Below are 115,343 nucleotides of genomic sequence, written 5' to 3'. Positions count from 1 at the left end.
TCTGGCCTTCGCCCAGCACAAACGCAAACCCCTCGGCTTTGCCGCCTTCAAACGGCTCACCGTCAATTTTGCCTTCAAAATCAACCGTGGCGCGATCGCCCTCAGCAGCAGCTTCATCAGCAGCACGCTGATTGAAGGTACGGCGCTGGCGGCGCAAAATATCAATGGTGCGGTCAATCGCATCATCATCCACATCGGCACTGACGCGTTCCACTTCCACTGAGGACAAATCCCCCAGCTTCACTTCCGGAAACACTTCAAACACGGCATCAAATGCCAGCTCATCCTCAGACACCCCATCGGTTTTCTGCTTGAACGAAGGCGCACCGGCCACACTCAACTGGGCCTCCTGAATCGCCTTGTAAAAAGCCTGTCCGACTTTCTCTTGCAGCACTTCATTTTCAACCGAATAACCATACTGCTGGGCTACGACCGTCATCGGGACTTTGCCTGGGCGAAAGCCTGACATTTTGACTTTCTTTGACAGGCGGCGCAAACGGGCCTCGACCTCTTTTTGCACCTCAGACAGCGGTAAAGCTACCGTCAGTTTACGTTCCAGTTTTTCAAGTGTTTCAACGGTTACGGCCATGGTAAGTATTCTCTCAATTTGAATATCACATCTGCTCTATTCAGACCTGTACTGCGCAGCGCACCCACAACCATGGTTGCAAATGCTACTGCCTTGACAGCTGAAATAAACCAGATATCTGCTTTAATTAAACCTATTAAACTTCAGCACCAGTTCTCTTTGAATCCGTCATATCCTGGCGCCATCCGTTTGACCCCTTGCACAGAGGCAGAAAACGCCTGCATTCCATTCTTCAGCAACTGCTGCTTTTAAATTCTGTGTTTGCCATGAACCGCCTACCCGCTAAAGCCGAGCAGTTCAGACAACTGAACAAACGGGATATTGTAACAGCCTCGCCATAAAATATGGCTAATATTCAAAATATTGGCCTTGAATACCGTCAAATATATATCCACCACTCTCTTTATTCAAAGCCACGGCTGTTTTGTCACCAAAACAAAACCCTCACCAACAAGAGCATCTTATTCATGAGGGTTTTGCAGGCTTCTTTTCAATCAACCAAGGCTGCTCAGGAAGTAATCCCCTTGCTTGCCAGCGCTTGCAGTTCAGCTTCAGAAAGCCCGGTCAAAGCACTCAGCACCTCATGGGTATGCTGCCCCAGCGTTGGCGGTGCAGTGCGGTACTCCACCGGAGAAGCGGACAGGCGCAATGGGCTTGCCACCAAAGGCACCTTACCCACCAGCGGATGCGGCAACTCAATCTTCATGCCACGGTGCTTGACCTGCGGGTGCTCGAACGTTTGCGCAATGTTGTTAATGGCGCCACACGGCACCCCTGCCATTTCCATCGGGCCGATCCAGTCATACACATTCTTTTCCATCAGGAACTCCTGAATGATCGGCACCACCGTCTCACGGTTGCGCACGCGCCCCGCATTGGTTTTGAAGCGCTCATCCTCTGCCAGTTCCGGGTGTCCCAAAATTTCGCAGAACTTGGCAAACTGGCTGTCGTTACCCACAGCCAGCACCAGTTGCCCGTCTTTGGCATTGAACACCTGATACGGCACAATGTTGGCATGCGCATTGCCCTGGCGCTTGGGAACCTTCCCGGAAACCAGGTAATTCATATTCATGTTGGCCATGGTGGCTACCTGCACATCCAGCAGCGACATATCAATATACTGTCCTTCGCCGGTGTTGTTGCGATGCGCCAACGCCGCCAGAATCGCAATCGTCGAATACACGCCGGTCATGATATCGGCAAACGCCACCCCCACCTTCTGCGGGCCGCCGCCCGGCAGGTCATCGCGCTCGCCGGTAATGCTCATCAGCCCACCCATGCCCTGAACCACAAAGTCATATCCGGCCAGGCTGGATAACGGGCCATCCTGACCAAAGCCGGTGATAGAGCAGTAAATCAGTCCGGGGTTGAGCTTTTTCAGGTCTTCATACCCCAGCCCGTAGCGCTTCATATCGCCTACTTTGTAGTTTTCGATAAAAATATCGCTCTTTTTGGCCAGTTCACGGATCAACTCCTGCCCCTCGGGTTTGGACAGATTGATGGTGACCGATTTTTTGTTGCGGTTTGCCGCCAGATAGTAAGCAGAATCTTTAGGGAACTCATTGCCCTCTTCATCTTTCAGGTACGGTGGGCCCCAGCCGCGGGTATCATCCCCGCTGCCGGGCCGCTCTACCTTAATGACCTCAGCGCCCAAGTCCGCCAGAATCTGTCCACACCACGGACCTGCCAGTACACGTGATAAATCAAGCACACGAATATTGGATAATGCACCTGCCATTACAACTCCTCCAGTTATATTACTTATTAAAAAACATTAAACGCGTTCAATCACAACGGCCAGCCCCTGACCAACCCCGATACACAGGCTCAGCACAGCATAACGCCCGCCTCTGCGCTCCAGTTCACGGCAGGCCGTCAATGCCAGACGTGCGCCAGAAGCCCCCAGCGGGTGCCCCACAGCAATCGCCCCGCCGTTCGGATTAACACGCGGATCATCAAACGCCACATTCATCAGCTTCAGACAACCCAAAACCTGGGAAGCAAATGCTTCGTTGATTTCGATAACGTCCATGTCCTTGAGCGTCAGCCCGGCACGCTCCAGCGCCTTCGGAATCGCATAGGCAGGCCCCACACCCATGATGCGCGGCTCCACCCCTACGGCAGCGCCCGACAAAATACGCGCCATCGGTTTGGCACCGGCCTTTTCACCGATTTCACGGCTGCCCACAAACATCGCTGCAGCACCGTCGTTCACACCAGAGGCATTCCCGGCTGTGACCACACCGCCTTCAAACAGCGCTCTCAATTTGCCCAACGATTCGACCGTTGTATCGGCACGCGGATGCTCATCCACATTGACCAGTTTCGGCGGTGTTTTCTTGCCGGTAGGCACCTCAATAGGCATGATCTCGCCTTCAAAAAAGCCGCTGGCCTGCGCCGCAGCAAATTTGGATTGAGAGCCTGCTGCAAAAATATCGCTTTCTTCGCGCGTCAGTCCCAGATCCTTGGCAACGTTATCTGCCGTTTCCGGCATTGTGTCATTGCCATACATTTTGGTGATTTTCGGATTGGGGAAACGTGCCCCAATCGCTGAATCAAACACCTTGAATTCACGGCCGTAGGCTTTTTCGCTCTTGGCTACCACGAATGGCGCCCGGCTCATATTTTCCACACCACCGGCAATGTAAAGTTCTCCCTCCCCACATGTTACGGCACGTGCAGCATCCAAAACAGCAGCCAGACCACTGGAGCACAGGCGGTTCACCGTCTGCCCCGGCGTGGTCGCAGGCAGGCCCGACAGCAACACCGCATGGCGTGCAATGTTGCGACTGTCTTCACCTGCCTGGCAGGCGCATCCCAGCAGCACATCTTCAACCTGCTCCGCAGTAAAAGGGCCGTCTGCCAGTATTTTCTGCATGACAGCGGCAACCAGGTCATCCGGGCGCACAGGCGCCAAAGCACCGGCCTGACGACCAAAAGCAGTTCTCAGCCCAGAATAGATATATGCATTTAACATTCGGTTTTCCTTCTTACTCAAAAATATGTATTCGAATCAGCTATCAGGTGTCAGCAATGACATGCCCAGCATGGCGCGGCGTTTCAGCCATGGGCTTGGGCGATAGCGGGGGTCACGGTAAAAATCAAACAGGTTGTCCAAAATCTTCAACACCGTTGCAGCCCCCAGCGCATCCCCCATGGCCAAAGGCCCTTTCGGATACCCGAGTCCTAAAGTCACGGCTTTATCAATGTCTTCCGGGGTGGCAATGCTTTGCTGTGCAATATCGCAACCGATATTGACAATGGTCGCCACCACACGCTGGCAGACAAATCCGGCGCTGTCGTGAATCACAGAAACCGGCACCTCCTCGGTGTGAAACATGGCATGCGCGGCATCACGCACCGCGGGTGATGTTTTGGGGTTGGTCATCAATGTGCGCTGCTTGTTGAGGAACAAGGGGTCCAGCCCGACAGTGCGCTCCGGATCCAGTCCCTGCGCCAATGCCACGGTGGTAACGTCCTGCCCCACAGGCAAAACCAGACAGATGGATTTGTCGCCAGGGCGTTCAGCCTGATCACGCTTGATCCCCAGGGTGCCCAGCAGTTCGGCAACCGCCGGGAACGCTTTGGCATCATTTGCACTGAGCCACACCGACATGTCGTTACGAGCCGGCACTGCGGGTGCCGGAATTTCCTGTTTTTGCCCTTCCGTATAAACATAAAACCCGCGTTTGGTCTTACGTCCCAGCAAGCCTGCAGCCTGGCGCAGACGCGCCAGTGGTGACGGCCGGAAACGTGGCTCCTGGTAAAACTGGTTATAAATAGACTCCATCACCGGCTGCGACACATCCAGCCCGGTCAAGTCCAGCAGTTCAAACGGCCCCATGCGAAACCCTGCCGACTGGCGCAAAATGCGGTCCACTTCCGGGTATGGAGCAATGCTTTCCCCCAGAATACGCAGCGATTCCGTCAAATACCCCCGGCCGGCATGGTTCACAATAAATCCGGGCGTATCGCTGGCGCGCACCGGCGTATGCCCCATGGCTTTGGCCATTTGAATCAGCTTGTCCGCCACCCAGCCATCGGTCAAAGGCCCGGAGATGATTTCAACAATTTTCATCAACGGCACCGGGCTGAAAAAGTGAAACCCAGCCACCCGGTTTGAATGTTTACATGCTGCGGCAATCGCCGTCACCGAAAGCGATGACGTGTTGGTTGCCAGAATGCATTTTTCGCTGACAATCGCTTCCAGTTGCGTAAACAATTCGCGCTTGACATCCAGGTTTTCAACAATGGCTTCCACCACCACGGTACAGGGCGCCAGATCATTGAGCGTAGCGGCCACCTGCAATCTGGCCGACGCTGCAGCAAGGTCTGCCTCGGTCATTTTCCCTTTGGCAGCCAGTTTGCCCAGCATCGCCACAATCGCTTCGCGCGCTTCCTCCCCACCGCCAGGACGGTTGTCATAAAGCTTAACCTCAATGCCCCCTTGCGCTGCAATCTGGGCAATACCCCGGCCCATCAGGCCAGCACCAACAACACCTAGTACATCGGGAGTTTTTGAAGAGTCATTCATATTTCAGCGTCCTGTATAAGAGGGTTTACGTTTTTCAAAAAAAGCACGCATGCCTTCCTTCTGATCCTCGCTGGCAAACAGCAGATGGAAAGCTTTTCTCTCCAGCATCAGCGCCGTATCCAGCGATGCATCCTGCCCGGCCAGCAACACTTCCTTGATTTGTGTGACAGCCAGCGGCGGCATCTTGGCAATGGTTTTGGCAAGCTCATAAGCCCTTGCATAAACCTTGTCGTCTTCCACAACTTCACTCACCAACCCCATCGTTAGCGCTTCCTGACTCGTGACAGGCTGGCCTGTAAGCAACATTTTCATGGCCTGGAATTTCCCCACGGTGCGCACCAGCCGTTGGGTTCCACCGGCTCCGGGCATGATCCCGACTCTGATTTCGGGCTGACCAAATGAGGCACTCTGCCCTGCCACAATGATGTCTGCGTGCATGGCCAGTTCACACCCACCACCCAGCGCATAACCATTGACTGCTGCAATCACCGGTTTCGGACAGTCGGCGATGACTTTCCACAACAGATGCACCTGCCGCAAATGCATGTCTATTGCGGTACTTTCCGCAATATCACGCAGGTCAGCTCCGGCAGCAAATGCCTGCTCGTTTCCGGTAATGATGATGCAGCGTGTTTCGCTATCCCGGCCCAGCGCGGCAAAATGCTCGGCCAGTTGCTGGCGAACGGATTGGTTGAGCGCATTTCGGACTTCAGGACGGTTGATACGAAGCGTAGCGATGCCTGCTTCAGGCCCTTCTAAGATGACTTCTTTCATAATGTCTCCGTTCCGCATTGTGGAACACTGTTTTAATAATAGAACGTTTCAAAGGCTTTTCACTTTAATAAAACATAGCACTTTTGTAAAGAAAAAGACCTGTTTTACTGAGTAAAACAGGAGAACAATTCTGCAGCCCCCATTCTGGCGCAACTCTTATATACTTAAGAAAATTCCGCACAGCGAAACACAATTTCATTTTTGTTGACTGAAAGGTAAAAACCATGACAGAATTATTGAATAAACAAAAAAGTTCAGAAAAAAATATCCGAAATCAAGGAGACAAGCTCGTGACAACTGGTTACGAAGACAACGATATTGCTCATTTCAATAATGAGAATGGCCCCAAAGAACGGCAGTTTGTGACTGCGCTGGCTCGCGGGCTGGAGCTTTTGCGTTGTTTCGGGCCTGGAGAGCGTTACCTTGGCGTGGCAGAACTGGCGCGCCGCTCCGGCATTCCAAAACCCTCTGTATCCCGGCTGGCCGGCACTTTGGTCACGCTGGGTTATCTGGATTTTTCCCCGACCCTGTCCAAATACAGTCTGGGCATTGGCGTACTGTCCTTGGGTTATGCCCTGCTGTCCAATATCGGCATCCGCCAGATCGTCAAACCCATGTTGCAGGATCTGGCCGAATATTCGCAGGCGTCCGTATCCATCGGGGTACGCGACCGGTTGAGCATGGTCTATGTTGAAACCGTGCGCAGCAATGCCCCGATCGGCACCCGCCGCGGCGTAGGCTCGCGTCTGCCCATTGTCAATACCGCATTAGGCAAAGCTTACCTGGCCGGCCTGCCCGAATCTGAGCGCAATTTCCTCATGGGCCAGTTGCGCATGCGTGACGAACAGAACTGGCCGCACCTTGAAAAAGGCATTCAGCAAGCCCTGCGCGATTATCAGGAACGCGGTTTTTGCATATCGATCAGCGAATGGGAAAAAGATATCAGTGCTGTCGGCGTACCTTTTCAGGACCATGACGGCAATTTCATGGCTTTCAGTTGCGGCGGTGCCGCATTTCTCCTGACCAAAGACCGGCTTGAAAACGACATCGGGCCGCGTCTGGTTAATATCGTCAACAGCATCGGCGGCAATCGACGCCAAAATCGAACTTAGGAAAAAAAATGATTCGTGATCAAGAAACACTCAACGTTTTACTCGACTCTTTGTCTCGTTTCGTCAAAGAACGGTTGATCCCCGCAGAAGAAATCGTCGCTGAAACAGACGAAATCCCGCAGGATATTGTTGCCGAAATGAAAGAACTCGGGCTGTTTGGCCTGAGCACGCCGGAAGAGTACGGCGGCCTTGGCCTGACCATGGAAGAAGAAGTGCTGATCGCGTTTGAAATTGCAAAAACATCACCCTGCTTCCGCTCTCTCATCGGCACCAACAACGGCATTGGCTCACAAGGCATCATCGTTGATGGCACCGAAGAGCAAAAACAAAAATACCTGCCCAAACTGGCCTCTGGTGAACTGATCGCCTCTTTTGCGCTGACCGAACCTGACGCTGGCTCCGATGCCGCATCACTGCGCACCTCAGCCAAGCGCGAAGGCGATTTTTACATTCTCAACGGTACCAAACGCTTTATCACCAATGCGCCCGAAGCCGGCATGTTCACCGTGCTCGCACGCACCAACCCGGAAATCAAAGGCGCGAAAGGCATTACCGCTTTCATCGTTGAGAGAGACACCCCAGGGCTCACGGTTGGCAAGCGCGACAAAAAAATGGGACAAAAAGGCGCCCATACCGCTGACGTGATCTTTGAAAACTGCAAAGTACCGGCCGCCAACATCATCGGCGGCCAAGAAGGTGTCGGTTTTAAAACCGCCATGAAAGTGCTGGACAAAGGCCGCCTGCACATTGCAGCCATCTGTACCGGTGCTGCCGAGCGCATGCTGGATGACGCATTGCGTTATGCCATTGAGCGTAAACAGTTCGGCCAGCCCATTGCAGAATTTGAACTGGTGCAAGCCATGCTGGCAGACAGCAAAGCTGAAATCTATGCGGCACGCTGCATGATTCTGGATGCCGCCCGCAAACGGGACAACAAAGAAAAAGTTTCCACCGAAGCCTCCTGCTGCAAGATGTTCGCCTCTGAAATGTGCGGCCGTGTGGCAGATCGTGCAGTACAGATTTTAGGTGGTGCAGGTTACATCTCAGAATATGCAACAGAACGTTTTTACCGGGATGTACGCCTGTTCCGTATCTATGAAGGAACTACCCAGATTCAGCAGATCGTCATTGCTCGCAACATGATCAAAGACGCACAGGCTTAAAACTATTTGATTTTTGTTAAGGAACAAATAAAGGGGTGGCGGACCAACCCTCTGCCCTTTTTTTGCATTGTGTTTTGTTATAAGTAGGAGACGCAAACTAAATGAATACAACAAGTGCTACAACACAACAACCGGGCAGTAAAACATGGATAGCCGTGTTTATATTCGGCTTCCTGGTGCTGATGATGGACGGAGCAGATCTGATGTTCCTGTCATACAGCCTGAAATCACTGATCGAAGACTTTGGGCTTTCCAATTCTGAAGCGGGTTCATTGCAAACCATTACGCTATTCGGCATGGCCATTGGCGGCATTTACGGCGGCTGGGCATCTGACCGTTTTGGCCGGGTTAAAACCGTTACCTGGTGCGTGGTGATTTTTTCCGTAGGTACCGCTGCATTAGGTGCCACACATAATTACTGGCAATTCGCGATTTTCCGCTTTCTTGCTGCATTGGGTCTGGGCGCTGCCTATGTAACCTGTAACACACTGATGGCAGAATACGTGCCTACCAAATACCGTACCACGGTGCTGGGTGGGCTGCAGGCTGGTTGGTCTGTCGGCTATCTGCTGGCAACCATTTTGGCCGGAGCAATCATTCCTGTCCACGGCTGGCGCTGGTTGTTCTATATCGCACTGATCCCGGTTGTCTTGGCATTCCTGATGCACTGGATTGTACCGGAACCCGAGTCATGGATCCGCGCCAACGCCAAGCGCCTGAAAGACAAGGCTGACAATCTTGCCGGTAAGGTTGTGGAAAAAGCTGAAAGTGCTTACAAAATCATTTTCAGTGACCCGACCACACGCAAAATGTTCCTGCTGTGGTGTATTACCGCAGGTTTTCTGCAGTTTGGTTACTATGGTATCGGCAGTTGGATGCCCACCTACCTGGAACAGGAAACCGGTCTGGCATTTAAGAAAATGACTGATTACATGGTTGGTTACTACACCGCCATGATTCTGGGCAAAATCATTGCCGGCTGGGTGGCTGACAAAATTGGACGCCGTGCTGTCTACGCGTTCGGTGCCATGGGCGCAGCGGTGTGTATCCCGCTGATTGTCTGGTACGGTAATCATGACAACATCATTTACCTGATGATTGCGTTTGGCTTTGTCTATGGTATTCCTTACGGTGTCAACGCCACCTATATGACCGAAAGCTTTGAAACCAAGATCCGTGGTACTGCTGTGGGTGGTGCCTACAACGTGGGCCGCGTCATGGCGATGGCCGCACCGATGGTGATTGGCGGTCTGGCTGATGCCGGCCATATCGGTATGGGCTTCCTGGTAATGGGCGGTGCCTACTTCCTGTGCGGCCTGGTACCTGCGCTGTTCATCAAAGACAAGCAGTTCGATCCGCAGAAATAACCAACCTAAAAAATCCCAAAATCGATCCTTTTCCCCCGGCATCCCCGGGGGATTTTTTATGCCTGCGCATTTTCCCTGCCTTCAAGAAATCTCCCAAAGAAAACAACCACTGTATGCACGCTGACCTTTATCAACTCTATTTGGCATAAGCCTTTTACAATCAAGTTGTCCCATGGCCACTCATTTACATTCTGAAGGAGTCAGATCATGCCATTGTCTTCAACCGACAAGCGCCTGCTTGCCCGTGCAGTCGAACTGTCTGCCACAGCACTTGCGCTGGGAAATCGTCCATTCGGCTCTGTGTTAGGAAATGCACAGGGAAATATTCTGGCCGAAGGACAAAATGATGAATGCACCAGCGCAGATCCGACAGGACATGCCGAAATGAATGTCATCCGGCGCATTGCAGGGCTGAAACCGGCTCAACTGAAAAATGCTACCCTATATGCCAGTGGCGAACCATGCGCCATGTGCGCTGCGGCTATTTTCTGGAGCGGTATCCGCCGGGTGGTTTTCGCTGCTTCCGGTCAGTATTTTGCCGATCTCGAAGGGCCCAACGCAACCCTGCTGCCACTCCCCTGTGCGGAACTCATGCGCCATGGGTCGCACACGGTTGAAGTCATCGGCCCCGTGGCAGACACGGGGGCAGAAACTATTTTGCAACAAGCTTTCCCCAACCAGAAATGACAGGGCACCCTCTTGGGGTAACAAAAAACAGCTAAACAACAATACCTCATGATGAACTGTGAAGTGTCATGAGGTACCGCTGTGCAAGCCATGCGTTTTGCACTGCAAAAACACATATCTTAAAAACATGTTTTGACCCACCGGGTGGCACAAAACCTGTTAATTTTGCGCCTATGATTTCTCACATTGCGAGAATGGGTTGCGGCCTATGTCAGCATTGCCTGGTCCACCTCCTGCGGGTTATTCAATGCATGGTGAAGTTTCTCGTTATCGAGCTGGCCACAGTATTTAGACACCACAATGGTTGCCAGACTGTTGCCAACCAGATTGGTCAATGCGCGCGCCTCCGACATGAACCGGTCAATCCCCAATACCAGCGCAACACCGGCTACAGGGATGGTGCCGACCGCCGACAATGTGGCTGCCAGCACAATGAACCCGCCGCCAGTCACCGCTGCTGCACCTTTGGAAGAAAGCAGCAGAATCACCAGCAGCCCGATCTCTTCTTTCAGCGACAGTTCAATACCCAGCGCCTGCGCGATAAAAATCGCTGTCATCGTCAAATAAATCGACGTCCCGTCCAGGTTGAATGAATAACCCGTAGGAATAACCAGGCCCACAGTCGACTTGGAACAGCCGGCCAGCTCCATCTTTTTCAGTAAACGCGGCAATACAGATTCCGAAGACGAAGTGCCCAGCACAATGAGCAGTTCGTCACGAATCAGCCGTATCAGTCTGAAAATGCTGAAACCGCAGGCACGCGCAATGGCGCCCAGTACAAAAATAACAAACAACAGACAGGTCGCATAAAAACACAGCATCAACTGCCCAAGCTGCCACAAGGTGCCTATGCCGTAGCGACCAATGGTGAACGCCATTGCACCGAATGCGCCAATGGGTGCCACTTTCATGATGATGTTCACCACATTGAACATTGCATGCGCAATCTGGTCAATCACTTCCAGCAGTGGTTTTCCATATTTCCCCAGACGATGCAGCGCAAAACCAAACAGCACCGAGAAAAACAGCACCTGCAAAATATCCCCTTCGGCAAAAGCGCCCACGACCGTCTTGGGAATGATATTCATAATGAACTCAACCGTTGACTGCGCCTTGTTCTCATACTGCGCAATGCTGGCGGCATCCAGTTCAGATACTTTGACGTTCATGCCTGAGCCTGGCTCGACAAAATTCACAATCACCAAGCCAATGATCAATGCAAATGTGGTCACCACTTCAAAATACAGCAAGGCAATGCCACCGGTTTTGCCAACAGACTTCATGCTCTCCATGCTGGCAATACCGCTGACCACCGTACAGAAAATGATCGGAGCAATCACCATTTTGATAAGCCGGATGAAGCCATCTCCCAAAGGCTTCATATGCTCTGCCAGACCTGGAATATGGTGCTTGACACCGTTGATGACCTCGTCGGTCCCAGGATAAAAATGCCCTAATGTAATACCGACAGCAATCGCCACCAGCACCTGAAAATACAGGTTCTTATATATAGGAGGTTTTTTCATTATGCCTCAGTCTCCAAAAAAATAAATTCAGGAATAACACCCGAACTGCGAGATTCTAGTGAACCGGAGACTGTAAAAAATTTAAAGCGTAATGGATTGATCAGGCATGGTGCTGCGCAAAAAAAATGGCTGGAAACGCCTCAATTTTGAGCACATTGCTGAATAATTTAAAGGTGTGGTGCGAGGGAGGGGACTCGAACCCCTACGGGGGTTAACCCGTCAGGACCTAAACCTGGTGCGTCTACCAATTTCGCCACCCTCGCTTAAGGTTTGCATGAGTTCCATGCAGACTGCCGTTTGACAGGCTCAATGGTGAGCGGGAGAAACCATTACGAATGTTTATTGAAAACTGTTCTGCTTCTCTTTTGATGCCTGCGGCTGAACTTTTTTACCAGTTCTTTCTGATCTGCCACAGATACCAGTCTGTTACCAGCCACCAGCCTTTTGGCAATATCAGGCCTTGCATTATACCGACTTTCTACACGCCGTCCTACCCACTGACCGCACAATCAGCAAAACAGCCGCTTGTCATTGTTCTTTGTTGCATCTGCGCCATTTCTGCCCATTGCCACTATTGAATTATGTTTGCCCTCTATCTCAATGGCATCAATCGTCTATGATTACCCTGACAGCAAGGAATTACCATGAGCAATATTTCTGACATGCGCAAAAGCTACGAACGGGGAGAACTGACCGAAACCAACGTCAGCGAGCAGCCCGTCCGCATTTTTGAACAATGGTTCAATGAGGCCGTTGCCGCCAAAGTTCCCGAACCCAATGCCATGACACTGGCCACCGTAGGTGCCCATGGCCGCCCGTCTACCCGTATTGTGCTCATCAAATCCTTTGATGCACAAGGTATTGTCTGGTACACCAATTACAACAGCCGTAAAGGGCATGAACTGGCTGAGCACCCTTATGCCGCATTACAGTTTCACTGGGTTGAGCTTGAACGTGTTGTGCGTATTGAAGGCCGGGTTGAAAAAGTATCGGCCGAAGAAAGTGATGCCTATTTTGCCAAACGCCCGCTGGACTCACGCATTGGTGCCTGGGCTTCTCCCCAAAGCGAAGTCATTCCCGGGCGCGGCGTTCTGATTGAAAACGCAGCGAAATATGCGGCCAAATTCCTGCTACAGCCACCGCGCCCCCCGCACTGGGGAGGCTACCGGCTGGTTCCGGATATGTGGGAATTCTGGCAGGGGCGTAAAAGCCGGCTGCATGATCGCCTGCGCTACCGCCTGACAGAAGAAAACCGCTGGCTCATGGAAAGGCTTGCACCGTAATCCGGTACAAGCCCAACGCCATGAAAACCTTTAGCAAACCTTCAGCGCTTGATTTCCTCTAGCGCCTGCAACAAAATCGCGTTGATGCGTTGCTTCTTTTCATCAGTGGCATGGCGTACGCCTCTGAGCGCCACACGCAGCTCATGAATCGTTTCACGCAATTCATTGTTCCCCACATCACGGGTATCATCTGCAAAAGACTCCCGCATCCGCTGCATCCGCTGCCCAAACTCTGACAAACGGGTCATCAGCATTTGCACATGCTCACGGTTTTCGTTTAAAAAAACTTTGCCCTGATCGGTCAGCGCATAGAACTTTTTATTGCCTTCCATGCTCATCGACACCAGATCACTTTCTTCAAGATAAGTAAGTACCGGATACACCATGCCCGGGCTGGGTGCGTAAAACCCATGGGTATAGGTATCGAGGTATTTAATGATTTCATAGCCATGGCGGGGCTTTTCCTCAATCAGTGCTAAAACAACCAGTTGCAGATCATCTGCCCCCATACGGCGCCGCTTCTCCATAGGGAAGTTGAAGTCATCATCCGACATCCCCTGACCGCCATGACCACCGCCTCTTCGCCCACGGCCAAAGCCCGGGGGCATCAGGTGAAAATCCCGTCCGTCTTTATCTCCGCGTGCCATCTGCCCAAAATGGCAGTCGCCTCTGCCATGTGAATGAGAACCGCGCTCCTGGCATACACCCCTTTCAAAAGAGCCCCTGCCGCCGCCACACGGGAAACCATGTGCCAGCTGTCCACGACGCCCTTCATATATTTTGCGTTGCATGACCTAAATTCCTTTATCAATATATTTTGTGATTGAATATGAGACTGCTGATTTTCAATTTGATAAATCATTTATCTCAAATCATATCTTATGATATATCTTAAGATAATTTATGTCAACCACTTAACCACTAAAAATACATATCTAAAAATAAAGATCATGCATTGAGAAAGGCCTGATTTGTCAAAATACCATCAACCCTGCTCGGTAACAAACCGCAACACAATCACTTGGGGAAATAGGAGTCAACGTCTTTGACAAACAGTTATGCGCCACTGGCAAACATGGTGTGAACCAGGCTCAGGGCACATGAATAAATCTTTTTATGAAAATGTCTTTTTATAATTATCTGCAAACGCTCGCAGGCCGCTGCACCATGCGACCAACGCCTGCATACGCATACACGCTTCCGCCGTATGCCATACCTTATGCCCACCTGGCCGCCAGCCACATGACCACAGGTTGTGTGACCAGCGCGGCCAGTGTCGTCAAAGCCAAAGATGCTGTCACCAGGCTTTGTGCTTCGCCATAGCGATGCGAGAACAAATACACATTTGACCCAATGGGAAGCGCAGCCACCACAGTAATCACCACCAGCGGTACGCCGCGAATGCCGACAAGGTAGCCCGCAGCAAACACCAGCACAGGCATCAGCAGGTTTTTTACCAGCGTAATCTCCAGCGCACCTTTAAGTTCACCCTTCATCCGTGTATGCGCCAGCGTTGCCCCAACCAGCACCAGACTGACCGGTCCGTTGGCCTGCCCCAGCAGCTCCAGAGTTCTGTCCACCACCCCGGGCAACTGCCAGCCGGTCATGCCCCAGACCACACCGGCAATGATCGGCAGTGTGACCGGGTGCATCACAGAACGCCATGCTGCTTTCCCCACCATTTTCAGCATGCGGCTATAACCCGCCTTCATGGCTTGGCCGCTTTCAGCAGCCTGTTGCATTTCATCTCTGGCCTTGCGCCATTCAAAAAACAAGGTGGCAGCACTGAGCAATGTTAAAGCATGCACAGAAATCAGCGTGATCAGCGTCACCAGCCCCTCAGGGCCATAAGCCATGGTCACCAGCGGAATACCGATCATCACGCTGTTGGAAAAAATGCATGCCAGCCCAATGACAATGGCGCGCTTGTGTCCCCCCAAGAAAAGAGAAACACCAATGAACAAAGCAAACGCAACCGCCAGATAAACCCAGGTTGCTTTAAAGTCCAGCCCGTCAAACCCGACATGGGACATGGTGCGAAACAGCAGCGCCGGCGCCAGCATCAGAAAAACCAGGTTAGCCAGCCCCGGCAGGTGTTCCTGTTGTATCCAGCGCAGCTTGCCAGCCCCCCAGCCACAAATAATCAACAAAATAACCGGGAACAATGCTGCTGTGGAATTCATTCTTTTTTCTGATCGTTCAGTTTTTCAGCCAATGGACAAATTTCTGCCGGAATTTAGCAACTTTAGGTCCTACCACCATCTGGCAGTACCCTTGTTGCGGATGGTTTTCAAAATAATGCTGATGATAGTCTTCCGCCCGGTAATAGTCTCTCAAAGGTTCCACGACGGTCACAATCGGGTCATCAAAGACACCATTCTCTGCCAGTTCCTCAATCACTGCCACGGCAGTCTGATGCTGCCGGTCACTGCAGGTCAATATGGCCGACCGGTACTGTTCACCCACATCGGCCCCCTGCCGGTTCAGCGTGGTCGGGTCATGAATCACAAAAAATATCTCCAGCAGGTCGCGGTAAGTGATCACCGCCGGATCAAACGTGATTTTGACCACCTCTGCAAACCCTGTATTCCCTGAACATACCTGCTCATACGTCGGGTTTTGCGTATGCCCGTTGGCATAGCCGTTTTCAACCGCCGCAACACCTTTGACACGCTCGTAAACTGCCTCCAGACACCAGAAACAGCCACCGGCTAGCACAGCCGACTCCGTCACAGAGCCATCATTCGTTTGCATAAAACGCCCTTTAACATTTCCAAGGTTAAAAGACAATTATCTCTGAAACACCTGCCAGCATAAGCTGGCATGGCTATCCGGCAATATCCGTTTTAACCATAGCGAATGAGCCCATGAATAAGCCCCTTAGTGTCCCTTATTTTTAAGCAAAAACACAAGTATCGGCATTCGCCACTCAACATTCAGCCTCCAAAAACCGGAAGACTTTTCTTCCTGTTATGTTTCACCTATATTTAACACCACCCTTTAGATACAGTGGAAAGGGACAACCTACATGAAAAATACAGCAACAACCCGGGTAGAGCATGATTTATTAGGCGATATGGAGGTTCCAGCAGATGCTTACTATGGCGTCCAAACGCTGCGGGCCGCTCAGAATTTCAGGCTCACAGGCATCATCTTGTCGCACTACCCCAGCCTGATCAAAGGGCTGGCCATTGTCAAATTGGCCGCAGCAGAAGCCAACTATGAGCTCGGCGATCTGCCTGAAGACAAATACAAAGCCATTGCAAAAGCCTGCCAACGCCTGATGAACAATGAATTCAACGACCAGTTCATTGTTGATATGATCCAGGGCGGTGCCGGCACTTCGACCAACATGAATGCCAATGAGGTCATCGCCAACATTGCACTGGAAGAAATGGGCAAGCAAAAGGGCGAATACCAGTTCCTGCATCCCAACAACGACGTCAACATGGCGCAGTCCACCAACGACGCCTACCCCACAGCGGTTCGCGTCGGGTTGTTGCTCATCAATGAAATGCTCATTGAAAGCCTGTCAAACCTGTGCAAGGCGTTCCGCCGCAAAGGTGCCGAGTTTGCCGACATCATCAAGATGGGGCGCACACAACTGCAGGATGCCGTGCCCATGACACTGGGGCAGGAATTCAATGCTTTTGCCACCACACTTGAAGACGACCTGGAAAGGCTGAAAACCTATCCCCTCGACTGGCTCACCGAAATCAACATGGGCGGCACTGCGATTGGCACAGGAATTAACACAGACCCCAAATACCAGCACCTGGTCACCGAAAAACTCTGCAAAATCAGCGGCCTGAAATTCAGATCAGCGCCTGACCTGATTGAAGCCAGTTGGGACATGGGCGGATTCATCATGTTCTCGGGGCAACTCAAACGCCTGGTCGTGAAAATTTCCAAAATCTGTAACGATCTGCGCCTGCTTTCCAGCGGCCCCCGCACAGGCATTGGTGAAATCAATCTGCCTGCGCGCCAGCCGGGCAGCTCGATCATGCCCGGTAAGGTCAACCCGGTGATCCCAGAAGCCGTCAACCAGGTATCTTTTGCCGTGATGGGCAATGACCTGGCCATTACCATTGCCGCTGAAGCCGGGCAATTGCAGTTGAACGTGATGGAGCCTTTGATTGCTTACAAAATGTTTGACAGCATCCGCATGATCAAGCGCGCCATGGACATGCTGCGTGAAGAGTGTATTGACGGCATCACCGCCAATGCAGAACTGTGCCAGCGCCTGGTGGAAAACTCCATCGGGCTGGTCACCGCACTTAACCCTTACATCGGCTATGAAAACTGCACCCGCATCGCCAAAGAAGCGCTGCAATCAGGCAAAGGTGTGCTGGAACTGGTACGCGAAGAAAAACTGCTCAGCGAAGAAGAGCTGGCCGATATCCTCAAACCCAAAAACATGATTGCACCCAGAGAGGTCAAACATAAAAAAGCTTAATTGAGCACTTAACGCTCACATTCGGGGCCTGGCATGATGCATCATCCAGGCCCTTTTTATCTTTCAGGTGTTCAGGTCAGGCAGATTAAAAAATGCCTTGGCACATGCCGTTGTCTGTGCTGCAAGCACCTGCGGCGTCACACCGCGGCAGGTCGCCGCCACGCTGAGCACCTCCGGTAAGAAAGCAGGCTCGTTGCGCCGGTCTGCCGGTTTGTTCTTCAATGTACGCGGCAGCAGATAAGGCCCATCGGTCTCCAGCATCAAACGCCCTGCCGGAATATCCTTTACCAATGTTTGCAAATGCAAACCACGGCGCTCGTCACAAATCCAGCCGGTGATGCCGATGTGCAAATCCAGATCCAGATAGCTGAACAGATCTTTTTTCTCTCCGGTAAAACAGTGCACTACCGCCGCAGGCAACTGGTCGCGAAACTCCCGCAGTATGGCAATGAACCTTTCGCAAGCATCGCGTTCATGCATAAACACCGGGCGCTGCAACTCGACTGCCAATGCAAGCTGTTGCTCAAAAACCTTTTCCTGTACCGGCCGTGGACTGAAATCACGGTTAAAGTCCAGCCCGCATTCACCCACGGCCTTCACCGTGGGGTATTGCAGCAACTGCTTGATGACCGTGGCTGTTTCATAACCCCAGTCTTTGGCATGATGCGGATGTACCCCCGCCGTACTGAATAAATGCCGCCCCTGCGAATCGTATTGCTGGCACAGCTCAAGCGCCCTGTGGCTCTCACGTTCACTGGTACCCGTTGCAACCATTTGCTGCACCCGTGCCGCATACGCCCGTTGCAATACCTCGCTCACATCATGCTTGAAACGCTCACTGGTCAGGTTAATGCCGATATCAATTAAATAATCGTTCATTGGATCGTCAGTCTGATCATTCACACAAAATAACGCCGATTTTACCAGCCCCCTTTATCTACCCGCCAACCGGGCTCCTGACGATACAGGCACGGCATTACCTGCGCCTCAAAACACAAAACACTGATCCCCGCTTTCATTTACATCCCCCAAAGTACAAAACCTGCATATGCCTGTATCATGTCACTGACCATCAACCTGTCCCCTTCTTTTTAACGAGCTCGTCTATGGAATTAGGTTCTCTCAAGCCCGTTATCACCACCGCCATCATGCCACTGATGTTTTGGCTCAGCATGGCATTGATGGCTCTGTTTATCTTTTGCATCAAAAAAGAAAAGCATCAGGGGTTTCAGCGCGAAAACACCACAAAAAACAAACGGGGTAGAAAATACCTTGTGGCGGCTGCCATGTCCCTGGTGATCCTGTGGCTGCTCAGTTGCCATGGTACCGCAGTGTTGCTGTCACGCTGGCTGTTACCGGCAACCACGGCCCTGCAACCGGGCGATATTCAGCAACTGCGCCACAACCTGCTGGCAGGCAAACCAGCCGCCATCATTGTGCTGGGCGCTGGCGTGCAATCCCAGGCAGCAGAATATGACGGGCAACCGGTGCTTTCTCCTTATGCACTGGAACGCCTGGTCTACGGCATTCATCTGGCACAACAAACCGGCCTGCCCCTGGGTTACAGCGGCGGGCAAGGCTGGGCCCAGTCAGCACCAGACAGCCCGGAAGCCAAAGCCGCATTACGCACTGCACAAGAATTAGGCGTGCCTTTGCGCTGGATCGATGCTACATCACGCGATACACGGGAAAATGCTGTCAACACCGCCGCCATGCTGCATGCCGAAAACATAACGCATGTCGTACTGGTCACACAGGCCTGGCATATGCCACGCGCCGTCAGTGCTTTTCAAAAAACCGGCCTGACCGTTACGCCTGCGCCGGTCGGTTTTATTCGGCCTTATGCCAACTTCTGGCTGGAGTGGCTGCCATCCGCTTCGGGGCTTTCAACCACCAGCACCGTACTGCGCGAGTGGATTGGGCTGCAAGTTCAACGGTTCCAACATCCATCGACTGCTACAGAATAAACCCTGATACAACCTGTGTGTGCTTTATTGGATACTTAAGAATCTCCCGAATGCCCTGCTTTCATGCGGTGCACAATGAAATGAATATGTACACAGATTTTGTGCCTACCGCACCCCTGCCAGCACTCTTATCTGCATTTAGGTTCATAATCTCAACGTACAACTCGAATGCTGATGTTTAGCAATTACATATAAAACCATAAACATAAGGAGATCTTCGCGATGAACATCCTCTCCAAACTCGTCGACAAATATATACCAGTCCAACATCCATTTGCCGATACGCTGCAATCATTCAAAACCGCCTCAGGAAAAGAAGGCAAGTTTTATTCACTGCCCGCGCTGAGCCAGCACTTCCCTCAGATTAACAAACTGCCCGTTTCCATACGCATTGTTTTAGAGAGCGTGCTGCGCAACTGCGACGGCAAAAAAGTCACCAAAGAACATATTGAGCAACTGGCCAACTGGCAGCCCAATGCGCCGCGTGTGGATGAAATTCCGTTTGTGCTGGCGCGTGTGGTATTGCAGGACTTCACCGGCGTGCCCCTGCTGGCTGACCTGGGCGCCATGCGCACCACGGCCAAAAACATGGGCAAGAACCCGAAAGTGGTGGAGCCGCTGGTGCCTGTCAACCTGGTTGTTGACCATTCGATCATGGTCGACTACTTCGGCTCCAAAAATGCGCTTGACCTGAACATGAAACTCGAATTCCACCGCAACAAGGAACGTTATCAGTTCATGAAGTGGGGCATGCAGGCCTTTGATACTTTTGGCGTAGTGCCCCCCGGCTTTGGTATTGTGCACCAGGTCAACCTGGAATATCTGGCACGCGGTGTGCATAAAAACAAAGACAACGTGTACTACCCCGATACGCTGGTCGGCACCGACAGTCACACCACCATGATCAACGGCATTGGCGTGGTGGGCTGGGGCGTGGGTGGTATCGAAGCCGAAGCCGCCATGCTTGGGCAACCATATTATTTCCTCACCCCCGATGTTGTCGGCTTTGAATTCAAGGGCCAGTTGCGCGAAGGCGTTACCGCCACCGACTTGGTGCTCACCGTCACAGAACGTTTGCGCCAGGAAAAAGTGGTCGGCAAGTTCGTTGAGTTTTTTGGTGAAGGCACCGGGCATCTATCCGTGACAGACCGTGCCACCATTGGCAACATGGCGCCTGAATATGGTGCCACCATGGGCTTTTTCCCGGTCGATCACAAAACCCTGGACTACTTCAGAGGTACCGGGCGAACCGACGAAGAAATCGAAGCGTTTGAAGCCTATTTCAAAGCCCAGGGACTTTTTGGCGTGCCGCGCGATGGCGATATCAATTACACCCAGGTGGTTACGCTGGACCTCTCCACCGTCGCCCCCAGCCTGGCAGGCCCGAAACGGCCGCAGGACCGCATTGAAATCGGCCACGTCAAAAGCAAATTCATTGAGCTGTTCAGCGCTCCCATCAAAGACAACGGCTTCAACCAGCCGGCACAAAAGCTTGAAGAACTGTACAGCCTGGACAGCAGCAATGTGGTCACCGAAGCCACGCCTGCAAACGATGTCATCAAAAACGGTGACATCCTGATTGCAGCCATTACCTCGTGTACCAACACCTCCAACCCCAGCGTCATGCTGGCGGCCGGGCTGCTGGCCAAAAAAGCGGTGGCGGCCGGGCTAAAGGTGAAAAAGAACATCAAAACCTCACTTGCCCCCGGATCGCGCGTGGTCACGGAATACCTGACGCAGACCGGCTTACTGCCCTATCTGGAACAGCTCGGGTTTGATGTGGCCGCCTACGGCTGTACCACCTGTATCGGCAATGCCGGCGACCTGAAACCCGAAATCAACAAAGCCATCATCCAGAATGATCTGGTATGCGCCGCTGTGCTTTCAGGCAACCGTAATTTTGAAGCCCGGATTCATCCCAATATCAAAGCCAACTTTCTGGCCAGCCCGCCACTGGTGGTTGCGTATGCCATCGCCGGCAACATGACGGTTGACCTGATGACCGAACCGGTGGGCCAGGGTCATGGTGGTAAAGATGTGTATCTAGGCGACATCTGGCCCAGCAGCGACGAAATTGAAGCCCTGCTCAAGTTTGCCATGAATGGTCCGGAGTTCCGCGAGAACTATGAAAAGGTCAACACCGACCCGGGCAAACTGTGGTCCCAGATCAAATCGGTCTCAGGCAACGTGTACTCATGGCCAGAGAGCACCTACATTGCTGAACCGCCGTTCTTCAAGGACTTCACTCTGGAACCTCAGCACCCGCCTGCAGGGGCAGAACTGGGGGTCAAAGGCGCGCGCATCATGGCGCTGTTTGGCGACTCCATCACCACCGACCATATCTCCCCGGCCGGCTCAATCAAAGAAAGCTCTCCGGCCGGACTCTACCTGCTCTCGCATGGCGTTCAGAAAGCCGACTTCAACTCTTACGGCTCACGCCGGGGCAACCATGAGGTCATGATGCGTGGCACCTTTGCCAACGTTCGCATTAAAAACCTGATGCTCCCGCCCAAAGAAGATGGCAGCCGTGAAGAAGGTGGCTACACGCTGATGCAGCTGGATGGCGTCAACAAGGGACAGAAAACCACCATCTACGACGCTGCCATGCAATACATTGAAGCCCAGGTACCGACCGTGATTTTTGGCGGTGAAGAATACGGCACCGGCTCCAGCCGCGACTGGGCGGCCAAAGGCACGCTGTTGCTGGGCATCAAAGCCGTGATTGCGCGCAGTTTTGAGCGTATTCACCGCTCCAACCTGGTTGGCATGGGTGTGCTGCCCTTGCAGTTCAAAGGCAGCGACTCCTGGGAAAAACTCAAACTGCAAGGCAATGAAACCATTGACATCATTCTGGGCATGGAACTCAAACCCCAGGCCGATGCCAAACTGGTGGTAACCCGGGCCAATGGTGAGCAGGAGGTTGTCATGCTGACACTGCGTATTGATACGCCGATTGAAGTGGAATACTATCAGCACGGAGGCATCCTGCCATTTGTCCTGAGGCAGTTGCTTGCTTCCTGACACCACAACGGTGCGTCAGGGAAATCCCTGTAGCACCGTTTTGATGCGCTCGCGGATTTAATCCCGCGATTCAGGACCAAACGGGCTGCTTTTCTGGTCGTGTTCTGGCACAGAAAATGCATTTGTTTTTTACGACATTGGCACATAGTATAAATTGGCCCAAACCGCTGTCCCACCGTCATCATGGGAATGCGTTATAGACAGATGGCTGGAATTAATTTACGCTATGATGTCCAACACTTACAACTACACCTTATAGATAGGAGAGCAATTCATGAAGTTTCTGAAAACTACTCTGGCTTTGGCAATCGGTTCCACCATGGCACTGGCTGTTCAGGCTCAAAGTTCGGGCACCTTGGACAGAATTCGTTCCAGCGGCACCATGACCATCGCCTACCGCGATGCATCCATCCCATTCTCATACCTGGATGACAAAGCACAACCTACCGGCTTTGCCTGGGAGCTCTCCCAAAAGATTGCGGCAGCCGTTCAAAAAGAACTGGGGCTGGCAAACCTGACCATCAAACCACAGGCCGTCACCTCTGCCAACCGTATTCCTCTGATGGTCAATGGCACCATTGATATCGAATGTGGCTCTACCACCAACAACACCACCCGTGGCAAAGACGTCAGCTTCTCTGTCAACTACTTCTACACCGGTACCCGCTTCCTGGTGAAAACCAGCTCCGGCATCCAGTCGCTGGAAGACCTGCGTGGCAAGACCCTGGTCTCCACACTGGGCACCACCAACCTGCAATTGCTGCGCACGCTCAATACAGAAGACAAGCTGGGCATCAACATCACCACAGCCAAAGACCACGATGCATCTTTCCTGAACGTGCAGCAAGGTCTGGCTGATGCATTCGGCATGGACGACATCCTGCTGTACGGCCTGCGCGCAGCAGCGGCCAAACCTACGGACTTTGCCGTGGTCGGAAAGCCCATCCAGGTTGAACCGTATGCCTGTATGGTGCGTAAAGATGACCCAGCGTTTAAAGCCGTGGTGGACAAAGCCATTATCGGTTTGATGGAAAGCGGCGAGTTCACCAAGATGTACGAACAGTGGTTCACCAAACCGATTCCTCCCAAAGGCATCAACCTGGAACTGCCTATGTCTGAAGAACTCAAGGCCAACCTGACCGCACATTCTGACAAACCCGCGAACTAATCAGCACGGGCAAGTCCGTTTGCAACGGATAGGAAAATCGCAAGTGGCAGGAACCCCTGCCACTTTTTTTATAGGGACTTTCCATGACATTACCATGACTGTAACACTCTCTTTTACGACGCCTTTGCATCAGGCATACAATACAAATCAGACAGCGTCTTTTCTCTGCATAAACAATTACTGCGAATACCCAGAAAAGACACAAACACTTTATCTACATTTTTAATTTGCGCTGGTCCATCGTGAATACATTGCGTCATTTTGATACACCGCCCTCCATGAATGGCCTGGTAGGCGTTCTGGGTGGTATGGGGCCTTTGGCCACACTCGACTTTTTTCAGAAAATGATTGCGGCCACACCGGCACAGTGCGACCAGGAGCATGTGCCTGTCATTATCAGTTCCATCCCGCAAATCCCCGATCGCACACAAGCCTATCTGGGGCAAGGCCCATCGCCACTGCCTGCACTGGTAGAGTGCGGACAACGGCTGATTACTGCTGGCGCCGAGTTGATCGTCATTCCCTGCAATACCGCGCACCTGTGGTTTGCAGATATTGAAGCCGCACTGCAAATCCCCATGCTGCATATTGCAGATGCCGCGCTGGAACAGGTCAAGGCACCTGCCAACCAGACGCCTGCCGTAGGCCTTCTGGCAACACAGGCCACCATCGAATCCGGGCTGTATACCAACCGGGCTCAAGAAACCGGCCACCCTGTGCAATGGCTGTTGCCCACCACACAGGAAATGGAAACACTCGTCATGCCGGGAATCCGCGCAGTCAAAGCCGGCAACCTCATGCTGGGACAGGACTTGCTGGCCGCAGCCGGCCGTGCGCTGGAATTGCGCGGCGCAACAGCCCTGATCATGGGATGCACCGAAATTCCGCTGGTGCTGCCAAATAGTGGCCTGGAAATTGCATTGATTGATGCAACCGATGCTTTAGCCCGTGGCGCAGTCGCCTGGTCAACTGCCCGGCGTGGCAGGTAAGCTGAAACAAAATCATTTTTTACCGGAGTATTGCACAATGACATACGGTCGTGTTTGTATTGTGGGCGCAGGTATTGTGGGCAGCGCCAGTGCGTTTGCACTGGCCAGAGGCGGCTGGGATGTCACCCTGGTTGACAGCGCGGAAGGCCCGGGCCTGGGCACCAGTTTTGCCAATGGCGCACAACTGAGCTACAGCTATGTGGAGCCACTGGCCACCCCTGATGCGCTGGTATCTCTGCCCAAATGGCTGCTGGATGCTTCCAGCCCGCTCAAATGGCACCCCCGCATGGAGTTTGCCCATGCCTGCTGGCTGGCCCAGTTTACCGCCTGCTGCCGGCCCTCCATGGTGAGAAAAACAACCGAAGCATTGCTGGCCCTCTCCTTCCTGTCACGCGACACACTGCACCAATGGCTGCCGGAACTGCCTGACCAGGAACAACTGTCTTTTACCCAAACCGGCAAACTCGTTATTTACCGCAATGAAAAATCGCGCGAGCATGTGCAAAACCAGTTGAACTGGCAGGCCAGAATGGGCTGTAAACAGAAAATCGTTTCTGCACAGGAATGCATCGAACTCGAGCCCGCACTGGCAGCCACAGGGGGCGGCACAATTGCGTTTGGCGTCTGGACCGCCGACGAAGAAGCCATTGACGCCCACACCCTCAGCCGTGCCCTGGCACAGGCCAGCGGCGCACAATGCCTGTACAACTGCGCCATTCAACGCATTGAAACGGCACATGGTCAGGTCACCGCACTCATTACACGCGACAAGCAGCGCATTGAAGCCGACCATTTTGTCATCGCCACCGGCCCTGACAGCAACAAACTGCTGCGGCCTTTGCACATTGCCCTGCCGATTGAGCCAATCCGCGGTTTCAGCATCACACTGCCCATCGTCAAACCAGAAGCTGCACCCGTCGTCAATATCACCGATACCAGCCGCAAAACCGTGCATGCGCGTTTAGGCAATATGCTGCGCTCGGCCGGATTTGCCGAACTCTGCGGCTGGAATACACAATTGAACGCTGCGCGCATCGAGGCGCTGTGCCAGTATGTACAGGCCACTTTTCCAGGTGCCTGTGACCTGAGCCAACCCCATGCATGGGCAGGCCTGCGCCCAACCACGCCCAGCGGCCGCCCGATTGTCAGCGGCACCCCGTTACGTAACCTGTGGTTGAACACCGGGCATGGTTCCTTAGGGCTGACTCTGGCAGCAGGCAGTGCCAACGTGCTGGAAAAACTCATGACGGGCCAGACCCCGACCATTCCATCAACGCCTTACCGTTATAAATGAAATAAGCCCCCATCAGAGGGCTGAGAGAGTTGAGAGGGCTCAGGGTACTTATTGCTTATCAGGACGTACTAATGCTAACACGCCCTGATTGGCTCCATATCAGCCGGCATAACGTTCATTCTTCCCATCCGAACCGGCCCCATGCTGCGGCCGGTTGATCTCCACGGTGATATGCACCAGTTCATCATGCACCGACAGCATCCGCCGCACATCCTGCGGAGTGATATCGCTTGCCGTGACAATTCCCACAATGCAGGCATACTTGTCCTTGCCCACACGCCAGACATGCAGATCACCAATCTGCAACTGCAAGTCTTTGGCATCCTTTTCTATCGCCTCCCTGATCTCATCGACCACAGGGGCATCCATCTCCGCATCCAACAAAACCCGGCCACTCGCCCGTATCAGCCCGATCGCCCAGAACGTGATCAGCATGGCCCCCACAATACCCATCACCGGGTCCAGCCAGTCAGCACCCCAGAATTTGCCGCACACCAGTGCCACAATCGCCAGTACAGAAGTTGCCGCATCGGCAATCACATGCATATAGGCTGAACGCAGATTCAAGTCCTGCCCGCCATGGCCATTTTGGTGTTCATGATGATGATCATGCGCAGCACCATGGTGGTGGTGGTGATGCCCATGCTCTCCGCCTTTAAGCAGCCAGGCACAAACCACATTCACCAGCAGACCCAGAATTCCCACCGCAATGGCTTCGTTGTAATGAATCGGCAACGGCTCAACAATACGCTGCACCGATTGCACCAGCATTGCCAGCGCCACCAGTACCAAGAGAATGGCACTGGTGTATCCCCCCAGAATCTCAATCTTCCAGGTGCCGAACGCAAACCGGCTGTCCGCTGCATACTTGCGGGCAAAAATATACGCGAGCAATGCCAGTCCCAGCGCCAGCACGTGTGAACTCATGTGCCAGCCATCAGCCAATAGCGCCATCGAACCAAACGCATAACCGGCAGTGATCTCAATGACCATCATGACAGCCGTCAATATCACCGCACGTTTGGTATTGCGCTGTGCCAGCGGGTTCCCGTCATCGAACACGTGTGTATGAAATTGCAGATTTTTTTGTGGTAAAGAGTCGGTTGATGCGCTCATCATGGTTTTGAAATATACACTAAGTATAATATACTATACCCCAGTATATATTTATCTGGCAAATGAAAAAATCAACATTACACAACTACTTGGGTTTACCTGTCCACACAAGCCATCAATATTCGCTATGATCAATACACATCAACAGCCAACAGGAAAAAGCTGACATGGCACACACCATCCGTGACAAACAGAAACTGCTGACCCGTGTACGGCGCATCAGCGGCCAAGCGCAGGCGCTGGAAAAAGCGCTGAATGAGCAAGTGGATTGTTCACAGATATTGCAGCAAATCGCAGCGATCCGTGGTGCCGTCAACGGGCTGATGACCGAAGTACTGGATGGGCATATCCGCGAACATGTCGCGCGCGATGGCGTACCGCAGGTACAGCGTGCAAAAGACCTGGAACAGATTTCACGTCTTCTGCGTTCCTACCTGAAATGAACACACCACCGCCCGAACCGTCCTTTAAAGACCATTTTTCCGTAGCGTCAGACAAATATGCTGCGCACCGGCCGACCTACCCTGCGGCCCTAGCAGAGTATCTGGCAGGCATCAGCCCAAACACCCGGCTGGCGCTCGATTGCGGTTGCGGCACCGGTCAGCTTTCCACGCTGCTGGGCAACCGTTTTCAACAAGTCATTGCCACCGACGCCAGCCCACAGCAGATCGCCAATGCACAGCCGCATGCACGTGTGAGCTACCGGGTTGCTACAGCAGAACGCAGTGGCCTGCCAGACGCCTGTGCCGACCTGATCACCGTTGCCCAGGCCGCACACTGGTTAAACCTGGAATTGTTTTATGCGGAGGCCCGCAGAGTAGCACGGCCACATGCTGTGATTGCACTGATCACCTATGGCGTGCTGCATGTGGAAGGCCCTGTGGACGCGATTGTGCAGCAGTTTTATCATGACGTCATCGGCCCGTACTGGCCGGCTGAGCGGCGCCATGTGGAAGAAGGCTACCGCAACCTGCCTTTTCCTTTTGACAAAATCACCGCGCCGGTATTTGCCATGACAGCACAGTGGCGCCTGGATGACTTGTTGGGCTATATTGATACATGGTCAGCCGTGCAGGCAGCCCGAAAAGCCGTTGGCATAGAAACTGTGCACACTTTTCAGCACGAAATCACCCTGAAATGGGGTGCTAGCGAGCAGCGCCGTACCATCACATGGCCGCTGTCGATGCGTGTGGGACACATATCACACCACCACACGCCCCCATAAAACCCAACGCCGCCCTGCCTACATCGGCCTGACCATACATCTTCTGTTATGAAAGCTTTTGTGCCCACTCATTTTCATCGAACCCAAGCAACAGCGCTTTTTTACCTTTAACCACCAGTGGCCGCTTGATCACACTGGGAGAGGCCAGCATCAGCGCTTTGGCGCTTGACGCATCTGTTACGGCTGCCTGCTCTTCAGGACTGAGCTTGCGCCATGTGGTCCCCCTGCGGTTTACCAGTGCCTCCCAGCTCAGTTGCTTGATCCAGTCATCCAGCAAATCTGCTGGAACGCCCTGTTTTTTATAGTCATGAAACTCGTAGGCAATCTGATGCTCATCCAGCCAGACACGCGCTTTTTTAACCGTGCTGCAATTGGTAATACCGTAAACTTTCAGCATATCCTGTTTCCTTTAGCTCAAATTTTTCTATCTCATGGCCTAGCCACAGATCTTCAGGAAACAGTATACTGACAACCGATTTCCCCCACATACCTCACAATGTCCTTATTAGAACGTCGTCACTTTTTAAATATTGCTCTAGGCGCATTCTCTGCCGGATGCGCCGGTTTTCTGGGTGCCTGTGCCAGACCCAATCCTCCTTTAGCCACTGTCTTATCAGGTTCGACGGTGCTGGCCCTGGGCGACTCCTTGACTTTTGGCACCGGCGCCAGCCCTGAAACCAGCTACCCTGCCGTATTGGCACAAATTACCGGCTGGAATGTGATCAATGCAGGAATCCCCGGTGAAGTCTCTGCACGAACGTTGAGGCGCCTGCCCAGGTTACTGGAAAAATACAACCCGCACCTGGTGCTGACCTGCATCGGCACCAATGACTTTTTCACCCGGTTGCCCGAAGACAGCATCTACGCCAATATCTTCAACATCTGCGAGCGCATCAAAACAGCATCGACACAGCAGATGCTGATTGCCGTGCCCGATTTCATCCGCAACCCGAAAATGATTCCCCCGCTTGAAGATGCCCCCATGTACCAGCGCATTGCCCAGGCGCTGGATATTCCATTGCAACAAGGCGCGCTGGCACAGGTACTCATGCAACCCGGCCTGCGTTCTGATGCGATTCACGCCAATGCCAAAGGCTATGCGCTGTTTGCCCAGTTGATCGCCCAGTCCTTGCGCACAGCCGGGCTGTGGAACGGCCTGTCCGGCAACCGTACCTGATATACTTAAAACTGTTTTAATTTAGTCTCCACCCAGCTTATGCAACGCCGCCATTTTCTGCAATTTTCACTTGGTAGCCTGATATTAGGCACGCTAGCCGCCTGCGGTAATGATGAACCGCAGCTCATAGCGATTCCTGCCGGAGCCACGGTACTGGCCCTGGGCGACTCCATCACATACGGTTACGGTGCCAACCCTCAGACCAGCTACCCGGCCGTATTGGCGCAGATCACTGGCTGGAATGTCATCAACGCCGGTGTTTCCGGTGACACCACAGAAGGTGCATTAAAACGCCTGCCAGGTTTACTGCAACAATACGCCCCGAAACTGGTACTGACCAGCATTGGCGGCAATGACTTTTTGCGCCGTGTGCCGGAAGCTACCACCCGCAGCAACCTGATCGCCATCTGCCGGCAGATCAAAGACAGCGGCGCACAAAACATGCTCATTGCCGTACCGAAACCCTCACTGGTGGGAGCCAGTGTCGGCTCGTTAAGCGACCATCCGATGTACGCTGAAGTGGCAAAAGAAATGAACATCCCACTGCAAAAAGGCGGCTGGGCTGATGTTTTATCGGACTCCAGCCTGCGCTCTGACCAGATTCATGCCAATGCACGGGGCTATGCGCGTTTTGCAGAACTGCTTGCGGTATCTTTACGCGAAACCGGCCTGCTCAAACGCTGATTAACCCCATCGTCCTGCCCAGCCCCTTTGGGATCAGGGCTTCATATGACGGACTATTGACGCACCAGCCGCTGCATCGGTGGCAATGCTTGCGGGGCGCTGCAACGCAGCGGGTTCACATCCATGCCATGGCGGCGGGTAAACCGTGCATATACAAACAGACGCTGCGGCTGACACGCCCTGAGCACATCCATGTATATGCGTTCAATACAGGTTTCAGCCCCCATGCGCTCCATCCGGTAACTGACCAGGTAACGCAACAGCCCCGCATGTTCAATTGGCGCACCGGTATAAGCCACGCGCACACTGGCCCACAGGGCTACTCCGGTTGCCGGGTCTGACACCCGCAGCAGGTTGCTGGTCAGCACTTCCGTATGCGGCTGCTGTTCACTGTCTCTTTTCAGCAGACTTGCATCTGCGCCCTCATACTGGTCCAGTTCAACAAACAGGCGGTCAAGCGAAGTGCCGTCAAACTCCGTGCACAATTCTTCTTGCTCAAAAGCATCATGTTCAATCAAATCCACACTGACGCTGCAATCAACCACCCGGCTCAAATCGTCTGTCAGCAATTCTTTCAGTGCATCGCTCGAATCCAAACGCTGCATCGCCAAACCATTGAAATAAGCCTGCAGTACCGCTGGGTTGAATGAATACACAGACTGGCACGGAACCACCCAGCGCAGCAATGCAATCTGCGGTTTACCCCAGCGGTTCAGCCACGATATTTCATAGCCATTCCAGACATCGGCCCCGGTGAAAGGTACCGTCTGGCCCTGCTTCAAACCAATGGCTTCGCGCTGCCTGAGCTGGCGCATTGCCTTTAACACCTGTTCATCCATACCCATATTCACCATCAGTGGCAGCCATCAGCCTGCGGTTTATGCAGCCTGCCGGCGGCGAAACACCATGCGCCCAGAATCTGAAACCGCGCTGTCATAGGCATACCCGTCCAGGTCAAACTTTTGTAGTGCCTGTGGTGTTTTCGCCCGTTTTTCAATGGCATAACGCATCATCAGGCCACGCGCCCGCTTGGCATAAAAACTCACAATTTTATAAGTCCCGTTTTTAAACTCTTCAAATACACACTGCACCACGCGTGCTTTCAGTGCCTGCGTATCAACGGCCTTGAAATACTCTTCAGAAGCCAGGTTGATCACTACAGGCGTTTTTTCCTGCACCAACCGCTCATTCAGGGCTGATGTAACTTTATCCTGCCAATACGCATACAAATCCTTGCCTCGCGGATTCACCAGCTTCACACCCATCTCCAGCCGGTAAGGCTGCATCCAGTCCAAGGGCCTGAGCACACCATACAGCCCGGAGAGAATCAGCAGGTGTTCCTGCGCCCACTGCAACTGGTCCTCATTTAAACCCGCCGCATTCAACCCATCATACACATCGCCATTAAAAGCCAGAGCCGCCTGTTTACTGTTTTTGGCTGTAAATTGGGGACTCCAGGCCTGATAGCGCGCCACATTCAATGCCGCCAGCTTGTCGGAAATACCCATCAGCGAAGCAACCTGTGCCGGGGTTTTCTCACGCATGATGCCAATCAGTTCGGCAGCCTCCTTTTTAAACCGGGGCTGCGTATGCAGTGCTGTTACCGCTGGCGTATCATAATCCAGTGATTTGGCGGGGGACAGTAAAAACAACATGGCAGGCTCACTCCTGATCAAAATAACCAATCCATCAAAATTACAGCTATGAAAGTTTACCTTCAATGGTTGCGGCATGAATCTGTCGAGCCCCAAACCCCGGACTTTTGTAGCAATACATAGCACATGAACAACAACACCATTGAAATGACGGCCTGCTTTTTGACTGATAATACACCCCATGAAAAAGCGATCCGCCCCTCTTTCGTGCCCCTGTGCAAGCGGCCACACCTATGAGCAATGCTGCCAGCGCTGGCACGATGGCACCCAGCCCCTGCAAGCGCCGGACGCCGTATCGCTGATGCGCTCACGCTACAGCGCTTTTGTATTTGACCTGCGCCCTTATTTACTGGCAACATGGCACCCGCGAACACGGCCACAGACAATCGACCCGCCCGATCCTGAATTGAAATGGATCGGCCTTCAGATCTGCAGCCACCAGCAACAGGATGACACACACGCCACTGTGGAGTTCATTGCCAAATACCGTATACGGGGCAAGGCACACCGGCTGCATGAACTCAGCCGTTTTGAACGCATCAGCGGGCAATGGTATTATGCAGACGGCGAATTTCAGGAATAACCGCCAACACCCTGAAACGCTTGGAAAAGTCTGGAAAACTAAGCCCTTTTCTCAGGGGTTAAAAAGATCTGACTGCGGTGCCTGTGCCATTTCCAGCAACCGCCTGACCGGTGCCGGCAGCCCCAGCGTCGGCCACTCCTGCAAGCTGAACCAGCTTCCCTGCAATTCCTGCAACACGGTGGGCAGATTCAGCGCCTGACGCCGACTCAACTTGACCATTGCCGGTTGCAGCATCCAGTCCATATGGGTAAGCACATGTTTAAACGTCGGCAACTCCGTCACCTGCTCAGCGTTCATTGCAGAGACCACATCGGCACGCTGCTGCACACTTTCAAATACCGGCATGCTGTAAAGCCCGCCCCATATTCCTCTGGTGGGCCGGGGTGCCAGCCAGACCCCCAGCGGAGAAACCAGCCACAGCAAATAACCGGAATGCACACTGCGTTTGACCTTGCGCGTTTTCACCGGGTACGCCAGTTCCGTACCAGACTGATGCGCCCGGCAGAGCGGGGCCACAGGGCACAGGTCACACTGCGCGCGCCTTGGCTGGCACAGGCTGGCACCCAGATCCATCAGTCCCTGGGTATAACTTGCCATGGCCGTCATCGACGCATTCTGATATTTACGCACCAGCGCGGGCTTTGGTGCCAGCATCTGCGCCAGGGTCCACAGTTCACGGTCTGCGGCGGTGGTCGAAATATCTTCGCCATAGCCAAGCGTGCGGGTCAGCACGCGTTTGACATTGCCATCCAGAATAGACACACGCTCACCAAAACAAAACGCCGCAATGGCCGCTGCCGTAGAACGACCAATGCCGGGCAATTCCATCAGCAGCGCCATCTGTGCCGGAAATTCTCCGCCATACTCCTGCACAACCACCTGCGCACACCGGTGCAAATTGCGTGCCCGGCTATAGTAGCCCAAACCGCTCCACAGGCCCAGCACTTCGTCCTGGCTGGCCGCAGCCAACGCCTGCACATCAGGAAACAATGCCAAAAAACGTGGGTAATAATTTAAAACCGTACTCACCTGCGTTTGCTGCAGCATGATCTCGGACAGCCAGACACGATAAGGATCGCGCGTTTGTTGCCATGGCAGATCATGCCTGCCGTGCACCTGTTGCCACATCACCAGGGACGAAGCAAACCGGCTCGCTATTTTGGCGGCAGTGTCCGCAAAACATGGCAAACCTGCTACGGTATCTTTTTTCGCAGCAGGCATTCAGAAATCAACCATTTGGCAGCGCGGGCCGTTACGTTGCAACCGGTGCATCGCTTTCATCTTCCTGAGATGAATCCACCAGAGGTTTATAGCCCAGGGAACATTGCTCCAGGCCAGAAATCCGCGTATCAAATTCCTCTTGCAGTTGCGACAATTGTTGATATTGCTGCTCCATCTCCTCAATGCGCTCATCCAGCGGCTCTTTGGCAGTCTGAACCCGCTGAATACCCTCGTAAAGGTGTTGTATCGAGCCTTCAAGGTCCTGTATCTGTACAACCAGAACCCCATACGTATTGTTACTCCACAAATCCAGCATATCAAATGCCTCGTCGAAAACCGAACGCACCCGTGTCAGCAGAGTCCGAAACATCTGCTCTGCATAGTGAGGCCGGCGCAAACGCAATACCTGGTTGATGCCGAAAAAATTCTCATGCCGTTTGTGCAGCATTTCCACATCGCTGAGCAATGCCTCAACGCCCGGCGCCTGTGGTACTGAAAGCTTGATGCCGTACTCTTTTTCCAGCAACTGCATGTCATTTTTTAAAATGGTCTCAAACTCAACAATCAGCTTGGACAGCCGCTGTGCTCGCTTATTTAATGCGGCCATGGCCTCTTCAAAAACCTTGGTCATGCTCAAGCGCATGCCCGAATCACGCGAGGCAATAGACAGCTCGGCCATATCCTCATCAATGGCTTCGTGGTCCATCATGTGCTCAATTTTTTTCAGTTTCTTCTTCTGCCCATGCCGCAGTGCAGAAGCCTGCTTACGCAATGAATCCAGCGCCTCTTTCTGCGCTACGATTTTCAGCGTAACCTGTTTGATGATGTCGGTGTTTTTGCCATGCAACCCGTTCAGTTCGTTCAACTGTTTTTTCAGGTTGCTTTGGCGGTTGATCAACCGCTCTTTCACATAGATACGCAGTTCATCAATCCCCGAAGCCAGCACCTGCTGGAGAATCTGCTGGCGCTTTGGCAGCAGATCCCTGACCAGCAGCCGCTCCACAAACGGCAGCCTGCTGTCCTGAAGCAGTTGGAAATCATTTTTGATTTTCCCCACCAGGCCCTTCTGGGCAGACACACCCAAAATCCGGTTCAGCGGCACACCCAGTAATGCCGCGCAGTTTTCCCGCTGCTGTTGCAACTGCTGGCGCGCCTGTACGGGTGTTAACAAACCATCCCACAACACATCAATCTTGTTGAGCAGCACATAACAGGGCCGATCGGCTACATTCGGCCCGCTCAGATAGTTTTTCCAGATCTGCAGATCTGAACGTGTCACGCCGGTATCTGCCGCCAGAATAAAAAATATGGCATGCGCCTGCGGCAGCAAATCCAGTGTCAGTTCAGGCTCCACCCCTACGGTATTCAAGCCGGGGGTGTCCAAAATGGAAATACCCCGCTTGAGCAGGGGGTGCGGATAATTGACAATGGCATGGCGCCATTTGGGAATTTCGACCAGCCCCTGCGCGTTCACGGAAGGGTTCTGCTCTGCATTCTCCTCATCCCAAAGGCCCAGATCAGCCGCTTCTTTCGGCGTGACATAATACCGCTCGCTGACTTTCATCATGGATTCAGCCAGGCGATCCATATCGTCAATATCGAGCGGCTCCTCCACCCAGGCGCTGTCATGTTCATAGCGCCACTCCGCCAGCGGAATATTCTGGCGCCGGGTTTCCAAGGGCAACAGACGAATGCAGGGAGGAAGATTTTTGTCATATCCGATTTCAACCGGACACATCGTGGTACGCCCCACCGAGGCCGGCATAATCCGGCGCCCGCCATTGGCAAAGAAAATGGCATTGATCAATTCGGACTTCCCACGCGAGAATTCGGCGACAAACGCTACATTCAACTGGTGGGCCTGCAAACGGGAGCGCATCTCCCCCAGCAGATTGCGGATTTGCTCATCTGTGAGATCATGCCGGTGCAGCCATTCCTCCAGCAGGTCCAGTTGAACCAAGTTCTCCTGTTGCCACTGATCCAGATGACTGAGTCCACTCGCAAGAATATCGCTCACACCTCTAACCCTTCGTCCTACTCTTTATTCGTTATTTTATCTTTTTGGGCCATTTCTCTCAGCCTACCGGCCAGAAACCGGCTCAAGGGCTGCCGCCTCATCGTTCATGATAGCAATATCGCCAGTTTTCCCCAACTTTATTTTTGACAATTCCGGCAAAAATAGGTCGAACGCTGCCCCTGCCGGAGCATAATGATCGGGCGCCCGCATTGTAAACAGGGTTCACCGGCACGGCCATATACCTGGGCCTGCAACTGAAACCAGCCATGTTCTCCATGGGTATTGCGAAAATCCCGCAGCGTCGTCCCGCCCTGCCTGATCGCTTCGCTGAGCACCTGCTGAATCGTGCCTGCAAGTTTTTGGACCTTGGGTTTGCTCACCTTACACGCCGGTTTTCTGGGGTCAATCCCGGCCCGAAACAAAGCCTCACTGGCATAAATGTTTCCAACGCCAACCACCACATCGCCTGCCAGCAAAACCTGTTTGATCGGCGCCTGGCGCCGCTTGAGCGCGGCAGCGAATGCCTGCACATCAAAATCCGGATCGAGCGGTTCAGCCCCCAATCCACCCAAAAGCTTGAGCGCAGCCCCGCTATGCTGAGAGGCAGACCACACCACAGCGCCAAAACGGCGCGGATCATGCAACCGCAAAACCCCATGCGTCGTATGCAAATCAAAGTGGTCATGCGCTGCAGGTGCAGGCAATTGCTCGGCAAACACCAGGTGCCCTGACATCCCCAGGTGTATCAGCAAAACACCGTCGTCCAGGTCCAAAATCAGGTATTTGCCGCGCCGCCGCACCTGGTGTATGGTTTGCTGCAACAATTGCTCGGGCGCACAGCCCAGCGGCCAGCGCAATGGTTTACCCATGCGGACAGACACAATCTGCGCATGGCTTATCTGCGCCATGAAACTCTGGCGCGTTACTTCAACTTCGGGTAATTCAGGCATATAACAAACAGGTTAACCCTTTTGTAGTCTTCTCAAAATCAGCCATTATTGTACTGACACCCCCACGGACAGCGCAGAGCCTATAGAATGCATATTTAGCGCTTTTTACTTTTATTTCAAGCGGATCAAGATGCAAAAATACAGTTTGAGATCTTTTACAGCAAGTGTACTGACCGCATTGCTGGTTGCTTTTCCCTTAACGGCATGTGTTGCGCAAAACCCACGCGCACAGCACAGCGCACCTCCGGAAACTGCCGGCGGCAACAGCTCCCTTCCCGGCTCTTCTTCGCTGGATGCCCGGCTTCTTTACCAGCTCATGACTGCCGAGCTGAATTACATCGACGGCAACCTGAACGACGCCTATATCCTGATTTTGAAATCTGCCCAGCAATCCGGCGACCCGCAACTTTATGAGCGCGCCGTTAACATTGCCTTGCAGGCCAAAGTAACCGGTTCAGCGCTGACAGCCGCACAGGAATGGAAAAAAGCCGATCCCACATCCAGAGATGCGAACCGCTACATTCTGGATATTCTGATCAGCATGCAGCGCTACGGCCAGATCACAGATGCAGCGCAGTCCATGATTCGCCTGACCCCGGATGAAGAACGCCCCCGGTTCATTGCGGCGCTGGGCCAGTACCTGGCGCCACACGCCAAAGAGATAGAACCCCGGTACCAGGCCATTCTGTCCCCCTGGCTCAGCGGAACCAATTCCGAAGAAGCCATGGCCGCCTGGGTTTCCCTGAGCATCATGAAACTCTCGGTGTCCAAACTCGATGAAGCATATGCCGCTATTGAACAGGCCCATACTTTGGCGCCAGAGGCGCCCGAACCGATTCTGGCTGCCGTCAGCCTGATTGACAGTTCGGTACCACAGGCAGAAGAACTGGTGCAGGCCTACCTGAAAAACGAATCGGCCGACCAGCAGGTGAGGCTCGCCTATATCCAGACCCTGCTGCACCAGCAGCGCATCAATCAGGGCATACAGCAACTGGAAATTGCTGTAAAAAACCCGGATACGCCTGCCATTGCCTGGTTTATTCTGGGTTCTCTCCAGATTGAAACCAAACATACCCAGGAAGGTATGAAAAACCTGCAGGCTTATCTCGAAAAAACCGCCAGCGACGCATCTGCGGAAGCTCAAAACAACCGTGAAAGAAGCTATCTGGAACTGGCCCAGGCCGAAGCCGACCTGGGGCGCCTGCAGGCAGCCCAAAAATGGATAGACCAGATCAATGACCCTGAAATCAAAATCCCGGCACTGAAAGCCTATATCGGGCTGCTGGCACAAGACGGTCAATACAACGAAGCGTTCAAAGCTGCGGCTGGACTTCCGACCCGCACACCTCAGGAAAGCGTGCAAAAAACGCTGTTGCAGGCACAGATCCTGATGCAGGCCAAACGCTGGCGCCAGGCCTATGACCTGCTGGATAAAGCCAGCGTGACACCTGATGCCGACCTGCTTTACCTGCAGGCCATGGCTGCGGAGCGCATTGGCCGTTTTCCACAAATGGAATCGTTGCTGCGCCAGGTCATTACCCTCAACCCCAGCTACGCCCATGCCTACAATGCGCTGGGCTACACCCTGGCTGACCGCAATGAGCGTTTGCCGGAAGCCAGAGAACTGGTTGAGAAAGCACTTGAACTCGACCCCGGCAACGCCATGATGATGGACAGCCTGGGATGGGTCGAATTCCGCGAAGGACAGGTTGAAAAAGCGCTGGAGACCCTGCAACAGGCATTCAATGAATATCCAGACTCCGAAGTTGCCGCCCACTTAGGTGAAGTGCAATGGGTACTGGGCCTGCGCGATGAGGCCATGACCACATGGAAACTCGCGTGGCTTGATACACCGGACAGCGATGTATTGCAGCAGACATTCAAACGTTTGCGCATCACACAGCGCATGCTCAACGACTTTACCCTGCCGCCAGATGCAGTGTTGCCACGCAGCCTCCCGGACAGCGATGCGGCAGCACACCAGTCAGCCATCTACATCGAATCCCTGATCGCCAAAGGCGAGTGGCAAAAACTCTATGACCTGCTCTCGCCCATGACGCAGAAAGCAGAAATTCCTGCGCTGATGCAACTGCAGGCTGTAGCGGCCGATCAGCTCGACAACATGGCAGAAGCCGAAAAGCTGTTGCGCCGTGTCATGATACTGGACCCGGAAAACGCCATGGCCTACAACGATCTGGGTTATATGTTAACCAACCGTGGCATACGCCTGCAGGAAGCCAAGGAGCTTATCGAGAAAGCTTATGCATTGCAACCCGACAGTGCCCCCATTCTGGACAGTATGGGCTGGATTGAATTCAAGCTGGGAAATTTGAGCAAAGCACTGGAATGGCTGCAAAATGCATATGACCTCGACCCGTCTATCGCAGAAATTGGCGTGCACCTGGGTGAAGTGCTCTGGCACAGCGGGCGACAGGCAGAAGCCATGCTGATCTGGCGTGACGTTCAGCAACAGTATCCTGATGATCCCGACCTGAAAGAAACGCTGGAAAGACTGAAAGTCACCCTGCCATGAGCCGGTTTCCCTCCGCTTTGTCACATGGCTGGAAGCGCCTGCATATATGGCTGCTGTTATGTCTGGTTACTTTGACATTGACAGCATGCCCACTGTATGGCTTGCGTGATCTGGGTGCCCCACTGTATTTTGCCGGTCGGCTGGCTTTGTCGCAGGAGGCTGACCCACGGATTCCGGGCAGCAAGGCAGACTCATGGTCGGCGCATTTTGAATTGGCCGGCTCCCCGGCTCAGGGCACCCTGCGGCTTTCCACCCCCGTGGGCAGCACAATCGCGCAGGTTGACTGGGAACCCGGCAAAGCCGTCCTGACCACCAGTGAAGAAACGCAGAATTACGAAAGCCTGGATGCGCTCACACTAGCCTACTTTGAACAAACCATCCCCATTGCGGCCCTGTTTGACTGGCTGCAAGGCAAACCCACTGAGCAGGTCGTTCCCGGCTGGGAAGTCAACCTCACGCGTGCTGCCGGTGGCGTCATCAGTGCAGAACGCCAACAACCCGCCCCCCGTGTGCGTTTAAGGGCCATTGTGGATGAGCATGATGACAATACCACCCCGACGCATTCTCTGTAAACCGTTTCACCTTTTTCCAAAATAAACCACCTGCATCATTCATAAAAACCAATCATTGCCATGCAGCCACACGCCCTTCACGATGTTCTGGCCCCGGCCAAATTGAACCTGTTTCTGCATATCACAGGCCGGCGTCATGATGGCTATCATCTGCTGCAGTCTGCATTTGTCGCCATTGACTGGTTTGATACGCTGCATTTTGAGCGCCGCAACGATGCCGTCATTACCCGTCATGACCTGGGCGCCGCACTGCCGGAAGACGATCTGATCATCCGTGCCGCCCGGTTACTGCAACAAAACAGCCGCACCGCGTATGGCGCAGATATCTCCATCCAAAAAAACATCCCTGCGCAAGCCGGCCTGGGCGGTGGCAGTTCAGATGCTGCAACCACCCTGCTGGCATTAAACCACCTGTGGCAAACACGGCTCACCGCCCTACAGTTACATGCCCTGGCGCAACAACTGGGTGCAGATGTTCCCTTCTTTCTGCATCGTGGCCCGGCGTGGGTTGAGGGCGTTGGCGAGCAGATTTCTGACCTGGCTTTACCCCACACTGCTTTTCACACCCCGATCGCTGTTTTAAAACCGGAATTTGGCGTTTCTACACAACAGCTTTTTTCAAGCCCTGTACTGACAAGAAATACAAAGCCTGTTAGAATGGCGGACTTCGCTTCTTTCGATCTGTGTTCAAAGCGTTTTGAAAACGAAAGTGAAATACAGCAGCATGCATTGCTGAAAACCGGGGCCGAAAACCCCTATGCTGTGTTTGATTTTGGACACAATGATTTGCAGCAAGTTGCTGTGGCTTTTCAGCCGCAGATCGGGCAGGCACTTGAATACCTGTCAGATCTGTCTGGAGGGCCGGCACGCATGACAGGCTCTGGCAGTGCTGTTTTTGCGGCCATGCGAAAGAGTGTTGATCCACTTGAACAGTCAACCAATTCATTGCCTTTTGGCTGGCAGTTTAAGATGTGTAAAATTCTGGATGAACATCCACACCCAGACTGGCTGCCAGATTGAGTGTGGAGTTGAACCGAAAGTGTATGGTTCAAAAGGTTATAGTGTCATCATGTGATACTGTAATAAGTATGTAGGGGCGTCGCCAAGCTGGTTAAGGCACCGGATTTTGATTCCGGCATGCGTAGGTTCGAATCCTTCCGCCCCTGCCATTTTTTGAGAAACAACACAGGCTTCATATTCCAATATGTCAACCGGGATGATATGCACAAACTTGCAACTCATCATTCAAGAGCAATATCAGCTTATTCGCTCTTGTCGGTTCTTATGTGTTGCGGATCAAACCAACCCCCAACTCTTGCGGAATAACGATGCATCCGCCTAATGAATATATTGTCTTCACAGGCAACGCCAATCCCGCTCTTGCAGCGGAAATCACAGCACAACTCAACATCCCCCTGGGCAAAGCCAATGTCAGCAAGTTTTCTGACGGCGAAGTCTATGTTGAAATCAAACAGAACGTACGCTCACGGGACGTGTTTGTGGTTCAGCCAACCTGCCACCCGACCAATGACAACCTGATGGAACTGATCATCATGGTCGATGCGCTCAAACGCGCCTCTGCCGAGCGCATCAACGCCGTGATTCCTTATTACGGTTACGCCCGGCAGGATCGCCGGGTGCGTTCGGCCCGCGTGCCCATTTCGGCCAAAGTGGTTGCCAACATGTTACAGGCAGTCGGCGTAACGCGCGTGCTGACGATGGATCTGCACGCAGACCAGATTCAGGGGTTTTTTGACATCCCGGCGGATAACATCTATGCCACGCCCATTCTTCTGGCAGACATCCGCAGCAAAAATTACAGCGACCTGATGATCGTCTCTCCTGACGTCGGCGGCGTTGTACGTGCGCGTGCATTTGCCAAAGGCCTGGGGTGCGATATGGCCATCATTGACAAGCGCCGCCCTCGCCCCAACGTCAGCGAAGTGATGCACGTCATTGGCGAAATCGAAGGCCGCAACTGCGTCATCATGGATGACATTGTCGATACGGCAGGCACCTTGATCAAAGCCGCCGAAGTACTCAAAGAGCGCGGCGCCAAGAGCGTGCTGGCCTACTGTACCCATCCGATCCTGTCGGGCCCGGCCATTGAACGGCTCTCATCCGGAAACGCCCTGGATGAACTGGTTGTCACCAACACCATTCCGCTGTCTCCGGCAGCGCAGGCCTGCCCCAAAATACGGGTGCTGAGTGTGGCATCCTTGTTTGCAGAAACCATACACCGCATCTCGACGGGTGAGTCGGTTATGAGCCTGTTTCTTGAACAGGAACAACCCGGCCTGAATTTAGGCTAAAATAGATAGTTTCGCTTACAGCAGGCTTTTTTAAAAGCCTGCTGTAGTTTTTAACCGGACCGCTGGTCGCGGCGGTTCAATGATTTTGGAGTTATCCATGAAATTCGTCGCTTTTGAACGCAAAGAGCAGGGAACGAGTGCGAGCCGCCGCCTGCGCCGTGCGGGTAAAGTTCCTGGTATTGTCTATGGCAATGGTGATGCACTGCCGATCGAGCTTGACCACAATGCTTTGTGGCATGCTGCACGTAAAGAAGCTTTCCACTCCTCCATTCTGGACATGGAAGTTGACGGCAAAGTCACCAAAGTACTGCTGCGTGACGTGCAATACCACGCCTACAAGCCATTCATCACACATATTGACTTTCAACGTGTGAACATGAAAAAACCCATTACGCTCAAAGTTCCTGTGCATTACAGCGGTGCAGAAGAAAGCCCGGCAGTCAAAATTGACGGCCAGATGGTCAACTACATCGCCAGCGAACTGGAAATCCAGTGCTTGCCCAGCCAACTGCCTGAGTTTATTGCTGTGGACCTTTCCAAACTGGAAAAAAATGGTGCCATGCACGTCTCTGACCTGACCCTGCCTGAAGGGGTGAACGTGGTCAGCCATGCAGAAGAAGACCTCACGCTGGTCACTGCTTCCAACATTGTGGAAGAAACAGTTTCTGACGAGGCTCCGGCTGCCCCAGCAGCTGACGCAGCAGCGCCTGCTACTCCTGCTGCATCCTGATCGGGATCAACGCAGATATACAGGTAAAGCATCAAACACCATTGACGGTCATTTGATGCCTTGCCTCTAAAAGTCCGCCCTTTAGCGGACTTTTTTATTTCTCACAGATAATAGCACCATGATCAAGCTGTTTGTTGGTTTAGGAAACCCAGGAACCGAATACGAAGGAACCCGACACAATGCCGGGTTCCTGTGGATTGATGCACTGGCCAGCCAGTGGAACACCACATTGCGAATGGAAAAAGGCTATTTTGGCCTGGTTGCCCGTACACAGCAAAACGGGGAGACTGTTTGGCTGCTGAAGCCTCAAACCTATATGAACCGCTCCGGGCAGTCTGTTGCCGCTCTGGCCCGTTTTTTCAAAATTGAAGCACAGGAAATTCTGGTTGCCCATGACGAACTTGACCTGCTGCCAGGACACGCCAAACTGAAGTTTGCCGGCAGCCATGCCGGACATAACGGGCTCAAAGATATTGAAGCCAAGCTAGGAACACGTGATTACTGGCGGCTGCGCCTTGGAATCGGACATCCGGGGGTGCGAAGTGAGGTGATCAACTGGGTACTACAGCGGCCATCGGCAGAAAACCGGAACGCGATACAACACTGTATTGACAAAACCATGAGCGCTGTCCCTGATTTGCTTGCCGGAGAGTTTGAAGCCGCTACCCGCATCATCAATGCAAAACCCGCAGCAGACCAGCCATAAGCGACTCACCAGGGAGAGGTTTGAGGGGATTCACTACCCCAACCGAAAAATACCGCTCAATTCGTCACAGTCACATTCAACTGCAACTCACTGCGGGGAATATCTGTGCTGTGGTTGGAGGGCAGCTCAACAATACGGATCTGGTCTTCCCCCTGCCGCAACGCCATGAAAACATAGCGCTCCACGGCTGCCCCCTGTTCAGACAATTGCAGCACCTGCCTGGTCGGCGCTTCAAAAACGCCCTGGCCATGCTCAAAAACGTCCCACATATAATTAGAGCCGCTGCGCGGCACTTCAACCACCAGTTCCTGTCCCCGGTGCATTCTGATATGGCGGCCACTGTCCGCCTGGGTAACGCGCACTTCCGAAGGAGCGCTGCTGACACAGGCTGTCAACATCAAAGCGGTCATGACAGACAATGCTCCAGCCGTGATTGAATGTTTTTTCATCTCCATCCTCTTGCATGCTCTATGCATACATTTGCTACTGCCGCGCAATCAACTGCAATCAAACCGCCGCTTTTTGTTTCGTCAGTTGAAGCAGGTTGAATTTTTCCAGCAACTCATCCTGAGTTTCCCGGTAATCCGGATTCACCGGAATGCATTCAACCGGACATATCTGTGCGCACTGCGGCTCATCAAAGTGCCCGACACATTCTGTGCACTTCAAAGGATCGATCACATAATACTCCGGCCCCATTGAAATCGCCTCATTCGGGCACTCCGGCTCACAAACGTCACAATTGATACATTCGCTGGTAATCATCAAGGCCATAATGCAACCTTCCTACACGGCATATTCCTATCAGCAGGTGTCAGCCTAACTGTTTTTGCTGACGCCGCTTCTGCAGATACTGCTCCACAACAGGTGAAACAAACTGCGATACATCCCCGCCCAACAGCGCAATTTCGCGCACAAATGTGGCAGAAACAAAGTGATACTGCTCTCCAGGCGTCAGAAAAACCGTTTCCACCTGCGGCATCAAATGGCGGTTCATGCCTGCCATCTGGAACTCATATTCAAAATCACTGGCCGCACGTAAACCACGCACAACCACTGTGGCGCCGTTGGCTTCGACAAAATGCTGCAGCAGCCCTGAAAAACTCTGCACTTCCACCGTAGGGTAAGCCGCCAGTGCATCTTTCGCCAAATACAGCCGCTCCTGCACATCAAACAGCGTTTTTTTGTGATGCGCAGCAGCCACTGCCACAATCACTTTCGACCAGATCTTGCTGGCACGGCGAATCAAATCTTCATGCCCGCGAGTCAGCGGATCAAAAGTCCCCGGATAAACTGCGATCACTTCATTCATCATGGTTTTTATCAATTTAATGACAGAACAACAAAAAAACGCTACGATGCCCCGCCGGGTATAAAAAGATGGTAATACACTGCTCCTGCACACGCCTGACGATAGCAGGATAACCCTTTCGGGGGCTCAATTAGCCGGTCTGCCTCCAGATAGATGGCACCATCGGGTGACACCACACGTTGCGCTTGCACCAAGGCATTTTCAAACAGATTGGCAGCAAATGGCGGGTCTAAAAAAACCAGGTCAACTTTGCCGGCCTCACAACGCGTTAATGCCGCCATGCCATCCCCGCAAAGCACTTCCACATTTGCAGCGCCCAGCTTTTGCCGTACCCGTTGCAGGTGTTGGGCCAGACGCTTGTCTTTTTCAACCAATGTCACGTGGGCAGCCCCCCGGGAAGCTGCCTCAAACCCCAGAGCGCCCGTCCCGGCAAATACATCCAGACAGCGCCAGCCGGACAAATCCTGCCCCAGCCAGTTGAACAGCGTTTCACGCACCCGGGACGGTGTTGGCCGCAAACCTGGCATATCCATCACCGGCAATTTTGTACGCTTCCATTGCCCGCCAACGATCCGCACCTCTCCCGGTGCACTGCCCGGGCGGCGTTTTACCGGCACAGCCGGCCGGCTCCGGGGTTTGGAATGATGCGTTTTCACTGTACCCGCCACGCGCCGCGATCCTGCCAGACAACCATTGCCTATTCCTGAGCGCCCAGCACCACCGTCACCATCTTGTCAGGATCAATCACACGCTGAAACGCCTGCTTGACCTGGTCTGCCGTCACCGCTTCAATCAAATGCGGCCACTGGTCCAGATAATCAAGCGGCAGATCATTGCGGGCAATGTTAGCCACCTGCCTGAGCAGTTTGGCATTGCTGTCAAACATCAATGGAAAACCACCCACCAGATTCGCCTTGGCCGCCTGCAATTCCGCTTCGGTTGGCCCTTCATTCATGAATGTCGTCAACACCTGTTGCACCACTGTGAGTGCTTCCTGAGCCTGATCAGGACGGGTTTTCAGCGAGATGGTAAACGCGCCCACATTGGCGCCCGGTGCAAAATAGCTCCCCACACCATACGTCAGCCCACGTTCCTCCCTCACCTGCTGCATCAGACGGGAAGAAAACCCATTGCCGCCCAGCACATGGTTACCTACCACCAGCACCAGGAAATCCGGATCGCTGCGCTTGATGCCAGGTGCACCCACCAGAATCTGCGCCTGAGCGGCATTGAACTTCATATTTTCATGCACTGCTTGTGTCAACGCGGGCACCTCTGCCACCTCAGGCAGTGCCGGACAAGCGCCTGATTGCGGCAGTTGCGACAACAGTTTTTGCGCAATGTCATTGGCCTCTTCACGGCTCACATTGCCTACCATTGAAATCCGTGCACGGCACGGCAGTACATAACGTGCGTGAAAGTTTTTCAAATCCGCAACCGTAATGGCATTCAGCGTCTGCTCCGTATACTGATCTGCATACGGGTGTCCGCTATACACCGCCGCATAATAAGCGCGCGAGGCCACAGGCCCGGGTTGTGTCAGGCTTTCTTTCAGCGCTGCAACCGCCCTGGCCTGCTCACGCTTCAACACATCTGCCGGAAAACTCGGGTGCGCAATCACGCGCGCAGCCAGTGCAACCGCTTCGGGTAAAACGTCCGGATACGTCAATGTACGCAGCGAATATGAAAACTCGTCCCGGCTGGCAGAAGCCGCAAAAATCCCGCCCAGATCGAGCCACGCATCCGTCACACCGTTTTCATCCAGTGCAGGCTCCTGGTGGGCATCTGCCCCTACTGCTCCTGCCGTCACGCCCTTGTCAGCCAGTATGGCTGCAAAGTCTGCCAGTCCGATTTTGTCCGCAGGGTCACGCCTGGAGCCTGCGTCAAACGCGATATTCACATCCAGCATCGGCAAGGAGCGGCTTTGCACCAGGTAAACCTTGGCACCATTGTCCAGCGTCCACTGCTCAATCTGTGGCCCGGCATGTGCCATGTTGCCACTTGCCAGAATCGCAACACTTGCGACCACGCCCAGTACACTGTGAAACATCCGTGCTGATATTTGCTGCATCATTTCTGCCAGAAAATTCAAATTTTTCAATCTCATGCTATATGACCATTCATGCGCTGTTTGGCTATTGTCTGAAAATCAATGCAGTGCGGCAGGCGCATCTTCGTCCTGTGCAGCAGCTCCTGCCGGCAACGGCTGTGCCCTCAAAATGCCCACCGTCAGTTGATCGTCACCAAAATAACGTGCGGCAACCGCCTGCACCTGCTCAGGCGTTACCTCACGCAACCGCTCCAGCAGCAAATCTGTGGCCAGTGGCGGGGCATACAAAATCCAGTTGCTGCCCAGATCCTGCGCCTGCGACATCAGGGAATCATTCTGGTAAACCTGCGAAGCGACCCATTGTGTTTTAATGCGCTGCAGTTCTTTGGCGTCCACTCCTTCACGTGCAATACGGGCAATTTCAGCGCGCAACGCCTGCTCCAGTTCTTCCGGCGTATGGCCTTGTGCCGGCACACCGGACACCACAAACAACACAGGCCCTCTGGCAACCAGTTCATAACCGGCACTGGCACTGTCTGCAATGCGCTTGCCGCCTTCTCCCTGCACCAGTTGGCGTTGTAAGCGCGAAGAGGATGTGCCGTCCAGCACCGCAGCCAGCAGCGTCAATGCGTAAGCATCCTGTGACTGGGCATCGTCCTTATCCCAGCTTGCAATGCCTGGCACCTTAAAGGCCAAGGCCACATACGACTGGGCCGCCGGCGCTTTATGTTCAATGCGCCGGATTCCCTGCTGCTGAGGTTCGGTACGCGGTTTCCCAGGCGCCAGCGCCGTGGCAGGGGTGGCAATCTTGCCATATGTCTGCGTCGCCATCTGGAGCGCATCTTCAGGCTGCACATCACCCACAATGATCACCGCGGCGTTATCAGGCCGGTACCAGCGCTGATAAAACTCGCGTGCATCATTGACCGTCATGGCGTCCAGATCGCTCATCCAGCCAATAACTGGGCGGTGGTACGGATCAGCCATGAATGTCGTAGCCCGTAGTTGCTCCCACAGTTGGGCCCGGGGACGCTCGTCGGTACGCATCCGGCGCTCTTCCTTGACCACTTCCAGCTCCTTGAGAAAGTCAGCTTCATTGAGCGTCAGATTTCTCATGCGGTCAGCTTCCATGCGCATCACCTCAGGCAGCGCCTGGTTAGGAATCTGCTGATAGTAAGCTGTCATGTCATAGCTGGTAAAAGCATTGTCATCCCCACCCAGCTCAGCCACCCGGCGTGAAAAACCACCACCGGGAATCGCCGAAGTGCCTCTGAACATCATATGCTCCAGCATATGTGCAACACCCGAGGTCCCGTCCACTTCATCACGCGAACCCACCCGGTACCAGACCATATGTGTTACGGTGGGTGCCCGGTGATCCGGCTTGACCCATAGCGTCATGCCGTTGTCCAGGCGATACTCATATACTTGAGGTTCTGTTGCCGCACTGCTCTGCTGGGCAGGAGCAGGTACAACAGATGCCTCAGATGCCGACTGTGCCCATGCCGGTGTGACCACCATACACAGCACCCATGTCAAGATATACGTGAAACGAACCATAATATGCGATGTTTTCATAGAATGAGCACATTCTAAAAGATAATAACTCTGGCAGTGCGTGGCGCCCAACAAGGCATTGCCACGTACCTCTGTTTATTGACCTGAATTATGACACTTACAACCTATGTTTAGTTTTTTTAGAAAAAAGAAAAAAGACCAGCCTCAAACGCCAGATACTGCACCAACGTTTCAGGAAACACCGGACATATCTTCCGAAGCGGATCCATGGCTTCAAACCGACACTGAAGCAAGTGACGAAACGGCCCTGCCCGCAGCAGAAACAGCGCCTGAAACCATTCAGGAAGATCATACAGAAACAGAAACGCCTGTTTCAACACCTGCCGAGTCTGAAACTCATACTGAAATTCATGCTGAAAAAGAAACTTTTCAAGCCCCATTAGAAGCCGAAAAACAGGAAGAAGTTCCTGCCGCTGCCGAGCGTCGCGGCTGGTTCAGCCGTTTGACCTCCGGCCTGAAAAAAACCGGGCAAAGCATTACCCAGGTTTTTACCGGAACCCAAATAGACGAAACCCTTTATGAAGAACTGGAAACCGCTCTGCTGATGGCTGACGCCGGTACAGCGGCAACCCAGTATCTGCTGGATGATTTGCGCGAACGCATCAAAAACACCAAAACCACTGAGCCGGCAGCCGTCAGGACCCTGCTGGAAGACGCCCTTACCGAGTTGCTCACGCCTTTGGAATCCGCTTTGCGCATCGGCGAGCAGCAACCCACCGTGATCATGGTCTCAGGTGTCAATGGCGCCGGAAAAACCACCACCATTGGCAAACTGACCCGGCATCTGGCGGTTTCAGGCTGCAAAGTCCTATTAGCTGCAGGCGACACATTCCGCGCCGCCGCACGCGAACAGTTGGCTGTTTGGGCCGACCGCAATACCGTGGAAGTCATTGCCCAACAAGGCGGCGATCCGGCATCGGTCAGCTACGATGCCGTGACCGCCGGGCGAGCCCGCGGTGTCGACGTGGTGCTGGTTGACACGGCCGGCCGTCTGGCAACCCAGTTGAACCTGATGGACGAACTTAAAAAAGTACGCCGCGTCATCGGCAAGGCCATGGAAGGCGCTCCGCATGAGGTGCTGCTGGTTGTGGACGGCAACACTGGCCAGAACGCACTGGCACAGGTCAAGGCATTCGATGCCGCCATTGACCTGACCGGGCTGGTGGTCACCAAACTGGATGGCACCGCCAAAGGCGGCGTGATTGCAGCCATTGCGCTGTGGTCTGCCGAACGCCAAAAAGCCGGCGGCAACGCTGTGCCCGTGTATTTCATTGGTGTTGGTGAACAGGTTGAAGACCTTCAAACCTTCAACGCCCGTGAATTTGCCCACGCACTGCTGCACGACTGATCGCGCACACCTGAACAGACACGATGCCTGCCCCCATTGAGATTGAAACCGCCCGCCTGCTGTTACGCCAATGGAAGCAGGCTGATTTTCAGCCATTTGCCAGACTCAATGCCGACCCTAAAGTCATGGAATTTTTTCTGGCGCCGCTGGCCCGTGAAGAAAGTGATGCTGTTGCCCAACGCTGCCAGCAGCAGATTGCCGAAAACGGCTGGGGATTTTGGGCAGTTGAACTGAAAAGCTCACAGCAGTTTATCGGCTTTGTTGGCCTGAACCGGCCTGCATACCGGCTGCCATTTGGCCCTTGTACAGAAATAGGCTGGCGGCTTGACAAAGCCCACTGGGGACATGGCTATGCCACAGAAGCAGCACAGGCAGCTCTACACGCAGGGTTTACCACCCTCCACCTGGCAGAAATTGTTGCTTTCACCACTTTGCAAAACCTGCGCTCACAGGCAGTCATGCAGCGGCTGGGTATGCACTTGGCTCCCCATTATTTTGAGCACCCGCTGGTGCCTGGTGATCACCCATTGAAAAAACACTGCTTATATACACTTTCATTCGCCCAGTGGCAAAGCCTTACAGCATGACAGAACAATGCCTTTCTCAACCACTGAGCCCCATCGTAATTAACGAAGAAAACGCCCCTTTGGGAATGCGTTATTTTGCACTCCCGTCAACGGCATCAGGATTCCCCGCAGAAGATATCAATGGCATGATCGGCAGCATGACCCATGCTTATATGGATATCTATCCAACTGCCAGACCAGGCCTCATCCTCTTTTATATGGCCTGGGGAACTATTTCCCTTCACTTGTTGTGCTATTTTGTTTTTTTCGATGTCTTCACACCATTGACTGAAAATGATCTGCTGTACGCCCGCATCATCACGTGGGTGATGTTACCTTTAGTATTGCTGGCGACCATTCGCCTGGTCATGCCCACGCCACTTCCGGCTGTCCGCTTTCATCGCCAGCGTCAAGAAGCTTGTATTTATAAAGGCAAAGGTTCATGGTGCTTTGTCCCTTGGACGCACATACTTGGTGTCGGTACAGTGCATGTTCAAAATCAGGGTCCGACCTCGGCTGTTTATGTGCCTCCAAAAGCGTATAACTGCTTCGGTTTCAGACTCTATGTGACAGACATACTGACAGATACCCAGGTAACACCTTATCTTTTTAATACATTTGGTAATTCAGAAGCTGATATTTTGAAGCAATGGGAATGTATCCGCACTTTTATGACTACCGAGTTCCAAACGATCACCCCACGCCGGGGAAAGCATTACTGGCAATTAAGTGGCTTTAAGGACCTGTACCTTGACATAAAGAACAAACACTACATCTCTGCCTTTCTGGGGCTGTTCTTTACACTTTTAATGGGAGAACCGGTATATGCGTTTTTGCTCAACCTGCGCAACAAACATCAGCGTCAATTTGAAGATGCGGAAATCAAACGCTGGTCTGAGCCCCTGTGATAGCGAAACCAAATTGAGAATTCTTTAAAAAAGACAGACCTATCTATCACTGGACACTAAAAGAAAAAATCAATTGCGACCACCGAAAAGCTGAGCACCGCTGCAATCAGCGTCCATTTGACTAGCACGATCGCCAGTGCGCGGTAACGTGGCTGTTTGGTGCGTGCATACATGATAAACAGCACAGCAGCAGCACCCAGCAGCAATATGATAAAAACCGGTAGAAAAATCACCAGACAATCACCAGGCAGTTACTGCCTGCGGGTGAACATAGGCGCGCGGAGCGTCTTTTGTATGCTCAAACGTCACAATTTCGCAGGCATCCTGCTCAGTCAGCAAAGCGCGCAGCAATTTGTTGTTAAGCCCATGCCCGGAACGGTATGCATGGTAAGACGCCAGCAGCGGGTAGCCTACGACATACAGGTCACCAATGGCGTCCAGCATCTTGTGTTTGACAAACTCATCGTCATAACGCAAGCCATCGGCATTGAGCACACGGAAATCATCCATCACAATGGCGTTATCCATACCGCCACCCAGCGCCAACCCATTGGAGCGCATGTACTCCACATCTTTGGTGAAACCAAACGTACGGGCACGCGCAATATCACGCACATAAGAACCCTCGGCAAAATCAAAATCAACCTGCTGTCCTGTTGCATCAACTGCCGGGTGTTTGAATTCAATTTTGAACGCCAGCTTAAAGCCGTGATAAGGCTCCAGCCTGGCCCATTTTTCATCCGTCCCTTCACCTTCCCGCACTTCAACAGCCTTTTTCACACGTAAAAACCGGCGCGGTGCGTTCTGCTGTTCAATACCTGCGCTTTGCAGCAAAAATACGAAGGAAGCGGCAGAACCATCCAGAATCGGGACCTCTTCTGCGGTGATATCAATATACAGGTTATCAATTCCCAGTCCTGCACACGCCGACATCAGGTGTTCGATGGTGTGAATACGCGGACTGCCGGGCTCGCCATCGGCAGAGATGGTCGATGCCAAACGGGTATCCGAAATGGCATACGCATTGACCGGAATATCAACCGGGTGCGGCAAATCGACCCGACGGAAAACAATTCCGGTATCAGGTTGGGCCGGTCTGAGTGTCAACTCGACACGCTGGCCGCTGTGCAAACCAACACCAACGGCTCGGGTGATGGTTTTTAACGTACATTGCTTGATCATGATGTTTTATTTATGCGATCACTTCACTGTCTAAAAGTGATTTACATCCTCTATTATGCCTGTAATTGTCGTTTTTTTTCTGCACGGCAATCATCTCCATACAAAAAAACAGGCAACCCATTACATACATACAGCAACTCCAAAATCACCTCTCCAACTGAACACAGGTGGAAGGCTGTGCAGTAGCAAAGCGTGCAGCCAACCTAGTTGGCTGATTGCCCTTCACTGCGCAGCACTCCCGCGCCTGTGCAATCAGTCGGCCTGCTTGCGCAGGAATGCTGGGATCTCAATGTCATCCATTCCGCCAGATGACAAAGCATCTACCCTGGCCGACGCGGAAGGGTTGCGACCACTGCGCCATACACTTGGCGTACCCAGCTTAGAGTAATCCCGCCCAGCGGCAGTTCCCGGCTCTTTCACCCCGATATTGACCTGCGATGGGCTTTGAACCATGCTGGCCAAAGGGATATTGTCCGTACCGGTACGCAGACCTGACATGACACGCAGTTCAGGCTGTTTTTGCGCTCTGGGCTGACGGCTCAGACCCGTGGCAATCACCGTAACGCGGATGTTTTCACCCAAAGAATCGTCGCGTGCAGTACCAAAAATCACGTGCGCTTCATCAGATGCATAGGCACGGATGGTATTCATTGCCACGCGGCTCTCATTGAGCTTAAGCTGTCCGTCTGCGGCGGCAATCAGCACCAGCACGCCACGTGCGCCCTGCAGGTCAACCCCTTCCAGCAGCGGGCATGCAATCGCCTGCTCTGCTGCAATGCGGGCACGGTCCGGGCCAGAAGCGGTCGATGTTCCCATCAGCGCCTTGCCGGGCTCACTCATCACTGTGCGTACGTCTTCAAAGTCACAGTTGACTTCGCCCCAGCCATGGATCACTTCGGCAATGCCGCCAACCGCGTTTTTAAGCACGTCATTGGCTGCTGCAAAAGCCTCTTTCTGGGAAATGTCATCTCCCAAAACTTCAAGCAGCTTGTCATTGAGCACAACAATGAGAGAATCCACATTGTTTTCAAGCTGCTCCAAGCCTTCTTCCGCATTTTTCGAGCGTTTACCGCCTTCAAAATCAAACGGCTTGGTCACCACGCCTACGGTCAGAATACCCATTTCCTTGGCCACACGGGCAATCACCGGTGCTGCACCGGTGCCGGTACCACCACCCATGCCGGCAGTAATAAACAGCATATGTGCACCACGAATGGTTTCACGAATACGGTCAACGGCCTCTTCGGCAGATTCCGTCCCCACTTCAGGCTTGCTCCCAGCTCCCAAACCACTGCTGCCCAACTGGATCAGTTGATGAGCAGCCGAACGGTTGAGCGCTTGTGCATCGGTATTGGCACTGATAAATTCAACACCCTGAACGCCGCAGGCAATCATATGCTCAACTGCATTGCCTCCGCCACCACCCACACCGATCACTTTAATTTGGGTGCCCTGATTGAACTCTTCAATCATCTCGATTGGCATAATCCCTTCTCCTTTAATAAAAACTCAAAATTACGATTGCTTAACTTTGTTGAACAACAGCATATCCATCAGATACACCACCATCCCTCGCTTCGCTTTTTTTATCTATATAGTTAAAAACTTTTGACAAACCAGTCTTTCATCTTCCCGAAAAAATTCTTCATCGACCCCGCCTTGACCGCCACTTTATGCCCCCGCATTCTGGCCAGCCCGGCTTCGTTAATCAGCCCCATCACTGTGGCCGCCTGCGGCCTTGACACCATATCGGCCATGGCGCGCGAATACATCGGCACACCACGACGCACCGGCTTTAAGAAAATATCTTCTGCCAGCTCAATCATGCCCGGCATCTCTGCTGCGCCACCGGTAAGCACAATGCCCGAAGACAGCAACTCTTCGTACCCCGACTCACGAATGGCCTGCTGCACCAGTGCATAAATCTCTTCCACGCGCGGCTCAATCACGCCAGCCAGTGCCTGCCGCCCCAGCATACGGGGCTGCCTGTCACCCAGGCCGGGCACTTCAATCTGGTCATTCGGATCAGCCAGCAACTGCTTGGCATATCCAGATTCCACCTTGATCTGCTCGGCATCGCGTGTGGGCGTATGCAGCGCCATCGCAATGTCGCTCGTGATCAGGTCGCCGGCAATCGGAATCACCGCCGTATGGCGAATGGCACCGCTGGTAAAAATCGCCACATCGGTCGTCCCTGCACCAATATCCACCACCGCAACGCCCAGTTCTTTTTCATCATCGGTCAGCACCGAAGTGGCCGACGCCAGCGGGTTGAGCACCAGTTGTTCCACTTCCAGACCGCAGCGGCGCACACACTTGATGATGTTTTCTGCCGCGCTTTGTGCGCCGGTCACAATATGCACTTTCACTTCCAGCCGGATACCGCTCATGCCGATAGGCTCACGCACATCCTGCCCGTCAATCACAAACTCCTGCGGCTCTACCAGCAGCAAACGCTGGTCATTGGGAATATTGACCGCCTTGGCCGTCTCAATCACACGCGCCACATCGGTGGGAGTCACCTCTTTATCCTTGATCGCCACCATGCCGCTGGAATTCACACCACGCACATGGCTGCCAGTGATGCCGGTATAAACACGTGATATCTTGCAGTCAGCCATCAACTCGGCTTCTTTCAATGCCAGTTGAATGCTTTGCACCGTGGCGTCAATATTGACCACAACCCCGCGCTTGATACCTTCACTGCGGGCAATACCCAGCCCGGCCAGCTTGGGCTCGCCGCTTGGCAAAATCTCAGCAACCACTGCCATGACCTTGCTGGTTCCGATATCAAGTCCTACGACAAGATCTTTGTATTCCTTGGCCATTTGCCTTGCATCCTTATACCAGTTGTTTCCTATATCTCATCATCGACGGCCCGATGCCGTATTCGCCGTTCCGGCAGTTACAGTCTCAACACCAGCCACCTGTATGGCATAACCATCCAGATGCCGCAAATCAGCCATCAGCAACTGCCTGTCGCCATAAGGCTTGAGTGCCACTGACACGGTTTGCGCAAAATCCCGCACCCTTTTCACAATCTCATCCTGTGTGCCGCGCCCCATCACAATTTCAGCGCCGTTACTGAGCTGCATGCTCCATGTTCCCTGCTCTGACCAGCGCAGCTCACTGATGCGCTGATCAAACATCATTGCCAGCGGTGTCAGCTCCTGATAAAGCTGCCACATGGTTTGCCCGGCACCCTCCTGGTCAGGCCCGTTGAGCAACGGCAGTTTTTCATCTTCCACATCGGCCGCATTGGCTTCAAACACATCTCCATACACATCCAGCAAGTGCGACGTTTGCCTGTCGTGCCCCCACAGCGCTATTGCCTGATATTCCTGCAAAGTCACTGACAAGCCATAAGGCCACATCCGCTGCACCGTTGCTTTTCTCACCCAGGGTGCAGCCTCAAACGCCTGCCGCACCTCTTCCAGATCCACCGTAAAAAAATTACCGCGAATGCGTGAAGCAACTGCCATGCGCAGCGTGGACGAATTGTTATGCTCCAGCTCTTCGCCATGCACCCGAATCACACGTAGGTCAAAACGCGGCTGCTTGATCAACCACATCACACCACAGGCAATTACCGCAATCACCGTCACGCCCAGCAGCAACCGGGATACCAGGTTCATCAACCTGATATCCAGCGGTATGGTCCATGGCTGAGCGTGTCGCATTGCGCCTTACCTCCTTACACTCACATCCAGCGTGGCATCAGCCAGCAGTTGCACACACAAATCCGCATATGACAGACCTGTGGCCCGAGCCGCCATCGGCACCAGCGAATGGCTGGTCATCCCTGGCGATGTATTCACTTCCAGCAGATACGGCTTGCGCGTATGGCGGTCAATCATCGCATCCACCCGTCCCCAGCCACGACATTCCAGCACCTGGTACGCCTGCACGGCCAGTTGCTGCAAAACTTCTGTTTCCCCTTGCGGCAGGCTCGCCGGGCATTCGTACTTGGTATCATCCTTGAAGTATTTATGCTCATAGTCATAATTACCTTCCGGCGCCACAATGCGAATCACAGGCAGTGCCTGCGCTGCCTTGCCGCTGCCGATCACGGCACAGGTCACTTCATCGCCTTCAATAAACTGCTCACACAGCACGTGGCCGTCAAAACGGCTGGCATCGTCAATGGCGGCTTTCAGCATGTCGGCTTTAAGCACCTTGGTCACGCCAATGGATGAACCTTCGTGCGCCGGCTTGACAATCAAAGGCAGTTTCAGTTTGTTCACAATGCCAGCCAACACCGCTTCATTCACCTCGCTGGCACGTACAATTTCATAAGCCGGGGTTGGCAGAGCATCGGCCAGCCAGATACGTTTGGTCATCACCTTATCCATGCTGATGGCTGATGCCATCACGCCTGAACCGGTATAAGGAATCCCCAACACCTCCAGCGCGCCCTGAATCACGCCATCTTCGCCATAGGCACCATGCAGGGCAATGAAACAACGGCTGATGCCAAGCTGTTTCAGCGACCAGATATCTTGCTCTTTAGGGTCAAAGCGGTGCGCATCCACCCCTTTGGACAGCAACGCATCCAGCACGCCCTGACCGGACATTAAGGATACTTCGCGCTCGCCTGACCAGCCGCCCATCAGAACCGCTACTTTGCCAAAAGCTTTTACATCATGGGTCATGCTTTTACCCCTTCCTGATTACCGGCATCCGGTTTCCATCTTTTTTGTGCCAATTCCATCACACTTCCTGGAACATTGCCAATCGACCCGGCACCCATGGTCAACACCACATCATCGGCCTGAACCGAATCCAGAATCGCTTCAGACATTGCGCTGACGCCATCCACAAAAACCGGCTCAACTTTCCCGGCCACCCGCACAGCACGCGCCAAAGCGCGCCCATCTGCTGCCACAATCGGCTCTTCGCCAGCGGCATACACCTCTGCCAGCATCACCACATCAGACGTACTGAGCACTTTGACAAAATCCTCAAAACAGTCGCGTGTACGTGTATAACGGTGCGGCTGAAACGCCAGCACCAGGCGCCGCCCCGGAAATGCCCCGCGTGCCGCGGCAATGGTTGCTGCCATTTCCACCGGATGGTGGCCATAATCATCAATCAACGTAAAGACGCCACCCGTGGGCAATGCCACATCACCATAACGCTGAAAGCGGCGCCCCACACCACCAAACTTGTCCAGTGCCGAAGCAATGGCCTCATCCGGTATTTCCAGTTCCGTGCCGATGGCAATGGCTGCCAGCGCATTGTTTACGTTATGCAGCCCCGGCAGATTCAGCGTGATCGGCAGATCAGGCAGTTGCACGCCATTACGGCGAATCGCCGTGAACTTCATCCGCCCGCCCGGCAATGCTTCAATATCCACCGCCCTGACCTGCGCTGCTTCATCCTGCCCGTAACTCACCACGGGCCGGGAAATCAACGGCAGCACAGAACGCACACCCGGGTCATCAATGCAGACAATCGCAGCACCATAAAACGGCATACGGTGCAGAAAATCCACAAACGCCTGCCGCAGCTTGACCACATCATGCCCATAGGTGTCCATGTGGTCGGCATCAATGTTTGTGACCACCGACATGACCGGATTCAGGTTCAGGAAAGAAGCATCGGACTCATCGGCTTCCACCACAATATATTCACCGCCGCCCAAACGCGCATTCAGGCCAACGCTGTTCAGCTTGCCGCCAATCACAAAAGTCGGATCCATCCCTGCTGACGCCAGCACGCTTGCAACCAGACTAGTGGTGGTGGTTTTGCCGTGCGTGCCGGCAATCGCGATCCCTTTACGCAGGCGCATCAGTTCCGCCAGCATCACCGCCCGTGGCACCACCGGAATACGCTTATTGCGCGCTGCAATCACTTCCGGGTTGTCGCCATGAACTGCTGTTGAGGTCACCACCGCATCGGCATTTTCAATATGTTCGGCCGCATGCCCGATCCACACCTTGGCGCCCATGCTGCGCAGTTGGTGCACTGCCGCATTTTCAGCCAGATCGGAACCGGTCACGGTATAGCCCAGGTTTTGCAGCACTTCCGCAATGCCGCTCATGCCTGCACCACCAATACCGACAAAATGAATATGCTCAATGGCATGTCTCATAATCTCACTAACTCCTCACATGCATTCGCAACTCTCTGCGCTGCATTCAGTTTGGCCTGGGCATGGGCTTTCTGTGCCCGCTCCATCAATTCGTCCCGGCTCAAGGACAGCAGCCATTGCGACAGCCCGGCAGCGGTCAATTCACTTTGCTGCACAATCCAGGCCGCCCCTGCTTTCACCAGAAACTGCGCGTTGGCCGTTTGATGGTCGTCCACCGCATGCGGGAACGGTACGAACAAAGCCGCCGCGCCTACTGCTGCAATTTCAGTCACGGTACTGGCACCCGAGCGCGCAATGATCACATCGGCATCGGCATAAGCCTGTGCCGTGTCTTCAATGAACGGTGTCAAATCAGCCTGTACCCCTGCCGCCGCATAACTGGCACGCAATTCATCAATCTGCTTGGCGCCGCTTTGATGCACAGTCTGCGGACGCTGCACCTCAGGAATCAAGGCCAGCGCCTGCGGCACCATGTCATTAAGTGCTCTGGCCCCCAGGCTGCCGCCAACCACCAGCAGTTTCAAAACACCGGTACGGCCCTGAAACCGCTTCTCAGGCGCTTGCTGCCGGGTAAACTCTGCCCGCAGCGGGTTGCCCACATATTCGCCTTTTTGAAATACATCGGGAAAAGCGGTAAATACACGTTTAGCGAATTTTGCCAGCACCTTGTTTGCCAGCCCGGCAACAGAGTTCTGCTCGTGCAAAAACAAAGGCTTGCCACGCAAGACGCCCATCATGCCGCCAGGAAACGTGATGTAGCCACCCAGTCCAATCAATACATCGGGCTGCACACGGCCCACAATGCGAAACGCACCGCAAAACGCTTTCAGCAAACGCCAGGGCAGCATCAGCTTGGTTACCAGCCCTTTGCCCCTGAGCCCGCCAAACACCAACGCTTCAAAAGCAAACCCTTTAGGCACCACCAGCTTTTCTTCCATGCTGCCCGGAACGCCCAGCCAATGCACCTGCCAGCCACGCTCGCGCAACGCTTCAGCCACCGCCAGCCCGGGGAAAATATGCCCCCCGGTACCGCCAGCCATGACCAGCGCCGTTTTTGCGGGTGTCCGGTTCAGTTGGCTCATTTGCTTTCTCCCCGCATCATCGCGCGGTTTTCCATATCAATGCGCAACACCATGCCAATGGCAATCAGGTTCATCAAAATGGCGGATCCGCCATAACTGATCAGCGGCAAAGTCAGTCCCTTAGTCGGCAACGCGCCCAGATTCACACCAATGTTGATAAACGCCTGAAACCCCATCCAGAGCGCCACACCCTGCGCCACCAGACCGGCAAACACCCGGTCCAGCGCAATGGCCTGTCGGCCAATATAAATCATGCGCCGCGTCAGCCAGAAGAAGGCAATGATCATCGCTACCACGCCAATGAAGCCCAGCTCTTCCCCAATCACCGCGACCAGAAAGTCTGTATGCGGCTCAGGCAACCAGTTCAGTTTTTCCATGCTCGAGCCCAGCCCGACGCCAAACAGCATGCCGCGCCCCAGCGCCATCAATGCATGTGTTAGCTGATAGCTCTTGCCAAATACGTTTTGCGCACTCCATGGGTCCAGATAGGCAAAAATACGCTCCCGCCGCCAGTCAGACAGCGCAATCATCAGCACAAATGCCAGCACCAGTACCGCTGCCATCAAAAAGAACATGCGCCCGTTAACACCGCCTAAAAATAAAATGCCCATGGAAATAATGGCAATCACCAGAAAAGCGCCCATATCCGGTTCGGCCAGAATCAGGCCGCCCATCAGCGCAATTGCCACCACCATGGGTGTGACAGCCTTGAAGAAGCGCTCCTTCACTTCCATCTTGCGTACCATGTAGTTGCTGGCATACAGCACCACAGCAAACTTGGCCAGCTCTGACGGCTGAAAATTCATCACCCCCAGAGAAACCCAGCGCTTGGCACCATTGATATCGCGCCCGATAAACAGCACCAGAATCAGCCCCACGATTGAAAGCATGAAGATCCACGGTGCCGCCTTTTCCCACAGCTTCACCGGAATCAGCAGCATAAAGCCCAAAGCAACGGCACCTACACCAATGGAGATCGCGTGCTTAATGAGAAAATAGAACGAAGACCGGCTTTCAAAGCGAGGACCGTCCGACAGCGCCACCGTGGCGGAATACACCATCACCGTGCCAAATACCAGCAGCCCGATAATGACCCACAGCAGTGTCTGATCAAACCTGTGCACCCTGGACTGGGTTGTGCTCTGCGGCAGCCAGGCACTGGCACCGCCACGCACAGGAATCACCACCTTATCTTCGCCGGTACCGCCTAGCCAGCCCTGCAGCCGGTTCCACAGGCCACCAGAGGTTGAGGTTCTTGACACTGTTGCCATTACTGCCAGCCCCCCATCACCTGCCCCTGGTCTTCGGCCAGCTCATGCACGGCATTGACAAATGCCTTGGCACGCTCGGCGTAATTCTTGAACATATCCAGACTGGCACACGCAGGCGACATCAGCACCACATCACCAGACACTGCTTCCTTGGCGCACAGGCGCACCGCCTCATCCATTGAACCGGCATGCAGCATCAGCACACCGGTATCCGCCAATGCGGCTTCAATGACAGGCGCATCACGCCCGATCAGCACGGCTGTGCGCACATGCTGCTGCACCAATGGAACCAAAGGTGAAAAATCCTGCCCTTTGCCGTCTCCACCCAGAATCACCACAATGCGGTGGTCCACGCCCAGGCCGGCCAGAGCCGCCACGGTGGCCCCCACATTGGTGCCCTTGCTGTCATCAAAATACTCAACACCATTGACAATCGCCACCGACTCGACACGGTGCGACTCGCCACGGTATTCCCGCAGGCCAAACAGCATCGGCGCCATTTCACACCCGATGCTGCTTGCCAGCGCCAGTGCCGCCAGCGAATTGGACGCGTTATGCCGCCCTCTGATGCGCAACGCATCCACCGGCATTAAACGCTGCCATGCGACAGCCTGGGCGTCCATGCGTGTTTCATCCGCCGCTGCCGCCTGAACCAGCCACGGGAAACCGCCATCGTCCGCAATGCCGAAATCTCCCGCCACCACCGGAACATCCAGACCAAATGTCACCATGCGTGGCGTCATATCTTTAGGCTGGCTCTTGGAGCGGCCACGGCGCTTGGTCTGGCTGTCGGCTTCTGCCACCTGGGCCTGCGGTTTAAAATCCATAACCATCACATCATCACGATTCAACACGCGCGTGGTATGGGCACCAAAGATATGCCCCTTGGCAGCCGCATACGCCTGCATTGAACCATGCCAGTCCAGATGATCCTGCGTCAGGTTCAAAATCGTTGCGGCAGCCGGATCAAAATTCTGAACACCATCCAGTTGAAAGCTGGAAAGCTCCAGCACCCAGACTTCGGGCAATGCATCGGCATCCAACTGCTGCGCCAGCATATCCAGCATGGCAGGGCCAATATTGCCCGCAGCCATCACCGATTTACCGGCACGCTCAACCAGCAAAGCCGTCAAAGCGGTCACCGTTGTTTTGCCATTGGTGCCTGTCACGGCAATCACCTTGGGCATATAACCCACCGGCTGCGGTGGCACCGGAACAAACACCGGTTCATCTTCCGTATCGTCCGAAGCCTCTTCAAATTCACCGTCCGGCAGCTCTACCACAATACCGCTGTGCTCATCATCTGCCAGGTGCTCATCGAAAGCCGGTGTCATGCCTTCTGCCAAAACATCCGCTGTTGTCGTTTCGGTACCGGCTGCCAACACATCAGGCTCTGAAGTCAACTGCAACATTTCTTCTGTTTGCTGCCGCAGCCGCTCCTGATGAATCTGGGCCAGCGCTTCTGTAAACAGTTCCAGCTCACCCATCACTTCAATATCCTGCTCATGCGCAGCCTGCAACAGCGCTTTCACATCTGCCTGCCCAGGAAACAGCCCCGGGCTGCGCAAAACACGTGTTATCTTCTGACCCTCTTTGGCAGCCAGCAAACGGGCGGCATCCAGCGGGCCGCTGACAAACTCCACATCCGGAACCAATGCACGCAAATCCTGCAAACCGGGTGGCGTTTCACGTGTATCTGCCACACGAATCACTGCCCCACAGCGCACAGCCCAGCGCGCCATGGAAAGCCCGGAAATACCCAGACCCAAAATCAGCAATTGTTGTCCTTGCAGATACTGCACTTTTTTACCTCAGCTTCAACGTTGACAAACCAATCAGACACAACAGGATCGTAATGATCCAAAACCGGATCACGACCTGCGTTTCCTTCCAGCCGGATTTTTCAAAGTGGTGATGCAACGGCGCCATTTTCAACAACCTGCGCCCTTCGCCATACACCCGTTTGGTCATCTTGAAATACACCACCTGCGCCATCACCGAAAGTGCTTCAGCCACAAAAATGCCGCCCATGATCGCCAGAACAATCTCTTGACGCACGATAACGGCAATAGTTCCCAGCGCTCCGCCCAAAGCCAGTGCGCCCACATCACCCATGAACACCTGCGCCGGATACGCGTTGAACCACAGGAACCCCAGGCCAGCCCCGGACAAGGCGCCACAAAACACCAGCAGCTCTGTTGCCCCCGGAATGTGAGGGAACAACAGGTAGTTGGCATATGCCGAACTGCCCACCACATAGGCAAACACGCCTAAAGCCGCACCCACCATCGCCACCGGCATGATCGCCAGCCCATCCAGGCCGTCAGTCAGGTTGACGGCATTGCCGGTTCCGACAATCACCAGATACGTCAGAATAATGAAACCGGCCACGCCCAGCGGATAACGCACGGTTTTGAAAAACGGCACGGTCAGGTCGGCATGATCCGGCAGATCCAGCGTAAAACCGGATTTCACCCAATTCATAAACAACTCAAACACATGCTCATTGGAACCGCCTGATACCGCAAATGCCAGATAAAAAGCCGCCATGATACCGATGATGGACATCCACAGGTATTTGTCACGCGAGCGCATGCCTTCAGGGTCTTTATGCACCACCTTGCGCCAGTCATCCATCCAGCCAATCGCACCAAACCCCAGCATCACCGCCAGCACCACCCAGATAAACCGGTTGGACAGATCGGCCCACAGCAAAACAGACAGCGTGATGGAAATCAGAATCAGCACCCCGCCCATGGTAGGGGTGCCGCTTTTGACCAGATGCTCCTGAATGCCATAGCTGCGGATCGGTTGCCCAATCTTCAAAGACGTCAGATAACGGATTACCCATGGCCCAAAAAACCAGCCGATGAACATGCCGGTCATGGCAGCCATGACCGCCCTGAACGTCAGGTACTGGAACAGGCGCAAAAATCCCAATGCCGGGAACATATCCTGCAGCCAGGAGGCTAGACTAAGCAGCATGGGCACCTCCTTGAGCAACTGCAGAAGACTTGTCGCGTAACTGCTGTACGACACGCTCCATGCGCATAACCCGTGAACCTTTCACCAAAATACTGGCATAACGCCCGACTTCATCGGACAAAGCGGCGGCCAGTTGTACGGCATCATCAAAATGCCGGGCGTCATCACCAAAAACCTTGACCGACTCTGCCACCAGCGGCCCGGCGCCCCAAAGTGCCGCCACACCGCGCTCGCGTGCATACGCGCCCACTTCGCGATGGAACTCGGCACCCTGTGTGCCCACTTCGCCCATTTCACCCAGCACCAGCAAGGCCGGCTGCGGCAAAGCCGCCAGCACGTCAATGGCGGCACGCACAGAATCCGGGTTGGCGTTATACGCATCGTTAATCAGAGTAACCTTGTGTCCTGTAAACTGCACCACCTCAACCTGTGAACGGCCGCTAACGGGTACAAATGCATCCAGCCCGGCACCAATCGTCTGCAACGGCACCCCGGCGCTCTGTGCGCAGGCAGTAGCTGCCAGTGCATTTTTCACATTATGCAAACCGGCACAATGCAGCCTGCACTGAACGCTGTCTTGCTGCACATGCAGATCCGATTGCAGCACCAGTTGCCAGGCATCCTGATCCCACCCGGCCTGCGCCGTTACATTTGCCTGATGTACGGCATCCAGTGCAAAGGTTGCCACAGAGCGCCCATGCGCCATTTCCTTCCACAGCGAGGTATATGCATCATCCGCCGGGAAAACGGCGGTACCGCCTTGCGGCAGCGCATCAATCACCCGTCCATTCTCGTGTGCCACTGCTTCCACCGTTTTCATGAACTCCTGATGTTCGCGCTGGGCATTGTTCACTAGAGCGATGGTCGGTTTAACGATGGTGGCCAGATAATCAATCTCGCCAGGATGGTTCATACCCAGTTCAAATACAGCCACTTCATGATGGGCACGCAAACGCAGCACCATCAACGGCACGCCAATGGCATTGTTCAAATTGCCCTGCGTTGACAGTGCTGCATTACCCTTCCACAGGCGCAAAATGCTGGCAATCATCTGTGTGGTGGTGGTTTTGCCATTGCTGCCCGTCACCGCAATCACAGGCAACGGCCAGCAGGCACGCCAGCCACTGGCAAGTGCCCCCAATGCTTTCAGGCTGTCGGCAACCTCCAGCCCGTCAACACCGGCTTCAGCAATGCCTCGTTGTGCCAGCACGGCAACGGCACCCTGCTCTTTGGCCTGTGCCAGAAAATCATGCGCATCAAAATTTTCACCTTTTAGCGCCACAAACAGGTCACCTGCCTGCAATGTGCGGGTATCGGTATGCACGCGCGAAAACACCATATCGCCGTCGCCATGCAGACGTGCGCTCACGCCTTGCGACTGCAACAGTGCCTGTGCCTGCCTGAGCGTCATCATGCCGCTGGCAGGCAATGCTTTTTGATCTGGCTGGTGCAAAGCGTTCAGCACCTGAGAGGACATTTCGGCATCAGAAAAGGGGTAGCGCACGCCTTTCACTTCCTGATAGCTCTCATGTCCTTTTCCGGCAAGCACAACCACATCCTGCGCGCGGGCATGTTGTAGCGCCCATGCAATGGCCTGGCGCCGGTCAACTTCAACATGCACATGCTCACCTGATGCAATCCCTGCCACAACCTGCTGAATGATGTCAGACGCATCTTCATGGCGCGGGTTATCACTTGTCACCACCATGTCATCAGCATATTGCTGCACCACATGCCCCATCAGGGGCCGTTTGGTTGCATCGCGGTTACCACCACAGCCAAACACACACCACAAGCGCCCGTCACGCGCCTGCGCCAGTGGATGCAATGCCTGCAATACATTCGCCAGCGCATCCGGCGTGTGCGCATAATCCACAACCACCTTGGGCACATCCTCACGCAGGGCAAATACATTCTGCATACGCCCCGGCACTGGCGTCAGTGCGCTAAATGCTTGGGCAATCTGATGCAGGCTGTAACCCATGGCGCGTAAAGCACCGGCAATTCCCAATAAATTGGATACGTTATAGTCACCCACCAGATGGGTTTGAACCTGCACCTGCTCAGCGCCTTCGGTCAGGACAAAATGAATGCCCGAATCGGTATGCGCCAGGTTCCTGGCCTGTAAGCGTGCCTGCGGGTGCCCCAGGCGTGAATAGGTATACAGATTATCTGGATTCCAGGTGCCGGCAAGTTCCGCCGCCAGTTCTGCGCCATGCGCGTCATCTACATTGATCACGGCAGACTGCAGCCCAGGCATATCAAACAAACTGCGCTTGGCCTGCCAATACGCCTGCATGCTGTGATGATAGTCCAGATGGTCCTGCGTCACATTGGTCAGTAACGCCACCTTGACACGGATGTTGTCAAAACGGTGTTCTGCCAGCCCGATGGAAGATGCCTCCATGGCGCAGGCCTTCACACCCTGCCCGACCAATGAACGCAACACCTGATGAATACGGATCGGGTCCGGCGTCGTCAGAGCCGAAGGTTCCAGATGATCCAGCGTGCCAACGCCCAGTGTTCCAATCATGCCGCAGGCATGATCAAGCACGGTCAACGCCTGTGCCATCCACCACGCTGTTGATGTTTTGCCATTGGTTCCAGTAATCGCCAGCACATCCAACTGTTCGCTGGGAAAACCATAGTAATGCGCCGCAATGGCAGCCATGGCGGTTTTCAGCCCGGGGTACAAAGCCACGCGTGAATCCTGATACCATGGCCACTGGTGTGCCTCATGCTCTTCCACCAAACACGCTGCCGCCCCCTGGCTCAAAACCTGTTCCACAAAACGCCGACCATCCACGGCTGCCCCTGGCCACGCGATGAAGCCATCGCCAGGCACAACCTGACGGCTGTCCACGCTCAAATGGCCGTTTTGCACCTGTTGATGCAGCCACTCGGCAGCCAGCAAAGGTGTGCGCACGATATTCATGGCTGCCTCCTGGCCGCCTGCTGGCCCTGGCCTGTGCCTGCCAACTGCAACGGCTGGTCAGGCAACACCCCCAGCAAACGCAAAGACTGCTGCACCACCTGGGCAAATACCGGCCCGGAAACAGCACCGCCGTAATAAACACCGTCGCTGGGCTCATCAATCATCACAGCCACAACGATGCGGGGTTGGTTGATCGGTGCAATGCCCACAAACCAGGAACGGTACTTGCCTGTACCGTAACCGCCAGCGCCTGACTTGATCGCCGTTCCGCTCTTGCCGCCAACAGCATACCCTTGTGTTTGCGCCTTGGTACCCGCACCTCCGGGCAAAGTGACCATGTGCAGCATTTCACGTATTTCTGCGGCCGTCTCGGGTGTAAATACACGCACGCCCTGCACCGGATGGTCATTGCGCAGCAGGGACAATGGAATGATATCGCCATCGCGGGCAAACGCCGTATACGCATGTGCCAGTTGCAGCAAAGATACCGACAGGCCATAACCATAAGCCTGCGTTGCCTGCTCAATCGGGCGCCAGCTTTTGTAGGGCCGCAAACGGCCTAATGCGGCACCCGGAAAACCGATCTGCGGCTTTTGCCCGAAGCCCAATTCCGTGAACGTTTCCCACATTTCACGTGGCGTCATCTGCATCGCAATGCTCACCACACCAATATTGCTGGACTTTTGAATCACCTGCTGCACAGTCAACTGAGGATAATTGGCCACGTCACGGATCACCTTGCCACCCACCACCACACTGCCCGGCGAGGTTTTGATCACCGTCGTCGGCTTGACAATGCCCAGATCCAGCGCACGGCCCACCACAATCGGCTTCATGGTAGAACCCGGCTCAAACGTATCGGTAACAGCACGGTTGCGCAGGGAAGAGCCCTGCAAATTCTCACGTGTATTGGGATCGTAGCTGGGGTAATTCACCAGCGCCAGAATTTCACCGGTCCGCACATCAATGATCACAATGCTGCCGCTTTGAGCCCGGTGCAATTTAACGGCGTCACTCAACAATTGATAGGCATAATATTGAATGCGCGCATCAATGGAAAGCTGAATATCCTTGCCATTGACCGGATTGACCCGTTCTTCTGCAGAGCCAACCGGCCTGCCCATGCGGTCCTGAATAAAGCGCTCCGATCCGGCCTTGCCCACCAGCAGGTCATTGAACGCGAGTTCCATTCCTTCCTGGCCCAGGTCTTCCACATTGGTAAAGCCAACCACGTGTGCGGTTGCTTCCTTGCCCGGATAGCTGCGCTGGTACTCATTACGTGCATAAATACCTTTAATCCCTAACGCCATCACCTGCTCAGCCAGCTCATGCCCGGCCAGCCGCCTGAGCCACACAAACTCACGTTTACGCTCTCCTGAGCCCGGGTCCAGCCTCACACGCAGCGCATCTTCACTGGTTCCCAGCAGGGTGGCCAATTGCTTCATTTGCGCGTCTGTGATGTGGAGCTCGGCAGGAGACGCCCACAAACTGGGGGTTTCAATACTGAACCCCAGCGGAATGCCGTTGCGGTCCTGAATCACGCCGCGGCTGGCTGGTAGCGGCAAGGTACGCACATAACGCATATCCGCCTGGTTCTGGTAAAACTCATACTGATAAAGCTGAATCCAGGCGGCACGCGCTGTCAATACCGTAAAGCCCAGCGCCAGGCACACAATGATAAAACGTGAACGCCATACCGGCGTGCGTGATGCCAGCAGCGGGCTCTTGGTATAGTACACACCATGGCTACTCATGATGTGCCCCCTCTTCACGGATGCGCACATTCAGCGGCAACTGCGGCACATATCCGGCAAGCGCACGCTGATCCCTGGGAACAAACTCCGTCACGCCCAAAGTCGCCGGCACCATCTGCAGCACAGCGTGTGCATTTTGCTCAATGCGCCCCGGCGCTACCAGGCTCTGGCGCTCCTGCTGCAGGCGTTTGTAATCCAGATCCAGTTCATTTTGCGCTGTGTTTTCACCCGCCAGCGCTGTATACAGCAAACGCCCCTCGTGTGTGGAATACACCAATGCAAGCCCGCTTGCCAGAACAGCCAATAACAGAAGCACATTGAGCTTGGTCATGCGCGCCTCCTGCCCTGGCGGGGATGTGAACCGCTCTCAGCAAGGGCCAAAGCCTCGGTGCGCTGTGCAACCCGCATGATGGCAGAGCGGGCCCGCGGATTTTGCTGCACCTCCTGCTCGGAAGGCCTGAAACGCCCCAGCGTTTTCAGCAGTGGTTCGGGCGGCTGTGCAAAAGGTGCGCGGCGATCAGGCTCCTGGCGTGAATGTTTCGCCATGAACTGCTTCACGATTCTGTCTTCCAAAGAATGAAAACTGATCACCACAATACGCCCATGAGGTTTAAGCACAGATAATGCCGCGTTTAAAGCTGACTCGAGCTGCGCAAGCTCCTCGTTGACCTGGATACGCAGCGCCTGAAACGTGCGCGTCGCAGGATCCTGGCCTGGCTCACGGGTTTTGACAGCCGCGGCCACGAGCCTGGATAACTCTCCTGTAGTGCGCACAGGTTCCCCACTTTCACGCCGAGCAACAATCGCCTTTGCAATCGATACAGCAAACCGTTCTTCGCCATAATGACGTATCACCTCTGCAATGCGCTGCTGGTCAGCGCGCTCAAGAAAATCCGCTGCACTTTGCCCATGTTCGGGATCCATGCGCATGTCCAGCGGCCCATCAAAACGAAAACTGAAACCGCGTGCCGGGTCATCAATCTGGGGCGAACTCACCCCTACATCCAGCAACAGGCCATCCACCGACTGTGGCGCCACCCATTGGCCAATCTGTGCAAACTCGGTACGCTGAAACGTCAGCCTTGCATCATCAATCTGTGCCGCAGCCAGTTCGGCCTGCGGGTCGCGATCCAGCGCCAGCAACCTGCCCTGCGGCCCCAGGCGTGACAGCAATTCACGCGTATGACCGCCACGGCCAAACGTGCCATCCACATAAAAACCGTCAGGATGCGTCACGACGGCGTCAACCGCCTCCTGAAGCATCACCGTCTGGTGTTCGAGGGATTGTTGTGTCAACATCATCCAACCGTATTAAAAGGAAAAGTCTTTCAAAATATCCGGCATACCTGCCTGCATGGCCTCTGCCTCCTTGGCAGCGTACGTTGCAGCGTCCCACAATTCAAAATGACTTCCCATTCCCAGCAACACCACTTCTTTGGTCAACCCGGCCGCAGCTCTGAGTTCGGGTGAAATCAGCACCCGCGCAGCGCTATCCAGCTCTATATCCAGTGCATTTCCAAGGAAAATACGTTTCCACCAGTGTGCTTGCATCGGTAACGCCGCTACACGGTCACGAAAGCGCTCCCACTCAGAACGTGGGAAAATCATCAGACAGCCATCCGGATGTTTGGTCACGGTCAGCTTGCCGCCTGCACTTTCGCTCAGCGCGTCACGATACCTGGCCGGTACGTTCAACCTTCCTTTGGCATCAATCGACAGAGATGAAGCACCTTGAAACACTTTTCCCCACAAATTTACACTTTTCCCCACTTTATGTGAAAAAAGCATTCAGGTCAAGCGAGTGGTTGCTATTTTTCTTGTTAAATCAATGACTTAGCCCTATCTTTTTAATGGATTTGGGAATATAAAATTCATTAAAAATAAGCACTTAAAAATAACTGTGAATGCGATGTCTGAAGTAGAAAGCCCCTGATAGCAATCAAGGTAAACCGTGACAAATTTCCGCTTCGTGCACAAAAATGCAACAAAACTATTTGTTCTGCTCCTCATACACATGAGAACACAATACAGAATGTGTGTTGAACTACTGAATATATATACAGGCAATTGCATTTTGTATCGACACCTGCTTTTATCCGGGGAAAAAAGTTATCTGTTAGCATGGGGAAATTCACCAACACAATGACATCCACTGCATGACATGTCATCTGCGTCATTTTCGTCATTTGCCCATCTCACACCACATATACCATGGCAGACCAGAGCTTAGCCCACCCGACTGAACCCCAGAAAAATGCTGATTGGCATGCCTGCACAACAGAACAAACGCAGCACGCACTGAACACACAGGTCAATGGGCTGAGCAATGAAGAGGTAACGCAGCGGCAGCAACTGTATGGGTTCAACCAGTTGATTGCTCCCAAAAAGCGCAGTGCCTGGATGCGCTTTTTCATGCAGTTTCATAACATCCTGCTCTACATCATGCTGGCTGCTTCTGCCGTAACAGCGATTCTGGGGCACTGGATCGATACCTTTGTACTGCTGGCCGCCGTACTCGTCAACGCCATCATCGGGTTCATACAGGAAGGAAAAGCCGAATCGGCCATGGATGCCATCCGATCCATGATCTCCGCCCGTGCAACCGTGATCCGGGAAGGCGTGCGCAAAGAAATCAACGCGCTCGAACTGGTGCCAGGCGATCTGGTTATTTTAAATTCCGGCGATAAAATCCCGGCCGATATCCGCCTGACGTCTGCCAGAGACCTGCGTGTCGAAGAAGCCGCCCTAACCGGGGAATCCGTCCCTATTCAAAAAAGCACCAATGTGGTCGCCAGTGATGCCCCTCTGGGAGACCGCACCTGCATGACGTACTCAGGCACCGTGGCCGTATATGGGCAGGCCAGCGGCATCGTTGTCGCCACCGGCACATACACCGAGCTGGGCAAAATCAATGAAATGCTCTCCAGCATTGAAAGCATGACAACGCCCCTGCTGCGCCAAATCAATGCTTTTGGCAGGGCACTGGCCATTTTCATCCTGATTTTTGCTGCGGCACTGTTTCTGTTTGGCGTATTCCTGCGCGGCTACTCGGCTTCAGACATGTTCATGATGGTCATTGCCCTGACGGCCTCGGCCATCCCGGAAGGCCTGCCGGCACTGATCACCATCACCCTGGCACTGGGTGTGCAGCGTATGGCACGCCAGCATGCCATTGTCCGCAACCTGCCAGCGGTCGAAACGCTGGGATCAGTCTCTGTGATCTGCTCCGATAAAACCGGCACCCTCACCCGCAACGAGATGACCGTGCAGCGCATTGTCAGCAGCCTGCATGTGTATGATGTCAGCGGCATCGGCTATGCCCCGCAGGGCACTGTTTACCAAAATGACCAGCCTGTCAGTTGCGCCACAGATACCATCCTCGAGCGCATTGTCCGCATCGGTACTTTATGCAATGATGCCCAGTTGGTTAACGAAACACCGCCACGCATAGAAGGAGACCCCACCGAAGGCGCCTTGCTGGTGCTGGGTGCCAAAGCAGGCCTGGTACAGCAGGATGCCCCCTCTCAGTGGCAGCGGTTAGACAGCATCCCGTTTGAATCAGAACATCGTTACATGGCCACCTATCATCAGGACGAAAAAAGCCTGCCATGGATTCTGACAAAAGGTGCACCTGAACGCATTTTTGAAATGTGCGGTTCACAAATGTCCGCACATGGCATCAGCCCGCTGGATATCGACTACTGGCGGCGCATGGTGACCGACACGGCAGCCAAAGGCCTGCGCGTGCTGGCACTGGGTTATAAACAGGCTGAACCGCAGGCAGAACAGATCAGCACAGATGATATCGACAGCGGCGGATTTATTCTGGCCGGGCTGGTCGGCATCATCGACCCCCCACGTGAAGAAGCCATTGCTGCCATACGCGAATGCCACCAGGCCGGCATATCGGTCAAAATGATTACCGGCGACCATGTGGAAACGGCCCGCGCCATTGGCGCACAGCTCAATATCGGCGTGGACAAACCCGCCATGACCGGTGCGGAAATCTCGGTGCTGGATGATCAGGAACTCAGCCGCGTCATCATGGATGTTGACGTTTTTGCACGCGCCGCGCCGGAACATAAGCTGCGGCTGGTACAGGCCATGCAAGAACAGCATCAGATCGTATCCATGACAGGCGACGGTGTGAACGACGCCCCGGCGCTCAAACGCGCCGATGTCGGCGTGGCCATGGGACAAAAGGGAACAGAAGCGGCCAAAGAAGCCGCTGACATGGTACTGACCGACGACAATTTCGCCACCATTGCCAAAGCGGTACGCGAAGGCCGTACCGTTTACGACAACCTAAAAAAATTCATTTTGTTCATGCTGCCCACCAATGGCGGCGAGGCGCTGGTCATCATTGCGGCCATTTTCCTGCAGTTCACCCTGCCGCTGACTCCGGCCCAGGTGTTGTGGATCAACATGGTCACCTCCTGCACGCTCGGGCTTGCACTGGCTTTTGAAGCGGCCGAGCCTAACATCATGACACGCCCTCCCCGCGCTTCCAGTGAAAAACTGCTCTCCGGCTTCTTCATCTGGCGCATTATCATGGTTTCTGTACTGATGATGGCTGCAGTGCTCACACTGTTTCTCTGGGAACTCAGCCACGGCACTGCCGAAAACACCGCCAGAACCATTGCCGTGAATACACTGGTTGCCGCGGAAATGTTTTACCTGCTCAACAGCCGGCATGTTTATGATACCGTACTCAGCCGTGAAGGCCTGCTGGGAAACAAATACGTGCTGTTATCCATCGCCGCCTGTTTTGCTTTGCAACTGCTGTTTACCTACCTGCCGGCATTCCAGTATTTATTTGGCTCTACAGCACTTGATTTAACCCAGTGGCTGAAAGTCTTTGCCGGTGGGGTGTTTGTTTTCCTGGTGGCTGAACTCGAAAAATGGATCATACGGCGGTATATCTCTTTAAAACCGGCAGCATGACCCTATGACCATGCCGGTACTTCTTTGAAACGTGCCCCATTTGATTGCATGCGCCTTCTTGATAGAATCGCAATAGCAGCCACCCCACGTGCTAAGTGATAAGGCTGCCATACGGCTTAGCCTTACCATAACCTTTTAATGTGCTTCACCCATATGCCAACACTCCGCTGCGACCAAACGCCCTCCTGGAAACAACTGCTCGCCCATGCGCAGCAACATGCAAAAATGCCAGCTTTATCTGCACTGTTCGAGCAGGACGCACAACGCTTTCAACGGTTTTCATTTGCCGCCCCTGCCGTGTTTGCAGACTTATCCAAACAGCAGATCACAACACCCGTTCTCGACAGCCTGCTGTCACTGGCTCGTGAATGCCAGCTTGAAACCAAGCGGGACGCCATGTTCCGTGGTGATGAAATCAACATCACAGAAGGCAGACAGGTATTGCATACTGCTTTGCGCGGTGATGCCAACAGCCCGCATTACAGCGAAGTACAAGGTGTGCTCACAGAAATGCTGGCATATGCCGAACAGATTCGCAACCAGCCCCAGATTACCGACATCGTCAATATCGGCATTGGCGGCTCTGATCTGGGCCCTCGCATGGCCGTACAGGCTTTAGAGCCATTTACCCAAACGGACAAACGTTACCATTTTGTATCCAATGTCGACGGCTTTGATCTGGCCAGCGTATTGCAGAAACTGCGGCCACAAAATACGCTGTTCATCATTGTGTCCAAAACATTCACCACACAAGAGACACTGAGCAACGCACACAGTGCCAAGGCCTGGTTTGAAGCCAGCGGCGGCACCGACTTATCTGACCACTTTATCGGCGTCACCACCAACATTGAGGCCGCCAGCGCTTTTGGCATACAACGTACCTTCGGCTTTTGGGACTGGGTTGGTGGCCGTTACTCTGTATGGTCTGCCGTCGGACTGGTACTGGCGATGGCAATTGGCGCCAAGTCCTTCCGCGCTTTTCTGAACGGCGCCCGGCAGATGGACGAGCATTTCATGCAGACACCACTGGAACACAACGTTCCTGTGTTGCTGGGGCTGGTGGACATCTGGAACCGCGTTTTTCTGCAACGCTCATCCCGTTGCGTTGCGCCTTACCACCAGGGGCTGGCACGCTTTGCGGCCTACCTTCAACAACTGGAAATGGAATCCAACGGCAAAGGGGTGGATATTTTGGGCAATGCGGTTGCCTACCCGACTTCTGCCACGGTCTGGGGCGAAGCTGGCACCAACGGCCAGCATGCTTTTTTCCAGATGCTGCACCAGGGTACTGACATCATTCCGGTTGACTTTATCATCGCCAAAGAAGCCATTTACCCTGCTGCCACTTTGCCTGACCAGGTCATCAATCAACTCAAGGCGCAACACCAGATATTACTTGCCAATGCGCTGGCCCAAAGCCGGGCACTGATGATCGGAAAAACCCGCGAACAGGCACTGGCAGAGTTTGCCGGCAAACCAAGCACCGGTATCGACGCCTTGACCTTAGCCAAACACCGCACGTTCCCAGGCAACCGCCCAAGTACAACGCTGCTGCTGCAAAACCTGAGCCCCGAAAGCCTGGGCGCATTGATTGCATTGCACGAACACCGGACCTTTACCTGTGGCGCGATCTGGAACCTGGACAGCTTTGACCAATGGGGCGTGGAATTAGGAAAGACACTGGCAAAAGACCTGCTGCCCCGCTTTAAAACCGGTCAGACTGAAAATCTGGATGCATCAACAGCAGAGCTGTTAAAGCGCATACGCTGATGCTTATTTTTCACCCATAACAAAAAGAGCCTATAAGGGCTCTTTTTGCATCACTTGGAAATACAATCAGAAAAATAACATCAGAAATTATGAATCATCCCGATGCTGGCACTGTACTTGCGCTCTGCAGCGTTAAAAGCTTCTGCATCGTTGTTGGTCCCGCCGTATTGCACATACAGCTGAGTGCGCTTGGACAAATCATAGGTCGCAAATAATTCCCATGCCAAAGGCTTGACTTCGCGATCCGTATCATATGCATAAGGAACCCAGGTTGAACCTGATGGAATCCACGCGTATTTGGTTTCTGTGCCGCTGTAGGCCTTCATGTTATAAGCGACCTGCGCACCGACTGTGAAAGCCGTATTGCTGATTGGTGCAGCAATACCTAACGAAAAGCCACGACCATCGTTCTTCAGATGGTTATCAAAATACGAAGCCGATACCAGGAAGCTGCCAAAGTCATATTTGGCACCAATACCCCAGGACGCGCTGATATCCGCACCAGGCATACTGGCCGGCTTGCTTTCATAAACAGCACCAATGGTAAAATCACCGTAAGAGTACATGGCGCCGATAGTATAAATCGTTTTGGCTGATGCATAAAGCGGATTGCCCCAGATATCATTGCTGGTATGCATTCCATCCAGACCAAAAGCATCGTCATTTTTCAAAATAACCGCTGCCTGGAATGAAAACCCGCTGAACTCAGGCGATACATAGGCAATGACCGAATCTGCATGATCATAAGTTCCATCTGCAAACCTTTGCGCATCTCCGGAGACCCCGGCGTTACCCAGTGAAGAAGTCAGGGCAGGTGCGCCGCTGACGTCAAATTCACTCATGATGTTGCTTGCAACTGTCGACTGACGGCCCGCCTGAATGGCACCAAAATTCCCGGCAAGTCCTACGAAGGCAGCACGGTTAAAGCCTTCTGATGCACCATCTTCAGGGTTAATTTCTGATTCCAACTGAAAATAAGCCTTCAAACCATTACCCAGATCTTCAGATCCTTTCAATCCCCATACAGACGTTGCTTTTGAGCCACCCCACTGCTGGAATTTACCATTCCCGGTTGCAGCGCCTTCATAAATCCCCTGGTTTCCCACACCATAGCCTACATCCAGAGTTCCATACAGAGTTGCTTCTGATTGTGCCCATGCGGGAGCTGCCAACATGCCAATTACTGCTGACGCAAGTAAAGTCTTTTTCATGATGTCCTTTCGTTTTTGATATGAATCAATGGGAATGATTATCATTTAGAGATAAACTTTTCTCAATAAAAACGAAATACTTGATCATTACACATGGTGCGCGAATACAACATTCAAATTACGCACAGCCACAAAAACATTGGACATAAAAAAAAGAGCTCCCGAAGGAGCTCTCTCTGATTCAATCAACTTATCAGATGAACTGATTAGAAGTTGTGGATCAAGCCGAAGTTGGCACTGTACTTACGTGAAGCACCCAGATATTCTTCAGCATCGTTGTTGATACCACCGTACTGGAGGTACAACTGGGTACGCTTAGACAGGTTGTAGTAAGCAAACAGTTCCCATGCCAGAGGCTTAACTTCTCTGTCACCGCTGTAGCTGTACAGATCCCAGCTGCTGGTAGAAGCATTGGGGAACCACACGTAGTTGGTTTCTGTACCGTTATAAGCTTTGGTGTTGTAAGCAATCTGTGCACCAACAGTGAAGGCACCGATAGGAGCTTTCACGCCCAGGTAGAAGCCTTTACCATCGCTCTTGAAGTGGTTGTCAAAGTAGCCACCGGAAACCACAAAGGAACCGAAGTCGTACTTAGCACCAATACCCCAGGAAGCGCTGATGTCAACTCCAGGAACGTCAGCAGGTTTGCTTTCGTAAGCAGCACCAATGGTGAAGCCACCGTAGTTGTACTGAGCACCCACTGTGTAGATGGTCTTGTTTTCAATCAGGCGAGGATTGCCCCAAATGTCGGTCACGCCAGTGGCCACACCGTCCAGACCGAAAATGTCATCATTCTTCAGAACCACAGCACCTTGGAAGCTGAAGCCGCTGAAGTTAGGAGAAACGTAAGCGATAGCAGAACTTACACGTGAGTAGGTTCCCAGGCCGCCACCGTTTGCATTCTGAGAAATAGCGGAGATACCAGCATTACCCAGAGCAGAAGTTACGTTAGGAGAACCGCTCAAGTCGAACTGACCCAGAACGTTGTTGATGACGTGTGTTTGACGACCAGCTTGGATAGCACCGAAGTTACCGGCGATACCAACGAAAGCTGCACGGTCAAAACCGCCTTTATCAGCGCCGGACTCAGGGTTGAAACCCTGTTCCAGGTTGAAGTAAGCCTTCAGGCCATTGCCCAGGTCTTCAGAACCTTTCAGACCCCAGCGTGATGTAGAGTTAGCATTACCAAACTGTTGGAATTTGCTTTCATGTGGGCCACCCAGTTCGTAAGCGCCGTTGTTGCTGACACCATAGCCAACGTCGATTTTACCGTAAAGGGTAGCTGTTGACTGGGCAGCTGCAGCACCTGCAAATGTGCCGAGGACGGCCAGTGCGATTAACGATTTTTTCATTTCCAATTTCTCCAAGTGTTAACAGAGCGCGCGGTCTTCAGAGATCACTTATCTGTCTTCCGCACTACCTCCTAATCGGGAAGTAGACTCTATTGCACCAAATCTTGGACTTTATGGCAAACTTTTCTGAATACCCATTCTTGTTTTCGTTGCCACTGTGCAACAATTTATCCGTTCTTTTAGATACATCCCAACACGGTCAAAAATGGCAACGCTGCGCCACAAACCCATGCTTTGCGCTAAAATTAGTCCATTAAACGCTAACTGAATTCAACTTAAGGCAAAAACTTGCCTTTTAGTCAAAAACCAGAGGTATTCGCAGTGGCACATACAGAAACATCTCCCCGTTCCGGCAGCCAGCAACGGCCCATAGAACAGCCTGCTACATTGGATGACTGGCTTGCCGCAGCCGATGTGGCACTGAAAACAGTTTTTGCCCACCCTGCAGCCGCCCGTCCCAACCCAGGGGACAAGTTTGTTGATACACATGACATGCAATTGGACGAAAAACAACGCCGGCTTTCCGGCGCTTTGATACGGGTTGACCATGTCGGCGAAGTCTGTGCTCAGGCACTCTATACAGCGCAATCTTTGACCACCAAAGACCCCGCTTTACGCAACCATCTGAAAAAAGCAGCACAGGAGGAAATTGATCACCTGGACTGGTGCCGTGACCGGCTGAATGCTTTAGGCACCCATTCCAGTGTGTTGAACCCCCTGTGGTTTGCCGGGGCATTTGCCATCGGCATGGCTGCGGGTAAACTGGGCGGCGACAAGGCCAGCCTGGGATTTGTCATTGAAACTGAAAACCAGGTTGAAGCACACCTGCAGGGCCACCTGGAGCGCCTGCCCGCCAATGATGCCGCTTCACGGGCAGTGGTGGAGCAGATGAAAACAGATGAAGTGGAACATGCCCAGGCAGCCGAACGCGCAGGCGGCATTAAACTGCCATTGCCCATCCGGTTGGCTATGCGCGCTGCCGCCAAAGTCATGACAACAACTGCGCATTACATTTAATCGCATCCTTTGAACTGTTTACGCTACGAAAGACCATCCTCGCTTTAGCGGATGGTCTTCTTTTTTGATAAACCGCTTCTGCGTCTTACCCTTCAACAATTTCAAAACTGCTTGTCATCGCTGCCGTCTTAGAGAGCATCATGGATGCCGAACAATATTTCTCGTGTGAAAGTTGTATTGCACGCTCTACCGCAGCTTCAGAAAGCCCTTTTCCCGTCACCACATAATGCATATGAATTTGCGTAAACACCTTCGGGTCTGTGGGCGCACGCTCAGCCTTCAGTTGAATATGGCATCCACTCACCTGCTGACGTCCGCGCTGTAGAATCATCACCACATCATAAGCTGTACAGCCACCGGTGCCAGCCAGCACCATTTCCATCGGGCGTGGCGCCAGATTATGCCCGCCACCCGGGCTGCCATCCGCATTGGGCGCGCCGTCCATCACAAGTGCATGTCCGCTGCCTGTTTCGGCCCAAAACCCCATTCCTCCTGGCCCTGTCCAGCTCACTTTACATTCCATAGATAGCCTCTTTTTTCAAACAGTCTCCCCTCCGAAACCAAGTGTCCCAACAGGTAGTTCTGTTGTTTCAGAATAACACTCCGGTTGCATTAGGGTAAACCCTGCAATATAATTCATCCATTGTTTCAGGTTGTCTCCTCCACCTCCTCCAATTGGTGGATTAAGCCCAGATTATGAAGTATCTGGGCTTTTTTTTGCCTGAAACTTTTCACAAACCCCTACTTGTGCCCTATTTGGCCTCTTAGTCCTGTCATTTGGTCTTGATTTATGCGGGCTCGTTTACTTTTGCCATGTATCAGTTGTATGATGAAAAGTTTGGAATTTCATCAATATATTCAATACAACCTGCATCCTCAAGAATAAATATGACAACCACCCCAAAACAAAAGCGCAGCCCAGCACTTAAACATCCTGACCTGTCTGATTATTTGAAAAAAATTCTGACCGCCAAGGTTTATGACATTGCGCAGGAATCACCCCTGGAACAGGCTAAACTGCTTTCCAAGCGGATGCGAAACAAAATTCTGCTGAAAGAAGAAGACTATCAGAGTGTTTTCAGCTTTAAACTGCGTGGTGCCTATAACAAAATGGCGCACCTGTCCAAGCAGTCGCTTGAATGTGGCGTCATTTGTGCTTCCGCAGGCAATCATGCACAAGGTGTGGCACTGGCAGCACAGCAACTCGGATGCCGGGCTGTTATTGTCATGCCGGTCACAACCCCTCAGGTGAAAGTTGATGCCGTTAAACATCTGGGTGGTGAGGCGGTTCTGTTTGGCGACAGCTATTCTGACGCTGCCGCCCATGCCCAGCAACTTGCCGAAAAACAGCACCTGACATTTGTACACCCGTTTGACGACCCCTATGTCATTGCTGGGCAAGGCACCATTGCCATGGAAATTCTGCGCCAACATCAAGGCCCGCTGGATGCGATTTTTGTGCCTATTGGCGGAGGCGGCCTGATTGCCGGCGTTGCAGCATACATCAAGGCGGTACGCCCGGACATCAAAATCATCGGTGTGCAGATGAATGATTCTGATGCCATGATGCGCTCTGTGCGCCAGGGACGGCGCATCACACTGCCGGATGTCGGCCTGTTTTCCGATGGCACGGCTGTCAAACAGGTTGGAGAAGAAACATTCCGCCTCGCACGCGCATTGGTTGACGATTTTGTGGTGGTGGATACCGACGCCGTCTGTGCTGCAATCAAGGACGTTTTTCAGGACACACGCAATATTGTGGAACCGTCCGGCGCCATGTCCGTTGCGGCGGTCAAGCAATACATCACCACGCACAAGATTCGCGGTGGTACTTTTGTTTCCATCCTTAGTGGCGCCAACATGAATTTTGACCGGCTGCGCTTTGTTGCTGAACGGGCCCAGATTGGTGAAAAGCGCGAAGCGCTGTTTGCCGTCACCATCCCCGAGCAGCCGGGCTCATTCAAACGTTTTTGTGAAGTCATCGGATCGCGCAGCGTTACCGAATTCAACTACCGCATTTCACGCGCCAACCAGGCCCAGATTTTCACCAGCATTGCCACATCCGGCGCAGAAGGTGAAAGCGATAAAATCACCGCGCAACTCAAGCGTGCAGGCTTTCCGACCCTGGACATGTCGGATGATGAACTCGCCAAAGAGCATATCCGTTACATGGTTGGCGGCAAAGGCGAACTGGCCAAAGACGAACGGCTGCTGCGTTTCACCTTTCCTGAGCGGCCCGGTGCTTTAATGAAATTCCTATCCTCTATGTCACCCACATGGAACATCAGCTTGTTTCATTACCGCAATTCCGGTGCGGACTTTGGCCGTATTCTGGTCGGCATTCAGGTTCCGCGCAAAGATAACGCTTTGTTCAAAGAGTTTTTGACCTCTCTGGCCTATCCATGGGAAGAAGAAACCAAAAACCCGGTGTATCAACTCTTTTTGCGCTGACCCCTTATGTCTACCCCTCGCACGCATCAGCTTGTCGTCGCCATTTCCTCGCGCGCATTGTTCAATTTTGAAGATGAAAACCGCGTTTTTGAAACCGGGGACGACCGAGCCTACATGGAGCTCCAACTGGAACGGCTGGAACAGCCCGCAACACCCGGGGTGGCCTTTTCCCTGGTCAAAAAACTGATTGCCTTCAATGAAATGGCGGCAACCCCACGGGTAGAAGTTGTAATACTTTCGCGCAACGACCCGGTTTCAGGGTTAAGGGTTTTCCGTTCTGCTGCACACTACGGCCTGACCATTCAGCGCGGCGTATTCACCCGTGGTGAATCGCCCTGGCGCTATCTGGTACCGCTGCAAGCACATCTTTTTTTGTCAGCTAATCCGCTGGATGTCCGTGCGGCATTGCAGGCAGGTTTTCCGGCTGCCACGGTTTATCCACAGTCTGCATTGGCCTCAGATGCACACCCCGACGAAGTGCGCATTGCTTTTGACGGGGACGCGGTACTGTTCTCAGACGAAGCCGAGCAGGTTTATCAAAAAGAAGGCCTGTCGGCCTTTTATCAGCACGAATCCAGCAAGGCAGCCCAGCCCTTGCCTGCCGGTCCGTTCAAACCGTTGCTGATTGCACTGAACCAGTTACAGCAACAACCCGCACCTCACATGCGTTTGCGTACTGCTCTGGTCACGGCACGTTCGGCCCCTGCACATGAACGCGCCATCCGTACCCTGATGGACTGGAACATCGAAATTGATGAAGCCATGTTTCTGGGCGGGTTTGCCAAAGGCGAATTTTTACGCGAATTTGAGCCTGATTTTTTCTTTGACGACCAGACGACCCATGTGCGCAGTGCCGCTTCCCATGTGCCATCAGGACATGTGATCAACGGTATCACCAACGAAAATAACTGAAATTAACAACCAGATTTTCTGTCCACTGATTGCGCCACGCCGGTTTAACCTCAAATAGATTCAAATGAAAACGCCTGTAAGAATCAACTTACAGGCGTTTTCTCAGATACTCTGCCTGCACCAGGCAGACAGAAACTCACGGCTTATCTTTTAAGCAAGCATCAGTTCTTTTGATCTGCGTTCTCACGGATGTCAAACCACATCCCCATGAGTACACCGAAAAGTGCTGCAAAAGGTAAGCCCAGGATCCAAGCGAAATACCACATGTTTAATTCTCCTTTCTGTACCTTGAGCAATCAATAAGAGAACGTCTTGCTGTCGTCCACACTGTCACGGGTAACCTTACCGCGCAACACGTAGAACACATAGCTGGTGTAAGCCAAAACAATCGGCACAAAGATCAACGCAACCACCAGCATGATAAACAGAATCATGTGGCTGGAAGACGTATCCCATACCGTCAGGCTATGACTGGGGTTGACGCTGGAAGGCAGAATCATCGGGAACATGGACACGCCCACGCTCGAAATAATCCCGGTCATAGACAAGCTGCTGCAAATGAATGCCAGCAATGCCTTGCCCGCTTTCAGCAGAACTGCTGCCAGCAAAGCCCCGACAATCCCCAAGATCGGAACGATCCACAGGATGGGCAGTGCGCCATAGTTGGCAAACCATTGTTTTTCAACCCCGCCTACAGCTGTTTTCAGCAGTGGGTTAGAAGGGCCGTCCAGCACAGCAGGAGAAGAGTAGGCATAGCCCTTGATGCCCATGTACAGCCACACCCCGGCCAGAATGTACAGCACAGCGGTTGCAATGCCGGTAATAGAGCCGATGGTGCGGGCACGTGACTCTACAGCACCCTGGGTTTTTACAGCTACCCAAGTGGCGCCGTGTGTCACCAGCATGGCTACAGATACCAGGCCTGCCAGAATGCCAAACGGATTCAGCAATTCAAACAGTGTGGTGCCGTCATAGTAAATGCGCTGTTCCGGGTTAAAGTGGAAGGGAACCCCTTGCAACACGTTGCCCAGTGCCACACCAAAAATAAGGGCAGGCACAGCACCACCGATGAACAAGCACCAGTCCCAGGTTTTACGCCATGTTGCATCATGCAGCTTGCTGCGATACTTGAACCCGACCGGGCGCAGAATCAAAGCAAACAGTGTTGCAAACATCGCCAAATAAAAGCCCGAGAATGACACTGCGTACAGGATTGGCCAGGCGGCAAAAATAGCACCACCGCCGGTAATCAGCCACACCTGGTTACCTTCCCACACGGGGCCGACAGTATTGATCACAATACGGCGCTCCACATCATTTTTGCCAATAAAGGGCAACAATGCTGCAGTACCTAAGTCAAACCCGTCCGTGATTGCAAAACCGATCAGCAGCACACCCAGCAGCAGCCACCAAATCACTCGCAAAACTTCATAGTTAATAAGTGTATGTAGTTCCATGTTTATTACTCCGCTGCAGCCAGTTTGGGTTCATTAGCTTGTTTCTGCAGGGCTTCCGGAGAGCCTGGCTCCGGCTGCGGCCCCTTACGAATGCTCTTGACCATCAGCGACATTTCAACAATGATCAACACGGTGTAGATCAGTGCAAAACCGGCAATAGTCAGCAGCAGTGCCCATGCGCCCAGTTCCGAGTGCGCTGATACTGTTGGCAACACCCCTTCAATAATCCAGGGTTGACGTCCCATTTCAGCAACCATCCAGCCCATTTCAGCTGCGATCCAGGGCAGAGGAATACTCCACACCGCCAGTCTGAGCATGAACGGATGTTTCTCCAGCGTACGGCGAGCCGACATGAAGAAGAAGACAAGCATGAACAGGATCAGGTAGAAGCCAATTGCCACCATGATACGGAACGACCAGAAAGCCGTTGCCACATGAGGAATGGTCTTGGCAGCTGCCAGCATGATTTCGCTTTCAGGCACATTGCTCAGGTCAGGCAGTTTATTGCCGCCTTCAGATGCCGCAGTCGGGCCTCTGAGCAACAGTGCGTAGCCATAGTTACGGATGTTGTCATCCACCAGTGCTTTCAACTCAGCCGGTGCATTGCCATAGCTGCCATATTCCTGGCGGATCTGCTGCAATGCATTATAGGCAACCAAGCCACTGCGGATACGGTCAACCGAGGTTTCAACCTGCGACTCTTTTCCGTCCAGACGGCGGCCAAATGCCAGTTCATTGATACCAGCGAGCTCCTGCGTCAGGGTACGTGTACCAATCAGCCCCATCACGATGGGAATGTGGATACCGCCTGAAGTTGAGCCTGCATTCTGTGTTCTGGCTGTCTCTTCATCTGAATTCTGGCTGGTAAAGCCAATCAGCATGAAAGAAGCCGGTGCAGGTTCCGTGTCCCACATACCTTCAATAGCGGCCATCTTCATTGGCTGGTCTTTACCAACCATATAGCCGCTCTCGTCGCCGAGGAACACCACAGACAATGCTGCGCACAAGCCAAATGCCGAAGCCACTGCAATCGAGCGCTTGGCAATTTCCAGATGGCGACCTTTGAGGATATACCATGCAGAAACACCAATCACGAACGCCGCAGCTGTACAGTAACCGGCAGAGACCGTATGGACAAATTTAGCCTGTGCCACCGGGTTGAACAATACATCAGCAAAGTGCGAAACTTCCATACGCATGGTCGCCGGGTTGAACACTGAACCGGTCGGGTTCTGCATCCAGCCGTTGGCAATCAAAATCCACAGCGCTGAGAAGTTAGAGCCAATTGCCACACACCAGGCCGCAACCAGGTGAGCACCTCTTGACATGCGGTCCCATCCAAAGAAGAACAACCCGACAAAGGTTGACTCCAGGAAGAACGCCATCAAGCCTTCAATCGCCAAAGGCGCGCCGAAGATGTCGCCTACATAGTGACTGTAATAGCTCCAGTTCATACCGAACTGAAACTCCATCACAATCCCTGTAGAAACACCCAGGACAAAGTTGATACCGAACAAAGTGCCCCAGAACTTGGTCATCTGACGCCAGATGGGTTTATTCGTAAAGTAATAAACCGTCTCTATTGTGGCAACCAGTGCCGACAGACCTAATGTGAGGGGAACGAATAGAAAGTGGTACAGCGCCGTCAAGGCAAACTGAAACCGGGATAGTGTTGCAACATCAAAGTCCATACTTGTTAATCAGGCCAGCCTGACTCCCTTCGTGGTTAATTCTGATATACGCGATTTTGGCACAGAATGGAACTAATTGGGCCTTAGTTGACCTAAAGCAGCCGTATATTCCAATTGCCCCCTTTGATAACTGTTTTTTATTTGATTTTTATCAATGACAAAAATAAAATCAGCCGTTTCAGCTTCTCTTTTCAGATGGGTTGCAATCAGCATGGCCTGCTGCCCACCTTTCTCTGTTATCCGACGCAACACGTCTGCTGCTGTTTGCTGATCCAGCCCTTCTGTAGGCTCATCCAGCAGCCATAACGGGGCTTTTCTTAATAGCAGTCTCGCCAATGCTAAACGACGCGCCTGCCCCCCCGATAAACCTAAACCACCTTCTCCCAGCCAGGAATCTAATCCATCGGGTAATTGTTTGATTGTATGCGCTAAACCGGCATCCTCCAAGGCCTGCCATAACATTTCATCAGATGCTTGTGGGTCAGCCAGCAACAGATTCCCACGCAATGTATCTTTGAACAGCTCCGTTCGCTGTGTCAATACGCTAAAACGCTCACATCTGATTTCGCCACTGTCCGGCTGCAGTTCCTGCGCAATCAGCGCCAGCAGTGTTGACTTGCCGCTGCCACTGCCGCCCACCAGCGCAATGCGCTGCCCTTTAAGCATTTCCAGGTTGATATCTTTGAGCACCTGGCGTGTTGTATCGGGATAACAAAAATTCACGTGTTTTAGCGCTAAAACAACATCCCCTCCCAGAGGGCAGGCCATTGTGGTTGTATTTTGGGAAACCGAACCATTTTTTTCCAGCCTCGGCGCCAGGCGCTTCACCGCCAGCAGGGTACGCCCAAGCTCTACCGCTCCACGGCGCAAAGCGGTAAAAGGCTCAAAAATCGCCAGCAGCACCAGCAAAGCAAACGCAGCAACAGCCGCCCCCAGCAATGCCGACTCAACCAGAACCGCACATACCAGCAACACGCCTGAAAGCATCACAGCCGTCGCCAAGCCATGGGCAACGGTCACCCACATTTCCAACCGGTTCATGTCATCATCTGCACGGCTTAAATGCGCATCTGCCTTCATGATTAAATCAAACTGACGGCCTGCCTGCCCGGCCATCAGCAACTCAACCTGCCCGGCCACCAGGTCCACCGACCTGGCACGCAGCGCTTCGCTGGCATAAGCCTTCAGGCGCGCTGCACGCTGTGCACGCAAAGACATCAACAAAGGCACGCCAAGCCCCACTACGGCCAGCCAAATGACCAATACCACACCCAGCCATGGATGCACCCAGAAGCCATAGGCCAGACCGGTCAATACCGTCGCAACCAATGCCGCAGCCACAGGCACCAAAATACGCAGGTACAAAGAATCCAGCGCATCAATATCCACCGTTAACCGAAACAGCAACTGCGCCGGCCTTTTCATCAGCGATCGCGCTGCCTGTGGTTCAGCCCAGCCCCGGAACAGCCGCTCGCGCAAATCAGCCAGAACCGCCAGTGTGGCATCATGCGTTACCAACCGCTCACCATAGCGGGAAACGGTGCGAGTCAAAGCCAGAAAGCGAATGCTTGACGAAGGAATCAGCACATTAAACAGCTTTGCCGTCATGAAGTCCAGGCCGGCAATAGACGTTGCAGTAATAAACCAGCCCGACACCCCCAGCAGCGCCAGGCCAAACACCACAGTGATAGATGCCATCAGTATGCCCAGCCACAGCTTGGCACGCTGCGCTTCAAAAAACACCTGCAATATCTGGCGCAGTGCTTTCCAGGTACTTGCTTTTTGATGCCGGCTCATACTGCCTCCCCTGAATACACAGGCGACAACTGCACCACTTTGTCCATATAAGGCAGAATACGCTCGTCATGCGTGGCAACAATCACCGTTGTACCCCGCTGTGCCACAGCCATCAGCCCTTGAATCACTGCTTGTGCCGTCTCGGTATCCAAATGTGCAGTCGGCTCATCGGCCAGCAGCAAACCGAGCTGGGGTGTCACCATGGCACGTGCCAGCGCCAGCCGCAACACCTCCCCCCCGGAAAGACCTATGCCCCCCTCACCCAGCCGCCGTTGCAACTGTCCATGTGCAATATCAGTCATCGCAGCGGCATCCACTGCACTTTGTACCTGCTGTGCAGAAATATCTGAGCGGCCTAACGTGATGTTGTGCAACAAGCTGCCGGCAAAAATATGAGGCTGCTGGCTGATCCAGCCCATATGCGTTCGCAATGCATCAGCCGTGGCATCGGTCAACTGCACACCACCAATCTCGATGCTCCCTGCATTTGCCTGCAACAACCCCGCCAGCAGCGCCAACAAGGTCGATTTTCCCTGACCACTGGGGGCCACCAATGCCACCTTCTCTCCGGCAGCCACTGTCAGATCAAAATCATGCAATACCGGCTGCACACTACCAGGGTACTGAAAGCTGATCCCTTTAACCTTCACCGCCAAAGCGCTGCCTGAAACATCAGGTACATCAGACACATCTGGCACAGCGGTTGAAGCCGCACCATGCCGCCCGCCCACCAGATCTTCTCCCTGAGAACTCAGGCTGACCATGCTGTCCATTGCAGCCACACCCGAGGCACGGTCATGCCAAACAGCCGAAAGCTCGCGCAACGGATCAAAAAAAGTAGGCGCCAGCAACAGAATAAACAGCCCCTGCGTCAGCGTCAGCTTGCTTCCCCAGGCCCCAAACGACAAATCCCCCAGCAGGTGAAAGCCAATATACACCGCCACCATCGCCACACCCAGCGCGGAAAACAACTCCAGCACGGCTGAAGATAAAAACGCAATACGCAGCACCGACATCGTTTTGCGGCGCACACCATCGGCTGCGTCCCGCAGCCGCCTGGCAATCACATCCACCGCGTCAAAAGCCCGGATCGTCGTCAAGCCGCGTAAACGGTCCAGCAAAAAACCATTCATCTGCCCAATTTCCAGCATCTGTTTTTCGCTGGCCTCTTTGGCTCGCCAGCCAACCAGAATCATGAAAACCGGAATCAACGGTGCCGCACACAACAACACCAGCGCGGCAACCCACGAATTCACAATGACCGCCACCAGAAACACCAGCGGCACAATCATCACCTTCAACTGCACCGGCTGATACCTCGACAGATACGGCACAATCTGCTCGGCCTGCTCGGTCAGAACACTGGCCGCCTGTCCCGAAGTCGGGCGCGTTGTATCCAATGGGGAACGCTTGCTCAATGCCTCAATGGCCTGCTGCCGCAAGCGGCTCAACTGCTGCCTGGCCGAACGGAAAGAAATGCGTGCGCCCCAGGCATCCAGCCCGGCACGCACGATACCAATCAACAAAACCCCGATGGCACTGTACAAGGACACCGCCCATATATCCTGCCCATCTGCCATGGCACCCACTGCCACGGCCAAAAGCCACGCCTGGGGCAACCACAGCAACGCAGCACCTAATTGCAGCATGCCACCGGGCGTCCATGGTGACTGCCGCTGGCGGCGTGGTTTTGTAGGGGCGGGCTGTTCCAATTAATTCTCCTGTCGTGCCGTGGGGGCATCATGCTTTATATCCGCAGACACTACATTATGCCCAAAGCACACGGCAGCACCAATAACAGCATATCAAAACCATCAGAACAATAGCCAAACGCTGCCGTTGCCCGTATCGCTGCTCATCCAGCCTTTTGCTGATATACACAAGCCATATGCCCTTGCCGTACGGACAAAACAAAACGCCCTGCATTGCAGGGCGTCTTTCACAAAAACCGCACGATCAAAGCGATTCACATGCCATCCGGTACAAACCCAATGCCGCAGCCCCGGCATCCATTGCCACAAATGGTGCTTGATCATTTGAAGTGATATCCAGAATATGGCCTGATGCATCCAACGCATAAAAAGCAGGAGTTCTATAAGTACTGTCCTTGCACCTGACTTCAGAATAAATCAATGTTCCCGTCACACTCTCTGAACTCTGTGCGCTTAACGGAATAGCCACAGGAAACACCATACGCAACCATACCGTACTCACGCCATCAGGTTGCAGCACAATACGCTCTTTGTTGGCATAAACCGCATTGCCCATGCCATCATCCTGCACCATCAACATCCAACGTTCACGGGCACTGTTGGCCAGAAAATGTGCAGCCCCGTCCCTGTCCTGAGGAAACGCCGGTACATTCGCCGCCTGCTCATCCACCGGTGCCGCACAGGCCCCAGCCAGTAATGCTCCAATGATTACCAGTCCCCAATTAATCACTTTTTTCATGGCAAATCCTTTTCCCCAAAACCGGTCACTGTTGATGCGCCAGCATGCACATGCAACTGAAAACATCGCATCTGCCAATTATGGTTTGGATTATGACTTTGTGCAACGCCAGGGTTACCCCATGAATGCTGCAGACAGATTACAGCCCTGATTCAACCTCCTGTTGACTGGAAGACTTTTGCACCAGCAAGGCCGCCTCTGCACGGCGCTTATCCAACACCACTTTGACCTGCCCCCAGATATTCCACGCAATAATGGACACCGTCAGGAAAACAGCCAACACCACCAGCGTCAACGCCCGCCTGAGCACCTCCACCGCTTCAGCGCCCGCATCATAGCGGCCAAAACACAGCATCAAAATCAATGTGCCAGAAACTGCCAGCAAATAAGCGCTTTTGATCCAGAACGCCGCGCCATCTCTATCCTCGCACAGCCGCACCAGAATTTTATACAGAATAGGCTTTAAATAAGACACCGCTAATATGGGGCATATCAAAGCAACGACCAAAGAAAAAACAAAAAATGTGAGATTCATCATCCCCTCCTGTTTATGTAGACAAAATAAAAACTGTATAAAGACAAAAATGAAATCAATATCTGCCCCTGTAGTTTCAGATACTCAACCTGCGACTTTTACTGCATTTATGATTGAACCTTCTTCTTAACCTGGGGCGGCCTAGCGGTCTATTCTCAAAGGCCAAACATCACAACAACAAGGTTGAACAACATCCCAAAAATAACCACAACCGCTAACCCAAGCCAGGGGCCAAGCACTGAAAAATGAATCACATTCTTGATTCTTTGGCTACTTTTCAAAGCCTCGCCCTCATCCATCGCTTTCGGGCTTGCCTTGATATACGCAATAAATGCGCCACAAATGGCAGCAACCACAGAAAAGAACCATCCCCCTGCGTGCCACTCCACCATAACTTGATAGCCAGCCTGAGCAACTGCGCCTGACAACGCCGTCAAAACCATGACAGACAAATGCGATCTGAATATGCAGGCATACAGATTAAAAAATACCCCGGCACAAACAGCCGCCACACCCCCAACACAATAAAAGAAAAACCCAATAGGCAAAGTAAACAGAAATGCAAAAATCAGAGCAATTTCAGTGGCCCATTGCGATGAAACCCCTTGACGAGGCGACGTATTTTTTACATCTGCAACAACATTATCTTTATGACGCTGGATCAGCATATACCCATCCTCTATGCAAAACGTAACCTTCTCCATATATTCACAGTTACATGACCTGCTGATTAACAGCAACCCCACGCCGTTAAAAAATGGTCATATCTCATTTTTAATAACCAGGAATGCCCAGCCACCAAACAAAACTCCTGCAAAAGCAAAGTTAAGCACTCCTAGCCTCCCCTGCTCTAGTAAAGCCTGACGCTGATCGGCTGTCATTCGAACCACATCACCCAGCTTCACCAATGCAATCATCCCGCCACAAATTGCTGCAATACATGCCAACATGACATAATATTTTTCGAGTCCGAAATAAAACAATGAGCAGTAGACATACTGGATAACACCACCTGACAGTGCAGTACAAACCTCCACACTCCAGCAGTTCTCAAACCAGTCGACATACCGATAAAAAAGCCATGCGGTCAACAGAGCAGGAACTCCAGCAAGGAGCCATGGTATAACCGCAAATGGCCCCATAAAAGAAATCATCTGTGCGAAGAAAAGACACCCAAAAATCACAAAATCTTTTGATCGCCTTTCATTCCACTTTTTTCGCTCAATTTCAAAATCCTCATTCTGTTCATCAATTGCGGCTGGACTGCTCTCTATCTGAGGCTCATCGTTTTCATCATAAATCTGCTCATCTGCATATACAGTCTTACCAGGCCATACCAAACGCACTAAAGACAGAATGGTGCAACTTACTGCTGCTATAGCGCTGGGCCATACGATGGCATTGGAAAGATAACGCCATTGAAACAACGCAGACACATTCCCTATATAAAAAGTACCCAGCAAGCCCTTCGCATAAACAGTAATCATCAAATAAGCAGCTTCAATCCCCGCAGCGGCCACGGCTGTTACAACAATAACCCGCCACCATACCATTGATGATTTCTCCAAATGACTCAATAACATACCTGTAAGCAAGGCCGGTATACCGTACCTGGAGTATGTATCAATCACGGGTATATGGAAAAATGGCAGCATCCATGAAATATTGCCCCCCCGAATAAGCCATGTATCCAATATAGAAAGCAATAGCGCAACTATTGGCCCCCAACCTACAAATAACCAGCAGGCATTTCGCTGCGCCCCAGAATTCTCTATTGGTTTATTTTGTATGCCAGCCATCTCTTATCCTTGTCTATGCTTTATTTCAAACACACAAATCAAATATTTTTATATAACAGTTATTTCTGAAAATTAATAAATTTAAGGGTAAAAAAATTAAAACTGGTTAGAGAATTTGCTCATTTCAACCTCACTCCTTGTCGCGTCAAAATTATTTCCCCCTTACACAGCCGAACATGAACAGACTTGCAAACTTTTGTCTTCATTCCTTAAAGCCTGTTTAAAATGATTTTCTCATCTGTCATTTCCCGATAAACGTAGACACCAAATTTATGGCTATCCATCCTCCTTTCACAAAGACTGCAAGCACAATGATTGCCACTATAAACTTTATGCCAATCTTCCAAACAACAAATAAAACCCCTATCACAATGCCCATAAGCATCGTTACTGCAGATATATATTGAACAAAATCAATACCCAGCAAAGCTACAAACATCCAGCCGCCAAACAGCATTCCGGCAAATGCAAAATTGACAATGTTCAACCACTTTTGCGCTTGTAATGCGTGGCGTCGTATCGGCGTTATCCGTAAAATTCCCCTCAGCATTACCAATGCAAGCATCCCGCCACAAATCGTAGCAATAGATGCCAATGCAATACGGTACTCTCCCACCTCTGATAGAAAAAACCCCGTGTATATATACTGAGTACTCCCGGCTGATAATGCCGTACATGCAACAACACTCCAGCAAAATCGAAGATGGTTCAGGTACCAATAAAAAAGCCAGGCCGTCAGGAAAGCAGGAGCCCCGGCAAAACTCCAGGCTGGAATAATGAAAAATGGCCCTCCTGAGCTTATCTGTGCCAAACAAAGACATGCAAAAATTATTCCTCCCAGGTTTCTCTCTTTTTGCTTTTTAATCTTTGGCTGCAATTCTGTGCCGGAATCATTGATTCGTTGCTTGTGCACAGTAGCAGAAAACACACTCGACCCAGCGCAACTGTTCTTACCTTTGCAACTGCTTTTCATAGTGTTCCTTCTAGAAACCTATAGAAAATGAAAACTCGCTAAAAATATCATAATGACAACCCCCATCCATGGTCCTATGATGACAAAATAAATAACGTGGGCAATACTTTGTCTCCATGATGACGAAAACGCTTTCACACCTGTCCAGACTGTTCCCCTGGTATTCCACCATGCAATAATTCCACCACACAGCGCGGCTAATAATATGAAAACATAATCCCGGCCTGTGCCCCTGATCAAAAAAAGATACACATACTCCAGTGCGCCCGCAGATAAAGCAGTGCATGCCACAACACCGCCCCGTGACTTGAAGAGCGCCAGAAACCAGTTGAAAAACACCCCGGTCAGCAATGCGGGAAACCCGGCCACAAAATACACAAAGAAAGAAATTGGCCAGAGCATCCAGTTGAATAGACATGCCACGATCAGCATAAACACCAGCACTGGGGCTGAATGAAAAAACCGGTCGGTTCCCTCATTCATCAAGCCAGTTTCAACATCTGCATCATGCATCACCTGTTCTCCATTTTTCAAAATCAAATCATGTGTATTCGCTTTTACAGCCTGATCATTCTCTTTTACCTTCATCATCGTTAAATTTACTTATTTAACATTTATTTCTGAAATTTAAGAAATATAAAAGTAAAAAAAGAGGCAAAACCAAACTCAATGCCTGACTGAACAGGCATCCGTGCAATACACACAAAACTTTCAGTTACTTATGATTCTTTTTCTTTTGTTTTCCCGGAGCCACGGACAAGCTTCTGAATTCCGGCCCCCATTTTCAACACCTTTTGCATGGTAGCAGGCGATAACCGCATCATTTCCTCTGCCCATGAACCCAGCGTTTCCATCATTTCCAAGGTCTGTTTGACACGCTCCTGCGTATCTTTTCCTTCCTTGGCAAAAGCTTTATCCTGCGTGAGATCGCGCAGCATATGAATCGTTGGCGTAAATTCACGCTTCATGCGCTCTTGCACAATGATACGAAACAGCTCCCACACATCATGGCAGGATTCAAAATAATCGCGCCTGTCCCCCAGCGTATGGGTAATACGGACCAGACCCCAGTTTTGCAGTTCCTTCAAGCAGGTGCTGACATTGGAACGGGCCGTTCCCAGCGTTTCGCAAATCTCCTCAGCATGCAAAGCTTTGCCATGATAAAACAGCAATGCATGAATTTGGGCCATGGAGCGGTTCACACCCCAGGCTGATCCCATTTCGCCCCAATGGAGCACAAAGCGTTGAGCCGGTTCGGTTAGTTTCATGCTTTTAATTGTATTCTTAAACAGAATTTTCTGTCAATACAGAAATACATTGACTGCTTTCGGCAGCATACGTTTGCATATCCACATGCATTTTCCCCGTAAGCTTCACTATGAGCCTGTTTCTATGGTCTAATGCAGAAGTCTCTGTATGACGGTGTTTCACTCAACCATTGACTTATGCGCACTTTTCCATACTTTTTGACCCGGCCAATGCTCGCAGTATGTGTTGCTTTTCTGGCATTAACCAGCCTGCCAGGCTGTACATCAACCAATGAGCCACCTAGCTCCAATGCCACAGCACGCCCTGAGCAATGGGCACGGCCCATAGATGCCTCCATGAACCTGTATCAGATTGATGAGCTGCTTTATCGCAGCCAGCAACCTACAGCAGAAAACCTGGCGCAAATAAAAGCCCTCAATATTCAAACTGTCATCAATTTCCGCCAGCACCATTCAGATAAGACATTGCTGTCAGGTACCCAGATCAACGAGCAGCGCATCCCCATGTACACGGCAAATATTGACGATGCTGAAGTTATTGCCGCCCTGAATGCCATGATGCAGGCCAGACAACAGGGGCCGGTTTTGATCCATTGCCAGCATGGTGCAGACCGCACCGGCCTGATGAGCGCAATGTACCGTATCATTTATCAGGGCTGGAGCAAAGAGGCTGCCATTGAGGAATTGACGCAGGGGGGCTACGGCTTCCACACGATGTGGACCAATATTCCCCAATATATTCAAAGTGCAGATATTGCCGAATTAGTTCAACAGCTTCAATTCAAACCTGAGCCCAATGTGGCATTGCAGCCATAACCGATCCGTCTGATATAGGCACAGACGAGCTGGCCGGAGTCCATGAACGGCAGCTTAAGGTACGGTATGTGAATGTCAGCAAAACTGGCTGGGGAAAATGGCGTTTTTTAATCTTCGTCCATGTGCCTGATAAAACGGACTTCCATCTCACCAATGGTGATGACATCGCCATCTTTCAGCAACACGGGCTTGGAGGTGACAATGTCTCCATTCAGTAACGGGTTCATCCCGTCCACATGCGATAAAACCCAGCCCCGCTTCCCATAGGAAACTGAAGCAACCCCAACGCCCAGGCTGCCGATCGGGTTAACGGTTTTATCCAGCTCGACCTTGTCTTTTCCGGATTTAAGGCCTTTGGTAAATTCCAGATAGGCAGGAATGGATGTCATCGTATCCTGAAACCCTACTGTGGAAATCTGGGAGCCCGGCTGTGCAGCATAGTCCCCTGACGAAAATCTGGGCTTCTCTTTGACCGGCTTATCCATGCTATAAATCAGCCGGCATAACCCAACCATGATCTGCAGCCCGTCTTCGAGCTTGTAGGGCATATCAATCTTTTCGCCGTTGATATATGTTCCATTGGTACTGCCCAGATCCTCAATCACCATCGTATCATCGGAAATGATAATGACGGCATGATGCCCGCTGACCGTTGGGTCTGAGATCACGACCATGTTATCCGACCTGCGTCCAATGGTGGTACGCCCCTCCGTCAGATTAATACAGCGCTTTTCTCCAGCATGTATGATCGTCAACTGTGGATTGATCACTTCTTTTGGCATATACTTATTTAGGAAACATATTTCCGCTCAGACGTATTTATACTATAAAAAACCATCGTTCGCAGTAGATGTCGCATCTCTTTGCTCAGCCAGACATCTTATTTTAAACAGCCCGCCCCTTGCCCGACAATATTATATCCAGCCTTATGGGCCGCCTTATTCATGTGTTCCTTTATTTTTTTTGTTTTTAAGCATTTTATGAAGTATTCGGGCACATAATAACACACCAATAACACCGGCTACCCCACCCATATAATGCAAAACAGCAACCGGCTCATATACCTGTGTCTGTTGCGAAACTTCCACCCACGCCGCAGGCCATACATGCTGTGCAATAAACTGGTCTGCCACAGCCATGGTACCGGCAATCCATCCCAGCAGCATACCCCCCAGCGTAATGATCAGCGGGAACCGGTCCATCAGTTTCATCACAAACTGGCTCCCCCATACAATGATAGGTACACTGACCACCAGCCCGAATACCACCAGCAGCATATGATGATCCTGGTGCGCACCCTGCGCTGCGCTGGCAATGGCAATTACATTGTCAACACTCATCACCAGATCAGCCACAATGATAGTTTTCACCGCTTTCCACAGCTTGTCACTGGCCTGAATGCCCTCGTGATCATCCGGTGGCTCCGGCAACAGCAGTTTAGCGCCAATCACCAGCAACAGCAATGCACCGACTACTTTCAAGAAGGGTAAACGCAACAACTCCAGTGCAAAAAAAATCAGCACCACCCGCAAAACAATGGCGCCAGCCGTCCCCAGGACAACCCCTTTCAGCCGCTGCGCAGGTGCCAGCCTTCTGCACGCCAGGGCAATCACCACGGCATTATCCCCCCCCAGGAGAATATCAATCATGATGATGGAGCCGACAGCAAACCAGAATTGAGCAGTAAAAAATTCAGCCATCCGTTGTTCTTTTTCCCTCTAAACAGCCGCATTGTTGAGCGGTTGGCATGCAAACCTCCCGAATCCTTCAACAAAGCATATCTTCGGCCATTATATGCAACCTGTATCCGGCGCTCTATAGTCACTGCCCCTTGTCATAAAAAAGGGAGGCCGGTTATGGCCTCCCTCTAAAGTGAATACAATAGCGGCGCAAATTGCGGCTATTGCATGGTATTTATCCGATCAGTTTTTTGATCAGAGCACCCATTTCAGACGGATTGCGTGTTACTGTAAAGCCACACTCCTCCATAATCGCCAGTTTAGCGTCTGCTGTATCAGCGCCACCGGAAATCAAAGCACCAGCATGGCCCATGCGTTTTCCGGGAGGTGCCGTCACACCAGCGATAAAGCCAACAATCGGTTTTTTCATGTTGTCTTTGCACCAGCGTGCGGCATCAGCCTCATCAGAACCACCGATTTCACCAATCATGATCACTGCATCGGTATCCGGATCGTCATTGAATGCCTGCATCACATCAATGTGCTTGAGCCCGTTGATCGGATCACCACCGATCCCCACAGCGCTCGATTGCCCCAGACCCAGTTCGGTCAGTTGTGCAACAGCCTCATAAGTCAGCGTACCGGAGCGGCTCACCACACCAATACGGCCTTTTTTATGAATGTGCGCCGGCATGATACCAATCTTGATTTCTTCCGGTGTAATGATACCCGGGCAGTTCGGGCCCAACAGCAATGTCTTTTTGCCGCCGGCGGCTTCCTTGGCTTTCATCTTGTTGCGCACCACCAGCATATCCTTGATCGGAATACCTTCTGTGATACAGATCACCATATCCAGGTCAGCCTCTACAGCTTCCCAGATTGCTGCTGCGGCACCAACCGGAGGTACATAAATCACAGAAACAGTGGCACCGGTTTCTTTGGCAGCTTCTTTGACCGTGGCGTAAATTGGCACGTCAAAAATCTTCTCGCCGGCTTTTTTAGGGTTCACCCCGGCAACAAAACAGTTTTTGCCATTGGCATATTCAATACATTTTTCAGTATGGAACTGCCCCGTTTTCCCAGTGATCCCCTGGGTAATAACCTTGGTATTTTTGTTAACGTAGATAGACATGTCCGTATTCCTTACTTAACGGCTGCAACCACTTTTTTGGCTGCGTCGGCCATGGTATCAGCACTGATAATGGGCAGACCTGAATCAGCCAGAATTTTCTTACCCTGGTCTTCATTGGTCCCTTTCATGCGCACCACCAGAGGTACTTTCAGGTTCACTGCCTTACAAGCAGCAACCACACCAGTAGCAATGATGTCGCAGCGCATGATGCCACCGAAGATGTTGACCAAAATCGCCTTGACTTTGGGATTGCGCAGCATGATTTCAAACGCTGCGGTCACTTTTTCTTCAGTCGCGCCACCACCCACGTCCAGGAAGTTGGCAGGTGTGCCACCAAACAGCTTGATGGTATCCATCGTTGCCATGGCCAGGCCAGCACCATTAACCAGACAGCCAATGTCACCATCCAGGCTGATATATGACAAATCGTATTTAGAAGCTTCCAGCTCAGCCGGGTCTTCTTCGTCCAGGTCACGCAAAGCCACAATCTCAGGATGACGGAACAGTGCATTGCTGTCAAAGTTGAACTTGGCATCCAGCGCTTTGATATTGCCATCGCCTTCCAGAATCAGCGGATTGATTTCCACCAGGGAAGCATCAGTATCCATGTACACTTTGTACAGTTTTTTGAATACGTCAACAGCCTTATCCACTGAAGCGGCAGGAACACCAATACCGGTAGCCAGTTGCTTGGCCTGATCATCAGTGATACCGGTCGAAGGATCGGCAAACACCTTGATGATTTTTTCCGGATTCGTCTTGGCAACTTCTTCAATTTCCATACCGCCTTCACTGGAAGCCATCATGGCCACCTTCTGGCTGGCACGGTCGGTCACCACCGAAACGTAATATTCTTTCTTGATGTCAGCGCCTTCTTCGATCAGCAGCCGACGTACTTTCTGGCCTTCCGGGCCGGTCTGGTGCGTCACCAGTTGCATGCCCAGGATTTCACCTGCCAGTTTTTTAACTTCGTCAAGGGAGCGTGCCAGCTTGACACCGCCGCCCTTACCACGTCCGCCCGCGTGAATCTGTGCTTTGACAACCCAAATGCTGCCGCCTAATTTCTGCGCAGCTTCTACAGCTTCCTGTACGGTAAACGCAGGATAGCCGCGTGGTACCGGTACTCCAAACTGGCGCAGAATTTCCTTGCCTTGGTACTCATGAATTTTCATGGAATTGCTCTCTGAATGAGTCTGAGTGAAAACAAACCGGTTCCCCAACGCCATTTCCGCGCTGACAAACCCCGCTATGCATAGCATGATGCTTCTGATACTTTAACAGCGCTGCGCCAAGGGCATGCCCCCACATCAAAATGACCATGACAAACCCGTACTTAATAAATGGCTATCACACCTGTTTTACCAAGCCGCGAAGGCCCCGCGCATAGACAACTGCTCACAAAAAAGAATCCTGGCGCTCGTTGACAGTCAAAATGCAGGCCAGCCTGTCATATCGGACAAAAAAGCAATATGCTGATATATCAACAAGATACACCAGCGGCTCCGCTTGATTTACCGCATGGCCAACCTGCACCTTTGCATTTTCAAACACCAGAAAACCCTTGTGGTATTCAAAAAAATCATATATACCCCGCTACTTTAGCACGCCTGCCGGGGCTGCATTTCATCTTGATCAATAAAACCGTTTATCATTAGCTATCTTTTTTCATCAATCGGCAAGATTGATTCTGTTATGGAAAGTGCACTGCTAGGTTATTTTCTGGAATTTGGCAAAAGCTTTTTGCAAATTGTTGCAACACTGCTGCCCATCATGAATCCGCCCAGCGGCGCTGCGATGTTCCTTTCTGTCACGGAAGGCGCATCCGCCAAAACACGCCATGCATTAGCTAAAAGCATTTCTCGCAACTGCTTTCTGATGCTGATCATCTTCATCCTGCTGGGCTCGGTTGTACTCAAGTTCTTCGGCATTTCAAAAGACATTGTCCTCATCGGCGGCGGCCTGCTGGTCGTCAAAATGGGCTGGGGCCTTGTCAATGCCGACAGTTCCACACCGAAGCACGATGAACAACTGGCAGACTCCTACACGCCGGAAAAAATCCAGCAAACCGCATTTTTCCCGCTCTCATTCCCCATGACGGTAGGCCCCGGGACCCTGGCTGTGTGCATCACAGTGGGTGCCAGCTTTGCAGGGTCCACCGTCTCCATTACCGTTGCAAGGCTGCTTGGCGGCTTGCTGGGCATCATTTCGCTGGCCATCATCGTACGCGTGTGTTACGGATATGCCGAAAAACTGATGGACATGCTGGGGGAAACCGGCGCCGTGGTCTTCTTGCGCATTGCCGCGTTCATTTTGCTGTGTCTGGGTATTCAGTTGATATGGAACGGGATGGCAAGTGCCATCACTGAACTCTACCACCAGATGATCATTCCGCTGGCCAGCTCCACCAACCCGCCCGTTGCGCCACCCATGCCGGCACCTGCGGCGCAATAAACATCATGCTCCTGTGATCGGCTTCAGCGTAACGAAGCCGACATGGCTGAGCAGCAGTTCAGTATCCGCATGGCAACCTCTGTCGTTTGCGCCTCGTACGCAACTTGTGTCGCATCCAAGCGCCTGAACGTCGGCCAGCCACAAAACAGATCGGCCATGGCAGGCGATGTGGCACGAACAGTCACGGTGATCGGTTTTTGAAATGCCGCGCATACTTTTATCGCCTGGCTTTCGGAAACCGCCGCCGATGTGGTCGCCCGAATCAGTTCACACGATGCCTGGGGAGAAAGGGAAACGCCACTGTTCTGGCCCAAAGCCTGTTTCGTTTGGGCAAACAAGGCATCGGGAAACAGTGCTTTATTCTCCTCAATAAAAACATCGTCACCACTGCCCATGATCACCGGCACCCCATATTCACCAGCAACCGCACCGTAAATGGCCGCCTCGCCAACCGGAACGCCATTAAACAAAACTTCAGCAAACGCAAAGCTGTTGATGGTGTGCGCCAGAATTCCCCTTCCGCCAGCGCGCGAGTGATACCCGATCAGGCACAGGCCCTGCACCCCTGGCGTCACTCCCTGTGCCATGCTCAATACACGTGGCCGCCCCTGTATCACCTGTGCCCTGGCATCCAGCTCTCCAGCCAGCATGTTACGAAACCGCCCATGCGAATCATTGATAAGTACCTGCCTGGCCCCGCCATCATAGGCACCCGCAATCGCCGCATTGGCCTCTGCGGTCATCAACCGGCGTGCCTGCTCATATTCCGGGTTGCCAAAACGGGTCTGTTCAGGATGGTATACGCCAGCCACCCCTTCAATATCAACCGAGATCAAGATATTCATATCATTCCTTCAACACCAATGAGGCCGCCTCTCCAGCGGAAGCCCTGCCAGCGCATCCAGCAAAGACAGGCGCTGATGCCCCTGCCTACCCGTCAGCGTCTGTGCATGCCACAGTGCAGACAAAATCGCCTGTTCAATGCTATCGGCAACCGCCTCAAAAACATCGTTCAGCAAATTGTCATGCAGCAGCGCCACCTCATACAGATCGTTTAAAACATCCTGCGGCAGCGTATAAGCCGTCGAAAAGGCCAACGCAATATCCCCGCTGCCATGCCCATAGAATGACCCGGTACGGGCCAAACCCGCGCCAGCACGCACCGCCAGCCGGTGCAGTTGCCTGGCATCCAATGGCGCATCGGTCGCCACCAGCAAAATAATCGACCCCTTGTCCGCACCGTGCGATTCAGTGTGCGGCAAAGCAGCCAGGTCTTTCCCCACAGCACACCCGGCAACAGTCAGGTTCGCCAGTTGGCCAAAATTGGCCAGCACCAGTGCCCCTACCCGATAGCGCTTTGATGCTGAAACAGCAACCTCGCGGGAAGACGAGCCGATTCCGCCCTTCAGCTTGAAACACGACATGCCGCGCCCAGCACCGACAGCCCCTTGTGTAAAACGGCTCTGTGCCAACGCATACGCCTCAAGATAATGCGCCTCACTGACCGCCATTTGCTGAATGTCATTGAGATAGCCGTCATTACACTCCAGCACCAGCGGATTCACGGTCGGCAAATCCCGCCCGCAGGCCGGATTATCTTTAACACACTGCCTGATCTGTGCTGCCGACACGGCCGGAACGGCAAACGTATTGGTCAGCGCAATGGGCGTTTCCAGCACCCCCAATTCTTCAACCTGCACCAGCCCGACACTTTTGCCAAACCCGTTAATGACAGCCACCCCGGCCGGTACACGCTGCATGAACACATTGCCCTGGTGCGGACGTACAACCGTCACGCCGGTCTGAACATCACCCGCATCCAGCGTGGCATGCCCTACAGTCACGCCTGCAACATCGGTAATCGCATTCAGAGGCCCGGCGGCAAAACGGCCTATATGAGGCATTTTCATATTCATCATGCGTTTGGGTTGGTTACAGCCTGTCAATCTTGGGGTCTAATGCATCCCTGAGTCCATCGCCCAGCAGGTTAAAAGCCAGTACCGTGAAGAAAATAGCCAGCGCCGGAAATATAGCCACATGTGGCGCATTGATCATATCTGCACGTGCCTCGTTGAGCATTGCCCCCCATTCGGGCGTTGGCGGCTGAGCCCCCATCCCCAGGAACGACAGGCTTGCCGCCGTGATGATGGACGTGCCAATACGCATACTGGAATACACCACAATGGTCGAGATCGTCCCGGGCAGAATGTGCCGCACCAGAATCGTCCAGTCACTCGCCCCAATGCTGCGCGTGGCCTCAATGAACGTCTGGTTTTTCAGCGCCAGTGTATTGCCGCGCACCAGGCGCGCGAACGCAGGAATACTGAAGATGGATACCGCAACAATCACATTGAGCATGCCGGAACCCAGCATCGCCACAACCCCGAGTGCCAGCAAAATACCCGGAAATGCAAACAGCACATCCGAAATGCGCATCACAATTCTGTCCCACCAGCCTTCATAGTACCCCGCCAGCAGCCCCAGAAACACCCCAATAACGGCGCCCAGCATCACGGAAAAGAAGCCGGCGAACAAAGAAATACGCGCACCCATGATGATCCGGCTGAAAATGTCGCGCCCCAGCGGATCGACACCAAACCAGTGCACCATGGAGGGACCTTCGTTGAAGCGGTCATAGTCAAAGAAATTCTCTGCGTCAAACGGCGTGATCCATGGCGCCAAAACCGCCAGCACCACCAAAATCACGATAAATACCAGTGCGATCAACGCCACATGCTGTTTGCGGAACTTGCGCCAGAACTCGCTCCATGGCGTACGCACCGCAGTCGAAGCAGAAGAAACTGTTGTTGTCATTGAATCTGCCATGCCTAATCACCTCATTTATAGCGAATGGTGGGATTGATCAGCCCGTACAGCATATCCACCGTCAAATTGATCAGAATAAACTCCAGCGAGAACAGCAAGACCAATGCCTGAATGCAGGGATAGTCAAGGCTGCTCACCGATTCCACCAGAAAGCGCCCCAGCCCGGGCCAGTTGAATACCGCCTCCACCACGATGGACCCGCCGAGCAGAAAACCAAACTGCAGCCCCATCATCGTGACCACCGGAATCAGCGCATTGCGCAAACAGTGCTTGAGCAGCACCACACGCTCAGCCACACCTTTGGCGCGTGCTGTGCGCACAAAGTCCTCCTGCACCACCTCTACAAATGAAGCGCGCGTAAACCGGGCCATCACTGCGGCCACCGATGCTCCCAGGGTGATTGAAGGCAAAATGTAATGCTTCCATGAGTCAGCCCCCACCGTCGGCAGCCAGCCCAGTTGCACAGAAAAAATCTGCATCAGCAGCATCCCCAGCGCAAACGCCGGGAAAGACAAGCCCGACACCGCCAGCGTCATCCCCACGCGATCCGGCCACTTGTTACGGTACACAGCAGAAATTATGCCAATCACCATGCCGAAAATCACCGCCCACACCATACTGGCCAGCGTCAGTAAAAAAGTGGGCATGAACCGCTCTGCAATTTCTGTGAAAACCGGCCGGTTACTTTTAAAAGACGTCCCGAGGTCACCTTGAAACAATTTGACAAAGTAAGTCACAAACTGCTGCGGCAGCGGTTTATCCAACCCCATTTCACGCTCAATCAAGGCCACCGTTTCCGCATCGGCATCGGGCCCGGCTTTCAGGCGGGCCGGGCTGCCTGGCAAATTGTGAACAAACAAGAAGATGGCGACTGCCACAATCAGCAGGGTTGGAATCAACCCCAGCAACCGCTTCAAAAAATAATTCAGCATAAATACCAACCACATCCATGCAGATCAGCCATGTAACTCACCGCATTGTTCTCTGTTAAACCATAAACCCCTGCGTTCGGAAAAATCCACACGCACTTATAAATCAGCCCAAAATCACCTCTCCTGCACTTCTGCTCCCCTGCCTGCTACTCACTCACTGCCAGCTCGTTAATATCAATGTTGCTGTCCGGCAGCACATAAATCCCCGTCACCCGCTTGTTATGGGCATAGACTATTTCGTCTGTAACCAGCGGAGCCCATGGCAAATCAACGGCAAGCAGTTCCTGTGCTTTCTGATAAATCGTCCGTTTATCTTCATCACCCGTTGCTTTCAAAGCCTGCTCCAGATAAGCGTCAAACTGCGCACTGCTGTAATAAGCCGTATTGTTCAGCCCCGGCGGCCAGGCCTGCGTAGACAGCAGCGGACGCAATGCCCAGTCAGCCTCTCCTGTTGAGGTGGACCAGCCAATGTAATAAAGCCTCACACCTGCGGTTTGAGGGTCAGGCGCACCTTCCACCCAACCCGCGCGCTGACCTGATTCCAACCCCAGTATGCTGACCTTGATACCAACCTGCCCCAACTGCTGTTGCAAAAACTGCAATACCTTTTGCGTGGTCGTATTGTTGATACCGCCCCACAGTACTGATTCAAACCCGTTGGGATAACCCGCCTCGGCCAGCAGCGCCCGTGCTTTGGCCGGATCGTACGGCCACGGCGCCATCTTGTGCGCATAGGCTACCCCCTGCGGCACAAACCCCTGCGCCGGGAAAGCGTAACCGTTGAATGCCACCTTGGCCAGTGCCTCGCGGTTAATGGCGTAGTTGATCGCCTGGCGCACCCGTATATCATCAAACGGCTTATGCAGCATGTTGAACGAAAGATAGCGCATCATGATGGACGGCGTTGTAATCACCTGCAGACTGCGGTTGCTTTTAAGCCCATCCACTTGTTCGTAAGGCACCGGAAAAGCAAAATCCGCTTCGCCGGTTTGCAGCATCGCAGCGCGGGTGTTATTCTCCATCACCGGCATCCAGATCACCTCATCGACCTTGGGATAACCTGTCCGCCAATAGCCTTCAAACCGGGTGCCTTTGATAAAGTCGGTCTGCCGCCACTCGGCAAAAGTATACGGCCCGGTCCCCACCGGGTGAAAAGCAATATCTTTACCATACTGCTGCAATGCTTTGGGAGAAATAATGGCCGCCGATGGATGCGCGATGGTGTTGATGAAAGGCCCAAACGGCTCCTTCAGTACAAAACGCACCGTCAAAGGGTCCACCACTTCCACGCGTTCAATGCGGTTAAACTGGTTATAGCGTACCAGCGCATTGGCCGGGTCTTTGGCCCGGTCAAAATTCACTTTGACAGCGTTCGCATCAAAAACGGTGCCGTCATGAAACTTCACCCCTGAACGCAATTCAAACGTATAAACCAGCCCGTCATCCGACACGGTATAGCGCAGTGCCAATACAGGCTTGATCTCAAAGTTCCTGTCAAACTGGTACAGTCCCTCATAAAACGATTTGGTCACTGCCATGGTCATGGTGGTATTGGTGTTATATGGGTCCAGCGTTTCGGGTTGCCCGCCAACGGCCAGCACAACACGCGTTTGCGCCCTGGCCTGCATGGCGCATGCCATCACCACCACCATCAAAAAAACCGCTAACAGGCGGAAAAATCCAAATCGATACGTCATATTAATCATGTCTCCTGTTTCTTATCCAATCCTTACTGCAAATCACCAGGGCGTATTCACACACCCTCATTATCATTAATCATCATTAAATCTCTGCCCTTTCAAAAAGCCGGGTACCTGCACCGTTGAACTGTGCAGATACATGCCAGGCAGAGCCGGCAGCTCTGCCGGCTCTATCCCATTACGGCCTTACTTCGTTACAGCAATTTCAGTGAAATTGATATTGCTGTCAGGCATCACATACACACCGCTTAAGCGTTTGTTACGCGCATACACGGTTTCTTCGGTCACCAGGGGTGCCCACGGCAGGTCGACATACAGCAGTTCCTGCGCCTTACGGTACAGGTCACGCTTCTCGTCGTCGCTGGTGGATTTCAATGCGGCGGCAATATAACTGTCAAAGTTGCTGTTGCTGTAATACGCTGCATTGTTGAGCTTGGGCGGCCATGCTTCTGTGGTCAGCAGCGGGCGCAACGCCCAGTCTGCCTCACCGGTAGAAGCAGACCAGCCTGCATAATACATGCGTACACGTGATGTTTTAGGATCCTGCCAGCCTTCAACCCACTCGGTTCTCTGGCCTGGCTCCAGCGCCAGTACGCTGACCTTGATACCAACCTGCCCCAGTTGCTGCTGCAGGAACTGCAACACCTTCACCGTGGTGGAATTGTTATAGCCGCCCCACAGCACGGTTTCAAACCCGTTGGGGTATCCGGCCTCGGCCAGCAATGCACGCGCTTTAGCCGGATCATACGGCCATGGTTCCATCTTGTGCGCATAGCCTACGCCCTGCGGCACAAACCCCTGCGCCGGGAAGGCAAAGCCGTTAAATGCCACCTTACCCAAGGCTTCGCGGTTGATCGCATAATTCACCGCCTCACGCACACGCACATCGTCAAACGGCTTTTGCTGCGTATTCATCGCCAGATAACGCGTCACAATGGAAGGCGAGGTCAGGATATCCAGATTTGCGTTACTTTTAAGCGAATTGATCTGCTCATACGGAATCGGGAATGCAAAGTCCGCTTCGCCGGTTTGCAGCATCGCGGCACGGGTACTGTTTTCCAGCACCGGCTTCCAGGTGATGTTATCCACCTTCGGATAGCCCTGGCGCCAATAGCCTTCAAAGCGGGCGCCCTTCACATGGTCGGTCTGACGCCATTCCACAAACTTGAACGGCCCGGTGCCCACTGGATGGAAGGCAATGTCCTTGCCGTACTCCTGCAACGCTTTGGGCGAAATCATCCCTGCTGAAGAGTGTGCCAGCGAGTTGATGAACGGCGCAAACGGCTCCTTGAGCACAAAGCGCACTGTCAGCGGGTCCACCACTTCCACCCGTTCCACACGGTTAAACTGGTTATAACGCGCCAGCGCATTGGCCGGGTTCAGTACACGGTCGATATTGACTTTAACCGCTTCCGCGTTGAATTCTGTGCCGTCATGGAATTTCACCCCGGCGCGCAGTTTAAAGGTATACACCAGGCCATCATCTGAAACCGTGTAGCTTTCTGCCAGCACAGGCTTCACATTCAAGTCCTTGTCAAACTGGAACAGCCCTTCGTAAAAAGACTTGGTTACAGCCTGTGTCAACGTGGTGTTGGTATTGTACGGGTCCAGCGTTTCCGGTTGCTGTCCAATGGCCAGCACAACACTGGTCTGCGCCAGCGCATGACCGGCACCTGTCAGGGCGGCCAGCCCGATAATACCTGCAAGCAGGCGCGTTGCTACAAATCGATTTCTCATCAGAAGACTCCTTTGTAAAAGAATAAACCCCTATTCACCATAAGGCGTGCTCTTTTGCCACAGAGCGCGACCCTCATCAATACTCATCAGTAATCGGATGCTGAACCACAAAATGCCCCGGCCCCACTTCTACCATCGGCTTAATTACAGGCTCATAACCCAACGGGAAAACCGGACTCGGAATTTCCCCCTGCAGTAACTCATGCTTTTGGTGGCGCCGGGACGGATCCACCACCGGCACGGCCGACATCAGGCGTTTTGTGTAGGCATGCTGCGGATGTTCAAAAATGGCACGGCGCGGGCCAATTTCAACAATCTGCCCCAGATACATCACCGCCACACGGTGGCTGATACGCTCCACCACGGCCATGTCATGCGAGATAAATAGGAAGGCAATGCCCAGATCCTTCTGCAAATCCATCATCAGATTCACGATCTGCGCCTGTATTGACACATCCAGGGCCGATACCGCCTCATCGGCCACCACCACTTTCGGATTCAATGCCAGCGCACGCGCAATCGCAATACGCTGGCGCTGGCCACCGGAAAATTCATGTGGATAACGCTGCGCATATTCCGGCGGCAATCCGACCCGCTCCAGCAATTGGCGCACCTGCTCCTGCGCCTGTGCGCCCGAAGCGATACCGTGCACCAGCAAAGGCTCCATAATGGAAAATCCGACCGTCACACGCGGGTCCAGCGAAGCAAACGGGTCCTGAAAAATAAACTGAATATTCCTGCGCAGATGCTGCAACTGCCTGGTTGGCAAATCCAGAATGTTCTGCCCGTCAAACTCAATGCGTCCGCCCTGGCTGTCCACCAGTCGCAGCAATGAACGGCCCGTGGTCGATTTGCCGCAGCCCGACTCCCCGACCAAAGCCAATGTCTCTCCGGGGTACAGATCAAAGTTGACATGCTCTACCGCATGCACCTCGCGCTGTAACCGGTTCAAAATACCGCCCCGGATCTCAAAACGCGTGACCAGATTTTGCACACGCAAAATCGGCGCCTGATCATAGCGTGCCGTATTCACGATTTCCGCTGTATCTGCACTGCCCAGCAAAGGCTGGCTCTGCGCATCCAGCAACTCAAACTTGGCCGGATAATCGGTACCATTCATGGCACCCAGCTTGGGCACTGCTGACAGCAACGCACGTGTGTAAGGATGCTGCGGCGCTGAAAAAACCTGTTCGGAATCCCCCTCCTCCACACCATCACCACGGTACATCACCAGTACACGGTCGGCAATCTCTGCCACCACCCCCATGTCATGGGTAATGAACACAATGCCCATGTGCATTTCCCGTTGCAGCTCGCGCATCAACTCCAGAATTTGCGCCTGAATCGTCACATCCAGCGCCGTGGTCGGTTCATCGGCTATCAGCAGCGCCGGGCGGCACGATAAGGCCATGGCAATCATGACCCGCTGGCGCATGCCTCCGGATAATTGATGCGGGTAGCGCTTGAGCACGTTTTTCGCTTCCGGAATACGCACCAGCTCCAGCATGCGCAGCGCCTCGGCCAGCGCCTCAGTATGCGACTTTCCCTGGTGAATCATGATGGCTTCGGCAATCTGGTCGCCGGCAGTAAACACCGGGTTAAGCGAAGTCATCGGCTCCTGAAAAATCATCGCGATATCCGCGCCCCGAATGCGGCGCATGGTCGATTCGGACGCCGTTTTCAGGTCCAGAATATCTCCATTGCGACGCCGGAACAGCATTTCCCCGCCAATGATATGCCCGCCACCATATTCCACCAGACGCATTACCGACAAAGATGCCACCGATTTGCCTGAGCCCGATTCACCCACAATCGCCAGAGTCTCCCCCCGCTGCACATGAAAATCCAGCCCCTTGACCGCATCCACGGTCCGTTCTGAAGTGGCAAAACGCACCGTCAGCCCTTTGACAGATACGACACACTGGTCAGGCAACAACACCCCGGCTGGCGTTTGCACTTCTTGAGACAACCCTGCAGACATCCTAATCCTTCAATCCTATAGTTTTCACTCAGCGTAAATGGCCGTCACCGGTTCTGTCGCACCACGTGCATAGCCCCGGTACATGCCTTCGCTATTCATCGGCATGCAAACATTGCCCGCCGCATCCACAGCAATCAGCCCGCCGCGCCCGTTCATGGGCGGCAGCGTTTTCATGATCACCTGCTGCGTGGCCTGCTCCAGCGTCTGCTTGGCGTACAACATTCTGGCACACACGTCATATGCCGCCGCTACCCGGATGAACATTTCGCCATGTCCGGTACATGAAACTGCTGCGGCCCGGTCATCCGCATAAGTACCAGCGCCAATCAGGGGAGAATCGCCAATGCGGCCTGCATGCTTGTTAGTCATACCGCCGGTAGAGGTTGCCGCCGCCAGGTGGCCGTACTGATCCAGCGCCACCGCACCAACAGTTCCCATTTTGCGGCTTTCATCAATCGGCGGTTGCGGACCTTTTTGACTAACAACCACATCATGATCCAGCGCAACACGCTCTTGCTGCAAGGCTTTTTCCAACTGCTCTCGGCGCATCGGCGTAGAGAAAAAATCCGGCTCCACCCACGCCAGCCCGCCGTATTCACGCAAAAACTTTTCCGCCCCGGCCCCGGCCAGCAGCACATGGCGGCCATCCTCCATTACTGCACGCGCCGCCAGCACCGGATGCTGGATATGGCAAATACCCGCCACCGCACCGGCACGCAAATCGGCTCCGTTCATCACTGCGGCATCCAGCTCATGCGTACCGTCATGCGTAAACACCGCGCCATGTCCGGCATTGAACAGTGGATTATCCTCCAGCAGCGACACTGCCAGACACACTGCATCCATGGCGCTCTGCCCTTCCTGCAATGCCTGCTGTGCCTGCTGTAATATATAACGCAACCCGTCATGATAAGGCTTGGCCTGATGCTCATCCAGACCGCTTAACGCGCCGGCCCCGCCATGAATGGCAATCACTGGAATTCCCATAATTTCCTTAACCTTTCTTCTTTCGGTATGTACGGCTGTTTTTCTGAGCTGCCACCGGCTGATTGTCAATAACCCCCAATCGGTTGCGGGCAAACCACGGTATGGCGTGCTCAACAATCCGGTTGGCAACTTCAATGGCATCAGGCGTACGCAGCGATACTGCACTGACCAGCGCTTCAATCAGCGCCAGCACGCCTGTTTCGCAATTAGAACGGTAGCGCGACTGCGTCTGCGCATACAGCAGCACATCCGCAAACGGCACCAGTGGTGAGCGGGGACTGTCTGTCAGTGCCATCACCTTGACTTTTCTCTTCTTGGCAATTTCGACCAAGCGTACTGTATCATCCAGATAACGCGGAAAAGCAATTGCAATCAGCATATCCTCTTTGCCGCTGCGCGCCAGGCAACGCACCGCATGCATCACACCACCATTGGATACCAGCAGTTGCGTATGGTCACAACACGAATCCAGCCCATGGTGCAGCATACCACCCAGCCAGGCACTAGTCCCCAGCCCCAGAATATAAACACGGCGCGCCTGCAAAATACCCTGCACCGCCCGCTCGCAGGACTTCACATTCAAACGCTTTCGGGTGGCCTCGATGTTGCGCACACTTTCTTCCATCACCGAAGCAAATACCTCAGGCACCGTTGTGGGCGTTGCCAGATTGCCGCGCAAATGGTTCACCGGCGTGAGCAAGGGCTCAAACCCGCGCACCAGCTCGCTGCGAAAAGCAGCATAACCATCAAACCCCAAAGACCGTGCAAAACGGTTCGCCGTGGCCACCGACACGCCGGCAGCATCTGCCAGCTCGTCAATCGGCATGGTCACCACATTCAGCGGGTTTTTCAGCACATAGTCAGCCAGATACCGGTGCGACTTTGTCAGACTCGGTATTGCCTGTACGATCTTTTCCTCAATATCAGCCATTGCCTGTGCACCCGCTTGCAACCATCAAAACGCCCACGGTTATACATATTTGCAATTTGTAAAAAATATTACAAAATAGATAAAAATGTAAATTTTTGATCATACTAAAACAAAAATCACGAACCGTCATGATTCTTTTGAATGAAACCGACAAGCTGGATGGATATTTCTTTTTCTTTTGTCCCATGACAAAGAACCAGGCAATGAATATGTCACTTAAATCAGACAAAATATTGTCATTGCACGCCATACACAACAAAAAATATTCACGTTACGCCACTTTGTCGTTCAATTTGATGTGCATCAAATTTGTATATTTCGCATGATCCCACTCAAATAAAAGGCCGCATCGCCGCGGCCTTTTATCAAGACACCCGATTCAGCAACCGGCTTCAGGGTAATGCGGGGTAATCAATATAACCTTTTTCACCACCCCCATAAAACGTGGTTTGATCCGGTGTATTCAAAGGCGAACCGTCACGCAGGCGGCGCACCAGATCCGGGTTGGCAATATACGCCCGCCCAAATGACACCATATCGGCGTAGCCGCTTTCCACGGCTTTTTGTGCGCTGGCACGGTCATAACCATTATTCACCATCCACAGCCCCTTGCCGCCGGCCTTAGTATAAGCCGCTTTCAGTTGCACATAATCGAACGGCTTGCCACCTATCTGGTAATCACGCGGCCCGCCGGTTGCACCTTCAATCACATGAACAAACGCCAGCGGGAACTTGGCCAGCTGCGCCACAAAATAATCAAACACCTCCTGCGGATTCGGGTCTTCCAGACCATTGGCGGGTGCTGCAGGTGAAATCCGGATTCCGACCGGGTGCCCGGCTGCGGCCTCTATGGTTGCCGCCACCACCTCCAATGGGAAACGGGCACGGTTTTCAACGCTGCCACCGTAAACATCGGTGCGGTGGTTGGCGCCTGAGCGCAAAAACTGATCCAGCAGGTAACCATTGGCAGCATGAATTTCCACACCATCAAACCCGGCTTCAACTGCGGCCTTCATGGCATGGCGGTAATCATCACATACACGCGGCAGTTCTTCGGCCAGCAAAGCACGCGGCATAGACGTTTCCAGAAAACCGCCGGTGCCATCTGCATTGATCACATAAACGCGTGATTTCGCCTGAATCGCCGAAGGCGCCACCGGTGCCTGCCCGTCTTTTTGCAATGCCGTATGCGAAACACGCCCCACATGCCACAATTGCGTGACAATGCGTCCCCCAGCCTGATGCACTGCCGCAGTCACCTGCTTCCAGCCCTGCACCTGCTGGGCCGTATACAACCCAGGCACATCCGAATACCCCTGCCCTTCCTGTGTAATGGAAGTACCTTCGGAAATCAGCAGCCCTGCCGTTGCACGCTGCTGGTAATAAGTAGCCATCATGGCTGTCGGCACACCATCAGGTGCACGATTACGCGTCAGCGGAGCCATTGCAACACGGTTTGCCAGCGCCACCGTACCCATATTTACTTTATCAAACAAAGTCTTTGCCATATCGTTCCTTATCATTGTTATACATTGCCAGCAATGGTACCTGCATTACAGGCTAAAAATCAACCAAAGCCATGAACACCTTTTTTCAAAAGGGATACCCTGCTCTCCTTATGAATCGGCCTGGCTCCCTTTCTGCGCATTGCGTTGAAGCATTCTGCCTGGAATCACCAGCAGCACACACCCCACCGCACCCAGCCCGATCAAAAACATACTCAATAAATGCAGCATCGAATCTCCCTGGTTGGCTGCCGCGATATGCTGCGCCACCTGGGAAGCGCCCGCCCGGTCAGCACGGGCACTCATCATGGCAACCATGCCCGGCTCGCCGCATTTGTCCAGCAACGTCTGAAGTGCCTGCATATCCGCTCCATGACCATATTCCTGACGGACAAACGCCTCACAGGCCTCTCGATCCTCGGCAGATACTGCCGACCTGAACTGCAAATACAGCCCAACCAATAAACACACCAGGCCCACCATACCCAAAACCCACTTCTTTTGTGCACTCACAGCGATCATTCTTTCTTCGTTCGTTAACCAAATCAAACATAAGCAACCATTATGCTCCAACAACTACAGGCAGACATTTTCCAGCGCAACGCATTACCCTCAGAGCGACCAAGCAAGACAGGCAACCTTATCAAAAAAGCACATACATCCGCTTCCCCGCGACAGCAGACAACAGGCACAGTCTATAATCACACACTTGGTATCCAAAAGAAAGGCTTTACCAGCTCCCTGCACTGCTGTTACTCCATCAGAAAACAGCGTCAGGCCCCGGTTTCAAAAATAACAAACACAGGTCATACACATTATGTATCCACAAAACTCGCTGATTCACTGGTTCAACCGCGTCAGCCTGGTCACCCAGATCCTTATCGGCATGATTCTGGGCGCCCTTCTGGCTTACTTTGCACCATCGGCGGCCCAATCTGTCAGCCTGCTGGGAGACATATTTGTCAAAGCACTGCGTTCCGTCGCTCCTATCCTTGTCCTGCTTTTGGTCACCTCCTCCATTGCCAACCATGAGCAGGGCCGCAAAAGCAATATGGGGCCGCTTATCGGACTTTATATCATTGGCACCTTCAGTGCTGCGCTCATTGCAGTCATTGCCAGTTTCCTTTTCCCCACTCGGCTGGGCAAACTTGAAGGCACAGAAACCGTCAGCGCACCCGGCGGCATTGGAGAAGTACTGGTCACCCTGCTCAACAACATGTTTGACAACCCGGTCAGTGCACTGGTCAATGCCAACTATATAGGCCTGATCGTCTGGGGCGTCGGGCTAGGCATTGCCTTGCGCCATGCAGCACCCGCCACCAAAGGGCTCATCAGGGACCTTGCCCTGGCAATTACCTTTATCGTCAAAATCGTTATCCGTTTTGCACCCATTGGTATCTTCGGCCTGGTGGCCGCCACCTTGTCCGGTAAAGAAGGGTTTCACGAAATTGGCAACTACGCCCGCTTGTTGACTGTACTGGTTGGATGCATGGCCATTGTGGCACTGGTTGTCAACCCGCTGATCGTCTTTCTCGTGGCCCGCCGCAACCCGTTCCCTCTGGTATTCACCGCACTGCGTGAAAGCGGTATCCCGGCATTTTTTACCCGCAGTTCGGCAGCCAACATCCCGGTCAATATGGAACTGTGCAAAAAACTGGGATTCAATGAAGAAACCTACTCGGTTGCCGTGCCGCTGGGCGCTACCATCAACATGGCCGGTGCGGCTGTAACCATCACTGTACTGACCCTGGCCGCTGCCTTTACCCTGAATGTGCAGGTGGACATGATGACGGCACTGCTGCTCAGTGTTGTTGCCGCCATATGCGCCTGTGGTGCCTCCGGCATTGCGGGTGGTTCACTGCTGCTGATCCCGGTGGCATGCAGCCTGTTTGGCATTTCAAACGAAACCGCTGCCTTGGTCATTGCCATTGGCTTTAGCATCAGCATCATTCAGGATTCTGTCGAAACTGCACTGAACTCATCCACCGACGTGGTATTTATCGGTGCGGTGGATATGGCAGAAAAAGCCAAGGCAGCCAAAGCATAAAAGCTCATCCCGAACCCTCATAAATATAACAGGACAATTTATTCGAATATATCAAAATGCAGCTTCCTTTTTTTAAAGAATTATCAACATCACATTCCATCCTTCTTGCAGGTGCAGGAGGCGGGTTTGATATTGTTAGCGGCATTCCAATTTACTACTATTTACGCACACTTGGAAAAAATGTCGTTTTGGCAAACCTCTCTTTTACAGAGCTCTCTGAAACAGAAAGTGCAGAGCCATGCCCGGGCATGTACCATATCACAGCCGACTCAAAAACGATCCCCTATTTTCCGGAAAAGCACATGCTTCAATGGCTTCAAGCACGTGGTGAATATCCAGATATGTTTGGTTTTTCAACTGAACTGGGTGTTGTCCCGTTAAGCCATGCTTATTCAACACTGATCCAGCAGTATCATATTGATACCATCATACTGATTGATGGAGGTACAGACAGTTTGATGTTTGGTGACGAAACAGGCGTAGCAACCATTGTAGAAGACGCATGTTCCATCATC

Annotated in this window: 103 protein-coding genes and 2 tRNA genes (2 of these 105 only partly in view); 35 read left to right on the top strand and 70 right to left on the bottom strand. The window is 53.1% G+C overall.

From position 1 onward, the window contains the following. From tig to AACY98_RS01045, 5 genes are all read right to left on the bottom strand, one after another. On the bottom strand, positions 1-589 hold the 5' portion of the coding sequence (tig, locus tag AACY98_RS01065) for a trigger factor (protein WP_126979816.1). It extends 725 nt beyond the left edge of the window; 589 of the gene's 1,314 nt are visible here — the first part of the coding sequence; its start codon is at positions 587-589; its stop codon lies beyond the left edge, outside the window. A 508-nt stretch (positions 590-1,097) separates the two neighbouring features. Beyond that, a complete protein-coding gene (locus AACY98_RS01060) occupies positions 1,098-2,327 on the bottom strand; it encodes a CaiB/BaiF CoA transferase family protein (RefSeq protein WP_126979817.1) in 1,230 nt (409 codons plus the stop codon). Positions 2,328-2,363: 36 nt separating this feature from the next. Then, positions 2,364-3,566: a 3-oxoadipyl-CoA thiolase gene (locus AACY98_RS01055; RefSeq protein WP_339800474.1), complete on the bottom strand. Its 1,203-nt coding sequence runs from the start codon at positions 3,564-3,566 to the stop codon at positions 2,364-2,366. 36 nt (positions 3,567-3,602) lie between these two features. Further along, complete coding sequence (locus tag AACY98_RS01050; RefSeq protein WP_126979819.1) at positions 3,603-5,123, bottom strand: 3-hydroxyacyl-CoA dehydrogenase; 1,521 nt, start codon at positions 5,121-5,123, stop codon at positions 3,603-3,605. Between the two features lie 3 nt (positions 5,124-5,126). Beyond that, positions 5,127-5,897, bottom strand: a complete 771-nt coding sequence (locus tag AACY98_RS01045) for an enoyl-CoA hydratase (RefSeq protein WP_339800470.1) — start codon at positions 5,895-5,897, stop codon at positions 5,127-5,129. A 290-nt stretch (positions 5,898-6,187) separates the two neighbouring features. Here AACY98_RS01045 and AACY98_RS01040 point away from each other — a divergent pair, with 290 nt between their 5' ends. The 4 genes from AACY98_RS01040 to AACY98_RS01025 all read left to right on the top strand — a co-directional run bounded on the left by AACY98_RS01040 (position 6,188) and on the right by AACY98_RS01025 (position 10,226). Then, a complete protein-coding gene (locus AACY98_RS01040; protein ID WP_239442256.1) occupies positions 6,188-7,009 on the top strand; it encodes an IclR family transcriptional regulator in 822 nt (273 codons plus the stop codon). A gap of 8 nt (positions 7,010-7,017) precedes the next feature. Next, positions 7,018-8,172, top strand: coding sequence for an acyl-CoA dehydrogenase family protein (locus tag AACY98_RS01035; RefSeq protein ID WP_126979822.1), 1,155 nt, complete (start codon positions 7,018-7,020; stop codon positions 8,170-8,172). 101 nt (positions 8,173-8,273) lie between these two features. Beyond that, the gene (locus AACY98_RS01030) at positions 8,274-9,539 is read left to right on the top strand and encodes an MFS transporter (protein WP_126979823.1); all 1,266 of its coding nucleotides are present in this window, start codon (positions 8,274-8,276) and stop codon (positions 9,537-9,539) included. Between the two features lie 207 nt (positions 9,540-9,746). Then, a complete protein-coding gene (locus AACY98_RS01025) occupies positions 9,747-10,226 on the top strand; it encodes a nucleoside deaminase (RefSeq protein ID WP_339800463.1) in 480 nt (159 codons plus the stop codon). Between the two features lie 206 nt (positions 10,227-10,432). On the opposite strand, the gene AACY98_RS01020 is transcribed toward AACY98_RS01025, so the two are convergent. Together AACY98_RS01020 and AACY98_RS01015 are read right to left on the bottom strand one after the other, a co-directional pair. Next, positions 10,433-11,752, bottom strand: coding sequence for a dicarboxylate/amino acid:cation symporter (locus AACY98_RS01020; protein ID WP_126979825.1), 1,320 nt, complete (start codon positions 11,750-11,752; stop codon positions 10,433-10,435). 176 nt (positions 11,753-11,928) lie between these two features. Next, positions 11,929-12,015: transfer RNA gene (locus AACY98_RS01015), tRNA-Leu, on the bottom strand. A gap of 381 nt (positions 12,016-12,396) precedes the next feature. Between AACY98_RS01015 and pdxH the strand changes: the two genes are divergently transcribed. Next, positions 12,397-13,035, top strand: coding sequence for a pyridoxamine 5'-phosphate oxidase (gene pdxH, locus AACY98_RS01010; RefSeq protein WP_339800457.1), 639 nt, complete (start codon positions 12,397-12,399; stop codon positions 13,033-13,035). Positions 13,036-13,076: 41 nt separating this feature from the next. Here pdxH and AACY98_RS01005 read toward each other — a convergent pair whose 3' ends face one another. The 3 genes from AACY98_RS01005 to msrA all read right to left on the bottom strand — a co-directional run bounded on the left by AACY98_RS01005 (position 13,077) and on the right by msrA (position 15,789). Then, on the bottom strand, positions 13,077-13,826 hold the full coding sequence (locus tag AACY98_RS01005) for a PadR family transcriptional regulator (RefSeq protein ID WP_339800454.1): 750 nt from the start codon (positions 13,824-13,826) through the stop codon (positions 13,077-13,079). A 426-nt stretch (positions 13,827-14,252) separates the two neighbouring features. Beyond that, positions 14,253-15,218 carry an AEC family transporter gene (locus tag AACY98_RS01000; protein WP_339800451.1) on the bottom strand — a complete coding sequence of 322 codons (966 nt, stop codon included), beginning with the start codon at positions 15,216-15,218 and terminating at the stop codon, positions 14,253-14,255. Positions 15,219-15,234: 16 nt separating this feature from the next. Beyond that, entirely contained in the window at positions 15,235-15,789 is a 555-nt protein-coding gene (msrA, locus tag AACY98_RS00995; protein ID WP_339800448.1) for a peptide-methionine (S)-S-oxide reductase MsrA, read from the bottom strand. Positions 15,790-16,063: 274 nt separating this feature from the next. Here msrA and aspA point away from each other — a divergent pair, with 274 nt between their 5' ends. Beyond that, a complete protein-coding gene (aspA, locus tag AACY98_RS00990; RefSeq protein ID WP_126979830.1) occupies positions 16,064-17,491 on the top strand; it encodes an aspartate ammonia-lyase in 1,428 nt (475 codons plus the stop codon). 63 nt (positions 17,492-17,554) lie between these two features. Here aspA and AACY98_RS00985 read toward each other — a convergent pair whose 3' ends face one another. Next, positions 17,555-18,370 (bottom strand): TatD family hydrolase, encoded by an 816-nt coding sequence (locus tag AACY98_RS00985; protein ID WP_339800442.1) that lies wholly within the window; start codon positions 18,368-18,370, stop codon positions 17,555-17,557. Between the two features lie 227 nt (positions 18,371-18,597). Here AACY98_RS00985 and AACY98_RS00980 point away from each other — a divergent pair, with 227 nt between their 5' ends. The 5 genes from AACY98_RS00980 (at position 18,598) to AACY98_RS00960 (ending at position 25,930) form a co-directional block, all read left to right on the top strand. After that, positions 18,598-19,458: a YdcF family protein gene (locus tag AACY98_RS00980; RefSeq protein WP_339800439.1), complete on the top strand. Its 861-nt coding sequence runs from the start codon at positions 18,598-18,600 to the stop codon at positions 19,456-19,458. 222 nt (positions 19,459-19,680) lie between these two features. Then, complete coding sequence (acnA, locus tag AACY98_RS00975) at positions 19,681-22,479, top strand: aconitate hydratase AcnA (protein ID WP_339800437.1); 2,799 nt, start codon at positions 19,681-19,683, stop codon at positions 22,477-22,479. Positions 22,480-22,753: 274 nt separating this feature from the next. Then, complete coding sequence (locus AACY98_RS00970) at positions 22,754-23,647, top strand: amino acid ABC transporter substrate-binding protein (RefSeq protein WP_126979834.1); 894 nt, start codon at positions 22,754-22,756, stop codon at positions 23,645-23,647. A 242-nt stretch (positions 23,648-23,889) separates the two neighbouring features. Next, a complete protein-coding gene (locus AACY98_RS00965; protein WP_339800432.1) occupies positions 23,890-24,636 on the top strand; it encodes an aspartate/glutamate racemase family protein in 747 nt (248 codons plus the stop codon). Between the two features lie 37 nt (positions 24,637-24,673). Beyond that, complete coding sequence (locus tag AACY98_RS00960; protein WP_339800430.1) at positions 24,674-25,930, top strand: D-amino acid dehydrogenase; 1,257 nt, start codon at positions 24,674-24,676, stop codon at positions 25,928-25,930. Between the two features lie 99 nt (positions 25,931-26,029). Here the strand turns inward: AACY98_RS00960 and dmeF are convergent, their stop codons facing one another. Then, positions 26,030-27,046, bottom strand: coding sequence for a CDF family Co(II)/Ni(II) efflux transporter DmeF (gene dmeF / locus AACY98_RS00955; protein WP_339800957.1), 1,017 nt, complete (start codon positions 27,044-27,046; stop codon positions 26,030-26,032). A gap of 167 nt (positions 27,047-27,213) precedes the next feature. Between dmeF and AACY98_RS00950 the strand changes: the two genes are divergently transcribed. Further along, entirely contained in the window at positions 27,214-27,489 is a 276-nt protein-coding gene (locus tag AACY98_RS00950) for a metal/formaldehyde-sensitive transcriptional repressor (RefSeq protein ID WP_126979837.1), read from the top strand. Continuing rightward, positions 27,486-28,271, top strand: coding sequence for a class I SAM-dependent methyltransferase (locus AACY98_RS00945; RefSeq protein WP_339800425.1), 786 nt, complete (start codon positions 27,486-27,488; stop codon positions 28,269-28,271). Before AACY98_RS00950 ends, AACY98_RS00945 begins: the two co-directional genes overlap by 4 nt. 46 nt (positions 28,272-28,317) lie before the next feature. On the opposite strand, the gene AACY98_RS00940 is transcribed toward AACY98_RS00945, so the two are convergent. Further along, the gene (locus AACY98_RS00940) at positions 28,318-28,668 is read right to left on the bottom strand and encodes an ArsC family reductase (RefSeq protein ID WP_126979839.1); all 351 of its coding nucleotides are present in this window, start codon (positions 28,666-28,668) and stop codon (positions 28,318-28,320) included. Positions 28,669-28,767: 99 nt separating this feature from the next. Here AACY98_RS00940 and AACY98_RS00935 point away from each other — a divergent pair, with 99 nt between their 5' ends. After that, positions 28,768-29,448 carry a GDSL-type esterase/lipase family protein gene (locus AACY98_RS00935; protein WP_339800422.1) on the top strand — a complete coding sequence of 227 codons (681 nt, stop codon included), beginning with the start codon at positions 28,768-28,770 and terminating at the stop codon, positions 29,446-29,448. A gap of 39 nt (positions 29,449-29,487) precedes the next feature. Next, positions 29,488-30,132 carry a GDSL-type esterase/lipase family protein gene (locus AACY98_RS00930; protein WP_339800419.1) on the top strand — a complete coding sequence of 215 codons (645 nt, stop codon included), beginning with the start codon at positions 29,488-29,490 and terminating at the stop codon, positions 30,130-30,132. Between the two features lie 53 nt (positions 30,133-30,185). Here AACY98_RS00930 and AACY98_RS00925 read toward each other — a convergent pair whose 3' ends face one another. Further along, positions 30,186-30,971, bottom strand: a complete 786-nt coding sequence (locus tag AACY98_RS00925) for an NADPH-dependent 7-cyano-7-deazaguanine reductase QueF (protein ID WP_339800416.1) — start codon at positions 30,969-30,971, stop codon at positions 30,186-30,188. 39 nt (positions 30,972-31,010) lie between these two features. Beyond that, on the bottom strand, positions 31,011-31,787 hold the full coding sequence (gene yaaA / locus AACY98_RS00920) for a peroxide stress protein YaaA (protein ID WP_339800413.1): 777 nt from the start codon (positions 31,785-31,787) through the stop codon (positions 31,011-31,013). Positions 31,788-31,968: 181 nt separating this feature from the next. Between yaaA and AACY98_RS00915 the strand changes: the two genes are divergently transcribed. Then, positions 31,969-32,370 (top strand): YchJ family protein, encoded by a 402-nt coding sequence (locus tag AACY98_RS00915; RefSeq protein ID WP_339800411.1) that lies wholly within the window; start codon positions 31,969-31,971, stop codon positions 32,368-32,370. A gap of 51 nt (positions 32,371-32,421) precedes the next feature. On the opposite strand, the gene mutY is transcribed toward AACY98_RS00915, so the two are convergent. The 3 genes from mutY to mutM form a co-directional block, all read right to left on the bottom strand. Beyond that, on the bottom strand, positions 32,422-33,591 hold the full coding sequence (mutY, locus tag AACY98_RS00910) for an A/G-specific adenine glycosylase (RefSeq protein WP_339800408.1): 1,170 nt from the start codon (positions 33,589-33,591) through the stop codon (positions 32,422-32,424). A gap of 31 nt (positions 33,592-33,622) precedes the next feature. Further along, the gene (locus AACY98_RS00905) at positions 33,623-35,608 is read right to left on the bottom strand and encodes a dynamin family protein (protein WP_339800405.1); all 1,986 of its coding nucleotides are present in this window, start codon (positions 35,606-35,608) and stop codon (positions 33,623-33,625) included. A 137-nt stretch (positions 35,609-35,745) separates the two neighbouring features. After that, positions 35,746-36,558, bottom strand: a complete 813-nt coding sequence (gene mutM, locus AACY98_RS00900) for a bifunctional DNA-formamidopyrimidine glycosylase/DNA-(apurinic or apyrimidinic site) lyase (protein ID WP_339800402.1) — start codon at positions 36,556-36,558, stop codon at positions 35,746-35,748. A 145-nt stretch (positions 36,559-36,703) separates the two neighbouring features. Between mutM and AACY98_RS00895 the strand changes: the two genes are divergently transcribed. From AACY98_RS00895 to pth, 7 genes are all read left to right on the top strand, one after another. Beyond that, positions 36,704-39,091, top strand: a complete 2,388-nt coding sequence (locus AACY98_RS00895) for a tetratricopeptide repeat protein (protein ID WP_339800399.1) — start codon at positions 36,704-36,706, stop codon at positions 39,089-39,091. After that, on the top strand, positions 39,088-39,663 hold the full coding sequence (locus AACY98_RS00890) for a lipoprotein insertase outer membrane protein LolB (RefSeq protein ID WP_126979849.1): 576 nt from the start codon (positions 39,088-39,090) through the stop codon (positions 39,661-39,663). Before AACY98_RS00895 ends, AACY98_RS00890 begins: the two co-directional genes overlap by 4 nt. A gap of 60 nt (positions 39,664-39,723) precedes the next feature. Further along, positions 39,724-40,683: a 4-(cytidine 5'-diphospho)-2-C-methyl-D-erythritol kinase gene (ispE, locus tag AACY98_RS00885; RefSeq protein WP_126979850.1), complete on the top strand. Its 960-nt coding sequence runs from the start codon at positions 39,724-39,726 to the stop codon at positions 40,681-40,683. A 72-nt stretch (positions 40,684-40,755) separates the two neighbouring features. After that, positions 40,756-40,832 (top strand) — tRNA-Gln (locus AACY98_RS00880). 159 nt (positions 40,833-40,991) lie between these two features. Next, positions 40,992-41,975 (top strand): ribose-phosphate pyrophosphokinase, encoded by a 984-nt coding sequence (locus tag AACY98_RS00875; RefSeq protein WP_126979851.1) that lies wholly within the window; start codon positions 40,992-40,994, stop codon positions 41,973-41,975. A gap of 97 nt (positions 41,976-42,072) precedes the next feature. Next, positions 42,073-42,705, top strand: coding sequence for a 50S ribosomal protein L25/general stress protein Ctc (locus tag AACY98_RS00870; protein WP_339800393.1), 633 nt, complete (start codon positions 42,073-42,075; stop codon positions 42,703-42,705). 118 nt (positions 42,706-42,823) lie between these two features. Next, positions 42,824-43,411 (top strand): aminoacyl-tRNA hydrolase, encoded by a 588-nt coding sequence (gene pth, locus AACY98_RS00865; RefSeq protein WP_339800390.1) that lies wholly within the window; start codon positions 42,824-42,826, stop codon positions 43,409-43,411. Between the two features lie 56 nt (positions 43,412-43,467). On the opposite strand, the gene AACY98_RS00860 is transcribed toward pth, so the two are convergent. From AACY98_RS00860 to AACY98_RS00835, 6 genes are all read right to left on the bottom strand, one after another. Further along, complete coding sequence (locus AACY98_RS00860; RefSeq protein ID WP_339800387.1) at positions 43,468-43,860, bottom strand: hypothetical protein; 393 nt, start codon at positions 43,858-43,860, stop codon at positions 43,468-43,470. Positions 43,861-43,918: 58 nt separating this feature from the next. Continuing rightward, a complete protein-coding gene (locus AACY98_RS00855; RefSeq protein WP_339800384.1) occupies positions 43,919-44,185 on the bottom strand; it encodes a YfhL family 4Fe-4S dicluster ferredoxin in 267 nt (88 codons plus the stop codon). A gap of 40 nt (positions 44,186-44,225) precedes the next feature. Continuing rightward, a complete protein-coding gene (gene coaD / locus AACY98_RS00850; RefSeq protein WP_126979856.1) occupies positions 44,226-44,726 on the bottom strand; it encodes a pantetheine-phosphate adenylyltransferase in 501 nt (166 codons plus the stop codon). A 38-nt stretch (positions 44,727-44,764) separates the two neighbouring features. After that, positions 44,765-45,340, bottom strand: a complete 576-nt coding sequence (gene rsmD, locus AACY98_RS00845) for a 16S rRNA (guanine(966)-N(2))-methyltransferase RsmD (RefSeq protein WP_339800380.1) — start codon at positions 45,338-45,340, stop codon at positions 44,765-44,767. Between the two features lie 80 nt (positions 45,341-45,420). Continuing rightward, the gene (locus AACY98_RS00840; protein WP_339800377.1) at positions 45,421-46,830 is read right to left on the bottom strand and encodes a M16 family metallopeptidase; all 1,410 of its coding nucleotides are present in this window, start codon (positions 46,828-46,830) and stop codon (positions 45,421-45,423) included. Positions 46,831-46,872: 42 nt separating this feature from the next. After that, the gene (locus AACY98_RS00835) at positions 46,873-48,294 is read right to left on the bottom strand and encodes a M16 family metallopeptidase (protein ID WP_339800953.1); all 1,422 of its coding nucleotides are present in this window, start codon (positions 48,292-48,294) and stop codon (positions 46,873-46,875) included. 163 nt (positions 48,295-48,457) lie between these two features. On the opposite strand from AACY98_RS00835, the gene ftsY reads away from it, so the two are divergent. The 3 genes from ftsY to AACY98_RS00820 are packed head-to-tail and all read left to right on the top strand — an operon-like array spanning position 48,458 to position 51,173. Then, positions 48,458-49,699, top strand: coding sequence for a signal recognition particle-docking protein FtsY (gene ftsY, locus AACY98_RS00830; RefSeq protein WP_339800374.1), 1,242 nt, complete (start codon positions 48,458-48,460; stop codon positions 49,697-49,699). Positions 49,700-49,722: 23 nt separating this feature from the next. After that, positions 49,723-50,286, top strand: coding sequence for a GNAT family N-acetyltransferase (locus AACY98_RS00825; RefSeq protein ID WP_339800370.1), 564 nt, complete (start codon positions 49,723-49,725; stop codon positions 50,284-50,286). Next, positions 50,283-51,173 (top strand): hypothetical protein, encoded by an 891-nt coding sequence (locus AACY98_RS00820; RefSeq protein ID WP_339800367.1) that lies wholly within the window; start codon positions 50,283-50,285, stop codon positions 51,171-51,173. Before AACY98_RS00825 ends, AACY98_RS00820 begins: the two co-directional genes overlap by 4 nt. 56 nt (positions 51,174-51,229) lie before the next feature. Here AACY98_RS00820 and AACY98_RS00815 read toward each other — a convergent pair whose 3' ends face one another. The 16 genes from AACY98_RS00815 to mraZ form a co-directional block, all read right to left on the bottom strand. After that, positions 51,230-51,406: a hypothetical protein gene (locus AACY98_RS00815; protein WP_339800365.1), complete on the bottom strand. Its 177-nt coding sequence runs from the start codon at positions 51,404-51,406 to the stop codon at positions 51,230-51,232. Between the two features lie 7 nt (positions 51,407-51,413). Further along, the gene (lpxC, locus tag AACY98_RS00810) at positions 51,414-52,355 is read right to left on the bottom strand and encodes a UDP-3-O-acyl-N-acetylglucosamine deacetylase (RefSeq protein WP_126979861.1); all 942 of its coding nucleotides are present in this window, start codon (positions 52,353-52,355) and stop codon (positions 51,414-51,416) included. Positions 52,356-52,607: 252 nt separating this feature from the next. After that, a complete protein-coding gene (gene ftsZ / locus AACY98_RS00805; protein WP_126979862.1) occupies positions 52,608-53,840 on the bottom strand; it encodes a cell division protein FtsZ in 1,233 nt (410 codons plus the stop codon). A 113-nt stretch (positions 53,841-53,953) separates the two neighbouring features. Then, positions 53,954-55,183, bottom strand: a complete 1,230-nt coding sequence (gene ftsA, locus AACY98_RS00800; RefSeq protein WP_126979863.1) for a cell division protein FtsA — start codon at positions 55,181-55,183, stop codon at positions 53,954-53,956. 39 nt (positions 55,184-55,222) lie between these two features. Further along, the gene (locus AACY98_RS00795) at positions 55,223-56,035 is read right to left on the bottom strand and encodes a cell division protein FtsQ/DivIB (protein WP_339800360.1); all 813 of its coding nucleotides are present in this window, start codon (positions 56,033-56,035) and stop codon (positions 55,223-55,225) included. Between the two features lie 6 nt (positions 56,036-56,041). After that, entirely contained in the window at positions 56,042-57,007 is a 966-nt protein-coding gene (locus tag AACY98_RS00790) for a D-alanine--D-alanine ligase (RefSeq protein WP_339800356.1), read from the bottom strand. After that, positions 57,004-58,449 (bottom strand): UDP-N-acetylmuramate--L-alanine ligase, encoded by a 1,446-nt coding sequence (gene murC / locus AACY98_RS00785; protein WP_126979866.1) that lies wholly within the window; start codon positions 58,447-58,449, stop codon positions 57,004-57,006. The genes AACY98_RS00790 and murC overlap by 4 nt, the downstream gene beginning before the upstream one ends. After that, positions 58,446-59,531 (bottom strand): undecaprenyldiphospho-muramoylpentapeptide beta-N-acetylglucosaminyltransferase, encoded by a 1,086-nt coding sequence (gene murG, locus AACY98_RS00780; protein ID WP_339800351.1) that lies wholly within the window; start codon positions 59,529-59,531, stop codon positions 58,446-58,448. Before murG ends, murC begins: the two co-directional genes overlap by 4 nt. After that, positions 59,528-60,802 (bottom strand): putative lipid II flippase FtsW, encoded by a 1,275-nt coding sequence (ftsW, locus tag AACY98_RS00775; RefSeq protein WP_339800348.1) that lies wholly within the window; start codon positions 60,800-60,802, stop codon positions 59,528-59,530. Before ftsW ends, murG begins: the two co-directional genes overlap by 4 nt. After that, entirely contained in the window at positions 60,802-62,604 is a 1,803-nt protein-coding gene (gene murD, locus AACY98_RS00770) for a UDP-N-acetylmuramoyl-L-alanine--D-glutamate ligase (protein ID WP_339800345.1), read from the bottom strand. The genes ftsW and murD overlap by 1 nt, the downstream gene beginning before the upstream one ends. Positions 62,605-62,608: 4 nt before the next feature. Further along, a complete protein-coding gene (mraY, locus tag AACY98_RS00765) occupies positions 62,609-63,787 on the bottom strand; it encodes a phospho-N-acetylmuramoyl-pentapeptide-transferase (RefSeq protein ID WP_339800342.1) in 1,179 nt (392 codons plus the stop codon). Continuing rightward, positions 63,777-66,722: a bifunctional UDP-N-acetylmuramoyl-L-alanyl-D-glutamate--2,6-diaminopimelate ligase MurE/UDP-N-acetylmuramoyl-tripeptide--D-alanyl-D-alanine ligase MurF gene (gene murF, locus AACY98_RS00760; protein ID WP_339800339.1), complete on the bottom strand. Its 2,946-nt coding sequence runs from the start codon at positions 66,720-66,722 to the stop codon at positions 63,777-63,779. The genes mraY and murF overlap by 11 nt, the downstream gene beginning before the upstream one ends. After that, positions 66,719-68,476 carry a peptidoglycan D,D-transpeptidase FtsI family protein gene (locus AACY98_RS00755; protein ID WP_339800337.1) on the bottom strand — a complete coding sequence of 586 codons (1,758 nt, stop codon included), beginning with the start codon at positions 68,474-68,476 and terminating at the stop codon, positions 66,719-66,721. The genes murF and AACY98_RS00755 overlap by 4 nt, the downstream gene beginning before the upstream one ends. Next, a complete protein-coding gene (gene ftsL, locus AACY98_RS00750) occupies positions 68,469-68,807 on the bottom strand; it encodes a cell division protein FtsL (protein ID WP_339800335.1) in 339 nt (112 codons plus the stop codon). Before ftsL ends, AACY98_RS00755 begins: the two co-directional genes overlap by 8 nt. Beyond that, on the bottom strand, positions 68,804-69,775 hold the full coding sequence (gene rsmH, locus AACY98_RS00745; protein WP_339800949.1) for a 16S rRNA (cytosine(1402)-N(4))-methyltransferase RsmH: 972 nt from the start codon (positions 69,773-69,775) through the stop codon (positions 68,804-68,806). Before rsmH ends, ftsL begins: the two co-directional genes overlap by 4 nt. 12 nt (positions 69,776-69,787) lie before the next feature. Next, positions 69,788-70,216 carry a division/cell wall cluster transcriptional repressor MraZ gene (gene mraZ, locus AACY98_RS00740; RefSeq protein ID WP_126979873.1) on the bottom strand — a complete coding sequence of 143 codons (429 nt, stop codon included), beginning with the start codon at positions 70,214-70,216 and terminating at the stop codon, positions 69,788-69,790. 471 nt (positions 70,217-70,687) lie between these two features. Here mraZ and AACY98_RS00735 point away from each other — a divergent pair, with 471 nt between their 5' ends. Next, positions 70,688-73,420 carry a cation-transporting P-type ATPase gene (locus tag AACY98_RS00735; RefSeq protein ID WP_339800332.1) on the top strand — a complete coding sequence of 911 codons (2,733 nt, stop codon included), beginning with the start codon at positions 70,688-70,690 and terminating at the stop codon, positions 73,418-73,420. 153 nt (positions 73,421-73,573) lie between these two features. Further along, a complete protein-coding gene (gene pgi / locus AACY98_RS00730; protein ID WP_339800329.1) occupies positions 73,574-75,190 on the top strand; it encodes a glucose-6-phosphate isomerase in 1,617 nt (538 codons plus the stop codon). Between the two features lie 80 nt (positions 75,191-75,270). On the opposite strand, the gene AACY98_RS00725 is transcribed toward pgi, so the two are convergent. Beyond that, complete coding sequence (locus AACY98_RS00725; protein ID WP_339800326.1) at positions 75,271-76,401, bottom strand: porin; 1,131 nt, start codon at positions 76,399-76,401, stop codon at positions 75,271-75,273. A 206-nt stretch (positions 76,402-76,607) separates the two neighbouring features. After that, complete coding sequence (locus tag AACY98_RS00720) at positions 76,608-77,753, bottom strand: porin (RefSeq protein ID WP_339800323.1); 1,146 nt, start codon at positions 77,751-77,753, stop codon at positions 76,608-76,610. 387 nt (positions 77,754-78,140) lie between these two features. Between AACY98_RS00720 and coq7 the strand changes: the two genes are divergently transcribed. Then, positions 78,141-78,770: a 2-polyprenyl-3-methyl-6-methoxy-1,4-benzoquinone monooxygenase gene (coq7, locus tag AACY98_RS00715; protein ID WP_339800947.1), complete on the top strand. Its 630-nt coding sequence runs from the start codon at positions 78,141-78,143 to the stop codon at positions 78,768-78,770. Between the two features lie 85 nt (positions 78,771-78,855). Here coq7 and AACY98_RS00710 read toward each other — a convergent pair whose 3' ends face one another. Next, complete coding sequence (locus tag AACY98_RS00710) at positions 78,856-79,293, bottom strand: OsmC family protein (protein ID WP_339800320.1); 438 nt, start codon at positions 79,291-79,293, stop codon at positions 78,856-78,858. Positions 79,294-79,658: 365 nt separating this feature from the next. On the opposite strand from AACY98_RS00710, the gene ilvA reads away from it, so the two are divergent. Continuing rightward, positions 79,659-81,221: a threonine ammonia-lyase, biosynthetic gene (gene ilvA, locus AACY98_RS00705; RefSeq protein ID WP_339800317.1), complete on the top strand. Its 1,563-nt coding sequence runs from the start codon at positions 79,659-79,661 to the stop codon at positions 81,219-81,221. Between the two features lie 6 nt (positions 81,222-81,227). Further along, positions 81,228-82,133 (top strand): 5'-nucleotidase, encoded by a 906-nt coding sequence (locus AACY98_RS00700; RefSeq protein ID WP_126979879.1) that lies wholly within the window; start codon positions 81,228-81,230, stop codon positions 82,131-82,133. Between the two features lie 161 nt (positions 82,134-82,294). Here the strand turns inward: AACY98_RS00700 and cydX are convergent, their stop codons facing one another. The 12 genes from cydX to AACY98_RS00640 all read right to left on the bottom strand — a co-directional run bounded on the left by cydX (position 82,295) and on the right by AACY98_RS00640 (position 94,104). Further along, positions 82,295-82,399 carry a cytochrome bd-I oxidase subunit CydX gene (gene cydX, locus AACY98_RS00695; protein ID WP_126979880.1) on the bottom strand — a complete coding sequence of 35 codons (105 nt, stop codon included), beginning with the start codon at positions 82,397-82,399 and terminating at the stop codon, positions 82,295-82,297. Between the two features lie 30 nt (positions 82,400-82,429). Beyond that, positions 82,430-83,590, bottom strand: a complete 1,161-nt coding sequence (gene cydB / locus AACY98_RS00690; protein ID WP_339800311.1) for a cytochrome d ubiquinol oxidase subunit II — start codon at positions 83,588-83,590, stop codon at positions 82,430-82,432. Positions 83,591-83,595: 5 nt separating this feature from the next. Next, positions 83,596-85,281, bottom strand: coding sequence for a cytochrome ubiquinol oxidase subunit I (locus tag AACY98_RS00685; protein ID WP_339800308.1), 1,686 nt, complete (start codon positions 85,279-85,281; stop codon positions 83,596-83,598). A 72-nt stretch (positions 85,282-85,353) separates the two neighbouring features. Next, positions 85,354-87,078, bottom strand: coding sequence for a thiol reductant ABC exporter subunit CydC (gene cydC / locus AACY98_RS00680; protein ID WP_339800305.1), 1,725 nt, complete (start codon positions 87,076-87,078; stop codon positions 85,354-85,356). Beyond that, positions 87,075-88,790 carry a thiol reductant ABC exporter subunit CydD gene (gene cydD, locus AACY98_RS00675; RefSeq protein ID WP_339800302.1) on the bottom strand — a complete coding sequence of 572 codons (1,716 nt, stop codon included), beginning with the start codon at positions 88,788-88,790 and terminating at the stop codon, positions 87,075-87,077. Before cydD ends, cydC begins: the two co-directional genes overlap by 4 nt. Before the next feature lie 244 nt (positions 88,791-89,034). Further along, on the bottom strand, positions 89,035-89,529 hold the full coding sequence (locus AACY98_RS00670) for a hypothetical protein (protein WP_339800299.1): 495 nt from the start codon (positions 89,527-89,529) through the stop codon (positions 89,035-89,037). A gap of 139 nt (positions 89,530-89,668) precedes the next feature. Continuing rightward, positions 89,669-90,067 carry a hypothetical protein gene (locus AACY98_RS00665; RefSeq protein WP_339800296.1) on the bottom strand — a complete coding sequence of 133 codons (399 nt, stop codon included), beginning with the start codon at positions 90,065-90,067 and terminating at the stop codon, positions 89,669-89,671. A gap of 152 nt (positions 90,068-90,219) precedes the next feature. Further along, entirely contained in the window at positions 90,220-90,732 is a 513-nt protein-coding gene (locus tag AACY98_RS00660) for a hypothetical protein (protein WP_339800293.1), read from the bottom strand. A 93-nt stretch (positions 90,733-90,825) separates the two neighbouring features. Then, the gene (locus AACY98_RS00655; RefSeq protein WP_339800291.1) at positions 90,826-91,863 is read right to left on the bottom strand and encodes a hypothetical protein; all 1,038 of its coding nucleotides are present in this window, start codon (positions 91,861-91,863) and stop codon (positions 90,826-90,828) included. A 241-nt stretch (positions 91,864-92,104) separates the two neighbouring features. Further along, the gene (locus AACY98_RS00650) at positions 92,105-92,836 is read right to left on the bottom strand and encodes a hypothetical protein (protein WP_339800289.1); all 732 of its coding nucleotides are present in this window, start codon (positions 92,834-92,836) and stop codon (positions 92,105-92,107) included. 18 nt (positions 92,837-92,854) lie between these two features. Further along, complete coding sequence (locus AACY98_RS00645; protein ID WP_339800287.1) at positions 92,855-93,427, bottom strand: hypothetical protein; 573 nt, start codon at positions 93,425-93,427, stop codon at positions 92,855-92,857. Positions 93,428-93,555: 128 nt separating this feature from the next. Beyond that, positions 93,556-94,104, bottom strand: coding sequence for a GbsR/MarR family transcriptional regulator (locus AACY98_RS00640; protein WP_126979891.1), 549 nt, complete (start codon positions 94,102-94,104; stop codon positions 93,556-93,558). Between the two features lie 210 nt (positions 94,105-94,314). On the opposite strand from AACY98_RS00640, the gene AACY98_RS00635 reads away from it, so the two are divergent. After that, positions 94,315-94,920 carry a dual specificity protein phosphatase family protein gene (locus tag AACY98_RS00635; protein ID WP_339800284.1) on the top strand — a complete coding sequence of 202 codons (606 nt, stop codon included), beginning with the start codon at positions 94,315-94,317 and terminating at the stop codon, positions 94,918-94,920. A gap of 107 nt (positions 94,921-95,027) precedes the next feature. Here the strand turns inward: AACY98_RS00635 and AACY98_RS00630 are convergent, their stop codons facing one another. The 4 genes from AACY98_RS00630 to sucC all read right to left on the bottom strand — a co-directional run bounded on the left by AACY98_RS00630 (position 95,028) and on the right by sucC (position 98,903). Beyond that, a complete protein-coding gene (locus AACY98_RS00630; RefSeq protein WP_126979893.1) occupies positions 95,028-95,702 on the bottom strand; it encodes an FHA domain-containing protein in 675 nt (224 codons plus the stop codon). A 156-nt stretch (positions 95,703-95,858) separates the two neighbouring features. Beyond that, entirely contained in the window at positions 95,859-96,620 is a 762-nt protein-coding gene (locus tag AACY98_RS00625) for a TerC family protein (RefSeq protein WP_339800280.1), read from the bottom strand. A gap of 214 nt (positions 96,621-96,834) precedes the next feature. Then, entirely contained in the window at positions 96,835-97,731 is an 897-nt protein-coding gene (sucD, locus tag AACY98_RS00620; protein ID WP_126979895.1) for a succinate--CoA ligase subunit alpha, read from the bottom strand. Between the two features lie 11 nt (positions 97,732-97,742). Next, on the bottom strand, positions 97,743-98,903 hold the full coding sequence (sucC, locus tag AACY98_RS00615; protein WP_126979896.1) for an ADP-forming succinate--CoA ligase subunit beta: 1,161 nt from the start codon (positions 98,901-98,903) through the stop codon (positions 97,743-97,745). Between the two features lie 520 nt (positions 98,904-99,423). Between sucC and AACY98_RS00610 the strand changes: the two genes are divergently transcribed. Continuing rightward, positions 99,424-100,182 carry a MarC family protein gene (locus AACY98_RS00610; RefSeq protein WP_339800275.1) on the top strand — a complete coding sequence of 253 codons (759 nt, stop codon included), beginning with the start codon at positions 99,424-99,426 and terminating at the stop codon, positions 100,180-100,182. Between the two features lie 23 nt (positions 100,183-100,205). Here the strand turns inward: AACY98_RS00610 and AACY98_RS00605 are convergent, their stop codons facing one another. The 11 genes from AACY98_RS00605 to AACY98_RS00555 all read right to left on the bottom strand — a co-directional run bounded on the left by AACY98_RS00605 (position 100,206) and on the right by AACY98_RS00555 (position 113,294). Beyond that, entirely contained in the window at positions 100,206-101,027 is an 822-nt protein-coding gene (locus tag AACY98_RS00605; RefSeq protein WP_339800272.1) for a M55 family metallopeptidase, read from the bottom strand. 9 nt (positions 101,028-101,036) lie between these two features. Continuing rightward, entirely contained in the window at positions 101,037-102,086 is a 1,050-nt protein-coding gene (locus tag AACY98_RS00600) for a P1 family peptidase (protein ID WP_339800270.1), read from the bottom strand. Positions 102,087-102,114: 28 nt separating this feature from the next. Continuing rightward, on the bottom strand, positions 102,115-102,996 hold the full coding sequence (gene gsiD / locus AACY98_RS00595) for a glutathione ABC transporter permease GsiD (protein ID WP_239442298.1): 882 nt from the start codon (positions 102,994-102,996) through the stop codon (positions 102,115-102,117). A 23-nt stretch (positions 102,997-103,019) separates the two neighbouring features. Further along, entirely contained in the window at positions 103,020-103,940 is a 921-nt protein-coding gene (gene gsiC, locus AACY98_RS00590; RefSeq protein ID WP_126979901.1) for a glutathione ABC transporter permease GsiC, read from the bottom strand. Between the two features lie 146 nt (positions 103,941-104,086). Further along, positions 104,087-105,637, bottom strand: coding sequence for a glutathione ABC transporter substrate-binding protein GsiB (gene gsiB / locus AACY98_RS00585; RefSeq protein WP_423817498.1), 1,551 nt, complete (start codon positions 105,635-105,637; stop codon positions 104,087-104,089). Positions 105,638-105,826: 189 nt separating this feature from the next. Further along, positions 105,827-107,377, bottom strand: a complete 1,551-nt coding sequence (gene gsiB, locus AACY98_RS00580; protein ID WP_339800266.1) for a glutathione ABC transporter substrate-binding protein GsiB — start codon at positions 107,375-107,377, stop codon at positions 105,827-105,829. A gap of 76 nt (positions 107,378-107,453) precedes the next feature. Then, positions 107,454-109,358, bottom strand: coding sequence for a dipeptide ABC transporter ATP-binding protein (locus AACY98_RS00575; RefSeq protein ID WP_339800263.1), 1,905 nt, complete (start codon positions 109,356-109,358; stop codon positions 107,454-107,456). A gap of 24 nt (positions 109,359-109,382) precedes the next feature. Continuing rightward, entirely contained in the window at positions 109,383-110,345 is a 963-nt protein-coding gene (locus tag AACY98_RS00570; protein WP_339800261.1) for an isoaspartyl peptidase/L-asparaginase family protein, read from the bottom strand. 7 nt (positions 110,346-110,352) lie between these two features. Then, the gene (locus AACY98_RS00565) at positions 110,353-111,276 is read right to left on the bottom strand and encodes a MurR/RpiR family transcriptional regulator (protein ID WP_126979906.1); all 924 of its coding nucleotides are present in this window, start codon (positions 111,274-111,276) and stop codon (positions 110,353-110,355) included. A 392-nt stretch (positions 111,277-111,668) separates the two neighbouring features. Further along, on the bottom strand, positions 111,669-112,784 hold the full coding sequence (locus AACY98_RS00560; protein WP_339800255.1) for an alkene reductase: 1,116 nt from the start codon (positions 112,782-112,784) through the stop codon (positions 111,669-111,671). A gap of 108 nt (positions 112,785-112,892) precedes the next feature. Further along, positions 112,893-113,294, bottom strand: a complete 402-nt coding sequence (locus AACY98_RS00555; protein WP_339800253.1) for a hypothetical protein — start codon at positions 113,292-113,294, stop codon at positions 112,893-112,895. 304 nt (positions 113,295-113,598) lie between these two features. Here AACY98_RS00555 and sstT point away from each other — a divergent pair, with 304 nt between their 5' ends. Both sstT and AACY98_RS00545 read left to right on the top strand, forming a co-directional pair. Next, positions 113,599-114,828 carry a serine/threonine transporter SstT gene (sstT, locus tag AACY98_RS00550; protein WP_339800250.1) on the top strand — a complete coding sequence of 410 codons (1,230 nt, stop codon included), beginning with the start codon at positions 113,599-113,601 and terminating at the stop codon, positions 114,826-114,828. A 56-nt stretch (positions 114,829-114,884) separates the two neighbouring features. Beyond that, a protein-coding gene (locus AACY98_RS00545; RefSeq protein WP_339800248.1) for a DUF1152 domain-containing protein crosses the window boundary here: on the top strand, positions 114,885-115,343 show its beginning. 483 nt of this gene lie beyond the right edge of the window; only the first 459 of its 942 coding nucleotides appear in the window; its start codon is at positions 114,885-114,887; its stop codon lies beyond the right edge, outside the window.

Origin of the sequence: Saezia sanguinis (assembly GCF_963921665.1) — a bacterium.
GTDB lineage: Bacteria > Pseudomonadota > Gammaproteobacteria > Burkholderiales > Burkholderiaceae_C > Saezia > Saezia sanguinis.
This window is presented reverse-complemented; position numbering and strand designations above follow the sequence as displayed.

Excerpts from the sequence above, each read along its gene's own strand:
- AACY98_RS01060 (WP_126979817.1), bottom strand. The coding sequence starts at position 2,327 with ATGGCAGGTGCATTATCCAATATTCGTGTGCTTGATTTATCACGTGTA.
- AACY98_RS01055 (WP_339800474.1), bottom strand. The coding sequence starts at position 3,566 with ATGTTAAATGCATATATCTATTCTGGGCTGAGAACTGCTTTTGGTCGT.
- AACY98_RS01050 (WP_126979819.1), bottom strand. The coding sequence starts at position 5,123 with ATGAATGACTCTTCAAAAACTCCCGATGTACTAGGTGTTGTTGGTGCT.
- AACY98_RS01045 (WP_339800470.1), bottom strand. The coding sequence starts at position 5,897 with ATGAAAGAAGTCATCTTAGAAGGGCCTGAAGCAGGCATCGCTACGCTT.
- AACY98_RS01035 (WP_126979822.1), top strand. The coding sequence starts at position 7,018 with ATGATTCGTGATCAAGAAACACTCAACGTTTTACTCGACTCTTTGTCT.
- AACY98_RS01030 (WP_126979823.1), top strand. The coding sequence starts at position 8,274 with ATGAATACAACAAGTGCTACAACACAACAACCGGGCAGTAAAACATGG.
- AACY98_RS01025 (WP_339800463.1), top strand. The coding sequence starts at position 9,747 with ATGCCATTGTCTTCAACCGACAAGCGCCTGCTTGCCCGTGCAGTCGAA.
- AACY98_RS01020 (WP_126979825.1), bottom strand. The coding sequence starts at position 11,752 with ATGAAAAAACCTCCTATATATAAGAACCTGTATTTTCAGGTGCTGGTG.
- pdxH (WP_339800457.1), top strand. The coding sequence starts at position 12,397 with ATGAGCAATATTTCTGACATGCGCAAAAGCTACGAACGGGGAGAACTG.
- AACY98_RS01005 (WP_339800454.1), bottom strand. The coding sequence starts at position 13,826 with ATGCAACGCAAAATATATGAAGGGCGTCGTGGACAGCTGGCACATGGT.
- AACY98_RS01000 (WP_339800451.1), bottom strand. The coding sequence starts at position 15,218 with ATGAATTCCACAGCAGCATTGTTCCCGGTTATTTTGTTGATTATTTGT.
- msrA (WP_339800448.1), bottom strand. The coding sequence starts at position 15,789 with ATGCAAACGAATGATGGCTCTGTGACGGAGTCGGCTGTGCTAGCCGGT.
- aspA (WP_126979830.1), top strand. The coding sequence starts at position 16,064 with ATGAAAAATACAGCAACAACCCGGGTAGAGCATGATTTATTAGGCGAT.
- AACY98_RS00985 (WP_339800442.1), bottom strand. The coding sequence starts at position 18,370 with ATGAACGATTATTTAATTGATATCGGCATTAACCTGACCAGTGAGCGT.
- AACY98_RS00980 (WP_339800439.1), top strand. The coding sequence starts at position 18,598 with ATGGAATTAGGTTCTCTCAAGCCCGTTATCACCACCGCCATCATGCCA.
- acnA (WP_339800437.1), top strand. The coding sequence starts at position 19,681 with ATGAACATCCTCTCCAAACTCGTCGACAAATATATACCAGTCCAACAT.
- AACY98_RS00970 (WP_126979834.1), top strand. The coding sequence starts at position 22,754 with ATGAAGTTTCTGAAAACTACTCTGGCTTTGGCAATCGGTTCCACCATG.
- AACY98_RS00960 (WP_339800430.1), top strand. The coding sequence starts at position 24,674 with ATGACATACGGTCGTGTTTGTATTGTGGGCGCAGGTATTGTGGGCAGC.
- dmeF (WP_339800957.1), bottom strand. The coding sequence starts at position 27,046 with ATGAGCGCATCAACCGACTCTTTACCACAAAAAAATCTGCAATTTCAT.
- AACY98_RS00950 (WP_126979837.1), top strand. The coding sequence starts at position 27,214 with ATGGCACACACCATCCGTGACAAACAGAAACTGCTGACCCGTGTACGG.
- AACY98_RS00945 (WP_339800425.1), top strand. The coding sequence starts at position 27,486 with ATGAACACACCACCGCCCGAACCGTCCTTTAAAGACCATTTTTCCGTA.
- AACY98_RS00940 (WP_126979839.1), bottom strand. The coding sequence starts at position 28,668 with ATGCTGAAAGTTTACGGTATTACCAATTGCAGCACGGTTAAAAAAGCG.
- AACY98_RS00935 (WP_339800422.1), top strand. The coding sequence starts at position 28,768 with ATGTCCTTATTAGAACGTCGTCACTTTTTAAATATTGCTCTAGGCGCA.
- AACY98_RS00930 (WP_339800419.1), top strand. The coding sequence starts at position 29,488 with ATGCAACGCCGCCATTTTCTGCAATTTTCACTTGGTAGCCTGATATTA.
- AACY98_RS00925 (WP_339800416.1), bottom strand. The coding sequence starts at position 30,971 with ATGGATGAACAGGTGTTAAAGGCAATGCGCCAGCTCAGGCAGCGCGAA.
- yaaA (WP_339800413.1), bottom strand. The coding sequence starts at position 31,787 with ATGTTGTTTTTACTGTCCCCCGCCAAATCACTGGATTATGATACGCCA.
- AACY98_RS00915 (WP_339800411.1), top strand. The coding sequence starts at position 31,969 with ATGAAAAAGCGATCCGCCCCTCTTTCGTGCCCCTGTGCAAGCGGCCAC.
- mutY (WP_339800408.1), bottom strand. The coding sequence starts at position 33,591 with ATGCCTGCTGCGAAAAAAGATACCGTAGCAGGTTTGCCATGTTTTGCG.
- mutM (WP_339800402.1), bottom strand. The coding sequence starts at position 36,558 with ATGCCTGAATTACCCGAAGTTGAAGTAACGCGCCAGAGTTTCATGGCG.
- AACY98_RS00890 (WP_126979849.1), top strand. The coding sequence starts at position 39,088 with ATGAGCCGGTTTCCCTCCGCTTTGTCACATGGCTGGAAGCGCCTGCAT.
- ispE (WP_126979850.1), top strand. The coding sequence starts at position 39,724 with ATGCAGCCACACGCCCTTCACGATGTTCTGGCCCCGGCCAAATTGAAC.
- AACY98_RS00875 (WP_126979851.1), top strand. The coding sequence starts at position 40,992 with ATGCATCCGCCTAATGAATATATTGTCTTCACAGGCAACGCCAATCCC.
- AACY98_RS00870 (WP_339800393.1), top strand. The coding sequence starts at position 42,073 with ATGAAATTCGTCGCTTTTGAACGCAAAGAGCAGGGAACGAGTGCGAGC.
- pth (WP_339800390.1), top strand. The coding sequence starts at position 42,824 with ATGATCAAGCTGTTTGTTGGTTTAGGAAACCCAGGAACCGAATACGAA.
- AACY98_RS00860 (WP_339800387.1), bottom strand. The coding sequence starts at position 43,860 with ATGAAAAAACATTCAATCACGGCTGGAGCATTGTCTGTCATGACCGCT.
- AACY98_RS00855 (WP_339800384.1), bottom strand. The coding sequence starts at position 44,185 with ATGGCCTTGATGATTACCAGCGAATGTATCAATTGTGACGTTTGTGAG.
- coaD (WP_126979856.1), bottom strand. The coding sequence starts at position 44,726 with ATGATGAATGAAGTGATCGCAGTTTATCCGGGGACTTTTGATCCGCTG.
- AACY98_RS00840 (WP_339800377.1), bottom strand. The coding sequence starts at position 46,830 with ATGAGATTGAAAAATTTGAATTTTCTGGCAGAAATGATGCAGCAAATA.
- AACY98_RS00835 (WP_339800953.1), bottom strand. The coding sequence starts at position 48,294 with ATGGTGGTCACACCGGCATGGGCACAGTCGGCATCTGAGGCATCTGTT.
- ftsY (WP_339800374.1), top strand. The coding sequence starts at position 48,458 with ATGTTTAGTTTTTTTAGAAAAAAGAAAAAAGACCAGCCTCAAACGCCA.
- AACY98_RS00825 (WP_339800370.1), top strand. The coding sequence starts at position 49,723 with ATGCCTGCCCCCATTGAGATTGAAACCGCCCGCCTGCTGTTACGCCAA.
- AACY98_RS00820 (WP_339800367.1), top strand. The coding sequence starts at position 50,283 with ATGACAGAACAATGCCTTTCTCAACCACTGAGCCCCATCGTAATTAAC.
- lpxC (WP_126979861.1), bottom strand. The coding sequence starts at position 52,355 with ATGATCAAGCAATGTACGTTAAAAACCATCACCCGAGCCGTTGGTGTT.
- ftsZ (WP_126979862.1), bottom strand. The coding sequence starts at position 53,840 with ATGCCAATCGAGATGATTGAAGAGTTCAATCAGGGCACCCAAATTAAA.
- ftsA (WP_126979863.1), bottom strand. The coding sequence starts at position 55,183 with ATGGCCAAGGAATACAAAGATCTTGTCGTAGGACTTGATATCGGAACC.
- AACY98_RS00795 (WP_339800360.1), bottom strand. The coding sequence starts at position 56,035 with ATGCGACACGCTCAGCCATGGACCATACCGCTGGATATCAGGTTGATG.
- AACY98_RS00790 (WP_339800356.1), bottom strand. The coding sequence starts at position 57,007 with ATGACCCATGATGTAAAAGCTTTTGGCAAAGTAGCGGTTCTGATGGGC.
- murC (WP_126979866.1), bottom strand. The coding sequence starts at position 58,449 with ATGAGACATGCCATTGAGCATATTCATTTTGTCGGTATTGGTGGTGCA.
- murG (WP_339800351.1), bottom strand. The coding sequence starts at position 59,531 with ATGAGCCAACTGAACCGGACACCCGCAAAAACGGCGCTGGTCATGGCT.
- ftsW (WP_339800348.1), bottom strand. The coding sequence starts at position 60,802 with ATGGCAACAGTGTCAAGAACCTCAACCTCTGGTGGCCTGTGGAACCGG.
- mraY (WP_339800342.1), bottom strand. The coding sequence starts at position 63,787 with ATGCTGCTTAGTCTAGCCTCCTGGCTGCAGGATATGTTCCCGGCATTG.
- murF (WP_339800339.1), bottom strand. The coding sequence starts at position 66,722 with ATGAATATCGTGCGCACACCTTTGCTGGCTGCCGAGTGGCTGCATCAA.
- AACY98_RS00755 (WP_339800337.1), bottom strand. The coding sequence starts at position 68,476 with ATGAGTAGCCATGGTGTGTACTATACCAAGAGCCCGCTGCTGGCATCA.
- ftsL (WP_339800335.1), bottom strand. The coding sequence starts at position 68,807 with ATGACCAAGCTCAATGTGCTTCTGTTATTGGCTGTTCTGGCAAGCGGG.
- rsmH (WP_339800949.1), bottom strand. The coding sequence starts at position 69,775 with ATGTTGACACAACAATCCCTCGAACACCAGACGGTGATGCTTCAGGAG.
- AACY98_RS00735 (WP_339800332.1), top strand. The coding sequence starts at position 70,688 with ATGGCAGACCAGAGCTTAGCCCACCCGACTGAACCCCAGAAAAATGCT.
- pgi (WP_339800329.1), top strand. The coding sequence starts at position 73,574 with ATGCCAACACTCCGCTGCGACCAAACGCCCTCCTGGAAACAACTGCTC.
- AACY98_RS00725 (WP_339800326.1), bottom strand. The coding sequence starts at position 76,401 with ATGAAAAAGACTTTACTTGCGTCAGCAGTAATTGGCATGTTGGCAGCT.
- AACY98_RS00720 (WP_339800323.1), bottom strand. The coding sequence starts at position 77,753 with ATGAAAAAATCGTTAATCGCACTGGCCGTCCTCGGCACATTTGCAGGT.
- AACY98_RS00710 (WP_339800320.1), bottom strand. The coding sequence starts at position 79,293 with ATGGAATGTAAAGTGAGCTGGACAGGGCCAGGAGGAATGGGGTTTTGG.
- ilvA (WP_339800317.1), top strand. The coding sequence starts at position 79,659 with ATGACAACCACCCCAAAACAAAAGCGCAGCCCAGCACTTAAACATCCT.
- AACY98_RS00700 (WP_126979879.1), top strand. The coding sequence starts at position 81,228 with ATGTCTACCCCTCGCACGCATCAGCTTGTCGTCGCCATTTCCTCGCGC.
- cydX (WP_126979880.1), bottom strand. The coding sequence starts at position 82,399 with ATGTGGTATTTCGCTTGGATCCTGGGCTTACCTTTTGCAGCACTTTTC.
- cydB (WP_339800311.1), bottom strand. The coding sequence starts at position 83,590 with ATGGAACTACATACACTTATTAACTATGAAGTTTTGCGAGTGATTTGG.
- AACY98_RS00685 (WP_339800308.1), bottom strand. The coding sequence starts at position 85,281 with ATGGACTTTGATGTTGCAACACTATCCCGGTTTCAGTTTGCCTTGACG.
- cydC (WP_339800305.1), bottom strand. The coding sequence starts at position 87,078 with ATGAGCCGGCATCAAAAAGCAAGTACCTGGAAAGCACTGCGCCAGATA.
- AACY98_RS00670 (WP_339800299.1), bottom strand. The coding sequence starts at position 89,529 with ATGAAAAAAGTGATTAATTGGGGACTGGTAATCATTGGAGCATTACTG.
- AACY98_RS00665 (WP_339800296.1), bottom strand. The coding sequence starts at position 90,067 with ATGATGAATCTCACATTTTTTGTTTTTTCTTTGGTCGTTGCTTTGATA.
- AACY98_RS00660 (WP_339800293.1), bottom strand. The coding sequence starts at position 90,732 with ATGCTGATCCAGCGTCATAAAGATAATGTTGTTGCAGATGTAAAAAAT.
- AACY98_RS00655 (WP_339800291.1), bottom strand. The coding sequence starts at position 91,863 with ATGGCTGGCATACAAAATAAACCAATAGAGAATTCTGGGGCGCAGCGA.
- AACY98_RS00650 (WP_339800289.1), bottom strand. The coding sequence starts at position 92,836 with ATGAAAAGCAGTTGCAAAGGTAAGAACAGTTGCGCTGGGTCGAGTGTG.
- AACY98_RS00645 (WP_339800287.1), bottom strand. The coding sequence starts at position 93,427 with ATGATGAAGGTAAAAGAGAATGATCAGGCTGTAAAAGCGAATACACAT.
- AACY98_RS00640 (WP_126979891.1), bottom strand. The coding sequence starts at position 94,104 with ATGAAACTAACCGAACCGGCTCAACGCTTTGTGCTCCATTGGGGCGAA.
- AACY98_RS00635 (WP_339800284.1), top strand. The coding sequence starts at position 94,315 with ATGCTCGCAGTATGTGTTGCTTTTCTGGCATTAACCAGCCTGCCAGGC.
- AACY98_RS00630 (WP_126979893.1), bottom strand. The coding sequence starts at position 95,702 with ATGCCAAAAGAAGTGATCAATCCACAGTTGACGATCATACATGCTGGA.
- AACY98_RS00625 (WP_339800280.1), bottom strand. The coding sequence starts at position 96,620 with ATGGCTGAATTTTTTACTGCTCAATTCTGGTTTGCTGTCGGCTCCATC.
- sucD (WP_126979895.1), bottom strand. The coding sequence starts at position 97,731 with ATGTCTATCTACGTTAACAAAAATACCAAGGTTATTACCCAGGGGATC.
- sucC (WP_126979896.1), bottom strand. The coding sequence starts at position 98,903 with ATGAAAATTCATGAGTACCAAGGCAAGGAAATTCTGCGCCAGTTTGGA.
- AACY98_RS00610 (WP_339800275.1), top strand. The coding sequence starts at position 99,424 with ATGGAAAGTGCACTGCTAGGTTATTTTCTGGAATTTGGCAAAAGCTTT.
- AACY98_RS00605 (WP_339800272.1), bottom strand. The coding sequence starts at position 101,027 with ATGAATATCTTGATCTCGGTTGATATTGAAGGGGTGGCTGGCGTATAC.
- AACY98_RS00600 (WP_339800270.1), bottom strand. The coding sequence starts at position 102,086 with ATGCCTCATATAGGCCGTTTTGCCGCCGGGCCTCTGAATGCGATTACC.
- gsiD (WP_239442298.1), bottom strand. The coding sequence starts at position 102,996 with ATGACAACAACAGTTTCTTCTGCTTCGACTGCGGTGCGTACGCCATGG.
- gsiC (WP_126979901.1), bottom strand. The coding sequence starts at position 103,940 with ATGCTGAATTATTTTTTGAAGCGGTTGCTGGGGTTGATTCCAACCCTG.
- gsiB (WP_423817498.1), bottom strand. The coding sequence starts at position 105,637 with ATGACGTATCGATTTGGATTTTTCCGCCTGTTAGCGGTTTTTTTGATG.
- gsiB (WP_339800266.1), bottom strand. The coding sequence starts at position 107,377 with ATGAGAAATCGATTTGTAGCAACGCGCCTGCTTGCAGGTATTATCGGG.
- AACY98_RS00575 (WP_339800263.1), bottom strand. The coding sequence starts at position 109,358 with ATGTCTGCAGGGTTGTCTCAAGAAGTGCAAACGCCAGCCGGGGTGTTG.
- AACY98_RS00570 (WP_339800261.1), bottom strand. The coding sequence starts at position 110,345 with ATGGGAATTCCAGTGATTGCCATTCATGGCGGGGCCGGCGCGTTAAGC.
- AACY98_RS00565 (WP_126979906.1), bottom strand. The coding sequence starts at position 111,276 with ATGGCTGATATTGAGGAAAAGATCGTACAGGCAATACCGAGTCTGACA.
- AACY98_RS00560 (WP_339800255.1), bottom strand. The coding sequence starts at position 112,784 with ATGGCAAAGACTTTGTTTGATAAAGTAAATATGGGTACGGTGGCGCTG.
- sstT (WP_339800250.1), top strand. The coding sequence starts at position 113,599 with ATGTATCCACAAAACTCGCTGATTCACTGGTTCAACCGCGTCAGCCTG.